This window comes from Paenibacillus massiliensis subsp. panacisoli DSM 21345 (assembly GCF_000426545.1).
Taxonomy (GTDB): Bacteria; Bacillota; Bacilli; order Paenibacillales; family Paenibacillaceae; genus Paenibacillus; species Paenibacillus panacisoli.
The window spans coordinates 160,200-275,542 of record NZ_AUFO01000008.1; the positions used below are offsets into that span (position 1 = coordinate 160,200).

Annotated in this window: 101 protein-coding genes, 1 tRNA gene, 1 pseudogene and 1 riboswitch (3 of these 104 running past the window's edge); of the genes and pseudogenes, 40 read left to right on the forward strand and 63 right to left on the reverse strand. The window is 48.9% G+C overall.

Annotated elements, in window-relative coordinates:
- Positions 1 to 3, reverse strand: the 5' portion of a protein-coding gene (locus K331_RS0105720) for a DUF350 domain-containing protein (RefSeq protein WP_028589525.1). It extends 402 nt beyond the left edge of the window; only the first 3 of its 405 coding nucleotides appear in the window; the start codon lies at positions 1 to 3; its stop codon lies beyond the left edge, outside the window.
- On the reverse strand, positions 1 to 1,331 hold the 5' portion of the coding sequence (locus K331_RS0105725; protein ID WP_028589526.1) for a glutathionylspermidine synthase family protein. Its footprint begins 1 nt before the window's first position; the window shows 1,331 of its 1,332 coding nt (coding positions 1-1,331); it begins with the start codon at positions 1,329 to 1,331; only part of the stop codon is in view: it crosses the left edge, with 2 bases visible at positions 1 to 2. The genes K331_RS0105720 and K331_RS0105725 overlap by 4 nt, the downstream gene beginning before the upstream one ends.
- Positions 1,332 to 1,336: 5 nt before the next feature.
- Positions 1,337 to 1,633, reverse strand: a complete 297-nt coding sequence (locus tag K331_RS0105730; protein WP_028589527.1) for a hypothetical protein — start codon at positions 1,631 to 1,633, stop codon at positions 1,337 to 1,339.
- Entirely contained in the window at positions 1,634 to 2,014 is a 381-nt protein-coding gene (locus K331_RS32435) for a hypothetical protein (RefSeq protein WP_226383534.1), read from the reverse strand.
- A gap of 365 nt (positions 2,015 to 2,379) precedes the next feature.
- Positions 2,380 to 3,087, reverse strand: a complete 708-nt coding sequence (gene trmB / locus K331_RS0105740; RefSeq protein ID WP_028589529.1) for a tRNA (guanosine(46)-N7)-methyltransferase TrmB — start codon at positions 3,085 to 3,087, stop codon at positions 2,380 to 2,382.
- Positions 3,088 to 3,383: 296 nt separating this feature from the next.
- A complete protein-coding gene (locus K331_RS0105745; protein WP_025681163.1) occupies positions 3,384 to 3,581 on the reverse strand; it encodes a hypothetical protein in 198 nt (65 codons plus the stop codon).
- A 311-nt stretch (positions 3,582 to 3,892) separates the two neighbouring features.
- On the opposite strand from K331_RS0105745, the gene K331_RS0105750 reads away from it, so the two are divergent.
- From K331_RS0105750 to K331_RS0105775, 6 genes are all read left to right on the forward strand, one after another.
- A complete protein-coding gene (locus tag K331_RS0105750; protein WP_028589530.1) occupies positions 3,893 to 4,846 on the forward strand; it encodes a TIGR01212 family radical SAM protein in 954 nt (317 codons plus the stop codon).
- Positions 4,846 to 5,424 carry a class I SAM-dependent methyltransferase gene (locus tag K331_RS0105755; RefSeq protein ID WP_028589531.1) on the forward strand — a complete coding sequence of 193 codons (579 nt, stop codon included), beginning with the start codon at positions 4,846 to 4,848 and terminating at the stop codon, positions 5,422 to 5,424. The genes K331_RS0105750 and K331_RS0105755 overlap by 1 nt, the downstream gene beginning before the upstream one ends.
- A gap of 134 nt (positions 5,425 to 5,558) precedes the next feature.
- On the forward strand, positions 5,559 to 5,957 hold the full coding sequence (locus tag K331_RS0105760; RefSeq protein WP_028589532.1) for a VOC family protein: 399 nt from the start codon (positions 5,559 to 5,561) through the stop codon (positions 5,955 to 5,957).
- A gap of 52 nt (positions 5,958 to 6,009) precedes the next feature.
- Positions 6,010 to 6,984 (forward strand): type I phosphomannose isomerase catalytic subunit, encoded by a 975-nt coding sequence (locus tag K331_RS0105765; RefSeq protein WP_028589533.1) that lies wholly within the window; start codon positions 6,010 to 6,012, stop codon positions 6,982 to 6,984.
- A gap of 100 nt (positions 6,985 to 7,084) precedes the next feature.
- Positions 7,085 to 8,065, forward strand: a complete 981-nt coding sequence (locus K331_RS0105770; protein ID WP_028589534.1) for an alpha/beta fold hydrolase — start codon at positions 7,085 to 7,087, stop codon at positions 8,063 to 8,065.
- 146 nt (positions 8,066 to 8,211) lie between these two features.
- Positions 8,212 to 8,520 carry a hypothetical protein gene (locus K331_RS0105775; protein WP_028589535.1) on the forward strand — a complete coding sequence of 103 codons (309 nt, stop codon included), beginning with the start codon at positions 8,212 to 8,214 and terminating at the stop codon, positions 8,518 to 8,520.
- Positions 8,521 to 8,584: 64 nt separating this feature from the next.
- Here the strand turns inward: K331_RS0105775 and K331_RS0105780 are convergent, their stop codons facing one another.
- The 6 genes from K331_RS0105780 to K331_RS0105805 form a co-directional block, all read right to left on the reverse strand.
- Positions 8,585 to 9,115 (reverse strand): YfiT family bacillithiol transferase, encoded by a 531-nt coding sequence (locus K331_RS0105780; protein WP_028589536.1) that lies wholly within the window; start codon positions 9,113 to 9,115, stop codon positions 8,585 to 8,587.
- A gap of 317 nt (positions 9,116 to 9,432) precedes the next feature.
- Positions 9,433 to 10,707, reverse strand: a complete 1,275-nt coding sequence (odhB, locus tag K331_RS0105785) for a 2-oxoglutarate dehydrogenase complex dihydrolipoyllysine-residue succinyltransferase (RefSeq protein ID WP_028589537.1) — start codon at positions 10,705 to 10,707, stop codon at positions 9,433 to 9,435.
- A 6-nt stretch (positions 10,708 to 10,713) separates the two neighbouring features.
- On the reverse strand, positions 10,714 to 13,593 hold the full coding sequence (locus K331_RS0105790) for a 2-oxoglutarate dehydrogenase E1 component (protein WP_028589538.1): 2,880 nt from the start codon (positions 13,591 to 13,593) through the stop codon (positions 10,714 to 10,716).
- Between the two features lie 394 nt (positions 13,594 to 13,987).
- Positions 13,988 to 15,703, reverse strand: coding sequence for an ABC transporter ATP-binding protein (locus K331_RS0105795; RefSeq protein ID WP_028589539.1), 1,716 nt, complete (start codon positions 15,701 to 15,703; stop codon positions 13,988 to 13,990).
- 504 nt (positions 15,704 to 16,207) lie between these two features.
- Positions 16,208 to 16,281, reverse strand: a tRNA-Pro gene (locus tag K331_RS0105800).
- A 23-nt stretch (positions 16,282 to 16,304) separates the two neighbouring features.
- Positions 16,305 to 16,736, reverse strand: a complete 432-nt coding sequence (locus tag K331_RS0105805) for a hypothetical protein (protein WP_028589540.1) — start codon at positions 16,734 to 16,736, stop codon at positions 16,305 to 16,307.
- A 778-nt stretch (positions 16,737 to 17,514) separates the two neighbouring features.
- Here K331_RS0105805 and K331_RS0105810 point away from each other — a divergent pair.
- Together K331_RS0105810 and K331_RS0105815 are read left to right on the forward strand one after the other, a co-directional pair.
- On the forward strand, positions 17,515 to 18,270 hold the full coding sequence (locus tag K331_RS0105810; RefSeq protein WP_028589541.1) for a DUF2087 domain-containing protein: 756 nt from the start codon (positions 17,515 to 17,517) through the stop codon (positions 18,268 to 18,270).
- 17 nt (positions 18,271 to 18,287) lie between these two features.
- Entirely contained in the window at positions 18,288 to 18,629 is a 342-nt protein-coding gene (locus K331_RS0105815) for a GIY-YIG nuclease family protein (RefSeq protein WP_018886473.1), read from the forward strand.
- Positions 18,630 to 18,903: 274 nt separating this feature from the next.
- Here the strand turns inward: K331_RS0105815 and rocF are convergent, their stop codons facing one another.
- The 9 genes from rocF to K331_RS0105860 form a co-directional block, all read right to left on the reverse strand.
- Complete coding sequence (gene rocF / locus K331_RS0105820; protein ID WP_036634315.1) at positions 18,904 to 19,809, reverse strand: arginase; 906 nt, start codon at positions 19,807 to 19,809, stop codon at positions 18,904 to 18,906.
- A 91-nt stretch (positions 19,810 to 19,900) separates the two neighbouring features.
- Positions 19,901 to 20,983, reverse strand: a complete 1,083-nt coding sequence (locus K331_RS33025) for a GNAT family N-acetyltransferase (protein ID WP_084165355.1) — start codon at positions 20,981 to 20,983, stop codon at positions 19,901 to 19,903.
- A gap of 101 nt (positions 20,984 to 21,084) precedes the next feature.
- Positions 21,085 to 21,765: an HD domain-containing protein gene (locus K331_RS0105830; protein ID WP_028589543.1), complete on the reverse strand. Its 681-nt coding sequence runs from the start codon at positions 21,763 to 21,765 to the stop codon at positions 21,085 to 21,087.
- A 239-nt stretch (positions 21,766 to 22,004) separates the two neighbouring features.
- Complete coding sequence (locus tag K331_RS0105835) at positions 22,005 to 22,616, reverse strand: DedA family protein (protein WP_028589544.1); 612 nt, start codon at positions 22,614 to 22,616, stop codon at positions 22,005 to 22,007.
- A gap of 102 nt (positions 22,617 to 22,718) precedes the next feature.
- A complete protein-coding gene (locus tag K331_RS0105840; RefSeq protein ID WP_028589545.1) occupies positions 22,719 to 22,901 on the reverse strand; it encodes a hypothetical protein in 183 nt (60 codons plus the stop codon).
- Between the two features lie 114 nt (positions 22,902 to 23,015).
- The gene (locus K331_RS0105845; RefSeq protein ID WP_028589546.1) at positions 23,016 to 23,444 is read right to left on the reverse strand and encodes a hypothetical protein; all 429 of its coding nucleotides are present in this window, start codon (positions 23,442 to 23,444) and stop codon (positions 23,016 to 23,018) included.
- 139 nt (positions 23,445 to 23,583) lie between these two features.
- On the reverse strand, positions 23,584 to 23,745 hold the full coding sequence (locus tag K331_RS32160) for a hypothetical protein (protein WP_166653243.1): 162 nt from the start codon (positions 23,743 to 23,745) through the stop codon (positions 23,584 to 23,586).
- Between the two features lie 131 nt (positions 23,746 to 23,876).
- Positions 23,877 to 24,908, reverse strand: a complete 1,032-nt coding sequence (locus tag K331_RS0105855; protein ID WP_028589547.1) for an NAD(+)/NADH kinase — start codon at positions 24,906 to 24,908, stop codon at positions 23,877 to 23,879.
- Positions 24,895 to 25,956 (reverse strand): SPFH domain-containing protein, encoded by a 1,062-nt coding sequence (locus K331_RS0105860; RefSeq protein WP_028589548.1) that lies wholly within the window; start codon positions 25,954 to 25,956, stop codon positions 24,895 to 24,897. Before K331_RS0105860 ends, K331_RS0105855 begins: the two co-directional genes overlap by 14 nt.
- A gap of 219 nt (positions 25,957 to 26,175) precedes the next feature.
- Here K331_RS0105860 and K331_RS0105865 point away from each other — a divergent pair, with 219 nt between their 5' ends.
- Together K331_RS0105865 and K331_RS0105870 are read left to right on the forward strand one after the other, a co-directional pair.
- Positions 26,176 to 27,174: a polysaccharide deacetylase family protein gene (locus K331_RS0105865; protein WP_028589549.1), complete on the forward strand. Its 999-nt coding sequence runs from the start codon at positions 26,176 to 26,178 to the stop codon at positions 27,172 to 27,174.
- Positions 27,175 to 27,468: 294 nt separating this feature from the next.
- On the forward strand, positions 27,469 to 28,755 hold the full coding sequence (locus K331_RS0105870) for an alkaline phosphatase (protein ID WP_404821470.1): 1,287 nt from the start codon (positions 27,469 to 27,471) through the stop codon (positions 28,753 to 28,755).
- A gap of 154 nt (positions 28,756 to 28,909) precedes the next feature.
- On the opposite strand, the gene K331_RS0105875 is transcribed toward K331_RS0105870, so the two are convergent.
- From K331_RS0105875 to recQ, 5 genes are all read right to left on the reverse strand, one after another.
- A complete protein-coding gene (locus K331_RS0105875) occupies positions 28,910 to 29,974 on the reverse strand; it encodes a Gfo/Idh/MocA family oxidoreductase (protein ID WP_028589551.1) in 1,065 nt (354 codons plus the stop codon).
- A 228-nt stretch (positions 29,975 to 30,202) separates the two neighbouring features.
- Positions 30,203 to 31,252, reverse strand: a complete 1,050-nt coding sequence (locus tag K331_RS0105880) for a hypothetical protein (protein WP_028589552.1) — start codon at positions 31,250 to 31,252, stop codon at positions 30,203 to 30,205.
- Positions 31,249 to 33,102 carry an HSP90 family protein gene (locus tag K331_RS0105885; protein WP_028589553.1) on the reverse strand — a complete coding sequence of 618 codons (1,854 nt, stop codon included), beginning with the start codon at positions 33,100 to 33,102 and terminating at the stop codon, positions 31,249 to 31,251. The genes K331_RS0105880 and K331_RS0105885 overlap by 4 nt, the downstream gene beginning before the upstream one ends.
- Before the next feature lie 451 nt (positions 33,103 to 33,553).
- Entirely contained in the window at positions 33,554 to 35,416 is a 1,863-nt protein-coding gene (locus K331_RS0105890) for a B12-binding domain-containing radical SAM protein (RefSeq protein WP_028589554.1), read from the reverse strand.
- 163 nt (positions 35,417 to 35,579) lie between these two features.
- On the reverse strand, positions 35,580 to 37,457 hold the full coding sequence (recQ, locus tag K331_RS0105895) for a DNA helicase RecQ (protein WP_028589555.1): 1,878 nt from the start codon (positions 37,455 to 37,457) through the stop codon (positions 35,580 to 35,582).
- 312 nt (positions 37,458 to 37,769) lie between these two features.
- Between recQ and rlmD the strand changes: the two genes are divergently transcribed.
- The 6 genes from rlmD (at position 37,770) to K331_RS0105925 (ending at position 46,326) form a co-directional block, all read left to right on the forward strand.
- Entirely contained in the window at positions 37,770 to 39,440 is a 1,671-nt protein-coding gene (gene rlmD / locus K331_RS0105900) for a 23S rRNA (uracil(1939)-C(5))-methyltransferase RlmD (protein ID WP_028589556.1), read from the forward strand.
- A gap of 613 nt (positions 39,441 to 40,053) precedes the next feature.
- Entirely contained in the window at positions 40,054 to 40,971 is a 918-nt protein-coding gene (locus K331_RS0105905; protein ID WP_028589557.1) for a putative RNA methyltransferase, read from the forward strand.
- 906 nt (positions 40,972 to 41,877) lie between these two features.
- Positions 41,878 to 42,789, forward strand: a complete 912-nt coding sequence (locus tag K331_RS0105910; RefSeq protein ID WP_028589558.1) for a hypothetical protein — start codon at positions 41,878 to 41,880, stop codon at positions 42,787 to 42,789.
- A 54-nt stretch (positions 42,790 to 42,843) separates the two neighbouring features.
- Positions 42,844 to 44,718 (forward strand): FAD-dependent oxidoreductase, encoded by a 1,875-nt coding sequence (locus tag K331_RS0105915; RefSeq protein ID WP_028589559.1) that lies wholly within the window; start codon positions 42,844 to 42,846, stop codon positions 44,716 to 44,718.
- Positions 44,719 to 44,845: 127 nt separating this feature from the next.
- On the forward strand, positions 44,846 to 45,301 hold the full coding sequence (locus tag K331_RS0105920; RefSeq protein WP_028589560.1) for a hypothetical protein: 456 nt from the start codon (positions 44,846 to 44,848) through the stop codon (positions 45,299 to 45,301).
- Positions 45,302 to 45,342: 41 nt separating this feature from the next.
- Positions 45,343 to 46,326, forward strand: coding sequence for a polyprenyl synthetase family protein (locus K331_RS0105925; RefSeq protein WP_028589561.1), 984 nt, complete (start codon positions 45,343 to 45,345; stop codon positions 46,324 to 46,326).
- Between the two features lie 268 nt (positions 46,327 to 46,594).
- Here the strand turns inward: K331_RS0105925 and K331_RS0105930 are convergent, their stop codons facing one another.
- The 8 genes from K331_RS0105930 to K331_RS0105965 all read right to left on the reverse strand — a co-directional run bounded on the left by K331_RS0105930 (position 46,595) and on the right by K331_RS0105965 (position 54,451).
- Complete coding sequence (locus K331_RS0105930) at positions 46,595 to 47,470, reverse strand: UbiA-like polyprenyltransferase (RefSeq protein WP_028589562.1); 876 nt, start codon at positions 47,468 to 47,470, stop codon at positions 46,595 to 46,597.
- Positions 47,454 to 48,797 (reverse strand): aspartate aminotransferase family protein, encoded by a 1,344-nt coding sequence (locus K331_RS0105935; RefSeq protein ID WP_028589563.1) that lies wholly within the window; start codon positions 48,795 to 48,797, stop codon positions 47,454 to 47,456. The genes K331_RS0105930 and K331_RS0105935 overlap by 17 nt, the downstream gene beginning before the upstream one ends.
- Positions 48,798 to 48,883: 86 nt before the next feature.
- On the reverse strand, positions 48,884 to 50,905 hold the full coding sequence (locus K331_RS0105940; protein WP_028589564.1) for a peptidase U32 family protein: 2,022 nt from the start codon (positions 50,903 to 50,905) through the stop codon (positions 48,884 to 48,886).
- Positions 50,906 to 50,961: 56 nt separating this feature from the next.
- Entirely contained in the window at positions 50,962 to 51,771 is an 810-nt protein-coding gene (locus tag K331_RS0105945; protein WP_028589565.1) for an energy-coupling factor transporter transmembrane component T family protein, read from the reverse strand.
- Between the two features lie 3 nt (positions 51,772 to 51,774).
- Positions 51,775 to 52,662, reverse strand: a complete 888-nt coding sequence (locus tag K331_RS0105950; protein ID WP_028589566.1) for an energy-coupling factor transporter ATPase — start codon at positions 52,660 to 52,662, stop codon at positions 51,775 to 51,777.
- Entirely contained in the window at positions 52,638 to 53,480 is an 843-nt protein-coding gene (locus K331_RS0105955; protein WP_028589567.1) for an ATP-binding cassette domain-containing protein, read from the reverse strand. Before K331_RS0105955 ends, K331_RS0105950 begins: the two co-directional genes overlap by 25 nt.
- Before the next feature lie 40 nt (positions 53,481 to 53,520).
- The gene (locus K331_RS0105960) at positions 53,521 to 54,075 is read right to left on the reverse strand and encodes a Gx transporter family protein (RefSeq protein WP_018886507.1); all 555 of its coding nucleotides are present in this window, start codon (positions 54,073 to 54,075) and stop codon (positions 53,521 to 53,523) included.
- Positions 54,059 to 54,451: a NusG domain II-containing protein gene (locus tag K331_RS0105965; protein ID WP_028589568.1), complete on the reverse strand. Its 393-nt coding sequence runs from the start codon at positions 54,449 to 54,451 to the stop codon at positions 54,059 to 54,061. Before K331_RS0105965 ends, K331_RS0105960 begins: the two co-directional genes overlap by 17 nt.
- Before the next feature lie 225 nt (positions 54,452 to 54,676).
- On the opposite strand from K331_RS0105965, the gene K331_RS0105970 reads away from it, so the two are divergent.
- The gene (locus K331_RS0105970) at positions 54,677 to 55,732 is read left to right on the forward strand and encodes an FAD:protein FMN transferase (protein WP_028589569.1); all 1,056 of its coding nucleotides are present in this window, start codon (positions 54,677 to 54,679) and stop codon (positions 55,730 to 55,732) included.
- An 88-nt stretch (positions 55,733 to 55,820) separates the two neighbouring features.
- Here K331_RS0105970 and K331_RS29005 read toward each other — a convergent pair.
- Positions 55,821 to 56,724, reverse strand: a pseudogene (locus K331_RS29005) (GNAT family N-acetyltransferase).
- 425 nt (positions 56,725 to 57,149) lie between these two features.
- On the opposite strand from K331_RS29005, the gene K331_RS0105980 reads away from it, so the two are divergent.
- The 5 genes from K331_RS0105980 to K331_RS0106000 all read left to right on the forward strand — a co-directional run bounded on the left by K331_RS0105980 (position 57,150) and on the right by K331_RS0106000 (position 59,929).
- Complete coding sequence (locus K331_RS0105980; protein ID WP_028589570.1) at positions 57,150 to 57,731, forward strand: DUF4256 domain-containing protein; 582 nt, start codon at positions 57,150 to 57,152, stop codon at positions 57,729 to 57,731.
- 48 nt (positions 57,732 to 57,779) lie between these two features.
- Complete coding sequence (locus K331_RS0105985; RefSeq protein WP_226383535.1) at positions 57,780 to 58,109, forward strand: hypothetical protein; 330 nt, start codon at positions 57,780 to 57,782, stop codon at positions 58,107 to 58,109.
- 182 nt (positions 58,110 to 58,291) lie between these two features.
- Positions 58,292 to 58,648 carry a hypothetical protein gene (locus K331_RS29010; RefSeq protein ID WP_318842584.1) on the forward strand — a complete coding sequence of 119 codons (357 nt, stop codon included), beginning with the start codon at positions 58,292 to 58,294 and terminating at the stop codon, positions 58,646 to 58,648.
- Between the two features lie 338 nt (positions 58,649 to 58,986).
- Complete coding sequence (locus tag K331_RS0105995) at positions 58,987 to 59,436, forward strand: GNAT family N-acetyltransferase (protein ID WP_028589572.1); 450 nt, start codon at positions 58,987 to 58,989, stop codon at positions 59,434 to 59,436.
- A 55-nt stretch (positions 59,437 to 59,491) separates the two neighbouring features.
- Positions 59,492 to 59,929 carry a DUF6097 family protein gene (locus K331_RS0106000; protein ID WP_028589573.1) on the forward strand — a complete coding sequence of 146 codons (438 nt, stop codon included), beginning with the start codon at positions 59,492 to 59,494 and terminating at the stop codon, positions 59,927 to 59,929.
- Positions 59,930 to 60,140: 211 nt separating this feature from the next.
- Here the strand turns inward: K331_RS0106000 and K331_RS29015 are convergent, their stop codons facing one another.
- Both K331_RS29015 and K331_RS0106010 read right to left on the reverse strand, forming a co-directional pair.
- Positions 60,141 to 60,380, reverse strand: a complete 240-nt coding sequence (locus K331_RS29015) for a GNAT family N-acetyltransferase (RefSeq protein ID WP_211237324.1) — start codon at positions 60,378 to 60,380, stop codon at positions 60,141 to 60,143.
- Positions 60,319 to 61,293, reverse strand: coding sequence for an AraC family transcriptional regulator (locus K331_RS0106010; RefSeq protein ID WP_028589574.1), 975 nt, complete (start codon positions 61,291 to 61,293; stop codon positions 60,319 to 60,321). Before K331_RS0106010 ends, K331_RS29015 begins: the two co-directional genes overlap by 62 nt.
- A 467-nt stretch (positions 61,294 to 61,760) precedes the next feature.
- On the opposite strand from K331_RS0106010, the gene K331_RS0106015 reads away from it, so the two are divergent.
- The 3 genes from K331_RS0106015 (at position 61,761) to K331_RS0106025 (ending at position 64,000) form a co-directional block, all read left to right on the forward strand.
- A complete protein-coding gene (locus tag K331_RS0106015) occupies positions 61,761 to 62,462 on the forward strand; it encodes an SAM-dependent methyltransferase (protein ID WP_028589575.1) in 702 nt (233 codons plus the stop codon).
- 204 nt (positions 62,463 to 62,666) lie between these two features.
- Positions 62,667 to 63,164 (forward strand): DinB family protein, encoded by a 498-nt coding sequence (locus K331_RS0106020; protein WP_028589576.1) that lies wholly within the window; start codon positions 62,667 to 62,669, stop codon positions 63,162 to 63,164.
- A gap of 128 nt (positions 63,165 to 63,292) precedes the next feature.
- Positions 63,293 to 64,000: a DUF7832 domain-containing protein gene (locus K331_RS0106025; protein ID WP_028589577.1), complete on the forward strand. Its 708-nt coding sequence runs from the start codon at positions 63,293 to 63,295 to the stop codon at positions 63,998 to 64,000.
- Between the two features lie 129 nt (positions 64,001 to 64,129).
- On the opposite strand, the gene K331_RS0106030 is transcribed toward K331_RS0106025, so the two are convergent.
- A complete protein-coding gene (locus tag K331_RS0106030) occupies positions 64,130 to 64,696 on the reverse strand; it encodes a GNAT family N-acetyltransferase (RefSeq protein WP_028589578.1) in 567 nt (188 codons plus the stop codon).
- A 34-nt stretch (positions 64,697 to 64,730) separates the two neighbouring features.
- Positions 64,731 to 65,249, reverse strand: a complete 519-nt coding sequence (locus K331_RS0106035; protein ID WP_028589579.1) for a GrpB family protein — start codon at positions 65,247 to 65,249, stop codon at positions 64,731 to 64,733.
- Positions 65,250 to 65,433: 184 nt separating this feature from the next.
- Between K331_RS0106035 and K331_RS0106040 the strand changes: the two genes are divergently transcribed.
- Together K331_RS0106040 and K331_RS0106045 are read left to right on the forward strand one after the other, a co-directional pair.
- Complete coding sequence (locus K331_RS0106040) at positions 65,434 to 65,763, forward strand: ArsR/SmtB family transcription factor (RefSeq protein WP_028589580.1); 330 nt, start codon at positions 65,434 to 65,436, stop codon at positions 65,761 to 65,763.
- Between the two features lie 177 nt (positions 65,764 to 65,940).
- The gene (locus K331_RS0106045) at positions 65,941 to 67,734 is read left to right on the forward strand and encodes a SulP family inorganic anion transporter (protein ID WP_028589581.1); all 1,794 of its coding nucleotides are present in this window, start codon (positions 65,941 to 65,943) and stop codon (positions 67,732 to 67,734) included.
- Positions 67,735 to 67,832: 98 nt separating this feature from the next.
- On the opposite strand, the gene K331_RS29020 is transcribed toward K331_RS0106045, so the two are convergent.
- Positions 67,833 to 69,959 (reverse strand): AAA family ATPase, encoded by a 2,127-nt coding sequence (locus tag K331_RS29020; protein WP_156897616.1) that lies wholly within the window; start codon positions 69,957 to 69,959, stop codon positions 67,833 to 67,835.
- A 201-nt stretch (positions 69,960 to 70,160) separates the two neighbouring features.
- Between K331_RS29020 and K331_RS0106055 the strand changes: the two genes are divergently transcribed.
- Positions 70,161 to 73,844: an S-layer homology domain-containing protein gene (locus K331_RS0106055; protein ID WP_028589582.1), complete on the forward strand. Its 3,684-nt coding sequence runs from the start codon at positions 70,161 to 70,163 to the stop codon at positions 73,842 to 73,844.
- A 222-nt stretch (positions 73,845 to 74,066) separates the two neighbouring features.
- Here the strand turns inward: K331_RS0106055 and K331_RS0106060 are convergent, their stop codons facing one another.
- Positions 74,067 to 74,408 carry a cupin domain-containing protein gene (locus tag K331_RS0106060; RefSeq protein WP_028589583.1) on the reverse strand — a complete coding sequence of 114 codons (342 nt, stop codon included), beginning with the start codon at positions 74,406 to 74,408 and terminating at the stop codon, positions 74,067 to 74,069.
- Between the two features lie 293 nt (positions 74,409 to 74,701).
- Between K331_RS0106060 and K331_RS29025 the strand changes: the two genes are divergently transcribed.
- Together K331_RS29025 and K331_RS0106070 are read left to right on the forward strand one after the other, a co-directional pair.
- Positions 74,702 to 75,682: a phosphotransferase gene (locus K331_RS29025; RefSeq protein WP_051289657.1), complete on the forward strand. Its 981-nt coding sequence runs from the start codon at positions 74,702 to 74,704 to the stop codon at positions 75,680 to 75,682.
- A complete protein-coding gene (locus tag K331_RS0106070) occupies positions 75,682 to 76,683 on the forward strand; it encodes a glycosyltransferase (protein ID WP_025680444.1) in 1,002 nt (333 codons plus the stop codon). Before K331_RS29025 ends, K331_RS0106070 begins: the two co-directional genes overlap by 1 nt.
- A 243-nt stretch (positions 76,684 to 76,926) precedes the next feature.
- Here K331_RS0106070 and katA read toward each other — a convergent pair whose 3' ends face one another.
- Entirely contained in the window at positions 76,927 to 78,384 is a 1,458-nt protein-coding gene (gene katA / locus K331_RS0106075; protein ID WP_028589584.1) for a catalase KatA, read from the reverse strand.
- Between the two features lie 631 nt (positions 78,385 to 79,015).
- Between katA and speD the strand changes: the two genes are divergently transcribed.
- Positions 79,016 to 79,822 carry an adenosylmethionine decarboxylase gene (gene speD, locus K331_RS0106080; RefSeq protein ID WP_028589585.1) on the forward strand — a complete coding sequence of 269 codons (807 nt, stop codon included), beginning with the start codon at positions 79,016 to 79,018 and terminating at the stop codon, positions 79,820 to 79,822.
- 70 nt (positions 79,823 to 79,892) lie between these two features.
- Here the strand turns inward: speD and K331_RS0106085 are convergent, their stop codons facing one another.
- Complete coding sequence (locus K331_RS0106085) at positions 79,893 to 80,585, reverse strand: response regulator transcription factor (RefSeq protein ID WP_084165361.1); 693 nt, start codon at positions 80,583 to 80,585, stop codon at positions 79,893 to 79,895.
- A gap of 292 nt (positions 80,586 to 80,877) precedes the next feature.
- Here K331_RS0106085 and K331_RS0106090 point away from each other — a divergent pair, with 292 nt between their 5' ends.
- Positions 80,878 to 82,296, forward strand: a complete 1,419-nt coding sequence (locus K331_RS0106090; RefSeq protein WP_018886533.1) for an NAD-dependent malic enzyme — start codon at positions 80,878 to 80,880, stop codon at positions 82,294 to 82,296.
- 144 nt (positions 82,297 to 82,440) lie between these two features.
- On the opposite strand, the gene K331_RS0106095 is transcribed toward K331_RS0106090, so the two are convergent.
- From K331_RS0106095 to K331_RS0106110, 4 genes are all read right to left on the reverse strand, one after another.
- Positions 82,441 to 83,121 (reverse strand): protein kinase family protein, encoded by a 681-nt coding sequence (locus tag K331_RS0106095; RefSeq protein WP_028589587.1) that lies wholly within the window; start codon positions 83,119 to 83,121, stop codon positions 82,441 to 82,443.
- A 21-nt stretch (positions 83,122 to 83,142) separates the two neighbouring features.
- Complete coding sequence (locus K331_RS0106100; protein ID WP_051289659.1) at positions 83,143 to 83,901, reverse strand: HAD family hydrolase; 759 nt, start codon at positions 83,899 to 83,901, stop codon at positions 83,143 to 83,145.
- A gap of 52 nt (positions 83,902 to 83,953) precedes the next feature.
- Positions 83,954 to 84,880 (reverse strand): aminoglycoside phosphotransferase family protein, encoded by a 927-nt coding sequence (locus tag K331_RS0106105; protein WP_028589589.1) that lies wholly within the window; start codon positions 84,878 to 84,880, stop codon positions 83,954 to 83,956.
- 74 nt (positions 84,881 to 84,954) lie between these two features.
- On the reverse strand, positions 84,955 to 85,770 hold the full coding sequence (locus K331_RS0106110; RefSeq protein WP_028589590.1) for a phosphotransferase family protein: 816 nt from the start codon (positions 85,768 to 85,770) through the stop codon (positions 84,955 to 84,957).
- A 465-nt stretch (positions 85,771 to 86,235) separates the two neighbouring features.
- Here K331_RS0106110 and K331_RS0106115 point away from each other — a divergent pair, with 465 nt between their 5' ends.
- Positions 86,236 to 87,069 (forward strand): hypothetical protein, encoded by an 834-nt coding sequence (locus K331_RS0106115; RefSeq protein WP_028589591.1) that lies wholly within the window; start codon positions 86,236 to 86,238, stop codon positions 87,067 to 87,069.
- Positions 87,070 to 87,105: 36 nt separating this feature from the next.
- Here the strand turns inward: K331_RS0106115 and K331_RS0106120 are convergent, their stop codons facing one another.
- Both K331_RS0106120 and K331_RS0106125 read right to left on the reverse strand, forming a co-directional pair.
- Complete coding sequence (locus K331_RS0106120) at positions 87,106 to 88,521, reverse strand: aldehyde dehydrogenase (protein WP_036634235.1); 1,416 nt, start codon at positions 88,519 to 88,521, stop codon at positions 87,106 to 87,108.
- A gap of 115 nt (positions 88,522 to 88,636) precedes the next feature.
- The gene (locus K331_RS0106125) at positions 88,637 to 88,939 is read right to left on the reverse strand and encodes an ArsR/SmtB family transcription factor (RefSeq protein ID WP_018886540.1); all 303 of its coding nucleotides are present in this window, start codon (positions 88,937 to 88,939) and stop codon (positions 88,637 to 88,639) included.
- A 253-nt stretch (positions 88,940 to 89,192) separates the two neighbouring features.
- Here K331_RS0106125 and K331_RS0106130 point away from each other — a divergent pair, with 253 nt between their 5' ends.
- Positions 89,193 to 89,966 (forward strand): threonine/serine exporter family protein, encoded by a 774-nt coding sequence (locus K331_RS0106130; RefSeq protein ID WP_028589593.1) that lies wholly within the window; start codon positions 89,193 to 89,195, stop codon positions 89,964 to 89,966.
- Positions 89,966 to 90,415: a threonine/serine exporter family protein gene (locus K331_RS0106135; protein ID WP_028589594.1), complete on the forward strand. Its 450-nt coding sequence runs from the start codon at positions 89,966 to 89,968 to the stop codon at positions 90,413 to 90,415. The genes K331_RS0106130 and K331_RS0106135 overlap by 1 nt, the downstream gene beginning before the upstream one ends.
- A gap of 514 nt (positions 90,416 to 90,929) precedes the next feature.
- Here the strand turns inward: K331_RS0106135 and K331_RS0106140 are convergent.
- Entirely contained in the window at positions 90,930 to 91,433 is a 504-nt protein-coding gene (locus tag K331_RS0106140; protein WP_028589595.1) for a GNAT family N-acetyltransferase, read from the reverse strand.
- A gap of 376 nt (positions 91,434 to 91,809) precedes the next feature.
- Between K331_RS0106140 and K331_RS0106150 the strand changes: the two genes are divergently transcribed.
- Entirely contained in the window at positions 91,810 to 92,541 is a 732-nt protein-coding gene (locus K331_RS0106150) for an MBL fold metallo-hydrolase (protein ID WP_028589596.1), read from the forward strand.
- A 290-nt stretch (positions 92,542 to 92,831) separates the two neighbouring features.
- Here the strand turns inward: K331_RS0106150 and K331_RS0106155 are convergent, their stop codons facing one another.
- Positions 92,832 to 94,034 (reverse strand): PQQ-dependent sugar dehydrogenase, encoded by a 1,203-nt coding sequence (locus K331_RS0106155; RefSeq protein WP_226383541.1) that lies wholly within the window; start codon positions 94,032 to 94,034, stop codon positions 92,832 to 92,834.
- 253 nt (positions 94,035 to 94,287) lie between these two features.
- On the opposite strand from K331_RS0106155, the gene K331_RS0106160 reads away from it, so the two are divergent.
- Entirely contained in the window at positions 94,288 to 95,376 is a 1,089-nt protein-coding gene (locus K331_RS0106160) for a M24 family metallopeptidase (RefSeq protein ID WP_028589598.1), read from the forward strand.
- 100 nt (positions 95,377 to 95,476) lie between these two features.
- On the opposite strand, the gene K331_RS0106165 is transcribed toward K331_RS0106160, so the two are convergent.
- Positions 95,477 to 96,874: an L-cystine transporter gene (locus K331_RS0106165; RefSeq protein ID WP_028589599.1), complete on the reverse strand. Its 1,398-nt coding sequence runs from the start codon at positions 96,872 to 96,874 to the stop codon at positions 95,477 to 95,479.
- A 692-nt stretch (positions 96,875 to 97,566) separates the two neighbouring features.
- Here K331_RS0106165 and K331_RS0106170 point away from each other — a divergent pair.
- The gene (locus K331_RS0106170; protein ID WP_028589600.1) at positions 97,567 to 99,258 is read left to right on the forward strand and encodes a methyl-accepting chemotaxis protein; all 1,692 of its coding nucleotides are present in this window, start codon (positions 97,567 to 97,569) and stop codon (positions 99,256 to 99,258) included.
- A 128-nt stretch (positions 99,259 to 99,386) separates the two neighbouring features.
- Here K331_RS0106170 and K331_RS0106175 read toward each other — a convergent pair whose 3' ends face one another.
- The 4 genes from K331_RS0106175 to K331_RS0106190 form a co-directional block, all read right to left on the reverse strand.
- Positions 99,387 to 101,672, reverse strand: a complete 2,286-nt coding sequence (locus tag K331_RS0106175; protein WP_028589601.1) for a helix-turn-helix transcriptional regulator — start codon at positions 101,670 to 101,672, stop codon at positions 99,387 to 99,389.
- 111 nt (positions 101,673 to 101,783) lie between these two features.
- Entirely contained in the window at positions 101,784 to 103,304 is a 1,521-nt protein-coding gene (locus tag K331_RS0106180) for an extracellular solute-binding protein (protein ID WP_051289661.1), read from the reverse strand.
- A gap of 34 nt (positions 103,305 to 103,338) precedes the next feature.
- On the reverse strand, positions 103,339 to 104,214 hold the full coding sequence (locus K331_RS0106185) for a carbohydrate ABC transporter permease (protein ID WP_028589603.1): 876 nt from the start codon (positions 104,212 to 104,214) through the stop codon (positions 103,339 to 103,341).
- Between the two features lie 15 nt (positions 104,215 to 104,229).
- Complete coding sequence (locus K331_RS0106190; RefSeq protein WP_051289663.1) at positions 104,230 to 105,144, reverse strand: ABC transporter permease; 915 nt, start codon at positions 105,142 to 105,144, stop codon at positions 104,230 to 104,232.
- Positions 105,145 to 105,361: 217 nt separating this feature from the next.
- Here K331_RS0106190 and K331_RS0106195 point away from each other — a divergent pair, with 217 nt between their 5' ends.
- Together K331_RS0106195 and K331_RS0106200 are read left to right on the forward strand one after the other, a co-directional pair.
- Complete coding sequence (locus tag K331_RS0106195) at positions 105,362 to 106,462, forward strand: glycoside hydrolase family 88 protein (RefSeq protein WP_036634328.1); 1,101 nt, start codon at positions 105,362 to 105,364, stop codon at positions 106,460 to 106,462.
- Between the two features lie 27 nt (positions 106,463 to 106,489).
- Positions 106,490 to 107,620, forward strand: a complete 1,131-nt coding sequence (locus K331_RS0106200; protein WP_028589606.1) for a DUF2264 domain-containing protein — start codon at positions 106,490 to 106,492, stop codon at positions 107,618 to 107,620.
- A gap of 128 nt (positions 107,621 to 107,748) precedes the next feature.
- Here the strand turns inward: K331_RS0106200 and K331_RS0106205 are convergent, their stop codons facing one another.
- The 7 genes from K331_RS0106205 to K331_RS0106235 form a co-directional block, all read right to left on the reverse strand.
- Entirely contained in the window at positions 107,749 to 109,431 is a 1,683-nt protein-coding gene (locus K331_RS0106205; RefSeq protein WP_028589607.1) for a cobyric acid synthase, read from the reverse strand.
- A 71-nt stretch (positions 109,432 to 109,502) separates the two neighbouring features.
- Entirely contained in the window at positions 109,503 to 110,354 is an 852-nt protein-coding gene (gene cobS / locus K331_RS0106210) for an adenosylcobinamide-GDP ribazoletransferase (protein WP_028589608.1), read from the reverse strand.
- Entirely contained in the window at positions 110,348 to 110,908 is a 561-nt protein-coding gene (gene cobU, locus K331_RS0106215; RefSeq protein ID WP_028589609.1) for a bifunctional adenosylcobinamide kinase/adenosylcobinamide-phosphate guanylyltransferase, read from the reverse strand. Before cobU ends, cobS begins: the two co-directional genes overlap by 7 nt.
- Positions 110,905 to 111,978, reverse strand: coding sequence for a nicotinate-nucleotide--dimethylbenzimidazole phosphoribosyltransferase (gene cobT / locus K331_RS0106220; protein WP_028589610.1), 1,074 nt, complete (start codon positions 111,976 to 111,978; stop codon positions 110,905 to 110,907). The genes cobU and cobT overlap by 4 nt, the downstream gene beginning before the upstream one ends.
- Positions 111,979 to 112,236: 258 nt before the next feature.
- On the reverse strand, positions 112,237 to 113,061 hold the full coding sequence (locus tag K331_RS0106225; protein ID WP_028589611.1) for an ABC transporter ATP-binding protein: 825 nt from the start codon (positions 113,059 to 113,061) through the stop codon (positions 112,237 to 112,239).
- Positions 113,058 to 114,104: a FecCD family ABC transporter permease gene (locus K331_RS0106230; RefSeq protein ID WP_028589612.1), complete on the reverse strand. Its 1,047-nt coding sequence runs from the start codon at positions 114,102 to 114,104 to the stop codon at positions 113,058 to 113,060. Before K331_RS0106230 ends, K331_RS0106225 begins: the two co-directional genes overlap by 4 nt.
- Positions 114,101 to 115,090, reverse strand: a complete 990-nt coding sequence (locus K331_RS0106235) for an ABC transporter substrate-binding protein (RefSeq protein ID WP_156897617.1) — start codon at positions 115,088 to 115,090, stop codon at positions 114,101 to 114,103. The genes K331_RS0106230 and K331_RS0106235 overlap by 4 nt, the downstream gene beginning before the upstream one ends.
- A gap of 153 nt (positions 115,091 to 115,243) precedes the next feature.
- Positions 115,244 to 115,343: riboswitch (cobalamin riboswitch) on the reverse strand; it runs 101 nt beyond the window's last position.

The following is a 115,343-nucleotide window of genomic DNA, read 5'->3' on the forward strand; positions in this document are numbered from 1 at the left end:
CATTTCTTCTCCTCCTGTTCTCTATCCATCACCGATGCTGCACAATAATAAGCCATATCTCCAGTAACCTTCTCCCCAATACGAGGCAAAACGCCCGCAAAGCAGCCTCCGATCACGAATACACCTGTCAGCAAATAACCACGGTATGGGCCTTCCTCTGTCTCGATCCGAACCTCCTGCATGGGGGCCAGCTCCTGATAAATCTTCGGTTGCTGATGATAGTAGGCCATAAGCTCTTCATCTTCATCTTCATCCTTACCCTCTGTAGGCAGCAGCTCCCTGTTCCCCTCAAACAACTCCGTGCCCCGACCTTCTCGTCCCCAATAGCTCTTGGCAACATAGGGTACGGACTGCAGCTCAAACGGTCCAGCTTCGAAATACGTAGGCAGCAAATATCGTGAAATCATCTCAAGCTCTTCATCCTGGAACAAACGGAAGCCGCAATACTCCGGGGTCTGCTCATTACGCTCATAAAGGGACCAGATCGTGGCCATGAAGCCTTTACTCTGCATCAGGACATGCTGTCCGGGATTCATCAGACCAAGCCGACCTTCCTTCACCAGTTCCAGCAACGCAACACCAATATCCACACCTGTCTTCTCATCTCGATCATCCACCAGGTATTCCAATGGATAGAGGCGGTATAAAAGATTGATCTTATGTCCCGCATGATATAGCGCATCGCCCGGAATGATCTCCAGCTCTTCGAGCGGCGCATAGCGAACGTCGAATCCAGCCTCACGACAGCGTTGCATCAGGTACTCCGTATTCGTGCGGTCCTCCAGGTGCTCACCGAACGAAGTGAACGTAATAGGCCCTTGCAAGCCCTGCTGTGCGTAAGCTTCCAGCCACATGCAAAAGCAGGCACGAATGCATTCGTCCATAGCTACAGACGGCGACGATAACCCTGCTCCTGCAGCTAGTTCGATAAGAGTGGATTCCAGCGCTGCTGCCTCGGGAATACCTGTAGGTGTATCCGTGTTGTTCTCGATACATTTAAGTCCGGTCTCTCCGATGATCCAATCCTGACGCGTGATGCCTCCTGTCACCATCTCCTGACGTACAACGGGTAATAGAGCAGGATGAAGACCGAGCTGCTGAATCAAAAAGCTGTCCGGTAGATAACGCTGGACGAAACGCATGACCTTGCAATAGATAGCATCAATAGCCTCTGCGGCAGCACACAGCTCCTGCATTTCGGTCTTTGTATACACGGTCAAGGCCGGAACACAATACTGCTTGCCGTACATTCGGTGATAAGGGACATGTCGCCCAGCCTTCCCCTCGAACACCTCTTCATGGCTAAGGGGCAAAGTATGTACTGCTCTCACGCTCTTCAACCTCCCGAGCCACTGAAGAAGCTTCCAAAGCCGCTTGACTTAGAACTGGACGAGCCTGAGGAGCTGTAGGAGCTTTTATCCTTACTTCCGTTATAAAAGGAGCTCCCTCCGCGGTAGGAGCTGTGACTGGAGCTACGCTCGCAGGAATTGTCATCATAATTTGGGTCACAATCGTCATTCGTGGTCGTACCACAGCCAGACAAGACTGCCGGGACGGCCAGCATTAGAGAGAAGGCAGCCAGCTTCGCCCGTGAGCCGGGACTGGATTTGCTTTTGCGCTCTTCTTCAGACATTTACAAATTCACCTCTTTCATGAACAACAGCACCTTCTTGGCTTCCGTATCTAGGACGGAGTATACGAATTCGTAGGTAGCCCCATTATGAACCATATAATGGTCCAGCAAGCGTTCAGCGAGTTCCATCGTATACGCGGTGATACCTGCCAGCTCCTTATCCTCGAATGATCTGCCATTCCATAGTCTATACTCCGCCATGAACATCAAAGACGCCGAGCGTGGTGACTTTACAGCATCAATAATGGCTGAACCATACTCAGCTGGCAGTTGGCGCTGCATGTCTGTCACATACACTGCATGATCCCGCCCATCGCTCTCATTGGATAGATGGAGCCATAGCTTGCCTGTTATCACAGTGGCGTCTACCAGCTTGCGCATGAATAGTTCATCACGGGGAACAGATATCTCGTCAAGTATCCCCGTTTCGGACTGACGCTCATCTGACCAGCTCCGATAAGTTATGAAGTAATAAATAACGATTACCTTCCTTTCCTTTCTCTGCAGAAGCTGCTTATATTGAATATTGAAACTGCATAACAAACGTATATAACGCACGACAAGGAAAAAAGTTACATACACATTTTTGTATAATGACTCTTCATTCTAGTTGAACCTAAATTTACGAGAAAAAGACGCAAGCTCCAGACTGTTTCAGCCTGAGCTTGCGCCCTCTTGTGGACCTTCTTCTTGTCCACTACCGAACCAAGTTGCCGAACGCACGTACGCCATAACATGGATCGCAATTAGTACTTGTCCAGCCTGGTCTTGTTATATTCTGCGTAAACCTTCTCGCCAATGACGACCTCCACCCGGTGGATGTTCATCCCTTTGCCCATGAATTTCTGCTCGTATTCTGTCATGACATGCTCCTCATTAATCCCGTCCCTATGCAGGTTCAATGAGATATTGGTCATTTGCAGGCCACTGTCAGCGAACGAATTCAGCGAGAATTCGAATAATGTCTCGGAATCCGTCTTAAAATGAATCTGACCGTCGCTATTCAGAATATAGCGGTATTTCGTAAGGAACCGAGGATGAGTCAAGCGACGGCGTGCATGCTTTGACTTGGGCCAAGGATCACTAAAGTTCAGATAGACCCGCTCGACCTCTCCTTCTTCGAAGACATTTTCGATGGTCTCAATGTTAGCCAGTGCCAGCTTCAGGTTGGGCGGTGTATCCACCTCGCGTTCACTCCAAGCATTTCTTGCCTTGTCGCTTGCTCTGCGGACCAGCTCATCATACATGTCGAAGCCTATATAATTGATGTCGGGGTTGCGGAAGCTCATCTGACTGATGAATTGTCCCTTCCCCATACCGAATTCCACATGAATCGGGCGGTCGTTACCGAACAGATTTGCCCATTTCCCCTTATGCTCTCCTGGCTCCAGTACAACCAGCTCAGGCTGCTGCTCCAGATTTTCACGTATTCCTTTTCTGCCGCGTAGACGCATCTTATTCCTCCATTAAATAAGTTCCTGTGTATTGCTTGCTCCCTGCAATATTGTGCCGAACTTCAGCTTAAAAGTAAACGGCTATTTTAGACAAAATGCGGATTTTGCACATTTCTTGAGTAATAAGCCTGTACTATCATCCAAATTCCTTATGCAGTTCAGGTCACTGAATGCTCGTTACGCATAGTGTAGTGCTAATCCTGATCACTGCTGGAAAAGGAAAAAGGAATCCACATGATCTTCCACTATGGACGATCAAGGAATTCCTTCTTCAATATATTTGGATTGGGGTCCAACTAAGTCAGTAGTTCATAGTCTACCTTATCTGTAGGGGGTAAATCAAATGTCTTTTCGCAGGCTGCCCGAATTTTTTGTCTTGCTGTCGTGCCGACCTGCTGATTTTGAGGAAAACGAACTCCCGTCAAAGCAAGCGCCTCATCAAATGTCAGTTCCACAAACACTTTATCTGGACGCGGCTGAGAAGCTTTTTCCATAACAAGATCACCTCAAGTTTTATTAGGAACCGGATATGCGATATTGCATATGACAACTGTGGGGTGGCTTATATTTGATTATCTGGTACCGCTATCAATATAACATATTGTGTTAACTTTTTCAAGCTCATCCCCTTGATTTCCGCAAGAATACACCTTTCGTTCAATTCCCCTTTTGCTATCAATAGTGATACAATAAATACGATTCAGGACTGCTTGTGCGGCATGACGCTATGCGCCAGGCATTCACATGATAAAAATACAGATCAGGGTCCAACTAAGCTGGTTCCAATCCGATAAGGAGCTTCTTCATGAATTCAAATCTGATCACTCCTCCCCGCTTGTGGAGAGAAAAGAGATTCCATACCTGGAATTATGAAATGCATGAGCAATTTCAGGATAAAGTATTCAAGGTCATGCTCGATGCCGGGTTCACATGCCCGAATCGCGACGGGTCCATAGCCAAGGGTGGCTGTACCTTCTGCAGTGCAAGAGGCTCAGGAGATTTCGCTGGACGGAGACGCGATGACCTGGTTACACAATTCAACACCATCCGTGACAGGCAGCACTTGAAATGGCCTAACGCAAAATATATCGGTTATTTCCAAGCCTACACGAACACCTATGCTCCGGTAGAGGAATTGCGCGAATACTATGAAGTCATTTTGCAGCAGCCTGGGGTCGTAGGTCTCTCCATAGCTACCCGTCCAGATTGCCTGCCTGACGATGTTCTCGACTATCTGGAAGAGTTGAATGAGCGAACATATCTGTGGCTTGAGATGGGACTGCAGACGGTTCACGAGTCCACCTCCGAATTGATTAATCGTGCCCATGACACTGAATGCTATCTAGAAGCCGTCGAGAAGCTGCGCAAACGTAATATCAGGGTATGTGCCCATATTATTTACGGACTGCCCCAGGAAAATCATGAGATGATGCTGGAGACTGGCAGAGCTGTCTCCCAGATGGATGTTCAGGGCATCAAGATCCACCTGCTGCACCTCATGCGCAAGACACCTATGGTGAAGCAGTATGAGGCAGGATTGCTACGCTTCCTTGAGCAGGATGAGTATGTAAAGCTGATCGTCGATACGCTGGAGTTCCTGCCACCGGAGATGATCGTTCATCGCCTGACGGGAGATGCTCCGCGGGATCTACTGATTGGTCCAACCTGGTCACTTAACAAATGGGAAGTTCTGAATGCTATCGATGCTGAGCTGAAGAGTCGTGATACGTGGCAGGGCAAATTCTGGAGGAAGCTCTGATGGGCTTCCTGTCGGTACTCAGCTATGCCCATCAGCTCATATCCGCCCGCATACAGCCAGGCGACTGTGCCATTGATGCTACGGCTGGGACTGGAGCTGATACGTTGTTACTAGCACAGGCAGCGGGGAGACGCGGTCACGTCTTCGGCTTCGATATTCAGGAGCAAGCACTTGCCCTGACCAGAGAACGGCTGACACGTGCTGAGGGCGCTCTAGCGCAGGTGACATTACTGCAGCATAGTCATGATGAAATGCTACTGCATATTCCAGCAGAGCTCCATGGCAAAGTAGCAGCAGTAATGTTCAATCTCGGCTACTTGCCAACGGATGGGGCTGATCATGCGATTATCACTCATACCCCTTCCACTCTGCGTGCGCTGGAGGCTGCTTTACAGCTGCTTCGACCACGTGGGATTATCACCACGGTCCTGTATCCAGGCCATGCGGGTGGAGATGAAGAAGCACAAGCCGTGCTGGATTGGGCATCAGCTCTCCCTGTGTCCGAGGGGCAAAGCATCATTTACCGCCAGCTGCAACGACCTGCCTCTCCTTTCGTAGTAGCGATCGAGAGAAAATAACAGGTTCCTGTTGTTACACAGTCGCCGTTGTTACTGAATGACTACGGTCCCACAGTGCGTGTCGTCAATGAAGTCTATGGTATTCCATTTCTAATTATAACTGCTTTGATTTGTGTTCTGGAGGAGGAGCAAGAATGGCTGTTGTCAAAATGGAGCATGTAGGTATTATGGTATCCTCAATCGAGAGGTCGATCGAGTTCTATGTCAAAGTGGTCGGCCTGCGACATTTGGAGACTGTCCAGCACCTGAACCCTGAGATTCGGCTCGCCTTTCTGGCCTTTCCCGGTCAGGAATCCGTGGAGTTGGAGCTAATTCAGGGGTATTCCGATGCATTGCCGAGTGAAGGACGTGTGCACCATGTAGCCTTCTCCGTCGATCATATCGACGTGGAATTCCATCGTATACGCACACTGGGCGTACATGGACTGGATACAGAGATCACCACTCTGCCTAATGGAAGTCAGTACTTCTTCTTCGACGGGCCGGATGGTGAACGTCTGGAGTTCTTCCAATCTACACGTAGTTCCATCTAATATTACATATAAAATCAATTTCACATTACACAAATGGAGGAGAGACACCGCTATGCTAACACCTTATCCGCTGCAATTCCAACCTGAATTCAAAGAAAGAGTGTGGGGAGGCCGTGCCCTTGAATCATTCGGGCTGACCCCTCCGCCAGGACACATTGGTGAAGGCTGGATGATTGCTGATCATCCGAACGGGACCACAACCGTACTGAACGGTCCGCTTGCTGGCCAAGGACTCGATGTGATCCGTGAGCAGCTTGGCAAGGACTGGCTCGGCAGCAAGGGCGTATCCGAACAGGGAGGGCGTTTTCCGCTCCTGATCAAGCTGCTTGATTGCAATGATGACCTGTCCGTCCAGGTGCATCCAACGGATAGCTATGAAGGACTTCCTCCAGGGGAACTCGGCAAGACCGAGATGTGGTATGTGCTGGATGCCAAGCCTGATGCGAAGATCATCTACGGCCTGCGCGAAGGCGTGACCCGGGACAGCATGCGTGAGGCGCTTGAGTCAGGCACCATTATGGAGGATCTCAACCAGGTATCGGTTAAGGCTGGAGATACATTCTTCATTCCGGCAGGAACCGTACATGCCCTATGTGCTGGAGTCGTGGTAGCAGAGATTCAACAGAACTCTGATACGACTTACCGCTTATATGATTACAATCGTCCTGGGCTGGATGGTCAGCCTCGTGAATTGCATATCGAGGATTCGCTGAATGTGACTTCCTATGATAGTGCAGGGGCTACGATGATGGAGACTTCAGGAGCTGTGGCAGGTCAATGGCTCACTCTGGCTTCCTGTGATTATTTTGTAGTGGAGAAGGGTATTGTAAAAGAGAACTGGGCATTGACTACACATGCGGACAGCTTCACAATCCTCGTGGTCTGTGACGGAGAAGGTACCCTGACCTGGGATCATGGAGCAGACTCCTTACCTTACAAAGCCGGAGATTGCTTCCTGCTGCCAGCAAATCTGGGGTCCTACGAGCTGAATGGCTCCAATACCGTGCTCCGATCCTATCTGCCTTAAATCTTACTGCCCAAGAGGGAGAAATACATGCGAGCATGGCTGTATACAGCAATCGCTTCTCTGATGAGACTATAGCTGGGTACAAGGACGTGGATGACTGATGCAAAATGATACATTTGTAATGTACGATCATGAAGGAATTGATATTTTCGTATATCGGTGGATGCCAGATGGAGGTGTTCCACTTCGGGGAATTGTGCAGATTGCCCACGGAATGTGCGAGACTGCGCTTCGCTACAAGGGGTTGGCTGAACAGCTAACCGCACATGGATATGGCGTGTACGCGAATGATCATATTGGTCATGGCCGTACGGCCAAGGATGCGAATGCGCTCGGCAATCCTGGGCCTGATGCTTTTAATCGTATGGCACACAACATGATTGAGCTGGGACAGGTGGCTGCCAAGGAGCATCCCGGACAGGACTTATTTTTGTTGGGTCACAGCATGGGCTCCTTCCTCACGCAAAAGGTCATGTACGCACGGCATGAGAGCTACAAGGGCTTTATATTATCGGGGACCAACGGCAAACGCAGTCTTGTGAGACTAGGTGAACAGCTTGCTCTCATGCAAGGAAAGCTTCAAGGAGCCAACCACCGTAGCATGCTGCTCAATGCCATTGTCTTTGGCGGCTTTAACCGTAGCTTCCGTCCGGTGCGGACTGCCTTCGATTGGCTATCGAGAGATTCTGCTGAGGTGGACTCCTTCATCAATGACCCGCTGTGTGGGGCGATCTGTACTACGGATTTCTTCCAGTCGTTCTTTCATCTTTTGCAGGAAATACATCTACCTGAGAATACAAGACGGATTGATCGCACAAAGCCTGTCTACATCTTTGGCGGGCAACGAGACCCCGTCGGGCTATTCGGCAAAGGGATCATGAATCTGGTCAATATGTACACAGCGCTAGGGATGGAGCAGGTCGATTATAAGCTCTATCCCGAGGGGCGCCATGAGATGCTTCATGAGATCAACCGCAACGAGGTCTACCATGATATTCTGCACTGGCTGGAGCATCACGGCTCCCCGCAGTATGCCCTTTCATCTCGTGTTGATGACAATGAGACAGGAATCTCTATGTAGACTTCGGGGTCGTGTACTCAAATTAAAACATATGATTAGCACAGGTAGACACAGGTATAATTGAAGCTTGGATCCTAACCGATTCAAGCTTTTTTTAGCTCGGACAAGAGTAGGAAAGACTGCTCGAACGAAGGAGAAATGTTGCTATGAGTCTTGAGTTGTTCTCAAAATTAGCTAACAAAGCTGACCATGATCTTATAACAGGGATACTGCAGAGCCTGCAGGTAAAGCACGACTACAAGCAGGTATATCATTCCGAGTATGGGGCATATGGGTTTATTGCACAAACGGAGTCGTATTCAATTCATACCCCACCCCTCTTTGAACTCAGCATCTTGGACACTCAAATTGTATTATCTGTATTTGGCGGTTTACACGAGCAGCTACGGATTGTTGAACAGGTAAGTAGTACATTTACACAATATGGAATTTTTATTGATTTTTCTGAAGAATGAATATGATCAGTACTCGAAGATTCTCAAGGCTTGAACAGGCATAAGTGTAATCACTCGCCATAAATCACCAGCTCATTCGCTCACGCAATGAGGTGATATGAGCCGTATGATGCCTGCTATGCCAGGAGTACAGGTACAAGTTCTCCTCTAGGCTGACGGTCTCACCAGAGGCCGGGTGAATGAACGTCTTAGCGAACTGCTCATCATTTAGAGAACGCAGTAGCGTCACCCAACGATCATGTACTCCCTCCAGAATGTGAAAGGACGGCTCCAGACGAGTAACACTTGCATCCGGCAGCTCCGCCCAGCGTCCCTCATCATATGGCTTAATGACTGGAACCTCCTCTGTTAGCGCCAGCCGAAAGCGAACGTAGCTGTTCAGATGACTATCCGCCACATGATGCACAACCTGGCACACCGTCCAGCCCCCATGACGATACGGCGTGCTTAGCTGCTCGTCAGTCAAGCCCTGAACCGCAGTACGCAGACGGCGAGGCAGCTCTTCTATATCCTGAATCCATGCCTGACGTAGCTCCTCTGTCACTTCATGCGGCATATTGGCCTTTCCAATCGGGTATCTCAAATCCTTCTCCATATTAATACCCCCCCTTTATTTACAGGTACAATTTGATTATAGTTTCATTGTGTGTACTTCGCTCTTAATTCCATGGTAGCCTGCAAACAAATGTCTATAGGTATTCGTTTACATATAAAGGCCCGGTTGGGATTAAAGATGCCATTCTCTTTCGTCTTTCACTTTCATACTCCACCATCCATCACTGTGGGTCTACATTTCCGGCCTGTCACCTGCTCATTATGCATTGGGTTTACTATGAAGGCATTGGGTTCATTATGAAGCAAGGCAGACCGCAATATCGGCCTGCCTTGGTGTCATTCATTCTATATTCAAGATTATCCTTCGAGCAGCAGGGATTCCGGATCTTCCAGAAGCTCCTTGACAGCCACGAGGAAGCGTACAGCTTCGCTTCCATCAATGATACGGTGATCATAGGACAACGCGATATACATCATTGGACGGTTCTCCATCCGTTCTTCATCAATAGCGACTGGGCGAATTTGAATTTTATGCATACCCAGGATACCTACCTGTGGCGCATTCAGAATCGGCGTCGAGAGCAGGGAGCCGAACACGCCTCCGTTCGTAATTGTGAACGTTCCTCCCTGGAGATCGGACAGTGCTAACGAATTGTTGCGTGCCTTGGCAGCGAGCTCAGCAATATTCTTCTCGATCTCTGCGAAGCCCAGACGGTCTGCATCACGCACAACCGGAACCACAAGACCTTCTTTGGCAGATACGGCAATCCCGATATCGTAGAATTTCTTCACGACTACATCATCGCCATCAATCTCGGCATTGACCATCGGATATTGCTTCAAGGCACCTACGACCGCTTTCGTAAAGAAGGACATGAATCCGAGGCCTACATCATGCTTCTCCTTGAATTTGTCCTTGCGACGCTTGCGCACATCAAGAATCGCTGTCATATCCACTTCATTGAACGTAGTCAGCATGGCAGCTGTCTGCTGTGCTTCAACCAGCCTCTTCGCAATCGTTGCTCTGCGGCGGCTCATGCGCTGGCGTTCCACTGGCTTGGAGCCTCCCTCAGTTGTCGGCGCAGATGCAGCTGGCTTGGTAGCAGGCGCAGAGGACGCTGGCGTTGCTGCTCCCTGCTTCGCTGGAGCATGCCCCTTAACGTCATCCTGATAAATGCGGCCCATAGGGTCCTTACCCTGCACCTGATCCAGCTCAATCCCGCGTTCACGAGCAAGCTTGCGTGCAGCAGGCGAAGCCGTATGCTGTCCATTCTCTGGTGCTGGTGGCGTTACAGCTACTGCTGGCTTGCTCTCGCTAGTAGCTGGAGCCGTAGCCTCAGCTGGCGGAGCTTGAGGCGCAGGAGCTTCAGAAGCAGCAGCTCCTGCTGTTGACCCGGAGCCAGCACCAATCGTACCAAGTGCCTCGCCGATCTCAACAGTATCTCCCTCCTGCCGCAGAATTTTCTCAATAACGCCTGCTTCTTCAGCACTAATTTCCAGATTAACCTTGTCTGTCTCCAGCTCAAGCAGCACATCTCCCTGAGATACGCTATCTCCTTCTTTGACATGCCATTTGGATATTGTTCCTTCAGTAATGGATTCCCCCATAGCAGGGACTAAAATCTCGCTCACAGCTGTCTACCTCCCCAACGGAATATTGTTCGTGGTATTTAGTGGCTTCAACGCATTCTGAATAATTTGCTGTTGCTCTATGCTGTGTACATGCTGGTATCCGCTGGCCGGGCTTGAACGCTCCGGTCTGCCTGTATAGCGTACCTCAACTTGCTGAGGAGCGACAGCACGTAGACGAGACTCCATAAACGTCCAGGCTCCCATATTCTTAGGCTCTTCCTGTACCCATACCAATTCCTTCAAATGGGACATTCCCTCAAGCGCCTTGCGAATCTCGGCTTCCGGGAACGGATAGAGCTGCTCAACACGGATAATGTGAACCCAATCCCGATCCTCTCCAGCTTCCTTGTCCAGCGCTTCCTCCAGATCCACTGCGATCTTGCCGCTGCACAGAATGACGCGTTCCACACGCTCTGGGCGGGCACCAAGACCCTCCTGTTGCAGGATCGGACGGAACTCACCTTCACTCAACTCGCTGGCTGGAGAAGCTACACGATTGTTCCGGATGAGACTCTTCGGTGACATCATAATCAGCGGACGAGCCTGATCCGTGTTACCAAGTGCCGCTTGGTTACGCAGCAGGTGGAAGTATTGCGCTGCACTTGTCACATTTGCTACGACCCAGTTATCATTAGCTGCCAATTGCAGGAATCGTTCCAGACGAGCACTGGTATGCTCAGGCCCCTGTCCTTCGGCGCCATGTGGAAGCAGCATAACCAGATTCGATTTCTGCTTCCACTTCGCTCTTCCAGCCGAGATGAATTGGTCGAAGATTACCTGTGCACAGTTGGCAAAATCACCGAACTGAGCTTCCCAAATAACCATGGTCTCAGGCGAATACACATTATATCCATACTCGAATCCAAGAACGCCTGCCTCGGACAATGGACTATTGTAGACGGCGAATGATGCTTTGGCCTGTGGCAGATGATGCAATGGGCAGAAAGTCTTGCCATTCTCTACATCATGCAGCACCAGATTACGATGTGCAAATGTCGCACGCTCAGCATCCTGTCCCGTCAGTCGAATCGGGCGGCCATCCGCCAATATGCTCGCAAATGCCAGTGTCTCCGCAAGGCTCCAATCAATCTTCTCGCCTTCCTTGAAGGCATTCTGACGACGCTGCAGAATTCTGGCCAGCTTCGGATAAGCCTTGAATTCCTCTGGCCACTTGAGCAAGCCTTCATTCAGCTTCTTCAGCTTGTTCAGCGGTACTGCCGTCTTCTGCTTGAGCTTATCCTGTTCAGCCGCTCGCAGCTCTACTACAGGCTTCTCCTGAGGCTGTGTCTTCGCCTCCTCGTAGGCTTGCTTTAGCCGATTCTGAACTTCCTCAATGCGTTGCTCGCTATATTCCTCGCTGATAACTCCCTCAGCAGCCAGCTTCGTGCTGTATAGCTTGCGAGATGTTGGATGGCTACGAACCTTCCGATATACCAGCGGTTGCGTTGTCTCTGGATCATCCGATTCATTGTGACCGTAACGGCGGTAGCCGATCAGATCAATCAGGAAATCCTTCTTAAAGAGATTCCGGTACTCGCTAGCAATTCTTGCCGCAGCCAGACAAGCCTCCGGGTGATCTGCATTGACATGAATAATCGGAATCTCATACCCCTTGGCCAGATCGCTGGCATAATGGGTGGAGCGTGAATCACTACTGTCTGTTGTGAAGCCTAGTCGGTTGTTCACAATGATGTGTAATGTGCCTCCGTTACTGAAGCCAGTCAGATTCTTGAAATTCAGTGTCTCCGCTACAATCCCCTCACCAGGGAAAGCAGCATCACCATGCATAAGAATGGTAGCCGCGCGGTTCACATCCTGCTTCGGATAGCCCGGCTCACTGCGATCCTCCTGTGCTGCGCGTGCAAAGCCCTGTACCACTGGATTAACATATTCCAGATGGCTTGGATTGTTAGCTAATGTAATCTTGGCCTGGACAGATTCCCCAGCCTTGACGAGACGATCAGCACCGAGATGGTACTTCACATCCCCCGTCCAGCCAAAGTTGATCCCCATCGATCCCTCCGAAGGAATCAGGTCCTTGTTCGGGGAATGATGGAATTCGGCAAAAATTTTGCTATATGGTTTGCCGAGTACATGAGCCAGCACATTCAAACGGCCACGGTGTGCCATCCCAATCAGAATATCGCTTGCCCCGCCACGGGTCATTTGACTAACGATCTCATCAAGAATCGGCACAAGCGTATCATTGCCTTCAATGGAGAAACGCTTTTGCCCCACGAAGGTCTTATGCAAGAACTCCTCGAACTGCTCTACTTCAACAAGTCGATTCAGGAGCTCTTTACGCTCTTCGTTCGTCAACGAGGTAGATGACCAGCCCTCTTCAGCCTTGCGGTTCAGCCATTCGCGTTCCTTCTCGTTATGGACGTGTGAAAATTCAAAGGCCAGAGGCCCTGTATAGGCTGTACGCAGCCGTTCAATTGCTTCCCAGCCGTTCAGGGTATCCGAGGATGCCCCGTCCCAGATCAGAGAAGCAGGGAATTCCATCAAATCTTCCTTGGTCAAGCCATAATATTCCGGCTCCAGCAGGCCTTTATCTGCCTCTGGGCTCAGTCCAAGCGGATCAATGTCGGCTGCCAGATGGCCATATGAGCGGATATTGGATACCAGCCGCCCGGCTGTAACCGCTTTCTTCAATAAGTTGGGATTCAGTGCTTGTGAAGTTGCTGGCCCTGGGGCTACAGCCACTGGCCCAATTCCTATTGCTGATTGAGGCGGCTCTCCCCATTGCTCAAAGAGCTGACGGTCTGCCGGATCTACGGATTCCGGGTCCTGCACATACTTGTCATATTGTTCCTGCACATAGCCTAGATTTGGTCCGTAATACGTTTGCCATGGCACCGGTCTGCTACTGTCTGCCATCGTCATCTCGTTCCCTTCGTCATGTTTTGGGATTCATCGCTGGACGGAATCAACTCATATGGCTTGCCAATCAACCTATTCCTATGATAACTCCGACCGTTGTGTCATTTTCGAGTATGTTTTCCGCTCACTCACTATTGCCCTATTCATACTTTATATAGTGCGCGTATCGTATCTTATATACGCCTCTTCAGGAAGTAATCTAATGTTTTTATAAGCGCTTTCCTTCCTCACCTTACATTGTATTAATTTTTCACCGCGATAACATTTCCTATTTTTCAACATATTAATGCGAATTTGAGATGAATTCGGCTGTTTCAAATGTACAGCGCTCGTAACCCTTGCCCCATATGAAAAAAAGCCGACCTGAGATTGTCTCTCAAGTCGGCTTGCTGGTGAATCAGGTACCAAATTGGGCGGTATGCAGACGGTGATATACACCACCAGCCTCAATGAGCTCCTGATGACTTCCTTGCTCAGTAATGCCCTGCTCAGTTACGACTATAATACGGTCAGCATTCTTGATCGTGGCAAGGCGGTGCGCAATGACCAATGTCGTGCGCCCAACAGACAGCTCCGCAAGTGATTCCTGAATCGCTGCTTCCGTCTCGGTATCCAGTGCCGAGGTCGCCTCGTCCAGGATCAGGATCGGTGGATTCTTCAGGAACATGCGGGCAATAGCCAGCCGCTGCTTCTGTCCACCAGACAACTTCACGCCGCGCTCACCAATCATCGTCTCCATGCCATCAGGCTGGGAATGGATGAATTCGGTTAGCTGGGCACGTCTGGCTGCCTCCCAGATCTCCTTTTCGCTGGCATCGAGCTTCCCGTAGGCAATGTTATCACGAATCGTACCCGCGAACAGGAATACCTCCTGCTGCACAATCCCGATCTGTCTCCGCAATGAGGATAGGGTCATATCACGGATGTCAGTACCGTCGATGCTAATACTGCCGTCTGTAACATCGTAGAAGCGGGGCAGCAGGCTACAAATAGTCGTCTTGCCCGCACCGGATGGACCTACGAACGCTACCGTCTCTCCTGCGCGAATGTCCAGATCAATCTGGCGAAGTACATTCTCCTTACCCCCATAGCCAAAGGAGACTCCACGATAGCGAATATCACCGTGCAGATGATCAACTTCTGCAGCTCCAGCACGATCTGCTACCTCCGGGTCAGTATCCATCAGCTCAACATAGCGCTTGAATCCAGCAATTCCCTTGGGATAGCTCTCAATAATCGCGTTAATCTTCTCAATCGGACGGAAGAATACATTGGATAACAGGATAAAACCAATAAATTCACCGTACGTCAGCTCGCCACGAATGACGTAAAATGCACCGCTGAGCAAGACGACCAATTGAACCAGGCGTGTTAACATATAGCTTACAGACAAGCCCTTGGACATAATCTTGTAGGCCATCAGCTTGGCTGCACGGAACCGCCCATTGTCCTTGTTGAAGCGGGATTTCTCATATTCTTCATTTGAGAAGGCTTGAACTACACGAATTCCGCCAATCGTATTTTCAATACGTGAGTTGAAGTCCCCAATGCTGCTGTACAGGCTCTCAAATGCCTTGGTCATCTTCTTGTTGAAATAAATCGACAGCCAGATCAACAGCGGAATCATGATGAAGATAATAATGGCCAGATCCATATGAATGAAGGACATCAGGGTGAACGCCCCGATCAATGTCATCACTGCAATGAACAGATCCTCGGGACCGTGGTGAGCCATCTCTCCGATCTCATTAAGGTCATTCGTGACCCTCGACATCAGACTCCCCGTCTTATTGTTGTCAAAGAATCGAAATGACAGCTTCTGCATATGCTCGAACAGCTTGCGGCGCATATCAGTCTCAATATTGATACCCAGCATATGTCCCCAATAGTTAATGATGAATTGCAGCGCTGTATTCACGATGTACACAGCCAGCAGCCCGGCACAGGCCAGCAAGATCGGACGCCACTCTCCCAATGGTAGCAGCTTATCTACCACGTAATTCACCGCCAGCGGGAAGCCAAGCTCCAATAAGGCGACGAAGACTGCACAGGAGAAGTCCAATATGAACAGCGTCTTGTAAGGACGATAAAAATCAAAAAAACGACCTAGCACACACTCACCTTCTTTTTTCAAATAGATATGGTTCAACGACATTCCTACGTCAAATAACCCGCCAACGCACACCCGTCAGCAGGGTATTCCTGTGATTTCTGTGATCTAGTCGACCCATGCGCTGCTTCTGGGCAGAAGCATACAATACACAAAATAAAGCGAAAATCTTCATTGCTATGTAATGACTTGATCTATTTCGATTATAGTAGGTGATTGCAAATGCTGTAAAGGATTAATTGATAATCTTTCTCATTAAAATTTGAAGGGTATCGTGGTCATGTCTGTCAAAGAGTAGCCTCTCAACATACTCATGAATCTCATTACGCAAAATGATAATACTCATTAAGTTCTCTTGAATACAAAAAAGACCACGCCCTGAAATGTAGTTAATCCATTTAGGGAGCAGCCGTCTCTAGCTACAATGTGTCCCATGATAGTTACCCATGCGTCCCATCATTGAGATGTCTTATATCACGCGAAACTACCACGCTGTTAGTTCAATGATCGGAGTAGCGGGATTCGAACCCACGACCTCACCCACCCCAAGGGTGCGCGCTACCAGGCTGCGCTATACCCCGATGTTCAGTGCATCTTGCAGGACTTATTTCTTACGGTTCATTCTCATCAACGAAAATCCAGCACCGGCAAATATGAGACTGCACAACAAATACATGAGTGTGAGCGCACTACTGTTCTGTGCAGCTTGCCGCATCGGCTCCGCTCTGGAGCTTAGATTCTGACCAATTCGTTTATGTTCTACTTGCGGTTCTTCCTCAACTGTTGAATCGGGACCAGTCAACGAGGATTCCAATCCTGAACTAAGCTCAGGCCGTGAATCAAGTCCAAGCTCACTCGCAGCATGCTGTCGCTTCAACTCTCGGGATGGTCCGAGAAACGATGCCACATTCTTCTGCTCCATACCCATAGAGTACGCTTTCAATTTGTAATCTAGAACCTGCTCATACAGAACTTCACCTGTTCCCGTCCACAATCCACAGCACAGTAACACACCAATAACTATTGTGCAGCTCACTTGTGCTCCTCCTCCTACAAGACTAATTGTTCAATCTACACAATTCGTGGAGACTATTCTCCAAAAAGCAGGTAGCGATCAGCAAGTAAGTCTATCCGAGATCGGGTGGCAAGCTTGAATGCGGGTTGGATACACTTTCCAGTTTAATAAATAAAACGCTTACATGAAGTTACATATATCACATTCCTGCAATATATCTCACTATACCGCACTACATCTAACTTCATCTAACTTCATCTAACCTCGCCTAACTTCTATATCATAACACTAATAACACCTAGCTCCATCTCTCGGATCTCCATAACCTTCGTTACTACATTGTCAGACGAAGTACACACTTAGGACCATCAAACATCCCTATAATCACCTTACACTGCCCACTGTAGGAAAACCGTTCACCAAATCCAACACGAACTTAAGAACACGAAAAAAGACCGTCCGAAGACGGTCTCTCTACCCGTGGCGCTAATTATTCATTGATCCGTATCCCGCGCCTCCAGCAAGTCTGTTGATTAGATATTGCTGGACCGGGTAAGGGATACGCTCAACATGTGATTACTAATGTTGACGCACCTCCTTTCCTGATAAGACAACTCTATCACAGCAGCAGGCAAATTACTAGTAGCTAGGCGATAAATTTTTCGCATTTATGTAATAAATTTATATTTTTCTTCCTTTCTCCTTAGAGGTATCAAGATCATGACTTGTTTGACTATTTATAGACGTTATTATATATTATCTATATATTAATAAACAATATGTTGAGGTGTTATCATTTATGGAGCATGCCGAACGTTTTTGGAATGCAGATATCAGCGAATTGAAGCAAGGCTATACCCAGCAAGGCGAGCAATATATCTGTCTACTGTGCGGAAGAACTCATGAGCAGGGAATTATCTACCCTTATGGGGATACTTTACTGGATGCCGAGCGTTATACGCGCCAGCATATCGTAGATGAACACGGCTCCGTGTTCGAATACTTGATCGGTCTGGATAAGAAGCTCACTGGATTGACAGATCACCAGAATCGACTGCTGGGCTTATTTCATGACGGAAAAAGCGACGCTGAGGTTCAACAGGAGATGGGAATCGGTAGTGCCTCAACGATTCGTAATCATCGCTTTGCCCTGAAGGAGAAGGAACGACAGGCCAAGGTATTTTTGACCATGATGGAGCTTCTTAAGGAGAAGGATCATCATGCCCCGCGTATGGTATCCATCCCGCCTAAGCCTGGCATGATCGATGATCGGTATAACATCACCGAAGAGGAACGCACTAATGTACTTGGCAAATACTTTCCAGACGGAACGTCTGGCCGTTTGAAGAAGTTCACCATGCAAGAGAAGCACAAGCTGATCGTGCTGCGTGAAATCATCGGACGCTTCGCTCAGGGCCGGCGCTATACCGAGAAGGAAGTCAACGCGATACTCAAGGACATCTATGATGATTATGTCACTGTTAGAAGATATTTAATCGAGTATGGCTTCATGCAGCGTGAAGCCGATGGCAGCCAATATTGGCTGACTGAATAGAATTGGGAGTGAGAATAATGAATCGAAGACGAGAATTAATTGAACAATATAAGGAAATCAAGATTGAGGCAGGCGTATACTGCATTCGTAACACTCAGAATGGAAAATGCTTCGTGGGTTCAACACCGAATCTGAAATCCCTCAGTGGCAAGCAATTCTCCCTGAATGCCGGCTCAGATCTAAATCGGAAGCTGCAGCAGGAATGGAAGGAATACGGAGAGGACACCTTCGAGATCGAAGTGCTAGAGCTACTTAAGAAGGAGGATTCACCATACTTCGACGCCAAGGATGCACTCAAAAAACTGGAACAAGTCTGGCTTGAGCGCCTTCAGCCTTTCGGGGATAAGGGCTATAATTAGGCTTCGGACACCGGCTGTTGATGTTAAGACCAAAGGCAGCGAGGCTATTGTCGTTCACTGACAATAGCCTCGCTGCCTTTTTTTGACCGCACATCGTTAATTAAACGCTGCTCTTTATTCACTATGAACCATATCTATGAATATAAACTTCCAAATTGTACTCATAAGATATACCCTATCTACAGTACTGCACAATTTAACTTCATTAGTCCTCACGATAACTTCGTAAATTCACAATATAACTGCTATTAGTTCTCAAGATAATTTCGTATGCTCATATTTGTTCCCCGAAGACCGAGCCTATCATCTCGACGGCAGCAAGTGCTGTCTTATTCGCCAAATCAAGTACGGGATTCACCTCTACGAACTCAGCGGAGATGAGCATACCTGATGCTGACAGCATCTCCATAGCCAAATGACCTTCACGATATGTGATGCCGCCAGGGACAGGCGTCCCGACACCCGGAGATTCGTTGGGGTCGAGGCTATCCATATCATAGCTCAGATGGATACCATCCGTACCAGACAGACGCTCTAATGTCTCCTCCATGATTCGTCCCATCCCTTTGCGGTCCAGATCATGCATCGTAAACACGGTCACCCCCAGCTCACGCAGCAGCAACCGCTCCCCAGGATCAATTGAGCGTGCTCCTATAATTACGACATTGCCTGGCTGTAGCGTGCGTCCACACTGCCTGATCCCCGTCAAACGTGGATCTCCGTATCCAAGGCAGACAGCCAGCGACATCCCATGAATGTTGCCAGAGGGGGTAGTATCTGCTGTGTTGGCATCTACATGTGCATCGAACCAGATGACACCAGGACGGGGGACATGCTCTAGCAGTCCCTTGATCGTACCAATCGCAATACTGTGATCCCCTCCCAGCACCAGAGGCAGCTCTCCTTCACGGATCGTCTGCGATACCAGCGCAGCCAACCGGGTGTTGACTCTACGAATTTCATGCAGATGCTTAAGGCGTTCATCAGTCCTTTCCTCAAGCCGCGGCTCACGAACGACCAGATTGCCACGATCCACCACATGATATCCAAGCGACTCCAGCTTCTCCTGTACTCTCGCACAACGGATGGCACTAGGACCCATATCCACACCACGTCGTCCCGCTCCCAGATCCATGGGTACACCGATGATCGATACAGTTTTTTTGCATACTTCAAGCATGATATCGCCTCGCTCCGAATCACCTGCAGTATACGGTGAAGTATACTCATCCATATGCAGGATATTGTCCAGAAGTTCGGCAACGACGGCCTTATAGAGACAACAACCAGCGCTCCTCCGTCAGCAATCGGCCAGATAACAGCTGGTCCCGTGTTTCTACCGGTTGAAAGCCACTGGCAGTATACAGCGCCCGTGCTCCGATCAGTTCGGCATTGGTCCACAGGATGACCTTCTCCCACCCTGCCTTCCGGCAAAAATGTAGCGCATGCTCCATCAGAATACGTCCATAGCCGTTACCTCTGGCCTCTGGCTCCACAAGCATCCAGCGTAGCTGAGCGCAGTCGCCCTCGGAAGCTGCCTTGATGATGCCGATACACCCTTGCGGGCAGCCCTCCTTCTCCAGCAGCCACATTCCCTCTCGAGCAGGATCATGGTGACGATCAAATTCGGATACCGTGTGCTTGACGAACGCCGTAAAGGTATCATCATAACGGTATTCCTCAGCGTAAATACGTGCATGTGCTTCGATTACATAATGCAAATCCTCCTCGGACGCATACGCTTTAATCTGCACTTCATGATCTGGAAAATGTCCGTTCCGGACAGACCGATTCACTTGAGCAGGATCATACTCCTTTTGTTCCCTGAGATTCTGCTCACTTAAATCAATCCAGTATCTGCGCACCAGATTGCCGTTATCCTCCCGAAAATCCGAATCGCGCTGTCCTCTCTGGCCCTCAATGGTATGGAAGGATGCCGCATTAGTATCATCGCAGGTAAGCAGGACCTTCTTCAATCCTAGCTTTGCTGCCTCGATTAGCGCCAATCTTAGCATCTCGCTAGCATAGCCCTTGCCACGTGCTGAGGGACAAAGACCGTAGCCAATGTGGCCCCCACGATTCAGCATCCCTGGTCCCAATTCATGTCGAATGTTCGCCGCCCCAAGCACATGCTGCTGAGGATTAACAAGCCAGTAGGTGGAGTTATTGACCCGCCCCTCCTGCTCGCCCGCCTGTTCATCTCCGCCCAGCAGCGCCAGCATTTCTTCGAAATCCTCTGGATTCCGTGTGATAACCCAAGGGACCATTCGCTCACCACTAGCTACCCAATTCTCGTAAAATCTCAGATACCCTTCCTGCCATTCCAGAGAAGGCCGAACCAACTGCAGCTGCACCCTCTACACCCACTTTCTATATCTGAATCTTCTATTTTGAACCTCCTATTACTTAACTCTCTATCTAAATCGGATCAGCCAGTCATAACCAAGCTATAGAATCATTCTCCAGCAAAAATATCTTCTGCCTCCCATTCCTGCTCAAATTGCTTCAGAAACCCCTCCATATAAGCATGTCGACGATCTGCAGCCTTGCGAGCGGCCTCAGTGTGCATAAGATTACGCAGCTTGAGCAGCTTCTCGTCAAAATGCTGAATGGTCGTCCCCTGATGACTGCGATACTCATCCTCCGTTGCAAATTCCTGAGCTACTGTGCCCGGCTTATGCATAAGTCGCCCCCGAGACCCTCCATAAGCAAAGGCACGACCAATTCCGATGGCGCCGATGGCATCCAGCCGATCCGCATCCTGTACAATCTTGCCCTCCAACGTTCCCAGTGGCACGCTATGACCACCACTGTAGGACATATTTGCGATGATATCCATAACATGTGCCATGTCCTGTTTGTCCAGGTCTCGCCCTTGCAGCCAGTCCTGCACCTTGTTCAGCCCCTCTTCCTTGGAGGGATTCAGCTTGGCGTCCGCTACATCATGGAGCAGAGCTGCCAGTTCACAGATGGTTACATCGGCCCCTTCCTGCTTGGCAAGAGTCACAGCCATCTTCCTCACTCGATAAATATGCCACCAATCATGCCCACTACTATCGTATTGAAGCTGGTCCTTTACGTATTGCTCAGCCTGCTCCAGCAGTGCTGTCTTGTCTTCCGATTGCTCCAGACTCATCGTTATCACTCTTTCCCGAATATGTAATGTAGTAGCGCTTACCTGCTTTCTGCTAGCCACCATGCCCTGCAGATCTGTTCAACCTGAAATCGGATTCGGGCAAGGTACTCCCCTTCAATCTCATTCTATTGTACAGGCTGGAATAGTTCAGCCAAGTTATTTCTGACACAGCATCCCCGTCCTGAAGCCGCTCATAATAGCCTTATGAGGGAGACGTAATCAGGACGGGGATGCATGGGCTACGCTTTTTTTCTCTTTTTACGGAACCAATAGATGACGAAGATCAGCAGACATACGGCAATGAATGCATATGTAACGTTAGAATATACGTCCATGAAGGCCAGAATATCCTCCCAGCGATCTCCTAGTGCCGCACCGATCGATACGAGAATGACATTCCAGATGAGGGTACCTATCGTGGTGAAGAATAGAAACACCCAGAAATTCATACCGGACATTCCCGCCGGGATCGAGATCAGACTGCGAATCAGCGGTATCATCCGGCAGAACAGCACGGTCCAAGGACCATATTTATCAAACCAGGCATCCGCTTTGCGAATATCCTCTTTTTTGACTCGTAAAATATGCCCCCAGCGCTCTACGATGGTCCCCATCCGCTCCACGCTCAGAATACGACCCACTCCATACAGAATGACAGCTCCCAGCACAGAGCCAATCGTTGCTGCAACAACTACACCGGGCACAGTCAGCTCCGATGTTGTGGTCATAAAGCCGCCGAAGGTCAGGATCACCTCAGACGGAATGGGCGGAAACACATTCTCCAAAGCAATCATAAGCATAATGCCTAAATAACCGTATTCCTCCATAAAGGACGTAATCCAGTTCTCCATAACTCCCCCTCTGTCCAAAGACGAATAAGATAGTACAATTCTACCAAGAATCAGAGGACTGGAGCAAACCCACCAAAGTAGTATTTGAAGGGGGCGTACGGTCTACCTTGCTACGAATTGGAGAACACCAATAATGAAGAAAAATAATGAAAACACAATTGGAATTCCTACCAGCACAATCAGGATAATTAACAGCCTCTTGGTCGTTCGATTCCTCTGCTCCATGATCTGCTCTATATGTGTGAGTCTTGAATTAATCTCTCGCAGTTGATGCTCTTGATCCATTATGTAGCCTCCTTATTTGGATGAACTTTGTTCCTGCTTACACGTTAACGTTATGCTGAATAGGTGAATCACATGAGTAGAAGCTCACTGTGTACGTTTACTTCAGTCCGTTATTCAATCCTTATCGACAATTTTCCAACTGTCACCCTCCTGCTTTCCCCGTTGAAGTACATAATTGTAATCCAGCTCATCTTCACTTCCGTAACGCTTCTCTTTGATAGGGACCACCACCTGGAAGACATTCCGCTGCTCTTGAATCTGAATATCTCTTACCACTCTTGTATGGCTCACCCGGTAGGACGGAATCCCTTGTAAAGGAGTGTTCGAATGCAATAGCTTCAGGTACTCCTCCTCATTACCTGCATTTAAAGATTCCAGACTACGATTAATTATGGAGATCACCTCACGTTCTTCTCCTGTATAGGCATCCTCATTGATATATACCGGAGAAGGCTCCATCGGGGCCTGTACTGGCGAATTCGTATGACAGCCGCTAAGAAGTATAAGCAGGGCTACCAGTAGGAAGGTTTTTACATACGTCATGGAATCGCCTCCATTTTCACAATCTTATCATCATTCTACAGGATTTTCCTGTCGGATGCTGCAAAAAAACAGCAGATCGGCCTCAAGTGGCAATCTGCTGCGCATACTTCTTCACATCTAAGAGATATCCTCAAAGTGCTTAGGAATCAAGCTCATCCGTGGCGGTCGGTGTGGTCTTGGATACCCATTCCTCTGCCTCTGGCTCAATGTCCTGGCCCCGGGCCAGCTTCTTCTTCTCCATCAATGAATCGCCCTTCGGGTCTGGCTTATTCCGAACTTGATCCTCAGATAGATGCTCCATGCTCATCCTCCTTCAACCATAGATAGGGAAGACCTTGATCCTTTCAGAGTCTCCCGTTCATAGGGTATCCAAACATTCACAGATCCAACCAGCAGAGAGAGCATACACGAACAGCAAGCTCATATCAGTTCCTATACAACCAGACTGCCAGCCTTGTCTGCTCTGCGAATGATGGCTTCAACACCTGCATTGAATTCGAGATAATCCTCCTCCATACCGTCACTGAAGATCACGCCCTGCTCAGGCATTTGTGAGGTGATTCGAAGCTGCTGGCCTTGCTCAATACAGCCGCAAGCTAATTCACCACCTGTTGTGCGGCTTACAAATGGTTCCCTTACTGTAAAGAACAGCTCGGGTAAGCTCCAGCGACTATAACGGTTCATATCCATGCCCCTATTCTGCTCTATAGGCTGCTCTGTCTGTCGCTCCTCCGCACGCTGTCGTTCGGACTGTCGAAGCTGCTCGGAGTTCCATGACATCCGCTGGCCTGTTACCTGTTCTGCGACCCTTGAAGCCCCGGTCATTACACTGCTTAGCCATCCTGTAGAGCCGAGACCCGTCGAGACAATAACTCCGCTCGATGACTGGGTCTCCTGCCGACCCTCGAGCTGAAGGAGATAACGTGCAGATACGTGAGTCCTGCGTCCGATGAACAGATCATTCACAGCGTAGATGTTCTGACCATCATTTAAAGTAGCCTGTGCCAGAGTCACTTCCCGACTGGATCTATAACCCTGAAGTACATCGCGCACAACAGCCTTGACATCATGCACCAGAAAGGGGAGTAGTACACCGTCCCAGCGAAGAGGATCTGGATTCACAGCCACCAGCGGCTGGCCAGACAGATACTTCATCGTATTCGCTACAAGCCCATCCTGCCCGAGCACTACGACGATATCCTCAGGGCCGAATATAAAATTCGGGACATATGCACGATTCACCAGCTGTACTCTCCCAAGCTCAGCCAACTGCTGTTGCACGCTGGCAAGTGCTACTTTATAATCCTGATCCTCCTGCATGTAATCTCCAAAATCCGCCCCCAGACGCTCAATATAAAAGCGGGCCTGCTGCACCGTATTATAACGAACCACCAACTCCGCAAGACGCGACTTTCTGGTAATCAGGACAAACTTGGCATCCCGCTTATTTTTATTTCCATCCATCGCCCCGCCGCTCCTTCGTCGTCCGCATATGATCGCCTGACCCCTCCATCAAGCCCTGTAGCAAGTCCGGTGTAATGTTCAGCTGACCAATCTTCTCTGCGTTCTCCGCCATCTCCCGGAAGGCAATGGCAATCAGCTTATCCGGATTCATATCCATCTGGGCCATGGATTTCAGCAGAGCAGGCTCCACTCCCTCCAGTGAACGCATGACCGCTGTCAATTCATAGGCCTTGGCATCTGCTTCGGCCCTCTTGTTGGCAACAGCCAGCTCAATCAGCTCTCGCTTGCGCTCCTCCAGAAGGGTGTCGTGGTTCAATTGCTCCTCCTTCATCTCATTATGCTTTTGTAGGGCGAAGCGCTCGGATTCCAGCTTGGCCTCTTGGATCTGCCGCTTCTTGGCCTCCACAGCAATTTCGGTATTCAGCTCATTCTCCTTCACACGTCGCTCCTGCTCAATCGAGGAATTACGTCGTTCATAGAGGGCATCGTCTGCCTGTCGCAATATTTCCTCCCGTGCCTCAGCCTCTAAGGCTCGCAGTGTCTCCTTATTAGGCAGAATCGCCAGAATCGATAGACCGATTAACTCAATTCCTAGCTGCTCCAGCTCTTCATGCACTCGAAGCTCCTGCCGAATGCTGCCCGCCAGACTTTCACTCGATTGCAGTACCTCCTTTAGGGGCATATGCTCAATATGCTTCTGAATTTGCACCTTCGCCATATGAATGACGCGTTGCGACAGCTTATCCGGATCATCGGAGAGATGACGGTGCTTCCTGGGATCATAGGTATAATTCAGCAGGCGGGAGATGCGGCGAAAATCTGTAATCCGATAAGTCAATTGTCCTTGTACCGTTACTGTCTGATAATCCCGAGTCATCTCATCGAACATGAAGGGTACATCAATAGATGAGACTGGGATGACCACAATCGAAGTCAACGGGGCATAATAATAAAAGGAAAGCCCCACACCTTCTTTGATTACTTTGCCGCTTCGGAACTTCATTACATATTCGCTTGGTTGAAACTTCACAAATTTCCATCCCAGCATCATGTCACCATCCTTGATCAAGTTTGTTTCGCCATTTTGATATTAACCATTTGTTATTAACAAAATAATATCATCAAATTAACATATTATCAATACGTTAATATCACGCTATACATGAAAAATATGATGACAAAATTGTCGTTCATCGTTACGCAAATCATGGTATCTTGGTAAAGTCTTCTGCCGAAGGCTTAATTTTGTGTCAAAGGGATTGAATCCATGAAATTACATAAGTTAAAAATAGTCTCGCTGATCCTGTTACTCACCAGCGTACTCGTACTCTTGTGCTGGAGCATGCAGGACTACTATCATTCACCGCTGCCCAATAAGGCTGCACATACCCGGACAGCCAATGCGGACAGGCTGGCCCGTCATATTTTCCATACCTCAGCTACACCAGATAAGACCTATTATCGCAATCAGGTGATCGTGCTCATGTACCACGATGTCAGCCCGAATCCGGTGGACGATAAATCCATTAGTGTTGCTTCCTTTCGTGCTCAATTGGAGGCGATGAAGGCAAATCATTTTCAATGGATCTCGATGGAGCAGTATGTGAACTTCGTCCTTCATGGTGCTCCTGTACCGGATAATGCTGTCCTGCTGACCTTCGATGATGGCTATGAGTCGTTCTATACCAGTGCTTATCCTGTGCTGCAGGAATATGGCGCCCCAGCTACCAATTTCGTCATTACCGCTACAATAGACAACCCCAAGCATATTGGAGTTGCCAAGCTCTCGTGGGAGCAGATTCGTGAAATGCATGCCAAGGGAATTGATTTCTACAACCACACTAATGATTCGCACGGGTATGGTTACGTCAATGAAGAGCACACCAAACAAAAGCCGCTGCTCATGGCTCCCATTCATTTGAAGGCGCTTGGACGCATGGAGACTCAAGCTGAATTTGAAGCGAGAGTGCTGAAGGATCTTCGGACGGCCAACAGCTTGCTGGACTCACAACTGAACAATCACCTGCACGTACTCGCCTTTCCTTACGGAGGGCATAATGCAGATACGCTGCGTCTCGCCAAGAGCCTCGGAATTGATGTGACCTTCACGGTCAAGCGGGGAATCAATACCCCTGGCCAGACCAACGGCTACCGAGTCAATGCAGGCGGAATGTATACGAAGGCTGAGGTGCTCATCCAGTACATGAAGCAGGGTGCACCGATGCGACCACTGCCATTCTCAAGAGGCTATAACACCACCTCGTAGCTTCATAACCCTCACTAGCACAGCTATGCTGTGCTTTTTTCTATGCCCACAGCCCACACAGCACAACGAGCGTAAGCCGCGACCTTCGATATGTCCTCTACCACTTAACAGCATCTTACAGAAGTGTATTTCCCATATAATTAACAGTCCATTAACACAAATATGAACATATGATAATATTTCGAGTTTATCTTTATATGTAAGTATTTATATCCCACTCATTTCAGGAGGTAGTATATGTTATCCAAATTCAGCAAAAAGCTGATTCCTGCTACAATTTTATCAACCGTGATGATGGCCTCATTGCTTCCTGGAGCACAGCCGGCTGCAGCGGCTACCAACACTGGCGAGATCAAGAACGTTATCTTTCTGGTGGGAGACGGTATGGGCTTCTCTTACATTACAGCTCACCGTTACATGAAGGACAACCCTAACACACCGCAAAAGGAATTGACCGCATTCGATCCGTACCTGGTCGGTGCCCAAATGACCTATCCAGATGATGACAAGCAGAATATTACGGACTCGGCTTCCGCAGCAACAGCAATGTCAGCTGGTGTGAAGACGTACAATGCGGCTATAGCTGTAGATACCAAGCAGCAGGACGTGAAGACCGTGCTGGAGCAAGCGAAGGAAATTGGCAAGTCCACGGGTCTTGTAGCGACCTCCGAGATTACACATGCAACACCTGCCGCTTTTGGTGCTCATGACATTAGCCGTAAGAACATGGACGCTATTGCCAATGACTACTATGATGAATTGATTAATGGGGAGCACAAGGTGGATGTGCTGCTTGGAGGCGGAAAGACGAACTTTGTTCGTGAAGACCGTGATCTGACGAAGGAATTTACCAAAGACGGATACAGCTATGTCACCAACCGCGATGCTTTGCTGAAGGATAGCAACACCAAATTACTTGGCTTGTTCGCAGACGGTGGACTGGACAAGATGATTGATCGTACCAGCGCTACTCCTTCCCTTGAGGAAATGACGAACGTAGCGATTGATCGTCTGAGCAAGAATGATAAAGGCTTCTTCCTCATGGTTGAGGGTAGCCAGATCGACTGGGCAGGTCATGATAACGATGTCGTCGCTGCCATGAGTGAAATGGAAGATTTCGAGCGAGCATTCCAAGCAGCTATTGATTTCGCCAAGAAGGACGGTCATACCCTTGTAGTAGCTACTGCCGACCACTCCACAGGAGGCTTCAGCCTGGGCGCTGCTGGCGAATATAACTTCAATGTTGAACCGATCAAGGCAGCAAAGCGCACTCCAGATTTCATGGCCAATGAAATTGCGGGTGGTGCAGATGTGGAGACGGTGCTGAGTCAATATATTGCACTTGAGCTGACACCAGAGGAGATCCAATCGGTGAAGGCTACGGTAGGTAAAGACGTGGCAGACATTGATAATGCGATTGAAGAGATTTTCAATACTCGCTCCTTCACTGGCTGGACCACAGGTGGACATACGGGTGAGGAAGTGCCTGTATACGCTTATGGACCAGGCAAAGAGAATTTCGCAGGCTTGATTGATAACACCAAGAATGCGGATGTTATTTTCGAAATTTTCAAAAAATAAGAGTGGCTGGATAGAAACAGCAGCTGTGAATACAGCAGACAATATGCAACAGGTGTAGGCTCAGCAACATTGTAGATGCAGCACGTTCAGGAACTGCAACGCAGCAAAGGTCCGGAGATATTCTCCGGACCTTATTTCTTTTTAGGAGCAGTGTCTAGTATAGATCAAAATCTCGTACAGCCTGCCCTGTACGCGCCGAAGTAAAGATCGCTTCAATAATGTTCAGCACCCGTAGCACCTCTTCATTACGAACGATCGGCACAGCCGTCCCTTCTACTACCGCAACATAGTTGTCATAAAAGCTGCTCTCATGCTCAAAGGGCTGTGGCAACGCCTCTGTAATCGTTGCTTCCTCCGAGGGAGGTGCCATTGTCTTGGTGAGCCCCACGCCCGCCTGAATGGGCTTCGGTTCGATACGGCCTACATCCTTGTTGCGTGTCACCACACGACCGTTAAGCGACCAATCCTCGATGATGCCTGTACCTTCCGTTCCTTTCACATACCAGCGGGGGAGTGGAATATAGTTGGTCGTCCCCACCTCTACCAGTGCAGAGACACCATTCTCGAACTCCAGAATAGCCTCGAAGCCATCATCCACCTCATCACCGAGAATGTAGCTGAGCCGACCACTGATACTGGTAATCTTGCTATCCACCATGAAGACCAGCTGATCGAGCAAATGAACACCCCAATCCAGCAGCATGCCTCCTCCATATTGCTCCAGATGACGCCAATCGCCAGGAATGCCATTCGCCCCATGTACACGAGATTCGATACGGAACAGCCCACCAATGGTCTCCTGATCATACATCTGCTTGATTATACGGAAATCCTCATCCCAGCGACGGTTCTGATGCACCATGAGGATCTGTCCTGTCTGCTCGGCAACAGCTACCATTTCACGGAATTCCACTACCGACAAAGCTACAGGCTTCTCGCAAATAACATGCTTGCCAGCCTTGAGAGCCTCAATGACCAGCTCCTTGTGCACATCATTCGGCGTAGCAATCAGCACTGTATCTACCATCGTGTCATTCAACACGGATGCATAGCTGTCATAGTTACGATAGCCATCCTGCACAGCGGCCTCTTGCCGATCTGTCTGAATATCATAAGCTCCTACTACACGGAGACTATTCGCCTGCCCAATGAGCTTGGCGTGATAGCTCCCCATGCCTCCATAACCCACAATCACAACTGCATGCTGTCCTTGATTCATAGGAATCGTCCCTTTCAGCCTTGATAGGAAGAATATGTCACTCTCATTCTAGCCCGAAGCGAAGGAGCATAAAATGCACATTATGATAAAAACATGAACAATCTGGTCAATCTTTGGAGGTCGTCAGCTTGGTTCGGGCGATAGCTACTGTGCCTGATGCTACACTGCCGAGCATAGTCATAGATTCCTCACTTTTTTCCTGCTGTAGTTGGCACTAACCTCAGTCTATTAAAGCTTTGTGAGCAACTCGGTATAAAAGCTGTTGCCATTGCGTTGATCCAACCGTTGGGCTGTAGCTTGAGCCTGCTCCGCAAAATACAGAGCAAGACCCGGTAAATTCCCCGCATCTCCCTGATAAGGCAGCGAAGCCGGTAACACGGGTCGAAGTCCCTGCTCCTCCTCGGCAAGCTGTCGTAGTAACGCTGCTGAGGCCCCATCAAATTGCAGCTTCGCAATCGGATTCTCCAGATCAATGGACATCGCCACATGCTTCTCGAACACCTCTAGCGCCTTCATCGGATGAACTCTGCGCAGATATGTAATATGTCGGGCAATCGGAATCATGAAGTCCCTTTCCCCTTTGACCAGACGATAGCTCTTGCGCTCCAGCTTATCCGCCCGTTCCGTCTCGCCTCGTTCAAGAAGTGGAAGGAACAGATGGGACAGGGTCTTATGCGGAATCTCCCCACACGTCATACGTCCTGATACGATCGGCTCGGCCTTGCGCAACAGTTCATCAATGTTCCCTGCCACCTGCTCGTACTCTACGAATTGATCCTGCTCACAGGCGATACAGTCACTCATACCATCTCGCTCCATGCCCAAGACCTTGTCCATGTAAACTCCAGCTTCGGTAATGTCACCGCACATGAGGGCAACGAGACTTTTATAATAGTAATATGTGCGATCGCTGTAGCCATATTCCTGATAGCGTGTTCTCATATCCTCCAGCAGATTATCAATCTGCTTCAAGCTAATCTCCGGAAATGCAGAGATGCTGTTCAGAATCCATTTATAGGACCATAGCAAGTCGAATTCGTCATAGGCTTCCGGCTCACGATCGAACTGCCCCAGCATCCATGAGAAGGCTACCAGTGCCTTCATCGGATAGCCGCCAAAGGTCCCTGCCTCTACCATCTCTGAACGAGCGGCATATCCCTCCTCTACCAAATTCAGCACATCCGCTGTACGAATGGCCTCCTCCAGAAGAGCAATTTTAGCCCTGCCATTCGGCAATGCGTAAGCCTGACTCATCAACTCATCGAATTCGGTGCTCATTTTGTATCCCCTCCATCAATTGTGCCCTCACGAGCTGTATCTACTGCTAATCCCATATCTATAAAATGTAAAATCCCTTGATTGAGCACAGCCAGCTCTTGCCGATTCATCGGATAATGCCCCATCAGAAGCGAATTCACATAGAGCAGTTCAACTGCTGGCTTGAGCATACCCGTCAGCCCTGCTTCAAATAAGCGTCCTACGAGCGGATTATCCAGATTCAGATAGAGCGTGGAGTATGCGGCCTCCCGATATTTGGAGCCAAGGCTTCCCAGGACCGAGGATATAGCTTGCGGACTAATTTCCTCAGCAGCCTCCAGTGCCCGCATGTCAGAGGATTCCTTGGACAGTGTGAAGAGTGCTGGTAGCTCTGTTGGCTTGAAGCGCTTCAGCTCAACCCGGCAGCGAAAACACTGCAGCACAGCATCCGCATGGAGCACCTGCTCATAAAAGCGCATCCGCTCCGCTGCTGTCACCTCCGTGAATGCAAGCGACACATCCTCCGGGATCAGGCGCTCCGTGGCAACCTCAGGCAGGATGTCTGGCAAGGTTGCCAACAGCTCCGCATCGTACAGATAGCCACCGTTAATGACAAGTAAGGATTGAGCGGCAGCGACATGGGTAATCTGTCGATACTCATCCAGCGTTAATGTATAATACAGGGTTCTGCCTTCCTCCAGCAGCTCGCCTAGTTCCTTGGAGCCGAAGGTACTTTCGAAGGGCAACCAGCGATAAATCATTCGATAGAAGTCTCTATGCTCCATAGCCAGTGACTTCATCGAGAGTGCATGCAGACGTATCGTCTGGCGGAGTCGTTCCGGCTCTGAATCAGCCATCTGAACCAGCTCCTGACGCAAGGCTTCACCCAGCTCGCCTCGAACCTCCTCCAGACGTTCATTTTCATAGAAGTCCTCACGCGATGCAGTTGGCTGCAGCTCATCAGTCCAAATGATGCATTTTACGAAAAATGCCCAATCCGGCAGCACATTCTGTGCTTTGTCCGATACCAGCATGTTCCTCAGGTACACTCGATGGGTCTTCTTCGCGTTCAGATTCACGGTCTGCGGCAATATATAGGCAATGCCTCCTGTACGTCCAGAGGCTGTCTGCAACGGAATGAAGTCATGGAAGCGTTCGCCCAGCAGTCTTGAGCCGAATTGTAGTACCTCTTCCCGATGACTCCGTGCCAATCCAGGCTCCGTAATCCATGTTGGGCGCCATTCGTTGATCGTTCGGGTCTGCTCCTGATCCTGCAACTTGATCGGATAAGGCAGAAGCGCGCCATAGTCATACAACCATCCAGCCAGCAGCTCGGGTTCATAGTACAATTCGAAGCCAGGCTTGCAGCGCAAATATACCTTTGTACCTATCGACAGATCCACATCCAGCTTACGGATCGAATAGGTGCCATCGGGCTTGCCTCTCCATTCGAGGGCGGGTCCCCCCTTCGCGGAACGGGTGATCATGACAATCTCATTGCTCACGGTGAAGCAGGATAGAAGGCCGATGCCAAACCGACCAATAAAGCCTGATTCCTGCAAGGGCTCCAGCCCATCTCCCCGCTTGGAGGATTGACCGATCATCGCCAGGAACTCGTGAATATCCGCTTCGGTAAGACCGATACCATTATCCTCAATCATCAGAGTAGCCTCAGTGCCCGTACCCGTAACCTGCACCAGAATCTGCTCCTCATAGCCGGGGTCCTGGGCTTTGCGTGCCGTAATGGCGTCTATTGCATTTTGCATCAGCTCTCGTATGTACACCTTGGGATTACTATATAGATGATCTGATAGAATCTGAATCATGCCGCTCAGGTTAACCTGAAAACGGTAATTATCCTGTTCACTCATGCTGTCACGCTCCTTTGTTATTTACGCTTTCCCCACTGTTAGACGTTGTGAATCACTGTGATTATAGCTGTGCTCATCGTCATCCATCCGATGATACAGAGATTCTTTCCATGACAAAACAACAATCCAGGAACGCTGCAGGGCAGACTGTGACCGATCACACTCTTCTAGCAGTTACTGTACTGTTGTCAGAAATACGAATATCCGTTTGTAACACTTCTTCAATTTGGTGCAAATTGGATGTTAAATAATAGTATACGTGGAGGATGAATAGCTGGCAATAAGCCCCAAGTAGCATTAGCTCCGTCCAAAGTCCCTACATATAACAGCAAAAGAACCCGACTGCCTCAAGCTATCTCGATAGAGTAGCCCAGACCTTCGGGTTCATCTTATTGCCATCGTTATTGAGTCTCTAACCAGCAAGACTCACGTGTAGCTTCATATTCAACACTTAGATAGCGGCAGCTTCCTGCCCCAGCTTCATCATATAATAAAGAGGCTTCTGATTGTTCTGTTGCTGATATACCACCAGCACCAATGTACGGCCCTGAGCCACTGCTGCGGCATCTCCTGCAAGCACTGCTGATAGATCAAAGGGCAGGATTTCAAGCACCGCATGCTTCTGAAGCTCACGCTCTCCCAGTCGAAGCTCTGCGAATGCCGGTGGGCTCTCGCTCCCTGTCTCAAGCTCGTGCCCATGCCCACTAGGTTCCAACCTAACGTTATTCTCGATATCCGCGATATCTTCCTGCACCACCTGCAATTTCTCAGGCTGCTCTGCGGCCAGCTTCATATAGCTGCCCCACTCGTCCTTCTCCAGCCCAAAATCCCACCAGATCTTCCGCGGCTTGTACTTGTGATTCAGGAAGTAATCCAGCTTCATCAGGCCAAGAATGATCTCCATATTCTTCGTATCCCGTTGCTCCAGGAAGGAGTGCAGACGCATGAAGAGATCCTCCAGCTGGTGCCCGATCTTCTGCCAGCCTTGCCCCTCCCAGTAATCACCGAACTCCTGAAAGAAGTCAAAGGCAGACGGAAATTCCTGCTCCATCAGGAACTTCAAGGTACGATCCATCCGGTGCGCATTCCAGTATTTTTCCAGTACATCCTCCAAGCGCTTGAGTCGTACAATATCCTCGAAGGATAGCACATCATTGCTCAGCATTTCGTATGGAGCTACATCCATATACGTGTAATTGTACTTCTCTGCATCAAGACGCAGTCCGGTACCACGAAGCATCTTCAAGAAGCCTAACTGCAGCTCCTCTGGCTCCAGTGCGAATACATCGTTGAAGGTCTTGCGGAACGTATTGTAGTCCTCCTGAGGCAAGCCTGCAATGAGATCCAGATGCTGATCAATCTTGCGGCTGTTCTTGACCTTCGTCACGGTGCGTGTCAGCTTGGCAAAATTCTGACGGCGCTTGACCAGTTCATTCGTCGGATCATTGGTCGACTGGACACCGATCTCGAAGCGGAAGATCCCCGGCGGAGCATGCTCTGCCAAATAATCCAGAACCTCGGGCCTCATAATATCCGCCGTAATCTCGAACTGGAACACGCAGCCCCGGTGATTCTCGATGAGGAACTGGAACATTTCTAGAGCGTAATCACGCTTGATATTGAACGTCCGATCCACGAACTTGATAAGCTTGGCACCCTGATCAATCAAATAGATGATATCTGCCTTCGTTCGCTCAATATCATAGTACCGGACTCCAACCTCAATACTGGATAGACAGAATTGGCAGCTGAACGGGCAGCCGCGGCTCGTCTCAAAATAGACAATCCGATTCGCCAGCTCGGGAATATCCTCCACAAAACGGTGCGGTGAAGGCAAGTCATTCAGATCGGCCTTCGGGCGGCCTGGCATCAGAATGATCTCTTCTCCCTTGCGGTAGGCAAGTCCATAGACAAAATGGTACTTCCCCTTGCCCTCGATCTCCTGAAGCAGCTGATGGAACGACTCTTCTCCTTCACCCATGACGATGAAATCCACATTCCTGAGCCGCTTCATCCAGTCCTCTGTATCATAGGATACCTCGGGTCCACCCAGTACAATGCGTACCTCGGGCATAACCTTTTTCACAATATCAATGACCTTGATCGTCTCTTCAATATTCCAGATATAGCAGGAGAATCCGATGACGTCCGGCTTGCGCTGGAATAAGTCCGATACAATGTTCATGACCGGGTCCTTGATCGTATACTCTGCCAGCTCAATGTCAAAATCCTTGTCACTGTAGGCCTTCAGACAGCGAATCGCAAGACATGTATGAATGTACTTTGCGTTCAGCGTTGAGAGAACAACTTTCATAATTCACCTTCTTTATTTAAATTCGTAGGGCAGGTTGCTAGTGTCTTGACGGGAACCACTGTGAGTATAGAACCGCTGCAAGCAGGAGTCCTGTCGACCACAGATAAGCTTGCTGTTCTTTGATCTAAGATGAATAGCAGTTGAACAGCAACCTTAAAGTCATCTAGTACCCTGCGTAGTCGTCGAAGCCGTCATCGTAGGGAACCTGCTCCGCCTCGGACTGCTTCTGGAAGAATTCCAGGAACGGACGTCCGTATTTCCGAAACTTCACCTCACCTACACCCTTCACACGCAGCATGTCTGCTTCGGTCACAGGAGTGGCAACACTCATCTCACGCAGCGTCGCATCATTGAAAATAATATAAGAAGGTACATGCTCCTTGGCAGCCAATTCTCGCCGAATCAAGCGAAGCTGCTCGAAGACTGTCTCATTCACCGCAGCAGGATAAGCATCCTTCGCACGTCGGCCGCCTGTTCCAGTGAAGGACGTCGCATGACGTACCACACGCTGCATGACCTGGCGCTGCCCCTTGAGTACCTCAGCCGCCAGCTGCTGCAGCCGTACTACTGGGTATTGTCCTTCCGACAAGGATAAATATCCCTCCGAGATCAAAATGTTGATCATCTCCACGATCTCTTTCTCGGTTCGGCTCCCCAGCACACCATAGGTTGGCAGGCTGTCGAAGCCGTATTGCAGTACCTTCTTGTTGCGTGAGCCCTTGAGCACGGAGGCGACCATGGAGGCGCCGAAGCGTTCACGCATCCGGTGAATGCAAGAGAAGATCTTCTGTGCATCTACGGTAATATCGACGATCTCGCGGTCATCTGTACAGGAGCTGCAATTGCCGCAGTCTTCTCCATCATGCTGCTCCCCAAAATAGTCCAGCTGCGCACTGCGCAGGCAACGAGTCGTATAGGAATAATCCACCATCTGCTGCAGCTTGCGATAATCATTGCGCTTGCGATCCTCATCCTGCGGGTTCTGCTCAATCAGGAACTTCTGGGTCACAATGTCCTGTGGTCCGAAGAGCAGAATGCACTGGCTGGGATCACCATCCCGGCCCGCACGACCTGCCTCCTGGACATAGGCCTCCATATTCTTCGGCATATTATAATGTATGACATACCGTACGTTGGACTTGTCGATACCCATCCCGAAGGCATTCGTCGCCACGATGACCCGGATATCGTCGTACAGGAAGGCCTCCTGACTCTCCGCCCGCTCCTCATCGCTCATACCTGCGTGATATCGCCCGGCCGCGAGCCCTGCTTCCTTTAGGCGCATATACAGATCATCCACATCCTTACGGGTAGCGGCATACACGATCCCGGACTCATCTGCATGCTCCTTCGCATAGTTCAGCAGAAACGACCGTCGATCCTCCCCGCGCAGCACGCTAAAGGCCAGATTGGGACGTCCCAATCCTGTGACAAAGGTCTGTGGCTCACGCAGACGCAGCAGCCTGACAATGTCATCCATGACCTGCGGCGTAGCCGTCGCTGTGAAGGCCGCCAGCACCGGACGCTCCGGCAGACTTTCCACGAATGGAGATACAACCAGATAGCTTGTCCGGAAGTCATGCCCCCATTGTGATACACAGTGCGCCTCATCGACAGCGACACAGGAAATTCCGAGCTGGCTCATCTCTTCGCGGAACCAATCCAGTTCCAGCCGCTCAGGTGCTACATACAGCAATTTCAGATGTCCTTGACGTGCAGCTCGCAGCCGGTCATTTACCTCTCTGACAGTCAAGGTACTGTTAATATAGGCAGCAGGAATCCCCATCGTCGTCAGCGCATCCACCTGATCCTTCATGAGGGAGATCAATGGCGACACTACCAGTGTCACCCCTTCATATAATAAGGCCGGGATCTGGTAGCAGATGGACTTTCCTCCTCCTGTTGGCATAATACCAAGCGTATCACTGCGCTCCAGGAGACTGCCTACAATATTTTTTTGTCCTTCCCGAAAGTCGGGATATCCGTAGTATTTGACCAAAAGCTCACGTGCCTGCTCTAGACTCGGTGCTTGTACACTCATTTTTCATAACCCCTTATAAAAAGCCAATACACTCTATTTTCCCATCAAAGCAGCATCATTTCAATAGCTGAGGAAGCCTGAAAACAACGACAACCTTCCTACTCTAATATCTAAAAATAAGTTTAACGGGGAATATCAGGTTGGACAACCGCTACTTATAGAGTTAGGTGACCCTTTTGAGCCTCATATCCTCCCTACAGCACGTGTAAAAAGCCCCGCCACGATCCTGTCTTTGCCAGTCGCCACATAGCTTTCCATCCTCCCACATGATATAGTGAACACGATACTACAGAGGATGGAGATTTTACCGTTATGAGTGAACATACACGCCCCCGCAAGGGGACTCAACCCCAGGCTCAACCTACCAAGCAAACCAATTCCCAACCATATACAGGCAAAACATCAGGCAAAAGCTACGCAAGCACCAATCAGTCCAGTACAAGCCAATCAGGTAAAAGCCAGCCAGGTACAGGCAAGTCCAGTACAAGTAAAAGTAAACCAGGCGTAAGCCATTCCGGCCCCCAAAAAACGAGTTCTCATGCGAAAGCTGCTGACGGCCCCAAGTCGAAAGTAAATAAGCACTCCTTTCAGCGCCAGCGACCTAGTGCTGCCGATGCAGAGGAGCTCCGCCCGAACGATCGGATCGTCGTCACCATCAAGCGACTGGGAATCAACGGCGAAGGTGTTGGCTATTATCGACGCAAAGCCGTATTCATCACAGGTGCCCTGCCGAATGAGGTCGTCAAGGCCAAGGTAGATACTGTACAGCAAGGCTTTATTCAGGCTACTCTTACGGAGATTGAGAAGCGCTCTGTGCATCGCATCGATGCGCCCTGCCCTGTCTTTGGAGAGTGTGGCGGCTGTCAAATTCAGCATATGTCCTATGAGGGACAACTGGAGGCCAAGACTGAGATTGTCCGCGAAGCGTTCAATCGTTATGCAGGTCTTGATTCCGTGCCCATGAAGCCAATGCTCGGCATGGAGCATCCGTGGGATTACCGCAACAAGGCACAGCTACAGGTTACTCGTCGCCAGGGAGAGATCATCGCGGGATTGTATGAAATGAACAGCCATACGATCGTGGACATTAGCGGCTGCCCGATTCAGCATCCCAAGATCAATCAAGCCGTAGCAGCAGTTAAAAAAGTGCTGGACGAGCTGCGCATTCCGCTGTACAAGGATCAAGGTAACCGCGAGGGCATCCGTACCATTGTTGTACGACATGGGTTCCAGTCCGATCAGCTTCAGGTGACACTCGTCTCCGCAGGAAGCAAGCTACCACAGCAGGAGCAGCTCATTCGCAGGTTGCGGCAAGAGCTGCCGCAGATGTCCGGCTTGTCTCTGAATATTAACTCTGGCAAGACCCATCTCGTCTTCGGGGATCGGACCCATACACTATGGGGAACAGAAGCGATGGAGGAATCACTTGGCGATCTGGAATTCCGTCTCTCTCCACGTGCCTTCTTCCAGCTTAATCCACAGCAGACCGTCAAGCTGTATGAGAGTGTACGGATTGCAGCTGCGCTGACTGGCAAAGAAACGGTTGTAGATGCCTACTGCGGGACAGGTACAATTGGCCTGTGGCTAGCCCCTTACGCCAGCGAGGTGCGCGGTATCGAGGTTATTCCTGAGGCTGTCGAGGATGCGGCACGCAATGCCCGTCAGAACGGACGGGATAATGCGACCTTCTACACGGGGGAAGCCGAGGTGCTGCTGCCTCGTTGGGTGAAGGGCGGCTTCACGCCTGATGTCATTATCGCTGATCCTCCGCGTACAGGGTTAGACCGTCGCTTTCTAGAGACTATACTTCGTACCAAGCCACAACGCTTTGTCTATGTATCCTGCAACCCGTCGACACTGGCCAAGGATACCAAAGTCTTGCTGGATGGTGGCTATGAGCTACAATGGGTGCAGCCCGTAGACATGTTCCCGCAGACGAGTCATGTGGAGTGCTGTGCGTTGATAGTTAGAAGTAAAAAATAAACATTACAATTAACAAGAAATGATCGAGGCAAGTTCATCATAAGAGATGGATTTGTCTTTTTCATTTGTTAGTTATCAACTCCATTCGACTTGTATATTGATATAAGATCTTTCAAAGGAAGTGAAAGGAGATGTCATACCAACTTACAAATTCTAATGACAAAATAGTCCAGGGATAGGGGGAAGCAATAATCGTAGCAACTACGGAGCGTTTGATACCAGACCTTGGCTATGCTGAGCTTGTCACTATTTGCAAGGCTGATGAGACGGATACCTCTGAGATTATACGCAATATCAAAAAAATCAATGTAGCCGCAATACCATAAAGTTTGCAGAGTACAAATATAATGGCGAGAGCTTTGAAGGCCGAGAGTTGAAAGAACTGTGATGTGTACAAACCCTTTTCATCATGGTTATACTAAGAGATAGAGTGGCATCGCTCTTCTTTACTAAATGTTATTAGGAGATGTTTTTCTTGATCATCAAATTCATTCGTTTACGTTAATGAAAGGTACAGGCTAATTAACTCACGTCATTTTTTAGAACTATGACCTGGGTTTATTTAACTGTGCCTTTTTCATTTACTATAATGAATGAATGAGGTGTTTTAATTTTGCCCGAAAACAATCGAAAAATTACAAACGCACGTCTTCTCACTGAGTATGAAGACATTTTTAGATGTCCAATATGTTCAAATCCAATTGAGGTAGTAAATTTAAGGAGTTTAATTTGTTCCAATCATCATTGTTTTGATATATCTAAGCAAGGATATGTTAACTTGTTGTCCCATCCCCTTAAAACAAAATACGATAAAAAACTGTTTGAATCTCGAAAGATTTTTAGCCAAAGCGGCTTTTTTGATCCACTGATTACTCAGATTTGTGAGAATATGTTAGAAGAGTTGAAACCAACGAGTAAATTCATAAAAATATTAGATGCTGGATGCGGTGAAGGCTCACATTTGAACAATATACAGCAAAGGATAATTGAACAATCGCAATGTAACTTATTGGGAATAGGAGTTGATATTTCTAAAGAGGGAATCAATATTGCTTCGAGAAGTCCTTCCAAAACAATCTGGTGCGTAGCGGATCTCGCAAAGTGTCCATTAATTGATAAACTATTTAATTTCATATTGAATATATTATCACCTTCCAACTATTCTGAGTTCCATAGAATGCTTGCGGATGATGGAATGGTTATAAAAGTTATCCCCGAAAGTAAGTACCTTCAAGAATTAAGAGGGATACTTTACAATCAAACAGATAGAACTGTATATTCAAATGAAAATACATTAGAGCTTTTCAAACGTAATTTTGATCTTGTTGACATCCAGCGTGTTCAGTACGGTGTAACAATGGAAAATAAGTACATTGAGCAGTTGGTCCATATGACCCCCTTGTCTTGGGGATCATCGGAAGAACTTATACAACAAGTTTTGGGTAGGGATAAACTGGAGATTACTTTTGACTTCTCAGTCTTGCTTGGGAAGAAAATGAATGCTCATAGATCCAATTTATTTAAAAACTAATTATCAAAGAAGCTTACAAGGAATATTTTAATGTGTAGTGTATATAACATTGAATCAATAAAACAGGCGTATTATTAAGTACAAATTTACAGGATACGAATTGAAACAGGGCTGTTGAGAGTCATAGTAGAACGATCCACCTTGCATAAGTTTGGTGGATCGTTTTACATATTAGTTGATACAGGTGAATATCAGATGCATCATATTTTTTATTTTCTACCGTTAGCACTTATCGCTACTTAAATGGAAAGGGGCTTCAGCGTAAGCTCTCTGCAATAATTCGCCCATTCGCTGAGGACTTGCTCATCATCAAGGCCAAGCTGCGCAAATAACCAAATTCACTTCTGAAAGGCACAGAATTGTTCTTCCGTATCTTTTTGCATTTCGAGAGCAGTTTCCAATTCCGCTTTGCTTGGTAAAGACTTGTTGTTCTGCCTGATTACTTTGATTTTATTGTTTATTTTTCAACTCGCTTAATGCTTTGATTAGAGAGGAATGTTTTAGACCAACAGCCTGTCTTTTACAAAACGTGAAGTACTGTTCAAACGTATAATGAACTTCCTTACCGTTCCTGCCCTTCACTCTTGTCCCCGGTAACCTTTGACATAATAATCATCTACTGTCCTACTCGTTCCGCGTAGTAACCTTCGATTGATTTCATTACCGCTTGCAGCGTATTAGTAGAACCTTCTATTCCGACATATCAGGTGGAACCTCAAGCAAACGGATATACGTGATAAATTTCACATTATCCCCTATCTTTATATGCTAAAATTCCAACGAACAATGGTTTCGGACTCTGGAATAACCTGCTAAAGGCTTACTACACAACGTTTTTTACCAATTTTGTTATTAAAATGTGTTGCATTTTAATATATATATTTTATCTTACTGGAGGTCATTTAGATGAAGAAAGCATCTATTCTACTCTGCACTGCCCTGTTGATCGGCGTTCTTGCTGGCTGTAATTCTAACAGCAGCACCGAGAATACAGCCCCTGCAAACAATGGCGCAACGACTGAAAACACAGGAGCTGCGAGCGGTACGAACAGCGGAGACACTGCCGCTGAACAAGGCCAATACCAAGACGGCGTGTACTATGCTATTGGTGAAGTTGATGCTAAAACCGGCTGGCAATATTATGTTACCTTGACCGTTGCAAGCGGTAAAATTACCGAAGCAAACTGGAACGGCATTAACGCTAATGTAGGCCCTGACAAAAAGACATACTCCGAATCCGGCAAGTACGGCATGAAAGCTGGCGGCGCTTCTGCCGAATGGCATGAGCAAGCTGCACTGGCTGAAGCCTACCTCATTGAAAAGCAAGACCCTAAAGCCATTACTTTGAATGAAGAAGGCAAGACTGACGCGATCTCTGGCGTATCAGTGCATGTCAATGAGTTATTCGATCTGGCCGACAAGGCACTGGCAGCTGGTCCGGTAGAAGCAGGCATATATAAAGACGGAAGCTACCATGCCGAAGGTGAAAAGTTCGACGAGAAGTCCGGTTGGAAAGAAACGGCTGACGTTGTTGTCGCTGCAGGCAAGATCGTCCATGTTAGCTTCAGCGGTGTGAACGAAGCTGGCGAAGACAAGAAACAGAACTCCATCGATGGAAAATATGGCATGAAAGCCGGCGGTGCATCTTCCGAATGGCATGAACAGGCTGCTCTGGGTGAGTCCTACCTCGTCGAGAAGCAATATCCTGCTTCCCTTACATTTAACGACCAAGGCAAGACTGATGCCATCTCTGGCGTATCCATCTCCCTGCAAAGCTACTATGATCTTGTGTCAAAAGCGCTTGAAGGTGCTAAATAATTCGTTATTAGAAGTTAGGTAAGTCCCACCACCCTAGTTAAGCAGGTGAATCTTTTGAAGAAAATTGTTGTCCTCGGCGGAGGCTACGGCGGTGTTGTTACTGGTAAGCACCTCGCCAAATTGTTCAAGAAGGATAAGGACGTGTCGATCCAATTGATTGACCGCAATCCTTATCACACACTCCTGACGGAGCTGCACGAGGTCGCGGCTAACCGCGCTCCTGAAGACTCGGTAAAGATTGAGCTCAAGAAGATTTTTGCCGGTCAAAAGGTTGACGTCGTTCTGGATTCTATCGATAATATCGACTTTGCAGCTAAAGAGCTTCGTTCTGCAAAAACAACCTACAAGTATGATTACCTCGTTATCGGTACTGGCTGTAAGCCAACCTTCTTTGGAATTCCAGGTGCGGAGGAGCACTCACTGACTCTCTGGTCCTATGAAGATGCTGTTATAATCAAAGACCGAATCCGTGATAAATTCGGTAAGGCTGCTAAAGAAAATGATCCGGTAAAACGCCATAAAATGCTCTCTTTCGTGATCGTAGGTGCTGGCTTTACCGGTGTTGAGCTTGTGGGTGAAATGGCGGAGTTCCGCGATGAGCTTTGCAAGGAATTCTATATAGATCCTAGCGAGGTTCGTCTTGTCGTTGCTGATATGGCACCAAAAATTCTGCCGATTCTGCCTGACAAGCTGATTGAAAAATCAACCAAGTACCTGAACAAGATCGGCGTAGAAATTGTAACCAGCGCAAAAATAACAGGCGTTACCCCGTCTGGCGTAGTGCTCGGTGACAAACAGCTTGAAGCTGATACGGTAGTATGGACCGCAGGTGTTGAGGGCTCCGAGCTCGTCGGCAAGCTGGATGTTAAACAAGAAGGTCGCAAGCGCATTGTGACTAACGACAAGCTGCAAAGTGTTGATCATGACAATGTATACATCGTCGGCGACAACATCTTCTTCATTCCTGAAGGTGAGTCTCGTCCGGTTCCACAGATGGTTGAAAATGCGGAGCAAGCAGGCCCATTGATCGCCCATAACATCTATGCGGATGTGCATAACAAGCCGAAGAAGCCTTACAAACCAGGCTTCCACGGTACTATGGTAAGTATCGGCAGCCGCTACGGCGTAGCGAATGTCGGTCTTCCGAACAAAATGTTCATGCTCACCGGCTTTATGGCGATGTTATCCAAGCACATGATCAACATGTACTACCTCTTCACTGTAGCTGGCTTTAATAAAGTATGGACTTATATGATGCATGAGTTCTTCCATGTGAACCATCGCAGAAGCTTTGTCGGTGGACACTTCGCTAAGCGTTCCCCGAACTTCTGGTTGGTGCCGCTTCGTATCTTTGTTGGCTGGAAGTGGCTGGAAGAGGGTCTAGACAAGCTACCGAAGATTTTGAAGGACCCATCGAATATATTCCTGATTCCACCACCACCGCATGCGGATGTTGTGACCGCAGCAAGTGATGCGGCCGGTACGGTCAAGGACGCTGTCGACGCTTCGTCCGCAGCCTCTGCTGTAGAAAGCGCATCGACTGCCGTAACTGCGTTACCAGTTCCTGATTTTGTGAGTAGTAGTGTGAACTGGTTCATGAACCTCTTCTTCTATACTCCAGATGGTGGTTATACCGCTCTTGCTAGCGTGTTCCAATTCGTTATGGTGTTCATGGAAATTGCAGTCGGGCTCATGCTCATCGTCGGTCTGTTCACAGCTGTAGCTTCCGCTATTACTGTTGCTCTCGGCGTTATGATCTGGTCCTCCAGCATGGCCTCGGCTGAAATGCTGTGGTACATGACAGCAGGTGTTGCTCTGATCGGTGGGTCTGGCAGTGCATTCGGACTTGATTACTATGTACTTCCTTGGCTCAAGAAGCAATGGAAGAGGATTCCTCTCGTTCGACGATGGTATCTGTACACAGAGTAATGGATTGAACTTGAGTAAGCTCAACAAATAGCCTCAATTAGAGTAATGCGCGCATGCGTGCATTACTCTAATTTTTACTTTTTCTAGCTTGAGTTGTGCAGCAATACGTCTGGAGGAGTGTGCCATCATGAACAAATACGAGCTGATCCAAGACACATTTCATATGTTGCAGAGAGAAATTTCACCGGATACGGGAATTCGACTGAATATGCCTTGTGAAGAAGCGGAAGAGATGGCGAGTCTGCTGCTTGAATATGGACTTCCAGCGCTACGCACGACCCGTTTATTATCCATTTACATCGCAATCAAGCTCGCCCTCTTGCGTCATTCGGAATGCGACAACGCTCTGAACGGAGAGAAGTTGACCCGCAGTGTGCTCGACGGCGACTACCTATATAGCTTCTATGTGCAGCTCTGTCTGCAATGGAATGAGCATGATCTTCTCGTCCGTCTTGCCCCGGTTATTAAGCAAATACAGATTCGGAGAATCGAAGGCGCTTCCTATGACGATGCCTTGCTTCGTTGTTGGGGGCTGTTTCTGGAGATGGAGGAAGGACATGTTCGCAAGAGTTGTGCCATCTGAGGCTGACAGGCCCTTATCAACATCAATCGGGAGAGAATCATATGACAAGACTGGATGCAGAACTAGGGATCTCGCTTCGCTCCGTTGATCGTGCCATCGAGAGTATGATCAAATTCGATAAGGATATACCCCGCTCTTCCCTGCTTGCCCAGCATGTTCTTCAACTGATCCGTTCCGGCGGCAAAAGAATTCGCCCGCTGCTGGTTATCGTAGGGTCACGCTTCGGCCCATCCGCTGAAGAGAAGGACACGATGAGGCTGGCGGCGGCGGCTGAGCTCATTCATGCGGCCTCCCTGATTCACGATGACATTATTGATGATTCATCGGTCCGACGTGGCGAGCCTGCACTGCACGTCAAGCTTGGCATCCATGATGCCCTGCATGTCGGCAACTATATGTCTGCACGCGTTGTTGAGCTAATCACCGAATATTCTGCAGAACGGGAGCGCTTTGCTTACGATTTGTCTTCCCTCGTTACCACTCAGCTATGCCTGGGTGAATATCAGCAACTATCCCATTTGTATAATTACGAGGTTCATATTGAGGATTATTTGGAGAAGTCCCGGAACAAGACAGCGCAATTGATGGCCTCGTGCCTGAAGATCGGCGCATTATCTGGAGGCGCGAAGAATGATATCTCAGAGCTGCTTTATTCCTTCGGTGAGAAGCTAGGAATGGCCTTTCAGATTCGCGACGATATTCTAGACTTTACCCAATCCGCCGAGAAGCTTGGTAAACCGGCTGGCAGTGATCTCCGGAAGGGTCAGGTAACCCTTCCTGTACTGTTCGCACTGGAGCAGGAGGAGCTGGCTTCAAGGATTCGTTCTATCGGACCGGATACTCCTAAAGCTCAGGTTGATGCGGTTGTGGCCCTCATACAGCAGTCGGATGCACTCCGGGAGAGCGAGCTGATCAGTGAACAATATCTCGATGAAGCTCAGCACGTTATTCGGCAGTTGGAGTCCGATCCTGCCCATCGTGATTTGACCATCCTGCTGAACTATCTTAGCGGACGGGAACATTAATGGCATGTATGCAAGAGAGGGTGCCCCTCAGTCATTTACGATGACCTTTGGGACAGCCTTTTTTTATGGATCGTCCCATTTCAGCTGAGATAGCCCTCTGGTACTGCGCTAACCAGTATATTCACTTCGAATATCCCCAACTAAGTTTCAGATTGTTCTACAAATGCAAACAAGAGCACCGCCCACAATTGCTGGCAGTGCTCTTGGGATTGCATGAATAGCTACCCTCATGGGAAAACATCAGCTATGCTATGGCTAATTCATATGACTAACTCAACAGAAAAAAATCAGCCATCGTGAACAACAGGATCGTCATACTAATCACCTGATTCAGATTGTACGAAGCCACCTTCATGACCTTACGGTTAGAAGGTTTGATGATCCGATGCTCTGCCATCAGCAGCAGAATCGAAATGACCAGACCCAAAATATACAGCCAGCCTAGCTGCTGGATCGGAATCAGAGAGATAAGCAGCAGCACCATAATTGAATGAAGTCCCGCAGCAATGCGCAGACCATTCTTTAAGCCGAATATGCTAGGGACGGACCATAGCTTGTGCTCCCGGTCGAACTCAATGTCCTGAGAGCCATAAATGATGTCAAACCCGGCGATCCACAGCATCACAACGGTTCCCAGGATAAATGGCAGAAAGGCGAATTCACCTGTGACGGCGAACCAGGCGCCGATCGGTGCTGAAGCGATTGTGAAGCCAAGATACAAATGGCTCATGTAAGTAAACCGTTTCGTATACGAATAGGATGAGATCAAGAAGATCGCTACTGGTGACAAAATCAGGCAGAGCGGATTCAGCATTCCCGCTGCGACAATAAAGATAGCGTAATTCACCACGACAAACAAGAGCACTTCTCTCTCCCCTAACAGCATCCTCGGTAGGTGACGATGCGCCGTGCGGGGGTTCTGGGCATCGAAGACCCGGTCAACGACACGGTTGAAGGCATTTGCTCCATTACGCGCAGCGACCAAGGCGATCAGTCCCCATAACATGATCCGCCCTGACGGTAACCCGTCAGCCGCCCAGATCATGGAGATGACCGCGAAGGGTAGGGAGAACAGTGTGTGGGAGAACATAACCAATTCACTGTACAGCTTGATGCGGTGAACAATTTTACGTGTGATCTCCATGATGAACTCCCTCCTGTGCCACGGATGATGCTGTGTGCACCGCTTCCTCAAGCGCTTGCTCAAGTGCTGCAAGCATCTCTGTGATGTCCTTCTCGGTAATGACGAGCGGCGGCTGGAAGGCCAGCACATTGCGGCCAACACCGTTCTTGCCGATAATGAAGCCGCGATCCTTCAGCGTCTCAAGGACGTCATCGACAAGGCGGGCGCCAAGCTCCGTGTCGCCCGCACTCAGCTCAGCGCCGAGCATCAGACCGGCGCCGCGCACCTCGGACAGCACGCGCGGATAGCGTGCTGCCAGCTCTTCCAGACCGGCGTGCAGCAGGCCGCCCAAGCGCTCGGCACGTTCCGGCAGGCGGTTCGCTTCGATGTAATCCAGCACCGCAAGCGCGGTGGCCGATGAGACGGGATTGCCGCCGAACGTGGAGGCTGAAGGCCGCGTGAAGCTGGTGGCAATGGCGTCATTCGAAGCAAAAGCCGCCACCGGAACACCGCTACCGAGCGCCTTCGCCATGGTGATAATATCGGGCGTCACGCCCCAGCGATCCATGGCGAACATGCGGCCTGTGCGGCCGAAGCCGGTCTGAATTTCGTCGGCGATGAGCAGTACACCATACTGCTCAAGCACAGCCTTCACTTCAGGGAAATACCAATCCGGCGGCACAATAATGCCTGCATTGCCCTGAATCGGCTCTACGATCATAGCGGCAATATCGCCGCCCTTCTCCTCCAGCACCGCCTTCAGCGCCTTGAGCGAGCGGCGTGCCGCAGCATCTGCACTCATCCCTTGCTCATAGGGACGCGGAATGAATGTTACGTCTTCCGCAGCATCCAGCCTAGGGAGCTGCGGATCTGAGCGCCACATCTGTAGCCCTGTGACGCTCATCGTCAAATAGGTCCGTCCATGCAGACCCTGCTCTAGCGCGATGAATCCTTTGCGACCTGTATGCAGCCGGGCAAGCAGCAGCGCTCCCTCATTGGCTTCGGAGCCGCTGTTGACAAAGAACGTACGGCACAGGTCTCCTGGCAGCACCTCGGCAAGTCGCTCCGCTAGATCGACATTGGGCTGCGTCAAATAGATGGTGCAGGTATGCTGCAGTGCTCTAAGCTGCTCCATCGTTCTTTCCACAATTTCCGGATTGCAATGGCCGCTGGCCACCACCGATACGCCGGCAAAAAAGTCGATGTATCTTTTCCCGTCATGTCCGTACAGGTATTGCATATCTCCTCGTACGAGCTGAGGTGGATTCCGATAGAAGTGACTCGTAGTAGGGTAAAAATACTTACTCCGCTTCTCCAAAATACCTTCCGGTCCAATATATTGCTGCATGCTTCATTCGCCTCTCTTCTGTTCAATCGCTATTTCGCTTATACTAACGGCCGGACACTGTTATAGCGCCCGGCCCCTGCATTGGCTTACCTCTGTACTGCCGGCTCGCTTTCTTTGGTCACTGCAGCTTCATTTTGCACGGTGCTTAAGGTCGTGTTCGCTACAGCAGCCCCGCCGTCAAACTGAAGTGCGCCCAGCGTGTACCCGGCATAGATTGGGTTCAGGGATGCGAGCAGCTCTTCCGCACGCTCCGGCTCATTCAAAGCGGTCTTGTACGCTGTGATAATCGCTGCCAGCTGCTCCGGGCGATAAGTCGTACCTTCGATCCGGAATACGGCCAGACCTGCTTTCTTTAACTCGGGAACGAGCGGCAGAAGACAGAGCTCCTTGGCCAGGGTCAAGTGATTGCGTCCATGCACATCACGGTACACGGGACTCTCTCCCTTATCCGTTTTGAGCACCAGAACCGAATTGGCGACATAGGTATTATCCTCTTCGCCCATCGGCTCAAGCACCTCCGTATTCTCATACAGATCATGCTCCATATACATTAATGCTGGTGATCCGTGAACAATCGCCTCAAGCGGTACCGGCGTCTCCGCCAGCAGCGCCCGGAAATCAATCGCAGGTAGCTCCATAGAAGCAGTGAGACGTGTCACCCCCATCTTGCTATAGAAGCCAGCAGATAGCTTGTTATATACGTTCAAGTTGAAGTCTCCGATTAATGGATAGCCTTTACTGGAAAATTTACGAACAGCCCCAAGGTTGGTCACCATGACGCCATCAATCGGCAACCGTTCACCCGAGAGCAATCCGTCATAGATGTCGAACTGTAGCTCTGTCATCATCCGCGGCAGGCAGACATATAGCTTCGCCTCGCCCTTTATGGCTGCAAGCTGTCTAATCTCTTCCTTCGTAAACGCATGATCGGGTTCATATACATCTCCTGATAGGTAGATATGGTCCGCACCCGCTGCAAGCGCCACCTCAGCTTGTGTGACATTATTCACATGAACGGAAATCTCTGAGCGCTCAGCAGTCACTTTCTGTGTCCCTGTATATGCAGACCACATGCTGCGAAGCTCGTTCAGCCGTTTCTCTCCAAGCTCCCGCTCCTCGGTCGGTGTGCTGAATACTTTACCCGTACTATAGAACTTGCCTGTTCCTTCATAGCGCTCATTGATGTTGGACAACCCAGGACGTCCAAAAGCATATGCCGTCGAGAAGTCGCGTTTGCGATTGTCATACAGCACATCACGATCCTTGGCACGTTCAAATCCGACCGGATCGGCAATATAGCGGTCAATAGCATCTCCATAGGTGTTAACCAGCATAAGCACGAACGACGTGTCCCGCATTCGGCCCTCGATTTTGAAGGAGGTAATTCCACCATGGATCAGCTCTGGAATGTGCTCATACATATACATATCTTTAACGGCCAGCGGATATTCGGAAGGATAGATGAAGCCGTCCTTTTTAACTCGATAATCCCAACGACATGGCTTGAGGCATTTGCCCCGGTTACTACTCATTCCGAATACCATCGAGCTGAAGTAGCAATTCGCACCGTGAACGGAGCACATATCACCATGAATAAAGTATTCCAGCTCCATTCCCGTCTGTGCCTGCAAATAACGCGTAGATGCCAGATCCATCTCTCGCGAGGTAACTACCCGGGTGACCCCTAGCTCCTTCAAGGCTTCCACCATCTCGATATTATGAACATTCATCATGACCGAGGAATGAACCGGTATCGACAGCCCCAATTCACGAATCAGCTCCAGAATAGCAAAATCCTGAACGATGATCGCATCTGGACCGGCATGCTCCAAAAAGCGCAAGTAATCTGCTGCTTCCTCCAGTTCCCCTTCATTTAGCAGATTATTAACCGTAACATAGACCTTCTTGCCGAGGGAATGTGCAATTTGTACCGCCTCGATAATTTGCTCAAACGTAAAATTGTACCCTTTGCGCATCATGCGCATATTCAGACTCGGACCCCCAAAATACACCGCATCGCAGCCCGCTGCGATAACCTCCTTGAAAATCTCAAACGTTCCCGCCGGTGCAAGCAATTCGACTTCTTTTCCATTAAAAAAGCGCGCCACAGCGTTTCCCCTCCTTCTAGTTGTCTCGAATAATATGTGTTATTTATCTTTATAGCTTAAACCCCTAGCATCCATTGGAGTCCAAGCACGACTCCAATCAAGCCTACGAAAGATAGCACGAACCCTGTAGCCCGTGTGCACCAGACCAGCTTGTGGTACTCCGAACGCGGTTCTCCGATGATGAAGCCCCGGGCCTCCATAGAGAACACAAGCTCTTCCGCACGGCGAAAGGCACTGACGGTCACGGGTACGAGCAGTGAGACCAACAGCTTACCCTTTTCCTTCCAAGCGAGCTCCTTCAGGTCTGCGCCGCGAGCCGCCTGGGCCTTGAGTATTTTGTGGGTCTCATCCAGAATGGTCGGAATGAATCGTAGCGCAATGCTCATCATCAGCGTTAGCCGATCTGCGGAGATGCCGATTTTTTTCAACGGAGAGAGCACCCCGCCAAGACCTTGATTCAGGACCCCGGGTGTTGTTGTAAATGTCAGCATCGCCGTAAAGGATACCAGTAAAGCCATTCTGCATGCGGAGATCACTCCGCGTGTCAGTCCACCAGCATAAAGCGTAATATGGCCTACCTCAAGCAAGAGCCTTCCTTCTTGAGCGGTCAGACTCTGCACGACAAAAATAAAAACCATCAACACCCACAAAGGCTTGGCGGCTTTGGCGTAATATTTGAGTGGAATCAGGGTCATCTTCATATAAATTAGAGAAAATACCGTCGCAAGCAAGAGCGGAATCCATGAGTTCACCAGCATCAGTGCCACCAAGTACAGCACCATCCCGGTCAATTTCGCCCGCGGGTCGATCAGGTGAATCCAGGAGCCGGTATTGATGCTCCGTCCGAACAGGAGCTTGTTTTGCATAATCTAACCGACTCCTTTTCTCTTGATGTCACGCTGCTCCAGCAAGTCATGAATTCTTACAGCTGCCTTTTCCGCTGTCAAGCAAGGCTCTTCGTGCTCCAATCCCAACTGCTTGGCAAGACGGTTCCATACCTTGATGCAAGCAGGCACAGCAAGATTGCACTCTCGCTCGAGCCTGCCCGCTTCGCGCACAAGCTCCGCCGGGCCACCTTGAAATATGTTCGTTCCCTGATGCATCACAATCCAGGTATCGGCGTAGGGAAGCATTTCCTCAATTCGATGAGTAACGACGATAATCGTCTTGCCTTCTTCCCCCTGCATCTTCCCGAGTAGACCCGCTAGCTCAGCCCGGCTCTCGGGATCGAGCGTTGCCGTCGGCTCATCCAGGACGATGACATCTGGGTCCATCGCCAGCACAGAGGCAATCGCTACCTTCCGCATTTGTCCACCACTTAAGTGGAACGGATTGCGGGGTAGGAAGGAGGCATCAAGTCCGACCAGCTCCAAGGCGCGAATCGCCCCCTTTCGTGCAGTTTCACGGTCCATACCGAAATTGAGCGGGCCGAACATGAGATCCTTTTCTACCGTATCCTCGAACAGCTGCTGCTCCGGGAATTGAAATACGAGTCCTACCCTGCGCCGCAGCTCCTGCAGCGGAGGCTGCTTACTTCCTGCCTCCAGCATGAAGTCCAATACACGCACCTTGCCCCCCGTGGGCTTCAATATCCCGTTAAAATGCTGGAGCAATGTCGATTTACCCGAACCAGATGCACCAGCAATCCCTACAAAGGCTCCATTCTCAAGCTGGAGACTTACATCATGCAGGGCAGAATGGCTCCACATGCTGCGGGCATCATATGCATAGCTTACTTCTTCGAAAACAATTGCCATATCTGATCCGCCATCTCCCTGCTCTGCTGCTTGCCGTTCGGCATCGTAATTCCCAGCTTGTAAAGTTCTGCCTCCAGCCGGATAGAGTAAGGGCCAATGAGACGGCAGGCTTGCAACAGTTCGCTGTCATGAAACAGTTCCCATGGTGTCAAATCTGCTGCAATCCCACCGCTGCCCAGTACGATGGCACGGTCTGAAGCCATAATCTCCTCCGCATCATGCGTAATCGAGATCATAGTGTATCTGCCGCCTGCCTTCATCTCTTGCAATATATCCAACAATTCTCCCCGCGCCTTCTCATCCAGCATGGAGGATGCCTCGTCAAAAATGACGATCTCCGGTTCGATCGCCAATATTGCAGCTACTGCGACCCGCTGCTTCTGTCCACCGGACAGCTCGGATGGATGCTTGGTCAGCAAATGGCCAATCTCCAGCTTCTCTGCATAGCCGCGGACCCGCTCCTTCATTTCCTCGCGTGGAAGATGACGGTTCTCTAGCCCAAAGGCAATGTCCTCCTCCACTGTGGAGCCGATGAACTGGTTATCCGGGTTCTGAAATACCATTCCGATTCGGGGACGCAGCTTTCCAATGGTTCCGCTGGACAGCAGGATTCCATCCACCTCAATCGTCCCCTCATTCACCGCCAGCAGACCGCCGAGCAGCTTGGCCAGCGTCGACTTGCCGCAGCCGTTCGGGCCCACCAGTGAGACCCAGCTTCCCGGAAGGATGCTGAATGACAGATCGCTCAGCACCGGCTTCTCTGGTGAATAAGCGAATGATACATGATGTACGTTATAAGCGGGTTGCCGCTCTGTCATTCTTCTCCCTCCTTGCTCTCCTATCAACCTCTTCATTTCTTCAAGCTGGCTTCGTCAAAAACCCTTCAAACAGAGAGAGCTTCGACAAAGATGGGATCAAGTAGCGCACCGCGATCCCTACCGCAATGCCGGTCAATATGCCGGCGATCAGCAGCAGTGGTAAATACGACATGACTTTGGTTGTCTTCAGATAGAGCGACGCAGCCCCGAGCTGTCCGATATTATGAGAGATTCCGCCGACAATACTGACGCTGATCATGCTGAAATGCTCACGTCCCAGGCTGAGTAGCCCCCACATAGCCAGGAAGCTCAATAAGGCTCCGCTAATACTGAACAGAAAGGTGGAAAACGTTCCTAAAATGAATGAGCTAAGCACGGTCTTAAGAATAACAACCATAAATGCGTCCCTGCCTCTTAGAAAATATAGACAGGTCAGGATCATAATGTTGGCCAGACCAAGCTTGGCACCGGGAATGCTCACATTCACCGGAATCAGGCTCTCGATTAAGCTAAGAACTACGGCGACCGCCGAGAATATAGCGATGATCACCGTCCTTTTTAAAGAGAGATGTGCTTGCTCATGTAACGATGGCATCAATATCGCCTCCTTCATCTGGCACACCTTGAACTTCTACGATCAATTTATAAGGCAGACAGACGATCGTCCCGCCGTTGCGCGTGATGAAGCCGAAGGTAAGGCATATCTTGTCAGGACAGTCCGCATCAATCATTTCAATTCCGTAATCATGAACCTTGAGCAGGTTATATCCATGGTCGGTCTTTATCTCAATCTCCTGTTCTTCCTCTGTCAGCTCTACTGTGCGGAACAGTTTGCCGTCAATCGTAATTTTTGCGATACGCTTCTCATTGTGATTAATTTCACTATCACTGCCGCCGAGCCACCTAGGTACTAGAAATGCACCTGCTATAACAACGACAAGAACGATCAGTAGGATGTCTCCGCGCTTCATAGCATACTCCTTATTTTTTTAATTACATAAATTATAGATGAATTTATTATACCTGCTAGCTTCTGAACCATCGTGTGACAAATGTATCTTTCATTTAACTTTTCACAAAATCATCACTTAGAAAGAGTTCATAAATATTAAAAACCCTGTGAGAATTGACACATTTCATGTGGATTCTTTTCTGCTAAACTCAAGGTCCACATGATCGAGAAAAGAGGATGCACATTGAAGTATTTGAATAAATTCACCGTCCTGCTGCTCACGATGTCCTTGCTTACAGCCCTTCTAAGCGGTTGCACAGGCAATACGAATTCCAGCGGACAAACCGTCACTCCTGTTAGCGAGACCTTCTTCATTTTTGATACCGTCGTTACGATCAAGATTTACGATAAGCGGGCAACTACAAAAAACTTTCAAGAGCTGGAAGCTCTGATGAAAGATATCGACTCTAAAATCAATCGTTCGAATGAGAATAGTGAAATTTACGCAGTAAATGCGAATGCAGGCATTGCACCGGTTCAGGTATCGCAGGAAACCTTTGAACTGGTGAAGATTGCTGTCGACTATGCTCAGCAAACAGGTGGCCTGCTTGACCCTTCCATTGGGCCGCTCGTCAGTCTCTGGAATATCGGTCACGAAGGTGCCCACGTCCCCCAGGCAGCCGACATTGAAGCAGCACAGAAGCTGGTCGACTACCATAAGATTGAGCTAAATGAAGATGCTCGTGAAATCTATCTTCAAGACAAAGGGATGGATATTGACCTCGGCTCGTATGGCAAAGGCTTTGCGGCTGACCTGATCTATGATTATTTACAAGCCCAAGGCTTCGAGAGCGCGATTATCGACCTCGGCGGTAACGTCTTTGCTATGGGCAACAAGCCAGGTGGCCGCGAATGGAACGTCGGCATTCAGCACCCGGATCAGAAACGCGGCATTGATATCGGGACGTTAAAGGTGACAGACAAGAGTATGGTTACTGCCGGGATTTACGAGCGCTTTTTCGTAGAGAACGGAAAGACCTACATGCACATTCTCGATCCTCGCACTGGTTATCCGGTGGACAATAATATCAGCAGCGTCACCATTATTGCCGATTCCTCGACAGCAGCCGATACGATGGATACCTCATTGCTCATTATGGGCATCGAAGACGGACTCAAGTTTGCTGAGGAGAACAACACAGAGGCGCTGTTCATTACCAAGGACAAGAAGCTGTATGCGACTCCTGGCTTTAAGGAAATGCTGAACAAAACGAACGACGAGTATACCTTTGCTAATTAAGGAAATGTCAGCCTGCGCATAACGAATATTGAACGAAAATAAAACTAGAAAAGAGGAGCGTAGCGCCCCTCTTTCTCTTTTTCTTAGCTTAATTCAGCTTTGTAAAATACCTAATCTCTTCTGATTCCTTACAGAATCCAACTGATTCGTATAGAGATAAGGCAGATCTATTTGTAGTTAATACCATAAGGCTCGCATATTCTAGCTGATTGGCTTTGAGATAGCTCAGGGCTTGTGTAAGCAAATACTTGGCAAAGCCGCGCTTTCTCCATGGTTCGCGGACAAAAACATCCTCTATTACACCGTGGTCTGCCTCTTGCCATGCCATGAGTCCGCCAACAATAGCGTCTGATTGACGTATGACCATGGATGTCCATAGTTTGTTATTCTTGTATTCAGACAACCTATTCAGTCCCAGTGGAGTATCAGGCCAGATTTCAGCTTCTACATCGAGGTAATCTCTTTCCTCACCAGATGATTCCATCTTCCAGTATGAAAATTGAAATTCCTCTTGGAGCCTTAACTCAGGAATCGGTTCATTCAAGTCTCGATTCATACGAAACAGACTATTCAGTGGAAGATATCCTTTTTGGACAAAAAACTGAATATTAGCTGTTTCGGTGGAATCGTTACCAACACAAAGCAATTGTTCCATATTCTTCAGGTAATGTTTCCTTTAATTGTTCTGCTCTTATGAGAAGATATCGATAGACGTTGTCGAGTAAAGTAATGTCATTTTCTCTTTCGGTAATCGTCTTAAGATTGATGTATATGGAGTGATTGTTCTCTCTTGATCGACCGGGAGGTACAATATTCATAATGCTAACCTGCCCCTTGGCGACCATTTTCCCATGTTCAAATGCGCAATACACGTTGCTCCAATTATCTTCGTCCCCTACCCACCAAAACACTGCATTTTCTTTTGCTGTTACGGATCGGTACAACTCACCAAGTAAAGGCATGTCTTCTTGTTGGAAATTACGTATAATCATTTCTGCTGATCCTTGACTCAAATTAATACCCCTCTCAAGTAGAAGGGGATTTCGCAGTTTAGAGGGCTAGCTATGCGAGTTCCCCTTAATAAATTTGCCCTTTACTAGCATTTGTCTACTCACAATAAACGCCTCCCTTAACTGTTATTACCATCGACACTAACATACCTTGAGCGTTGTATCAAACATAATTTACAACTATAATTATTTTCTTCAATACGTATGTAATACGGTTCAAAAGCAGTTACAATATATAGCGTAAGAAATGACATGAACACATTTTTTAACAGGTACAAAAAGTTGGACAAAACATTCCCACCTTCATTTAAATCCGTGTGTGTTGGTGAAAATAGTAAAGAGTAGTTAACGAATGAACCATCCATAGAACTAGCCTTCCTACATCTCAATTCAAAGGAGAGACCAACATGTCCAAGAACAGTGAAATCAACAATAAGAAGGAATTGTCGCCGGAGCAACGTGATGAACTACTCGGAACATTGAAAGCTCGTTTTGAGAAAAACATGTCCCTCCATCCGGACATCGAATGGACTAATGTGGAGGCAAAGCTCGTAGCTCATCCTCAGAAGCTGTGGTCACTCCATGAGATGGAGCGAACGGGTGGGGAGCCGGACGTTGCGATGCATGATTCTGAGACGGGCGAGTACATTTTTTATGATAGTGTCGTGGAAAGTCCTAAAGGGCGTAGAAGTGTCTGTTATGACCGTGAAGCATTGGAATCCCGAAAGCAGCACAAGCCCGAAAATAGCGTCATGGATATGGTGGCCGAGATGGGGATAGAGCTCCTGACGGAGGAGCAGTACCGTGAGCTGCAGAAGCTAAAACCATTCGATCTAAAAACGTCCAGCTGGGTGAAAACACCTGATCCCATTAGAAAGCTCGGCGGAGCGATCTTCTGTGATCGCCGCTACGATACAGTCTTTATGTATCACAATGGAGCAGATTCCTATTATGGGGCCAGAGGCTTCCGTGGCTTGCTAAGAGTCTAGCGTCGGCGTTAACCATTCCACTACGACAAGGCATCATCAGGATGAACGATGGCAGGAGTGAATATGATGCTTCATGAGCTACACTTTTTAACATGTCCATGGGAACACCTAACTGAAAGCGCAGCTATAGCCCTTCAACAGGAGCTACAAAGTGAATTAAGTCCAGCACATCAACTATTCGGTACAAAGTCTGTCGCTCGCGCGCATCGTATAGACAATGATGATGTACTATTCTGGATTGAGGGTCTCAATACGTACGCTATTGTTCACCTAACATGGGCTCGTGCTAATGCAGAGGGCTACCCCATAACACAAACGCTGCCGATGGACGAATTGGCTGCATATTGCAAGCGTATTTCTGAAGAATACGAGACTTGATCTCATTCAAAGAAACGGTGGAACAGCGTATGAACAATATTTCTCGGCGCGACACATCAGAGCTTCTCAGGGAACGGCTAACACAAGACAGACAAGTAGCCCTATCCGCACTCCAGAATCTGTAGACAATAGCACCAGTTAATAAGAACATTCTACAGAAACCATAAGCGAGGTCATGGAAAATGAAAATTAATGTCCTGCTCAGTACGCCAGACAACAAGTTCATTATTAATAACATCTATCCACTCTATTTGCATGACTTGTCTGAAATCTGGGAGAATAAGCCCAATCGGTTCGGTGTGTATGAGGAGGACGATACCAGGACGCTAAGCGAACAAAATAAAGTGTTTGATATTTGGTGGGACAAGCCTTCCGTGCTCTTTCCATTCCTGATTACAGTGGATGAGCTGCCCGCCGGACTTGCTTTTGTCGCCACTCCTCCATATACGCCTTGTCCGCCCCATATTCAATATTATCTAAATGAATTTTTCCTCCTACGTCCTTTTCGTGGCCACGGCGTGGGGCAAGAAGCTGCCTGACAGGTGTTTGATCAATTCAGAGGACACTGGGAGTTGCAGACAGCCGTCACGGAGAGGAATATCTGAGCTCAGACGTTCTGGCGCAAGACTTTATCTGCGTACACCAAAGGGACCCACTCGGAAGCGCATGGAACTTATGCGGATGGCAAGAAGGTCGTATTCCGATTTACAAATCAGCAGGGATGAGGAATGAAGGTCGTTCATTGTCAACATAAATAACGAATAATTTGAAGAGGGTGAGCTAATGAAGCCTTATATGAAATGGAGCTATACCGTGAAAATCGTGAATCTGCCTAAGAAAGGAGTGTGAGCATACAAGGAAAAAGGAGAGATAATGCATGTACAGTAAAAAAGCAAATTCCAGTGATTATGAGCTGATTCTGCAGCTATGGGAAAGATCCGTTAGGGCCACTCATGATTTTTTACAGCCAGGTGATCTGAAGGAGATTCGCAAGGAAATCCCTTCCTATCTACCTCTGTTAGATGTTCAGCTATGGTACACAGACGATCATTTGGTTGGCTTCTCCTCTGTTCATGAGCAGCACTTGGAAATGTTGTTCCTGGATTCTGATGCGCTTGGCATGGGGTATGGAACTCAGATTATACAGCGGCTGATTCATGGCGGCGTAACATCCGTTGATGTCAATAAGGACAACCCGCGGGCAACAAGTTTCTACTTGAAGCATGGCTTCAGAATCATTAGTGAGTCACCAACAGATAGTGCAGGCCGCGCTTATCCCATATTGCATTTATCACGGTTCGTTTCAGATATTACTGCTATACTGTAACAGTTTGAGCAAATTGGGCTACAGACTATTTTATTTTGCAAGGAGGTACCTTGAATTGAATTATGGAAGGGCACTTCATAATGTGCTGGAATTCAGCCATCAGTTGGATGTGCTACACAAGCATATGACAGAAAGCAATTTACCGGTGCGTAAAAGCGATTCTTTCGATAGGCAATGCTTTTTATTGGAGCAACACCTTGGAGAGGATGTCTATCAAACTACGTACAAAAAAATGAAAAAGGTCAATCTTCTATCAGGGATCACAGCTCTTCCGGTGCTGCTCGTGATTGCGGTGGCCTACATCTACAGCCGTTGGATCGACAAGGAGCTGGACATGTTCGGATTCTTCATAGATCATCCTGTGCTCTATCTCGTACCTGCTGTACTGATTGTCGTAACCCTGGTACTCGCTGTGTACCATTCTATTTTGCGTAAAAAGCTATATTACCAGATCTACCCGGAGTTGAAGAGTAAGCTCCACATTCAGGAGTAGAATACTCCGTTCAGCTTTTCTTCCTTCATCAGCAACAGGCACTTGCACTTATTACATTCTAATCGGTGAATTTGATCAGTAAGAACGTTAGAGAGGAGCAACAGCTCCTCTCTTTCTTCATACAGCTCCATTACTTCATATCAGTGGCTATGCCGTATCATTCATGATTCCCTTATGCTCGGTCGGTGCAATTGAAAATAAACTAATCCATCTAGAGATCATTGCTCTTATCGAATAGCCCCCAGCGACAGCCTGCATCCTCCATATGATAGCTGATGATGTCCTTCGCTTCATCCAGATTTTTGCAGGGCTCAATATCCATGAATCTTGTTACTGCCTCATCTGAGAAATGCCCAAAAACCTCCTTCACATCCTGTAATGTCAAAATTCTAAGCTGTAGTCTCGTTGTCTCCAGCGACGGATACTCCGCTACTCCCTTGCCCAATATCATCGCTACTCTCCTCCATTGTCTTCACGGGCCTCAGCACAGCATAGCCATAGCCCTCAGGGTAATGTCGCTGATAATCATACAGGGTCCCCTCATTCCATTCGAACCCCAGTTCCGTGGGATCAAAATTCCACGCCTTGTGCTCCACCATCTTCATGACCTGCCCATTGGCTCGTAAGTAATCAAAAGGCGGGTGGAAGAACACCAGGTAATCGGACTCTGGAATATCACGGCATTCCATACCGGCGGGAATCTCTCCATCATAGTCAGCAGCTACCATGATCCCATATAGATATCCCCTCTGACCATCCTGGTAGAACCATCCTGCCGTCTGCCCCAGCTGCCCAGGAAGGCTAAGATGAGACATACTATCTAGCGTTCCGCTGATCTCATCGCAATTGTGTCCATTTCTCCAGAAATCCCCGTAATTTTTGGATGTGATATCCCAGGTCCCTATAAATTTATGCGCCGGGATCCGTTCAATTTTTACCTCTACAGCCTTCACTTCAACTTCACTCATTACAATCCTCTCCCTCAGATGATAGTGATAAGGAGAGAACACCTCCGCACGAATGGCTAACGGAATGGGACGCGGGGCTCGACGATAGGCAGCCGGAGTCATGTGAAAGGCTTTGACGAATGCTCTCGTAAAGGCCTCCTGTGATGAAAATTGATACTTCACAGCGATATCGAGAATTCGCGCATTCGAGTCCCGCAGATCTAATGCTGCGCGGCTAATACGCCGCATCCATATATAATTTCTTAGCGTCATGCCTGTCAGAGCATGGAACTTCTTCGTACAATAATAGGGCGAGTAGCCCAAGTCCTCGGACATGTTCAGCAATGTCGGCGTCGAAGTCAGATTATCCTCGATCCAGCTGACCATCAGCTGAACCATCTCGTTCCATTCATACATGGAGTTCCCCTCCTTTCGACACCATCATAGCAATCTGAGAATGAGCTTATTTGACCTGAGTTGCAGAAGCAGAGCATTGGGCGCGTGTTGAGCCAGGATAAGCATCTATTAGATAACGAGATTAGACAAATGAGATTACATAGCACGGTTACAACTCATGCTAATGTAAGCGAATTTACATAATTCAGCCAATAAATAAGCCTCATTTGACACAAGGCTACTGCCAACATACAATGAGCATAACAATGATTTAAGGAGGTGTTTGTTTGTCGGTTCTCCGCTAAGGAACGATGTCTATCACAGGTTGACGGCTGCTCGCCGTTATGATTCGTTGTGCCATTGACATGCCTTACGGACACCGCCGAACGGACACCTGTCCGGACTCTGCCAAGCAGACGCGGTTATTATACCGTGTCTGCTTTTTTTCTGTGAGGCATGATCTCATTTGAAAAGGAAGCTGAAGCCACTTGAGTAACTTATCTAATCCTGATTTTGTTCGATCACTGCTTATGGGCCCAAACTGTCTAACTCTGCTGGAGGAGATGCTCCCTCACCTTGATTTACCCGCTGCTAAGCGTATCCTTGATCTTGGCTGTGGCAACGGCCTGACCTCTATGTATCTGGCAGAACGCTCCGCTGCAAGCATATTTGCCATGGACCTCTGGATCTCCGCCACAGAGAATGACCATCGCTTCCGTCAGGCACAGCTTGACAGGCAGATCATTCCTATACATGCCGACGCTCATCATCCTCCGTTTGCCGATGGATATTTCGATATGATGATCAGTGTAGATGCCTATCATTATTTTGGCCGTGATGAGCGTTATATGGATGACGTTTTGTCCCGACTTGTCACACAGAACGGACTAATCGCCCTAGCTCTGCCCGGCTTGAAACAAGAGCTTGATAGCGAACTGCCTCCAGAGATGGCGGTCACCTGGACTCTCGATGATCTGGACACATGGCATAGCTGTGCATGGTGGAGCAAGTTGTTGTCCTCCTCCAAGACAGTAGATATTATCTCCATTAGGGAGATGAACGGTTTTGATGAGTGCTGGGCCGACTGGCTGGCCTCTGATAATCCGTATGCTCAAGCAGATCGCCGTGCAATGGAAGCCGGGGCCGGTAAATATATGAATTTTATCTTCATTCTTCTGAAGCGCCTGTAAGCGATCAAGATAATACTCTATAACACGATAGCCGAATTATATGATTCCTTTCCTTACGACAGGGTCCTATAACTCGGCTGTTGCTGTTAATTCCCTTACTTCAATTTATGTAAATTAATTTGTATACTACTTATTGTTGTGAATTAGATATTCGTCATTTTATAACTGCATTCAAGTAAGGCAAGAGAGAAAGGATGATTCCGCATGTCGGATGCAAATCAATTATTTGGGCAAGCCCTTATCAATTCACTCATTGGAGAACGTGGGCATCTTCCGATTGCCCGTGCTTTGACTGATATCAGCGCTGAACTGGCTGGACGAGTACACGAAGGTATGCCCTACAGCATCTATCAGTTGGTAAAGCACATGGATTACTGGCAACAATTCATGCTGGCTCATCTGGAGGGTCGCAAGCCGCACATGCCGGCAAGTGTCATGGAGAGCTGGCCAGAGGAGACAGCTCCTCAGGATGAGGAGAGCTGGCAGGCAGATATTCGGGCCTTCCTGTCCGGGGTCGATCAAGCCGTGGCGATTGCTGGACAAGCCCAACTGGACGAGTCTCTTCTCTATTTCCCTGGAGAGACCAAGGCCGGATTGTTGCGTAACATCGCATCACATAACTCCTATCATCTTGGTGAGATTGTGCTATTACGTCGCTTCTATGGCGCTTGGCCACCACCCGGGGGCGGTTACCCCGCTTAAGCCATATCTTCCCGTCAGATCACATAGCTTCTCTACTCTTCCTATGCCTATCCACGATCCCGCTATAATAAGAGTACCTGGTAGTAGTAATGAATCCGTAGAAGCACATCTGGACCTGAGGTGAAGGAATGAGCAAACATGAGATTGTACTGACCAAGCAAGGCAAGAGCTTTAAGGATTATCGGCATTTAGCGATTACTGAGGCCACCGAAGTATGCACTCTGAATATCATCAAAGGCCGACTATACGCGGACCGCAAGACGATGAACCCCGTCTACGAGCCATATCCTACGAAGCAGGAAGCCGTGGCGAGATTCAATGAGGTTGCTGATGAATGGAGAAGCAAGGGCTACTCAGAGGACTCTATTGATGTCATTTTTCAGTATAAGGAAAAAGAAGTCTATGTGTACGATAAAGCAAAATGGCACCTTGAAGGAGAGTTTCCACAGGAGCTGAACGCCAGCCAAGCCTATGTTCCGACAGGGATGTTCATCACCTGGCTGATCCACCATGATCTGCTTGAGAAGCGGGTACAGAGGGCTGATGCGAAGGAGATTGATCTCGTAAAGCGCGGCGATATGACTGGAGCCGAATTTTTCAGAGTTCAATGGGACGGAGTGCTGACCTCCAGGGAGCTGACGGATGAAGCGGATGACTTCGCTCGTGAGTATTTGAACATCCATAACGACGTGTACACCGCTGAGGACTTTATGAATGTTCTGGCGGACAGCTTACCGACGATCTATCATGTCGAGGACTCCATGGAGAATTTTAACCGAATCGAGCCTGTCATTAGCAGGCGCTATCAGGAGTGGAAGCTTGGACGAAGTCAGTGAAGCCCATATGCTACACATAATCAAAATCCGTCTTAATATTGGGGGTACATGACTCCGATGACCTGTACAAAGAGGGCAATTGTGCCCTCTTTTTGCGTTCATTTGCCTACACCCCTTATGCTTGATGACTTAAGCCTTATTAATGTATACATCGCCTCTAGCTTCGTAATCCGCGCGGGTCATGCCGTAATAGACTACATCCTCGAATTGATCCCACTTCAGAATGTGCTGCTTGAACTCACCTTCAAATGTCATGCCCACTTTCCTCATCACATTGGCGGAAGCCGGATTTTTGGTCATCGCCGCTGCCCACACCTTATTTAAATCCTGCTCCCGAAATCCGAAATCAACCAATCTTTTAGCCGCTTCAGTAGCATATCCCTGTCCCCAAAATGGTCTTCCCAGCCAATAACCCAGTTCGCCTCTTCGATGTGACGGGGTTATATTGATGCTCATACAGCCTATGAGCTGCTCGTCTTCTGTACGGATTACAGCAAATGGATACCCATGCCCATCATCTGCTCGATCTATACAGGCCCTAATCCAACGTTCTGCGCCTTCCTCGGGGTAGGGATAGGGTATGGACAAGGTCGTTCTCGCTACCTCTATACTCCCAGCGAATTCCTGTACCCTGCTGGCATCTGCCAATTCAAATGGTCTCAACGTTAATCGTTCCGTATCCAATGTAGGCTGCAATGAAATCCCCCCTTATCCGTCTGATATCAAGGTACTATCCCTCATTCTCCTTATTAGCCTGCCGAAGGATATCTGCAATGAACGAATGCTTACCTTGGGTGTAAGCTACCCGATCCTGAGAAAATCTAGCAGCGAGCTCCTCCTTCAATTGCTGGTATTGCTCTCTTACCTCAGGATGCTCTCTTAAATAATTTCTGAATAAAATTTGATTCGTCCAAGCTTCACTGCCGTAAAGGTAGATATGCAGATGATGCGTTCCCGCTCTCCATGCTCCTTTTCGGAAAAACCTTCGCTCAGGGAACTCCGCATGAATCACATGCTCGTATCCCAGGCTAGCCAATGGCCCTATAAAGGCTTCAACGATCTCCAGTTCCTGCACGCCAGCCATGAAATCGATCACAGGCTTGGCAGTAAGTCCTGGCACAGCTGTGCTACCGATATGCTCGATAGAGATAACCTGATTGCCCAAAAGTTCGAGTAGCTTCCTCCGTTCAATGTCGTATTCGGCAGCCCAGTTGGGATTGTAAGCTTCAAGTATTACCACCTCTTTCATAGGCCCCTCCTTTATTAAGTAGAATTAAGAACGTGACAGGCGATTATCTGGAATTGTTACCCAATATTATAACGGGAATCAGACCCTATGGATATGCTGTATCCTACACTGCAGTGTGCTTCTTCTCACATATCTATGCTATGATATTCATATCTTCAAAAGTCTGAATAAAGGAGCATAGAGCATGAATCAGAGCATCCAACAGTTTAAGGCGGATTTCTTCAAGGCATTGGCCCATCCCATGAGAATCCGTATTCTGGAGCTGCTAAGCGATGGTGACAAGACTGTCAATGAGCTGCAAGGCATTCTTGGCTCGGAAGGCTCCGCCGTATCCCAGCAGCTGGCTGTGCTGCGCAGCAAAAATGTCGTTCAAGGGTCGAAGGACGGCACCTCCGTCATTTACTCTCTGCGTGATCCACGGATCAAGGATCTGCTGGTGGTCGCCAAGCAAATTTTTGACAATCATCTCGTAGACGCCATCTCCCTACTGGAAGATATCCGCAAAGAAACCTAAACACGAAGAACAAGGAGCGCTGTGGAGCAAGATGCAGGAACTTCTTGTTTTTTTGTGATTTCATGATCCATTACACGGTTTGGACCGATTTTTCGTGTTTGACAAGAGTAGAGGTCGGGAGTACATTCTTAATATATTCAAATATTCAAATATATAAAGAAAAGAAGGTCACAACAGATGAAATGGACGGGGAGATTTGCAGGATATCATGCATCCGCTTTTCGAAAGGATCTGTTGTCGGGACTGATTGTCGGTATTATCGCCATTCCACTGGGAATGGCGTTTGCCATTGCTTCAGGCGTTCAGCCAGCATATGGGCTCTATACGACGATTATTGCCGGCATACTCATATCCTTGCTGGGAGGCTCCAAATTCCAGATTGGAGGACCGACAGGTGCATTCATTCCAATCCTCTTCGCTATAGTGATGCAATATGGCTACGAGAACCTGCTGATTGCCGGACTTATGGCAGGTGTCATGCTAGTAATTATGGGTGCGCTCCGGCTGGGGGCTTTGATTAAATTCATTCCGCGCCCTGTCACGCTGGGATTCACAGCCGGGATAGCGGTTACGATCTTTTCGGGTCAGATTGCTAACTTCCTGGGACTTCGCAATATCGAGAAGCATGAAGATTTCATCTCCAATATGAAGGAGATCGGAATTCATATAACGACGCTGAACATATACAGCCTGCTTACGGCTGGAATCTGTCTGGCCGTGATCCTGATCCTGCCTAGATTGGCACCAAAAGTACCTGCATCTCTGCTTGGACTGATTCTCTCTACGCTGGTTGCTGCTTTCTTGTTCAAGGGACAGGTCGCTACGATCGGCTCTGCCTTCGGTGCTATTCCCAGTGCGCTGCCGAAGTTCAGTTTTCCAGACCTAACGTGGGAGCGAATCATAACGTTAATCCAGCCGGCCTTTGTTATTGCGATGCTTGGCGGCATTGAATCCTTGTTATCCGCCGTAGTAGCCGATGGGATGACGGGGACAAGACATCATAGTAATCGTGAGCTCATTGGACAGGGCATTGCCAATATCGTGACACCGTTATTTGGTGGTATTCCTGCAACGGGTGCCATCGCTCGGACAGCGACTAATATTAAATCCGGTGCCGTCTCGCCTATATCCGGTGTTGTGCATGGCATCGTTGTGCTGCTCGTGCTCGTTGTCTTCGCACCATATGCTTCGCACGTTCCGCTTGCCAGTATGGCCCCAATCCTGATGGTGGTGGCCTGGAATATGAGTGAACGCAAAGCCTTCGCACATGTATTGAAGACGCGCACCAGTGATTCAATCGTGCTGGTGATTACCTTTTTGCTTACTGTATTTACAAGCTTGACCACAGCTGTCGAGGTCGGATTGGTGCTCGCTGCCCTGTTATTCGTCAAACGCATGAGTGATATTATGAAGGTGGCCAAGGTACTGCCCGATCCAAGCCACAAACATGAGAAGGTCATGCCACATATGGTGCACGAAGGCCACGATTGCCCGCAGGTTAGCATGTATACCATTGAGGGACCGTTATTTTTTGGAGCTGCTGATCTGTTCGAGAAATCTATTACGGATACCCTTCACCAGCGTCCAGGGATTTTGCTGCTGCGGATGGGAAAGGTTCCGTTCATGGATACGACGGGGGAATCCAACCTGGCCAGTATCGTGAAGCATTTTCAGGGTCAAGGTGGAAAAGTCCTGCTCGCTGGTGTTCAGGCACAGCCATTGGAGGTGCTGCAGCGCACAGGCTTATATAATCGAATCGGGCAAGAGCATTTCTTCGCCCATACAGGAGAAGCGATAGATTACGCCCTGCAGCACCTCAATTCCAAGCAATGCATCGGCTGCAAGCATCTTGCCTTCCGTGAATGTGCGGCGCTCTCTCAGTCTGGCCTACAGCCAGACATGAACCAAAGGTCAGGGGCTGGCCAGAAATCTGCTGGCGTACAGCAGCCCGTGTTCGCTGCACCGAAGTGAATGTAATGCTGCCATCCTCTCTATAACAATCCCCCGTTGGTTCGGCCTTGTGGCCAGCAACGGGGGTTTGTTATAGACATATCAAGTGTGAAGCCTGTTCAGCCAACATGATCTGGATCTGCGTCAGGATTGTGATGATTTCTTTCCCTCACTGTCCTTGCAAGTACATGTCCTAAATGCGTAATGGCTTGCTTCGAATGGCGATAGAACGTCGTTCGGCTCATATGAAAAGCCTCTGCGAGCTGCGATTTCCCATGATATTTATACAAATAGCTCTCTCGTAAAATATGCTGCTCCAGCTCTGTTAACGGATACGGCGGTGGCTCAGTCGTTAATAAATACTGCACCAGCTCTCTCAGTCCCGCCCCGTTCATTCCCATCTCTTGGACAGTTGTCTGTGTCTCCAGCAGTGTATCGTCATACAAATGCTGCAGGAGGAGCTTTACCTCAGTCCAAGGCAATGGCTGGAGTTCGCTTGCATGTCCGATCTTAGTCGCCTGTATGGTCTGCTGAATTATCCGCTCGACCCATACCTCGAAGGTTGCCTGCCGCAGATCCAGCTCCCATACTATCATGCTAGCCCAAGATAGCTGTCCCAAGCTCATCTCTTCATTCTGCTGAAAGCCCATTAGTGGCAACAACATATTTATCTGCTGATCTGCTGTTGCTATAATTGCCCGCAGCCCACTCGTCGCTTCAATGAGCCATGAATGGAACAACATTCCCCCAAGCTCCTCCGGTCGGTGATAAGGCTGCTCGATATCGACCGCGGCCAGCAGCATGCACATAGTATCGGCGGCCTCTGGAGGAAGCCTTCGCAGTAGAGAGGCCTCTTCTCCGAGTACTTGCAAATAGGCTGGCGCATATCGCTCCAGCAACGGCAGTGTTCGTGCGTGCAGCCACAGACCAGCCGAAAATGCTAGCGGGATCCCATTGTTGTCCCGCGTAACTAGGATACTCTCGGGACTATACAGCGCAATATCATCCAACAACTGATGATGCGCTCCCTCCTCAACCAGTTCTGACTGCCAGTCGGAACGAGATATGGACGTCGCCAAAAAGCGGTGCAAATAAGGCATATCTTCGGCGTGAATCCCCCGTCGGCATTCCGGCTGATGAATACCGGAGAAATCTACATACTGATGCGCAGCAGGCAATTGCTCCCGGTACAGCTCCAACACATGCGAAGCAAGCTGCATCTGCCGCAGCTTATCTGCTACAGGATATTGCTCAATCAGTAGTCTCAGTGCACGAAGGCGCATCATTTTATATTCCCTGGGATTCCGAAGCTCATAATCTTCACGCAAAATTCGTCCCAACAGCTGATGTAATGCTAGACCACCCGGGACCATGCGGATACAAGATAACCTGCTCAGCGATGCATATTCTGATGCTGATAACGGACGCTCCAGCAGTTGATTGAGGGTCATCTGATCTGCAGCCGGGAATAGCGCGAGCAATTGAAGGGCCTCATACATGAACGGATCTGACACTTCTTGCAACAGTTCTGCACTGAGGATTCTTGGCAGTTGACTAGAGCGCTCCAATATATCCTCCCCTTGACGTCGCATCATGTCAACTGTCAATGCAAGCAGTAGCGGATGCCCGCCTGTTCTATGTGCTACGTTCTGCTGCACAGGCAATGGTAGCCCGCTATTATGCAAATATTCATAAATTTGCTCTCGGGTGAATAGCTCCAGTGGGAAGGTCTCGATTCGGTCAGCCCATGCAGGATGTATATGCCATTTTAGTGGCAGACCTGGTCGTGATGCCAGCACCAGCAAGCATGGGGCTTGAGACAGTCTGGGAAGCAGACTGGCCAGTAACCAGCTCTCGATTCGCTCCAGCGACTCACAATTATCGATCAGGATCACCGTGCGCTGATGGCTCAATTCGTTTAGGACATGGGCCATCAGTGTCTCCTCTTCTCCTCGAACGCTGCCGTATTCGGTCTCAAGACACATATCCAGATGTGCCAACAGCGCTCCTGGCGTATGCAAGCAGACCTGCCCATCCACCCACAGCGTCCTTATTTCCGACCTGCGGGAAAGAGCAGCCATTTCCGTGAGCAGCGTCGTTTTCCCGATGCCGCCAATCCCTGATACAGCAAAGATCTGTGCAACCGCATCAACCGTCTCTAACCATCTGGATAATGCCTTCATTTCACGGACATAGCCGACAATAGGCTGATGGGGAACGCTTCGATCCATTGACGAATAATTCATGCAGCACGCTACTTTCATTCAAATTTGAAACAAAAACGAAACATCCTATTCATCTAAATATACTATAATAATTTCGGATCAGCATAGTGCTTGAATGGAGTCAAGTGCCAATGGTTGGCACTGTAATATGTCCAGCACCACATCGGAATCTCATAATTTCAGTCTATGCCGTAATACACCATGCTAAAGGGGAAGTGGTTCATGAAGAAATCTCGAGCTGTTACAAGAATTACAAGCATCTTTCTCCTGAGCGTTATGTTCACAGGACCTCTCGGATGGATCGTTGAACCTGCGCAGGCGCAATCGAGCATTGACATTCAGGCCGTTGAACTGCCGCTAATGGACAACTGGTTGGTTGTGTCCACCACAGAACAACTCGTCTACATCAACGAGCATCAGGAGCAGTATCTAGACAAGCACATCCGTCTTGATCACGACATTGATCTGACGGGAGTCCCCTGGATTCCACTCGGCGGCAATGAATATGCTCCGTTCAGCGGGATATTCGATGGGCAGGGCCATACAATTACAGGCCTAGTCATTGATGGAGATACCCGTACCAATGTCGGCTTCTTTGGCGAGGCATCTGGAAGCATCCGCAATGTTAACCTTGAGGTGGATATTACTGGCGGCTCAAGAACAGGCGGGGTTACTGGCTACCAGTCTGGGGGGAGCATCGAAGGAGTCTATACGAAAGGCAGCGTGACGAGCCTGACAGCGCTTGACCCGAACAAGGTTATTAGTACAGGGGGAATTACCGGGGGGCTCATGAATGCAACAGTCAATCGTTCCTCCTCTAGTGCCTCTGTTACCATTGGTTGGGGTTATAACATGTATGGCGCAGGAATTGCCGGTTTCAGCTCGGGTAGTACCATCATCGATTCCTATTTTGATGGTCAGGTACGCAACGTAGCTGATGTTGGTAACTCGTTTGTGTTTTCGTCAGGAATCGGCGCCTATTTTATTGGCAGCGCAGGTAGCCGAAATACGGTCAGGAATACGTACTCCCGTGGCTACATGCATCCCGATAATCCCGGCTCGTTTACGGAAAGATCCGCGATTATCGGTTATGCGAACAGCACTGACATTTACAGCTCCTACTTTGATCAGGAGACTACAGGTGTCAGTGCAGGGGTGGGTAGCTACTATAATACGCATACAGTCGAAGCTGCGCGGAAATCTATAGCGGAAATGAAACAACAGTCCACTTATAGCGGCTGGGATTTCAATCAGACCTGGAATATGCATCCGAGTGTTAACGATGGCTATCCTTATTTGCGTCCGAAGATACTCACAGAGGAGATCCAACCCGCAGTAGCCGGGGAGCCATATTCCCAGAAAATCTCAGGATGGGACGGTGCGCATGCAGGGCTGACCTGGAGCGCAACAGGTCTTCCGCCAGGCATGAGCCTAAGCCCGACAGGAGAGCTGCAAGGCATACCGCTTCAACTCCTTCCCGGCAACATGAAGTACATCGTTGTCGTCACAGCAACTGATGCAGGGGCTGCTGCCGCTGTGCATTCATTTCAGCTTGAAGTCAAGACGAAGGCACCAGAGCTTGTGAATGCGTCAGTTCAACCGGGAATCGCGGCAGGCTCGACATCCATTACGGCTCTCCCTCGACAGGCAGGACATACCTTTGCTTACGTACTCAATCATGCAGAAGCTAGTCCTCCGTTGATAGGAGACACACTCCCGGCAGATGCAATGCCATATATCCCGGGAATGCCTATCCCCGGCGTGAGTCCCGGGCAGACCTTGGATGTGTACGAGGTAGATATTCAGCAGCGCATACAGGGATGGCAGCGCTTCGTGCTGGAGGAACAGCATATACGGCAGTTCATCCCTGTCAGCGGTATTCGTCTTGAGCCGCCTGCCCTTACCCTAATGGCTGGGGAAGCACCTACCCAACTCATCCCAATCCTTGAGCCGGCTGAAGCCACCAATAAAACCGTTACTTGGCTATCCAACCAACCAACAGTAGCTTCAGTTAATTCAAGCGGAGAGGTGATTCCCTTGGCACCAGGCGAAGCTGTCATTACAGCTACTGCTTCAAACGGCTCTACTGCAGAGGCAATTATAACAGTGATACCTGCAACTGGCACGGTGACGGGGTCTGTATACAGCAATGTGAGCAGTTCCGTCTATGACCCAGAGCTGGTGCCGCTGACTGGTGCAGCAGTATCTATAGGCAGCAACAGGTCAATCATCGAAGATGACGGAATATTCCAGCTCGATCAGATTCCCGTGGGTCTACAGACCATAATTGTAGAAGCTTCAGGATATAGAACGTTCGAACAGACCGTGAATGTTCAGAGAGGAAAGAGCACTGACACAGGGATGATCACACTCATGCTCAGTGAGACCTCGGAGCCTGAGCAGCCGCAACCTGAACCACATCCAGGTCCCGAGCCCGAGCCGGAGACGCCTCAGCCTGAACCGGAGCCCGGACCCAAACCGGGAACACCGCCTGTGAACGAGCCTATACCAGAGCCGGGACCATCTCCTGGACCAGATCAGGGCTCCAGAGACCGCGACGACCGTTCTTCTAATATGCAAAGTTTCCCAATAGCTTCATCATTAATAGAAATATCTATGAATGATCAGAACGTATGGGTACCAAGCTCATCGGAGACAACAGCTGACGCTCAGAAGGCCATCCGCCTGAAGCCTGATGCCGCCTCACTGATCAAAGCGTTCACTGCTAACCATGAATTGCTTATTAAGTTGGAGGATAGCAGCAGCCCAGTTGTATATCTCGATCTGCCTGGTGAGGCTCTTCTTGATATGTTGAAGCAATCTGAAGCGAATGCAATGAATCAGGGGATTACGCTCGCAGTAAACAATGTAAGTTATCCATTACCCTTGGATCGCTTACGTAATCTTGGACCTACTTTGGAGGTCAACACCGTGGTTACAATGGTAATTGGCCATGCTAATGCATCTACGGTCAGCCGTCTAGAGGCTGTCCTCGCAGAGCAGGGTGCTAAGCTCATCGGCAGTCCTGTTACTTTCTCGCTTGAAATTAATGGACAGACGTCAGACAGCCTGGACAATATGAAACCGAGTATACACACACCATTGTACTCAGAGCGTTCGATGGCCCTGCCCGTTCCAGTGGACCCGACTCGCTCTACCGCTGTATGGGTGGATACCGATGCCACGATTCACTTTGTACCCACTTTATTTCATGCCAATGAAGCCATTAGCGAAGATACAGGGGTAGGTGAACATGAGAAGGACAATACGAGGAATTCGTCTATGAAGACTTCTGCTGTAGCAACGATCTATTCTCCCCACGATGGATTATTTGCATTGATCTCATCTAATCATGTCTTCGCTGATGTACATGGACATTGGGCGCAGGACGATATCAAGCTGATGGCCAACAAACAAATTGCACAGGGGGAAGGGAACTACTTTAGCCCAGATACTCCCATCACCCGTGGTGAGCTGGCAACGCTGCTGGTTCGCTCACTAGGGGGAATTGAATCTAGTGCAGCCAGTTCTTTCACCGATATATCAGCGCAAGCCGGGTATGCCAAGGCTGTGAGTACAGCCCAAGGGATGGGCTTGATTGAAGGGTATGATGACGGAACCTTTAGACCAGACGCCTTTGTGACCCGTGAGCAGTTGGCCGTTATCCTCTCGCGAACTCTCACACTCACAGGGAAGATGCCCCCGTCGAGATCGGAAGGGAAGGAGGTATTCTCCGATCAGAAACAGATAGCTGCTTGGGCTGTCGAACCCATAGTCCAACTGCTAGATTCCGGTATCATTCGCGGCACAACAGCAGCAGAATTCTTACCTAAGGAGCCTGCAACCCGGGCCCATAGCATAGTCATGCTAAAGCGAATCCTGCAGCATCTTGAGTACATGAACTAATACTCTGACTGATACTGATTTAATGACTGGAGAGCGGGGGCGTTGACGGAGGCAAGTAAGTCCACCCGTACGACACCCTCGCCTCGTGACCCATGCGAACCTTAACCGCATGGGTCTTTTTCCATGTATATACATACTTAAAGGTTGCTTCTGTGGTCGGATTCGGAGCAGACTGTACCGCCATATCAATTGTGTTGGACTGGTAGCGCCGAGCTTTAGAGACTAATCTACAGCCATTCTGTCTCCCCGGGTCGTTGGCTGCGAGATGACAAGGAATTCTACATCTGCCTCCGATACATTAAGCATCTGGTGAGGAATCTGTGGCGGCACCTCTGCTCCTTCCTGTGCGTGCAGATTTACGATCTCTCCGTCAACCTCCAGCGTTGCTGTGCCCTTCAATACGAAGAAAAACTGACGGGACACCTGATGCACATGTCTGATCTCAGCCGTGTGAGGCGGCATTCTTTCGTGAATTACACTGAGGTCCTGACCCTTAACGAGATGCCAGCCATCACAGACTTCGCCCCATACATAATGCTCTGCATTATGCTTGCTGATGCTCAGCTTGCCGCTCTGTTGTACACTTGATTCTCTCTTGTCCTGCTCCACTTGTATTCCCCTTCCATGTTCCTGTAGCATGAAGTAGTTCTTTCTTGCTTAACTCAATATATTACACAAATTTAACAGCTCCATCACATCATGTCACGGACAATCTGGTCTACATGCGTGAAGGGCCTTGAAGACCTATACTCGTCGTATGCTCTCTTCCTTCGCACATGCCCTATTATGATTTGCAGTCGTATTACCTAGGCGTTACAATAGGGACAACTTTTCGCTTACATAAGGATGATGTCATTATGCTCGAACACTTCGTACTACCGGACGGAAGGCTGGATTACAGCAAGCTGTGGTGTGGCAGACATGAGATATTATACAAAGGCCTGGGCGGACGAGATGTGGAGCGATTCTACATTTCCCGGGATCAAAGCTATATCTTCAAGCCCGTCACTCAGCAAGGACAGCAGCATAAGGAACGCTGGGTTCACGATCATGTCCTGGCGCATTTCCCTCCTATTTATCCTCGAATCGTGACGCGCTCAAGGATGGATACAGCGCCTCAGAACAGCTGGCTCATTCTGGAGGATGCCGGACCCCTTACGCATACTTTCACCATGGAGACGGCACAGCAAGTTGCGAAGCATGCGGCCTGGTGGCATGCACTGCCGCGTGCTTCTTTTCCTGAGCTGGGTCATCAAGGGCCGAAGCCAGCCATAGCACAGATGAAAAAGCATATCCTGAAGCGGCAAAATGAAGTAGTAGAGCTGCTCAGTGATCTCCCGCTAGACGAGCAAGCAATTCAGCTCATACTTCAGCTTCTGCATGATTACCAATGTCCCTCAGAGCTGGTCATGTCACACGGTGATCTGCATCTGGGCAACTATGCCCAGACTCCGCACGGACTGGTGATTCTGGACTGGGAGCATGCTCACTGGAATACACGCCACTGGGATCTGATCCACCTGCTGGATATGTCCCATCCGCTATTTCCAAAACGCATTACACCTGATATACGTAAGCAAGTACTGCACGGTTATCTGGCGGAGACAGTATTACATGGGAGTGCACTGGATGCACAATCCTTCATGCAGCAATACATGATGTCCGTCTGTGTGCTGTCACTCTGGATGCTCCTGCTGATTGAGACAGATCTGAGGCAAGAACAGGGGCCTTGGCCGAAGCCTGCACTTCGAAGACAACGAATCGAGACCACAGACAGTCTCATCCAATGCACGACGGAATTACTTAAGGATATTGATAAAGGTAAGGTGGCTGGTTAATGAACAAAGTAGGATTAGTCATGCGAAAGATCCAATTCAGCGAGGCGCAGGGACCACGAGTATTCGCGGAGCGTCTGCGGCAGATCGGTCAGGAGCTGGGCGTAGAGATCATCTTCATATCTCCGGAGCGGCACGTCAGTGGCCATGACTGGATTCCTGGTTACGAGCATGAGAAGGGTGATCTGGTCAACTATGATATTGTGCTGGACCAGATCTATAGCCAAGGGATTGAGCATGTCATCTATACCGTCTCTGGCTTTACTTTTCTAAATATGTTCCTGAAAAATAGTGTCCTGTTCCCTCACAGCTTTCCCGATCCTGCGCTGACTGGGTACGAGATGATGAAGCCCTTTTACTCCATCGTAGACAAGGCCATCGTCCAGACTCCCTTTCTGAAGCGGGAGATGGCTGCACAGTTCGGCGTGAACGATGTGACGGTCATTCCCATCGGCTTCAATGAGCAGCTGGTAACCAAGCATTTCGATCCAACCGGCATCGTAGATAATCGCATTCTCTGGATTGGTCGGGATGAGGCCAACCGTCGCCCTGATCTGGTGCTGGAGTATGCCAGACGCAACCCCGACAAGGAGATATTCATGGTATTCGGCGGTGAACGCTACCGGGAAAGCATGAAGAAATACGATATTCCGCATAACGTGAAGCTTCAGTTCGCCTTGACACAGGACGAGGTCTTCTCGCTTATGAATACAGCCAAGGTCTACTGGAGCTGCTCCGCCTTTGATACCTTCGCCATGCCGCTGACAGAAGCAATGGCCATGGGGAAAATAATCGTCAAGCCAGAGCACCCCTGTTATGGTCACATTCGTGGCCCCCATGCCTTCGCAGGCAATGAGGCGAACTGGTTCGAGCTGGTCAATATGGCTGCCGCAAGTCCGATCAGGACCTCTCGTGAGCACCAAATCTACGCTCATGAGCAATTTTCCAGCCGAGTGATGAAGGAAGGCTATAAGCAATTCTTTGAGCGCTGGCTAAGTCATTAGGCTCACACATCCCCCCTTGAGGAAAATAGATCAGGTGGCTGCCTGCTATCCTCCTTGCGCAACTTTTGAGAAGCAAAAGAAAGTCCACTAACGAAGACCCGGGTACCTGGCGAACCCGTCCTCGTCTAGCGGACTTTCTTTTTCAGCATCAATCTATATTATGTGGGGAAGTCCCACTCGCATTTTATCAGGTCAAGCTATTCGGTGCGGACCTGTTACTTGAACTTGCCTCCAATAACGAGCTTATTCTGCTGCGGATGGAGACGGCAATCCCAATGCCTCTGCCAGACGTGTACCGAATTCAGCATCTGCCTTGAACCAATGCCCCACCTGACGAATCTTGATCTCTTCCCGTTCTACAGGCTGCATAGCTCCTGCAATATTAGCGATCAGACGCGAGCGCTCCTCTTCGGACAATAATCGGTACAAATCTCCCGCCTGGGTGTAGTGATCATCCTGATTGTAATCGGTGCTGTCGGCCATGCCGGATACCGCAAATGGTGTTGTCTTGTGCTGTGGCGCCTCCTGCGGACCACCAAAGCTATTCGGCTCATAGTATACGGCATGACCACCATTGCCATCCGAGCGCATCTGTCCGTCACGTTGATAATTCTGTACTGGGGCAGCAGGACGGTTAATCGGCAACGTATTATGGTTCGCTCCGACACGGTAGCGATGAGCATCGGAATATGCGAACAGACGGCCCTGTAGCATTTTATCCGGTGAAGCCTCGATGCCTGGCACAAAATTCCCTGGCGAGAAGGTCGCCTGCTCTACCTCGGCAAAGTAGTTCTCCGGGTTACGATCCAGCACCATACGTCCAATCTCGATCAGAGGATAGTCCTTCTGCGACCAGACCTTGGTCACATCGAACGGGTCCCAGCGATAAGTTGCTGCCTCATCGACTGGCATAATCTGCACACTCACCTTCCAGGATGGGAAGTCTCCCGCCTGAATCGCGTTGAACAGGTCCTCCGTATGATAATCCGGGTTCTCACCAGCCAGCTTGGCGGCCAGCGCTACATCCAAATTCTTGACTCCTTGTTCTGTCTTGAAGTGATATTTCACCCACACAGTTTGCCCCTCGGCATTCACCCATTTGAACGTGTGGCTGCCGAAGCCATGCATGTGCCGATAAGTAGCGGGAATTCCACGATCCGAGAACAGAATCGTCACTTGATGCAGGGATTCAGGGGATAGTGACCAGAAGTCCCAGACCGCGTTCGGATTTTTGAGATGCGTCTGGGGATGACGTTTTTGCGTATGAATGAAATCTGGAAATTTGATCGCATCACGAATGAAGAATACAGGGGTATTATTGCCCACCAGATCATAGTTGCCTTCCTCAGTGTAGAACTTCACAGCAAAGCCGCGTGGATCACGTACCGTATCGGACGAACCCAGTTCACCAGCTACTGTCGAGAAGCGAATAAATACCGGTGTACGCTTGCCTACCTCTGACAGGAATGCTGCTTTCGTATATGAAGCGACATCAGCCGTCACCTCGAAATATCCGTGTGCTCCAGCACCCTTGGCATGAACCACCCGCTCTGGTACACGCTCGCGGTTAAAATGTGCCAGCTTCTCCAGCAAGTGTACATCTTGAATGAGTGTTGGTCCGCTGCTACCAGCTGTCATGGAGTGCTGATTATCTCCTACCGGAGCTCCCCAGCTTGTCGTCATGTTTGATTGTCTGTTCATGAGATCACCTCGTCTTTAATATTTCGAGCGGAGCATATCTGACTGAACACTGTGACTGAATACAGTGGCTGCGTCCTCTCTGCGTTATTTTCGTTATGGTTCATAATAGCAGAGATCAGTCAAAAATCAATCTTACTTTAAAATAATTATAAACTAACAACGGAATCCCAAACCCCCTTATATATCAAGGGATTCCGACTTTACGACTAGTAAATTCGAGCATCTATTCATCCATTCTTCATCAGAATTTTAACTATTGTTCATGAGAACTTTATCTACTGTTCATTTCATCGTGTGTAGAAGCCCGTTGGATAGTCAAGCACGTGACTTACTTGTTAGGAATGAAGGAAATTGGGTAAAGAGATGGGTATATGAGTCCTCTTCGCAGGGAACAGATAAGAAACACGTCAACTAACACTAATCGTCGTATGTAAGCTTTCACATGTCTGGCTCTCGGAGACTAATTCTCGAGGTTGTATGCTGAATTACGAATACAAATCTATGGTAGAGGGCTTCGGCTTCAAATCATGCGGGTGGTTAACACTCGTGCTATATAGCTTGAACTAATAGTAGCTATTCTGTCGTTCAATTGATGTAGATCGCATAAGAAAGCGTAAGGGGAAGTGAAATGATGAGCATATCACAGGAACAACGTCTGGCTTTGCACGGCTTCAACAATCTGACCAAGTCACTCAGCTTCAATATGTATGACATTTGCTATACCAAGACCAAGGAGGAACGTCAGGCTTACATCGAGTATATTGATGAACAATATAATGCCGATCGGTTGACCAAAATTCTGAAGCATGTGACCGATATTATCGGGGCTCACGTCCTGAACATTGCCAAGCAGGACTACGATCCACAGGGTGCCAGTGTCACCGTGCTCATCTCGGAGGGACCTATCACAGATGTATCCAAGGAGACTTACTCCGAATCTCCAGGTCCGTTACCTGATTCCGTCGTCATGCATCTGGACAAGAGCCATATTACCGTTCATACGTATCCTGAATACCATCCAGATGAGGGGATAAGCACCTTTCGTGCGGATATCGACGTGTCTACCTGCGGAGAAATCTCCCCGCTGAAGGCTCTCACGTACCTTATTCATTCCTTTGATACAGACATTATGGCGATTGACTACCGGGTAAGGGGATTCACACGTGATGTGAATGGACACAAGCTGTTCATTGATCATGATATCAGCTCCATCCAGAACTACATTCCTGCGGATGCCCGCGATATGTACGACATGATTGATGTGAATGTGTATCAGGAGAATATATTCCATACTAAATGCAAGCTGCGTAGATTCGATCTCGACAATTACCTGTTTGGATATACGAAGGATAAGCTATCTGCAGAGGAGCAGTCGGAGATTACCGAGCGCCTGAAGATAGAGATGGATGAGATCTATTACGCGAAAAATATAAAATGACTATAACAAAAACCCCCCAGTCCGGTCTTTACCGCGACTTGAGAGGTCTCTGTGCTTGTGCATCTTGTATTCATGGCTCTGCTACCGTCTGGAAGGATCTGAGGGGGATTCCTGTGGTACCGAAGCTGACACATTCCTTTACCGTGCCTTTGCGAACCATGTACTTCAAGTAGCTACGAACAGTCGTGAGACTGATCCCCGTTTGCTCTGCAATCTGGCGGGAGGTGAGCATGGCCTGATCGTCTCCCAATATCTCTTGAATGCGTCCAAGAATGGCTGGCTCCATCTCTTTTTTGAGCATCGTTGTGTTGGAAATGCTTCTGGACTGCAACTTATTCTCGGTTAACCTCGTCTTTAGTACTGATAATGAGTCACGACGCATTCGATACTGTCGATAGCTCTGAAGAGTATCCTGCAGTCGTCTAGTATCGAAGGGCTTCATCAGATACCCGAAAATATCCAATTGGAGTCCCTTCATCATATAGTTCCAGATCGGCCCATTCAGAACTAATACAACATCACAGGAGAGATTCATCCGATCCATATGATGCAGCAATTGCATTCCTGATCCATCAGGCTGGCTTACCTCCAACAGGACGATATCAGGCTGCTCTGCCGAGATACGTTCCAGTGCACTTGCACTATCATCGGACAGGCCGATAAGTTCATAGCCTTCGAGCATGGTGACCGTAACGCCACATAGAGAGGCGATACCGTAATCATCTTCAACAACGAAAGTACGCAGAGGTGCGACAGACATCATGTTCCCCCTTCCAAAATGACTGTACAACCGTGATTTTTGTCACTATAATCTATGGCATAGTCACTCACCGAGCTGCAAAATACACATGCTCCTCACACGTCTAGGTGAATGTACCCAAATTCTTAATACCAAGCATAATACAATCCACTAACACTGAACATCATGAATTTTGATTTTTCGCAAAGATCATTTGAAAGCGGTATCAAAATTACTACTTTAGTGTTATATACGGATGCTTTTCGTTATGCTTCGGAATCAAGCTATTAAAAAATAGTACAAGGGGGGCCTTCAGATGCAGAGCGGAATCGGCGGAAAGAACATCATTTTGCGTCTTGAAATTTCCATTGAACAGGTTAAATTTGGACAATTAATCACCCTTATCAATGACAATGGTGGGGACGTCATAGCCATTGACGTCATACGTACATCAGAGAGTGTTACCGTGCGAGATATTACTGTTACCTTCACTGATCCAACCATCATTGACCGGATGCTCGAACGGATTCGGCAGACCCCTGGTGTACGAGTGCTGTCGGTTTCAGACCGCACCTTCCTCCTCCACCTCGGGGGCAAAATCGAAATGCAGCCCAAAGTCCCGATCCAGAACCGTGACGATCTCTCCAGAGTCTACACACCTGATGTAGCCCGTGTATGTATGGCTATTCACGAGGATCAGACGAATGCCTTCAAGCTGACGATCAAGCGAAATACGGTAGCTGTGGTCTCGGATGGTAGTGCAGTTCTGGGACTGGGGAACATTGGACCCTATGCGGCTATGCCGGTCATGGAGGGTAAAGCCATGCTCTTCAAGCAGCTCGCTGGCGTTGATGCCTTTCCCATCTGCCTGGATACTCAAGACACCGAAGAGATCATCCGTGCAGTCAAGCAGCTTGCTCCAGGCTTCGGAGGGATCAATCTGGAGGACATTGCGTCTCCCCGTTGCTTCGAGATTGAAGAGCGGCTGCGTGAGGAGCTCGACATCCCGGTATTCCATGATGATCAACACGGCACAGCTGTCGTGCTATACGCCGGATTAATCAATGCACTCAAGGTCGTGAAAAAATCCCTGGCAGAGGTCAAAATTGTCGTCTGCGGCATCGGGGCAGCAGGCGTAGCCTGCACCAAAATCCTCCTCTCTGCCGGGGCAACGAATATCGTGGGTGTAGATAAGAATGGTGCGCTCTCCGCCGACCAGCCTGACCCACACCCGATGTGGGAATGGTATGCCCAGCATACGAATCCTCACCGGCAAAAGGGCTCGCTTAGTGAGGTGCTGCGCGGAGCTGATGTCTTCATTGGCCTGTCTGCTGGCGGTATCCTCCAGCGCGAGGACGTCATGGGAATGAACGAAGATCCAATCGTCTTCACTATGGCGAATCCGACTCCAGAGATTCAGCCCGAGCTCATCGAAGACGTGGCTGCTGTCATAGCGACCGGGCGCTCGGATTATCCTAATCAGATCAACAATGTGCTGTGCTTCCCCGGCATCTTCCGTGCAGCGCTGGACTGCCGTTCTGGCGAGATCAACGAAGCGATGAAGCTTGCCGCATCCGAAGCCATTGCTGGCACCATCCGGCCTGAGGAGCTGAATCGTCTCTATATTATTCCAGGAGTATTCAACGAGGAGGCTGTACAGCGGGTCCGGCAAAAGGTCATTCAAGCTGCGATGGAGACCGGTGTAGCTCGCCGGATTCCACGCGATTTCCGGTAGCCGTTACTGCGGCACCTTCGTAGTAACATATCAAATTAGCATGTTACGTTAACATATGAAAGAACCTTCGTGTCCACAGCTAACGTGGATATCGAAGGTTCTTTTCCTGACTCGTATTTTCCTGAACTCCTATTTTCTGAACTCCTACAGCTTCCAGCGCTTAAAGAAGCCATTCGCGCGATTGGCGAATTCCTCAAGATTCATATTGGCTTTATCCAGCCGATTATACCACTTCTTGATCGTATCCAGAATTCTCGCAGGGATCGGCTTGCCCGAGATCCTTGGATAAATGGTGCGATATGCCCATACAAGATGCTCCCAGCGGTTATCATTTCCGTTCTTGATGTACTCCGATACATCCAGCACCTTGGCACGCTCTCCCTGTAACAGTACATTCTTGAGATGAATATCACGTGGGTTCAAGCCCTGTGCCCTCACATAGGTCCTGGCATCCTCTACATCCTGAATGACCTGCTCCGGGACTGGAATGCCTTGAATAAGACAATCCAGCAAAGTAGGACCTTCCTCATGACTGATGACAATATAGTGAGCTCCCCTGCCGTAATATACCGGGAAATAGGGGCAGCCACGTAAGCGCTCATACACAGCAACCTCTGCTTCAATTTTGTCCTGAGACAGCTCGGAATAGATTTTAAAGGCATATCCCGGAAGCTCCTTCAGTAGAAAGACTGCCGCATCCGTACCAATGCCTATACACACCGCGCCCTGGGGATGACCATTAATATCGACAAGCTCATTGCCTTCGGTTCCTATAATCTCAATCTGGCTTATTATACGATCTGCTTGTCTCCAGTGCTCATCCATGTCATCGCCTCTTTTCGCTCATCAGATCTCCATCTTATGAGACATCAGCAGTCCCCGCAGCTCTTCATAGCTCCCGGCTGTACCCAATGGCATGTGCTCCGTCTCCGGCAAGGTGCGCCTGTGATTGAACCATATGACTCTCCAGCCAGCCTCGGATGCTCCGACCACATCATTGCGCCAGGAATCTCCAATGTACCAGCAATCCTCCGCAGCTGTGCCTGTCAGTTCATTCACTCGGTGAAAAATTCGCGGGTCTGGCTTCGCAAAGCCAACAGCACCGGAAATGAAAATATGCTCAGGCGCAACATCCGTCTCCAGTGCCAAGGCACGGATTTTACTTCCTTGGTGATGCTCCGCTCCATTGGTAATGAGGCCCACCAGTGTCCCTTCCTCCCGCAAGGCTCTAATGAGCTCCCTCGCCCCCGGGAAAGGATCAATTCGGTATTGTAGCTCCAGATACTTCTCCTGAACATCTGCTGCCTCACTCTCGCTGAGCTTAATGTCGAATTCCTCTAACGCTAACATGAACCTTCTGACACGCATCGTCGCCAATTCCTCGGGACTGGGATCACGATCAAGAAGACCGTCTGCGTCAGCAAGGATATCACTGTAGTAGCGTATTCGATGGTACGCCTGCTCAAAAGGAAAGCTATCCTCCAGCTTCAGTACATGCTGCAAAGCTTCACGCGTAGGCTGCAAATGGTCATACATCGTATCATCTACGTCAAAAAAAACGGCACGCGGCTTTTTGGAATTACTCAGCTTCAACACTTCCTTCATTCACATTTCAACGTGATTTATCGACTATTATATAGTTAGCATCAGCCTGTCTTCAACTGGGATCATACCACGAGGGCCTGACCTGCCGAAAATAATCATGATCCTCCAGGATCTTGTCCATGTAGCCCCGCATTGTATCCATTGTCTCGGGCGCTGTCTTCAACGTCCACACGACTGAAGAGAACAACGCCATCGCTGTATAGAGAGAGTACAAAGTCCAAAATTCATCATCCGGTGACCCTCCGTCCAGATATCCTTGTATCTGGCCGATGCAATAAGGAATGCTTACATGACGACCGAAGAAGCCCAGCTTGAGGAACTCATGAATTGGATCTCCCCAATCATAGCGCTCAAAATCAATGATTCCCGCCAGATGGCGGTCCTTCACGACAAGATTAGCGGGGTGAACATCATCATGCTGGAATAGATTCGGTCTGTCCTGCATATAGCGAATATGCTCATCAATGAATGCAATAATTCGATCCTCATTGTTGATTCTTAACGGACAAGCTTCATATTGCTCCATATATCTGTAGTGCTTGCGCACCTTGCGCTCATACCAGGAAGATACGTCCACCGGCGCCTGTAGCTGATGCATTTTACGAAGCTCTACTCCCGTCTCGATCCCGATGTGTAGCTGCTCCGTATCCGAGAACTCCGGTAAATTCCGCTCCGCATCCTCTCCATCTATATAGCTCACAAGCATATAACCAGCCCAGGATGTATGACCGAGCTCTAGCGCTCGAGGGGATTTCACTCCATGACGCTCCATCTCCTGCAAGATAGAAAACTCCTTCTGTTTATTGTCCATTCTAGCAGGGTCAAACACACGCAATAATCGCTTCTGCTCTCCCTCGAGGCCTACAACGTATTTACTGTCACTAGAGAAGCCACCGTAGATCGGCAAGATCCGCGCCCCATGTAGTGACGGAATCTCCTGACCAAGGCGGTGGATTTCCTCAGCTACTAACCTGTCCATGCTCGATCCCCCCATATGATGGTCAATACAATTCATTCGTGACCCTTCATTTATGACTATCTCACTATAGTGAACTACAGTTTACTTATACGCTCTCGAATCATGCCGAGGAGAGCTGCCCTCTCCTCTTCAGGAATCCATTCACATAGTCGTGCTGCTGCGACAGGCAGCAGCCATGCGTCAATGGATGCAGCATCGAGGCCAGATTGAAGGAGATAATGCTGCTGATATATCTCTAACAGCTGCTCCCTTACCTCATTGAACTGCTTGACCCGTTCGGCTGGCGTCTCATCAGGCATTGTGCCATACATGAAGAGCAGCAGAGTTCTGGCCGCATCGCCCGCAGGATTCCCCTCCATACCTGTCATCCAGTCAATGATCCAATATTTCTCATCAGGGGCCTCAGACTCAGACAAGATAATATTATCTGGATGAAAATCCCCGTGACAGAGTCGGGTACCTGTCGGTAAGCTCTCCAGATATTCTTGGATGATACGCTTCTCGTCAGCCATGAGATAGACAGAATCGTGTACCTGCCGAGATAGTAGTTTCTTCTGGGAACGCTTAACACCTGTTCCATCATAGGTATGCAGCTCAGCATGAATCACTGCCATTTGACGGGAATATTCCTGCACCTGTCCCGGATATATTAGCATTCGCCCGAGCATGGTATGGCCTGCTAGATACTGATATCTTATTCCAAGCCTGCCGTCGTATTCCTCCAGGTCATAGGGTCTTGGGGTGCTCACTCCTAGCTCATACACATACTTGCTGATCTCATACTCCACTCGCGCATCCCCTTCTGGGAATCCTTCACGTAGCAGCTTGAGAATCGTTCTGGAATCGAGTGTATAGATATCCGCAGTTCTTCCTTGACCGACGATCTTCATGACCTTATCCCCCATTAGCCTAATGTAGAAGCATTAAGTATGTAGAGCACTAAATATGTAATGCATCAAAGTATGGAAAACGGACGTCTGCAATTCATTATAACCTAATATAAGTACTTAGCTGTTAACAATCAGACAGGCTACTCTCCATAGAAGACACCGATCCAACACAAGCGATGACTAGATTACATACATTGTTAACAGAATTCTCGATCAAGAAGCATTCGGCTTGACAAATCCGATTTTTTACAAAACCATGCTTTATCCTGTACAATCCCTTAAGGGCGGATTCTCCCCCAGCAAGAACAGCATTTTCAGGGATCTCGATATTCATCGTAACAGGTGCCATAGAGCCTTAACATATTATATTATGTAAAAATATAAAGCTATCATACTGCGAATCATGATCGTATATATAGAAATTACCCATCTAAGAGAACATGCACGGATAAGGAGGAATTAGCTATGAAGTCTGGATCTGGCGGTCTTTATGGCTCCGCTACATTACTGATCCAACAGCTGATTGAATTCGAAGAGGAGCTGGAGGAACAACGACATTCACTGGAGTTCGATCTGGGCTTGATTATGGAGCGTGAGCGTGGCATGCGTGACATGTCTACGCCACCTGACGTGATTCCTTTCGCACGTGCGGGGGTGGATGGCATTCATTATGGCTTCTGCACAGATTTCGGAGCAATCAAGGACATAGGGACGGCCCCGATCGTAAGCGTATCCCCTATTCATCGCAATGGGGTATGGCTGGTCGCGCGCAATATGCAGGATTTCCTTAGTGTCGTATATACAGATAGTCGGCCTTTAACGAATTATTATCCGCATGCAGAGGACTATGTACGTCATACCCGTGAGCATGCGGCAGGAGTATGGGATGATCGAAAGCTGCTCGTACGTGAGCTATTTCGGGAACGCTTTGCGATCACCCCTATTCAGGATATGGAAGCCTATATTTCAGAGCTGCACAAAAGTCGCCTTGAACAGATTGTCGTTGCTACGGTGAACAACCTTGGTATTGCTGCTCTGTCACCTGGCAACACCATGCATCGTGTACTGGAAATCAACGAGCAATTCAGCTGGGAGCACGAGCAGGCCCAGGTATTGGAGCTATTTACAGAGGGAAGTCTTGAGGCGAGATTGGCGTTCATTCGGGATGCGCAATTCTATCATTTGTTCAGAGACGCCCGTGTGCGTTGCTTCGTCGCTGAACAGCTCCGGCTTATGGGACTTGCAGAGGCAGCAGAGCACCTCCATGAATCATATTATTCTGTCCTACTCGAACCCTGAACAGCAGAAGGTTGTTTCCCTGACCTTGAGCATAACTCACTTGAGGAGCCGCTTGATCAGCTTCAGCTTTCCCGCGTAGGGTGGATATAGAAATGGCAGATTAAGCCGGGTGCTACGGGTCAGCACACTTTTGTGATGCGAGAATGTATCGAAGCTATACCGCCCGTGATAGGAGCCGATACCTGAATGACCAACGCCTCCAAAGGGCAGCCGTGGATTAGCGACATGAGTTATCGTATCATTGATGCAGCCTCCACCGAAGGAAACCTCGCTCATAACTTTGTCCTGCAGCTGCTTGTTCGCTGTGAACAGGTATAATGCAAGTGGCTTGGGACGCTCACGAATGAAGCTTAGTGCCTCATCAATGGAACGATAAGTCATAATCGGCAGCAAAGGGCCGAAGAGCTCATCCTCCATACTGGCAGCCTGACCGTCGTCCGCATTAATTAGCGTAGGTGCAATGAAGCGGTCTGCCTCATCGCTCATACCTCCGTGAATAATTCGGCTGCGATCCTTCTCCAGAATCGCATGGAGTCGTTGGAAGTGGCCCTGATTCACGATTCGCCCATAATCAAGATTATGACGAATATCCTGTCCGAAGAAGCTTTCTATAGTCATGATCATCTCACCTATTAAAGCATGACGAACCTGCTCATGGACGAGCAAATAATCCGGTGCAATGCACGTCTGTCCCGTATTGAGGAGCTTGCCCCATATAATTCGCTGTGCTGCCACCTCCAGATCTGCTTCGCGATCGACAATGACAGGGCTCTTACCACCCAGCTCCAGTGTTACTGGAATGAGATGATCAGCGGCAGCCTTCATGACAATTTTGCCGACAGGGACACTGCCTGTGAAGAATATATAATCAAAACGTGCATGAATCAGGGCGGTCGTGGTCTCCTTCGCACCCTCTACCACCTGTACATATTCAGGCTCGAATACAGAACCGATGATCTCGCGGATGACAGCCGATACGTGAGGGGTGTGCTCGGAGGCCTTCAATACGGCGGTATTGCCCGCAGCGATCGCCCCCGTCAACGGCTCAATCAGTAGCTGTACTGGATAGTTGAATGGCCCGATTATGAGCACGACACCATAAGGCTCGGAAATGACCTGGCTGGATGCTCCGATCAGCTGATACGGTGTTCTGGCCTTTTTGGGTTTTGCCCAGCTTTTCAAGTGTCTTACGGTATGCGAGATGCTATCCAGCACGAAGCCAATCTCCGTCGTATAAGATTCGAATTCACTCTTGCCCAGATCCTCGTACAACGCCTCAACTAGTCGGGGTTCATATTCCTTGATAGCCCTCTTCAGCCGCTGCAGGCGCTCAATTCTCGCAGTGACTGACCGCGTCGCTCCTGTTTCAAAGAATGACTTTTGCTGCTGTAGCAGCTCCTCTACCTGCGCACTGCTCCACTCCTGCTGTACATGTATGCTATCCTCGCTCATCTGTTTTCCCTCCTTGTGTAGCGCTATTTCTTCTTGCCACGTGTGCCTTTAATGCCTGCTCTCACTCTTATCTTCATTCACTGCTCTTCTCACGCTCTTGCTATCAGAGCAGTGATTATAGACAATCTTCCTCCAGCGCAGCTACAAGCTCCTTCAACCGCTGTACCGATGCTCCCAAGGAAGCTGCGTAGTAACGCTGGGTTCCTTTTTGCTCAACCGTAATTAGCCCCTTCTCCAGCAGCAGCTTGAGGTGATGTGATACGGCTGGCCTGGATAACTCCACATGCTCCGTGATTTCATTGACGCTTAATGCACCTCGTTCATTCAGAACGAGCAGTATTCCTTGTCGATGCGGATCACTCAATACCTGAAAGAGTGGAATGCACGATTGAAAAATCGCCAGTGCTCGTTGTCCCATAGCTATCCTCACTTTTCTATATAAAAATTTTCTGGACATAGGATCAATCGCCAGATAATTGGTTCGAATGTTTAAACCTTTAAACGTTATACACATAATACTCCAACCCAATCGTCAAAATCAACCCTCCGTTACGTTACATTCACATCCTCTTTCACTTCATGTTACAATGATTGTCATATGGCTGTGCAGCTCGTTAGAGGCCTAATCCTGCTGCCTGTCCCAAGCTCAACAGATCGAAAGAGAGATGGTTATGAACAGCGAAGCCTATTCCAGATATCACATTATAGAAGTCTGCCTGCTCGCAGCCAAGGTCATGCTACAAAGCGGAGCCGAGACCTATCGGGTAGAGGACACCATGAGCCGTATTGCAGCTGCATACGGTATTTATCATTCACATAGCTATGTAACGCCTACCGGTATTATTTTCTCGACGGACGGCACTGAGCCAGCCAAGCTGATTCGTATCATGGAACGAACTACGGATTTGCACAAGGTTGCCGAGGTGAATGATATTTCGCGTCGTATTAGCGCGGGAGAGCTGGCACCAGAAGAAGCCATGAAGCTGCTCAAGGATGTCGAGGATGAACCGCTAGCCTACACTATGAAGGTCCAATTAGCTGCTGCTGCTCTGGCAAGTGGGTGCTTCATGATCATGTTCAAGGGGACCTGGATCGACTTTCCAGCCGCTTTTATTTGTGGAGGGGTGGGATTTGCTGCGGTACAGTATTTCCAGCGGCTGGTGCAGGTCAAATTTTTCGCCGAATTCACCGCGTCGTTCCTGATTGCATTATGCGCTTATTTGTTCGTGCTTGGCGGGATGGGACAGCATATTGATAAGATCATCATTGGCTCGGTCATGCCACTCGTTCCCGGTCTGTTGATTACGAATGCGATTCGAGATCTGATGGCAGGTCATCTGGTCTCGGGACTGTCGAAGGGAGCCGATGCTTTCCTGACCTCATTCGCGATTGGAGCCGGCGTGGCGCTTGTCTTCTCAATTTGGAAGAACGGGGTGATCTTCTGATGGTAGCTCAGCTCATTACAAGCTTCATCGCCTCTGCTGCCTTTGGGATTCTCTTTCATGCCCCTCGCCGTTCCCTACTGCTATGTGGACTCGTTGGTATGGTGGGCTGGATCGTCTACGATCTAAGTGTGGGTAGCTGGGATTCCGTGCCGGCGACCTTCACAGCTACCTTTGTCATTGGTGTCGTGAGTCAGTTCTTCGCCAGGCTGTACCGTATGCCCGTTATTGTGTTCAGCGTCGCAGGAATGATTCCGCTCGTGCCTGGGGGAATTGCTTATGATGCCATGCGGCATTTTGTGCAAAATGACTACAGTGCCGCTACGGAGCTTGCTGCGCAGGCTCTCATGATCTCTGGCTCTATTGCGGTCGGGCTGGTGCTGTCGGAGGTATTTAACCAGATGCTGCGGCGGCGCTCTTTCAAGCTTCCACGAGAACAAGGGAAGGATTGAGACATCACGGTAACCAAGGCTGAGAAGATATGGCGCTGAAGTTGTAGGTGACAATTAGTGCCTTGGCCCGATCAAATAGGAGTGTAGAGCCGCTGCAAGTGGGGAGCCCTGTCGACCATTGTTAAGCTTGCTGTTCTTTTGACAAAATGAACAAGTGGATGAACAGCAAGCTTAAAGATGGACACTCCGTTTCTCTAGGGCTTCCCCACTTTCCGCTAACCACGATCTCTAGAGATCATTCAGACCCACAATCAGATGCAGTCAAGAGACTAATACCTCAGGCCAACACTCGTAAGTGTAGAGCCGGTACAGCAGGGAACCCTGTTGATCGCGGCGCTCTCCATATGGTTCAATTTAACCTTTATTAGCCCACAGTCTGGATATCCATAATCCAGACTGTGGGCTAAGCCGGCTGCTGCTATGCTGACCAGAACGGGTAATTTACATTCCTTGAGTACTCTTCCTTGAGTACGTTCTTAGTCGCCCCTCAGTACGTCTCCAGACTACTTCATGTCTAATCTACTCGCCTGCCTACAATCACCAAATCGCGTTCAATGCCGTCCAGTACCGCTATACGCGGATAATGTCCCCATTGCTCGAAGCCAAATTTCTTCAGAAGTGCCAGACTCGGCTCATTATGGCCGAATACGAAGCCTAGCAGCGTGTTCACACCCAGCTGTGGACAAGCCTGCAGAGCATGCTTGACCAGGCGGCTACCCGCTCCAATCCCTCTTGCTTCCTCATGGACGTAAATGCTTAGCTCCGCTGTTCCTTTATAGGCAGGCCTGCCATAGAAGGACTGAAGGCTGGCCCAGCCCATAATGCGTCCATGCTGGCGCAGTACCCATAGCGGTCGTTCATCACGCTTATGCTCCTCGAACCAAGGAATCCGACTCTCTACCGATATAGGCTCCAGATCAGCCGTTGCCATTCTGCCCGGAATCGTAGCATTGTAGATATCTACAATAGCCGGAAGGTCCTCACGCTCGGCATATTCAATCACAAAATCCTGTTCCATCTCTGCGCCTCCACTCTGCACATTCTCATACGTATGAGTTATATCAGTTACCTATAAATCTGGATTGCTATATTGTACAGGAATAACGGTACAAGCGTCACCTGTCTATCTTGTCTATCTTGTCTATCTTGTCTATCTTGTCTATCTTGTCTATCTTGTCTATCTTGTCTATCTTGTCTAGACTATCCAGCCTATCCGACTTGTTCATACTGTTAATGTGTTGTTTGCCTATACCGAGCATTCCATAAGCCTGCTACGCTTCGTTCCCATATTAGTTCACTCATCCTTTTTGCATCCTGCATTCGCGCTAATTTATAATACAATTAACTAGGATTTGTATAGCTTGTCGCTTATAACAAATAAGGAGGTATGATTCATGCCTAACAGCTCACATGTAACTGTACTTAATGTTCCTATGGAATCAACCTTTGGACCTTCGGTTATTCATCCTGTCCTGCTGAAGGATCAAGATGGTCTGACCCTGGTCGATACCGGCATGATCACCCAATGGGACCGCATAAAGGATGCCATTGCCGAGCAAGGCGAGGACTACAGGCAGATCAAGCGAGTGATCCTGACCCATCAGGATATTGATCATATCGGCAATGTACACAGCCTGCTGGACGAGCTTCCGGATACAGCATTATTGGCTCATGAAGACGAGATCCCTTATTTGACAGGCGATAAGCCTTTTATAAAAATGACGCCAGAACGTATCTCGCAGCTCCAAGGGATGATGCGTCAGGATGCGGACGCCCTTCTGGCTCGCCTACCGGATCTGCGATTCGTCAAGCTGCTCCAAGACGGCGATGTCCTTCCTTATGGGGGAGGCATCCAGATCATTCATACCCCAGGACATACGCCTGGTCATATCAGCATCTATGTTCCTCGTGAAGGGCTGCTACTGGCTGCCGACGAGCTACAGGTGGTGGATGGAGAGCTTGTCGGCCCGATGGAGGTAGCCACACCGGATATGAAGCAGGCTATTCTAAGCCTTGATAAGCTTCTGGAGCTGGAGATTCGGCAGATTTTGTGCTACCACGGCGGACTCTACTCCGATGAGGATACCGCTGCCACACTTCGCTCATTACGAGAGTCACTACGATAACCTTCCTAAGAGCAGCCAAAGCTGCATGTCCAAGGCTATTGCAATATGAGGACAAAAAGGACGTGCAAGCATCAGACCTGCCAACTACCAAAAAGCTGTGCATCAGACATAAGGGATAATCCCATATGTCTGATACACAGCTTCTTTTGTCGACTGATAACCGATAGCAAGCAAAACACGTTCGAAATGGATCAGTAAGCAGTGAGAGCGGCCCTTTCCCTGTAGAACCTGATGAATGAATATCCATTATATGAGCGAGTGCCTTGCTCCCTAGTTGGACTGACTATCTTCTAATTCCGTGGGACCAGGGCCAGCAGACGATCATCTTGGTCTGTAGGACTTCCACGGCCATCACGGTTATTTGTCCATATATAAATGGTCCCGTCCTTCCCCTCCATGACTCCGCGAATCCGGCCCCATTCCCCCTCAAAGCGCAGCTCTGCCGAAGGACTTGTACCAGCATCCGCTAACGTACTCCCTTCTTCCTGAGGTTCAATCAGGAGCAACCCTTCTCCTCGCAGACCTGCTACAGCTAACTTGCCCTGCCAAGGTCCAGCCTGTATTAGCTCCATGCCAGAAGGCGCCCAGGTATCTTGGCCACTGTGAAGCAGTGGTGTACGAAGCTCCTCGCTACTCTCGTCACTGGCAGCCTCGTCTCCCTGAATGAGCGGCCATCCATAGTTGGCACCTGCTTCAATGACATTAATCTCATCATGGGCGGAGGCTCCATGCTCCGAGCTGTACAGCTGTTCAGACGTCAGGTCCCACGCCAGACCTTGGGGGTTGCGGTGGCCCCAGCTATAGACTGGAGAATTCTGAACAGGGTTGTCTTCAGGGATGGTGCCATCGAGCTTGATGCGAAGAATTTTACCTGCCAGACTCTCACGATCCTGAGCAAGCATAGCATCAGACTTGTCACCTGTCGTGACGTACAGCATACCGTCTGGGCCGATCCGTAGTCGTCCACCATTGTGATTCGAGCTGCCAGGAATTTGATCCAGCAGCACTTTATCAATGGTGGCCTGATCCTCCTTGATATGAAGCCGCAACACCCGATTGAGTGTGTCCCCATTCTCCTCATAGGTATGATACACATATGCATAGCCATTAGTCATGAACTCCGGGTCCAGTGCAAGGCCTAACAAACCACCTTCTCCGCGACTAAGAAATGGCGCCGGCACCTCCAGAAGCGGTTCATTCCTCACCGAACCATTCTCCAGCACTCTCAAGACACCCGGACGCTCCGTGAAGTACATTTTGCCATCCTCAGCCTGCACGAATTCCCAGGGTACATTCAGTCCCTCGGCAATAAGCCTGATTTCAAAATCATGTCCAGGAACACTGGCTTCGATATTAGCTTCTTGTCCTTGTGCCTGCTCCTGCTGCGCTGCTTCTGACTGGAGCGGCGGAGCTGCTGGAGTATCGGCTGCCCCTGAAGTACAGCCCATCGCGAATAGCAACACAGAGCCACTGATCATGGCAGATAATCTCATATTAGACACGTTGGTTATAGCCCCCTTTTGAACCTCATCAGCTTGTACAGGTTAAACACAGAATAAGCACAGATCACACAGCTTACATCGAGCATTACCCTGACTGCTCTGGCTCTAAACGTTCATTCATAGCATTATGTTCAGGCGCAGGATGCAGATGATCTCTGCTTGAATTATAATATAGAGCATGTAAGTTCAGCAGCCTACAACAATTATGCGTCAACTCTAGGCTGCAGGAAAGGGATGAATAGAAGTGAATAATAACAAGCTGGACAACCTTCACGCCCAGATGGTAGAACATGGATGGCAAGGCATCCTGATTACGGATCCGAAGCACGTATACTATCTGACAGGCTTCGCCAGTGAACCCCATGAGAGATTTCTTGGATTGCTCCTGCTGCAAGGAGAAGAGCCCGCACTTATCGTTCCTGCACTGGATGAAGAGGCCGCAAGACAAGCTTCAAGCGTGTCCCGAATTCTCAGTCACACGGATACTAGTGATCCATACGTACTGCTGCAGCAATTGACCGGCACAGCGATGGAGACGTTCGCGATCGAGAAGGAACATGTCTCCGTCTCCCGCTTTGAGCTCATGAGACAAGCCATTGGAGCGAAGCAATATGCTGACGTGGGTCCAATTCTCCGTGATATGCGGGTACGTAAATCACCTGAGGAAATCCAGCGGCTGAAGCATGCTATCCAGCTTGTAGAGGATGTCCTTCGTCATGGACTGACCCATGTGAAAGAAGGTGTTACAGAGGTTGAACTCGTAGCTGAGCTGGAATATCACATGAAGAAGATCGGAGCTGACGGCCCCTCCTTCGATACCATGGTCTTGTTCGGCACCAACACAGGACTGCCCCATGGTGTACCAGGAACTTGCAAGCTGCAGCACGGTGATCTGCTCATGTTCGATCTTGGTGTCTACGCGAACGGCTATGCATCAGACATTACACGGACCTTCGCCTTCGGACATATTGCGCCAGAGGCAGAAGCCGTCTATAATGCAGTGCTACAGGCCAATCTCGCAGGTATTCAGGCCGCTCGGCCAGGTGTAACCTGTGCATCGGTTGACCAAGCAGCTCGCTCCGTCATTGAGAACGCAGGGTATGGCTCTGCTTTTAACCACCGCCTCGGTCATGGTCTCGGTATGGGCATTCATGAATACCCGTCCGTCCATGGGGCGAATACAGATCTATTGCTGGAAGGCATGGTGTTCACCGTAGAGCCCGGCATTTACATACCTCAGCTTGGCGGCGTAAGAATAGAGGATGACGTATACGTCACGGCATCTGGCGTTGAGGTTCTAACCTCCTTCCCTAAGGAACTGACTATACTGTAACACCAACAAGCCCGCGCAGGCTGACATCGGCTCACAATGCCTGTGTCACCCGCGCGGGCTCGTGTTTATTTTCAGTTATACCAGCCAATTCAGGCTAGATTTAGGATTGAACTGCCGCATCCAGATCACTACCACGGTCATTGAACACATCCTGATCGTTCTCCTTCATGATCTTGCTGGAGATCAAGCCAGAGGTCATGGAATCATTCACATTCAGAGCTGTACGCCCCATATCAATGAGTGGCTCTACAGAGATCAGAAGTCCAGCGAGAGCTACAGGCAAGTTCATGGTAGATAGTACAATCAGCGATGCAAAGGTCGCGCCCCCTCCGACTCCAGCCACTCCGAAGGAGCTAATGACAACCACCAGAATCAGTGTGAGAATGAAATCCCAGCTCGTAGGATCGATGCCCACAGTTGGCGCAATCATGACGGCCAGCATGGCAGGGTAGATTCCTGCACATCCGTTCTGCCCAATCGTGGCTCCGAATGATGCAGACAGATTCGCAATACCGTCAGACACGCCGAGCTTCTTCGTCTGCGTCTCGACATTCAGAGGAATCGTAGCCGCACTGGATCTGGACGTGAAGGCGAAGACAAGCGTCGGCATCACTTTTCTCAAGTAGGTCAGTGGGTTAAAGCCGAACAGCCCGATCAGAACCAAATGAATAATGAACATCACGATCAGTGCCACATAAGACGCAATGACGAATTTCCCCAGTTTGAGAATCTCTTCTGCGTTGGTCGTAGAAGCAACCTTCGTCATCAGGGCAAGCACCCCATAAGGCGTTAGTCGCAGTACTAATGTCACAATCCGCATCACGACAGCGTACACGGCCGTAATCATGTCACGGAAGGTCTTGGCTTGCTCCGGCTTCTTCCGGTCCAATCCAAGCACCGCAATTCCAATGAAGGCCGAGAAAATGACGACCGCCAGCGTGGAAGTACTCCGTGCTCCAGTCATATCAGCGAATGGATTCGAAGGAATGAAGCTCAATACCTGCTGCGGGATCGTCAGGTCCTGCACCTCTCCTACACGCTCCTCCAGAGCTGCTCCTCTAGCTTGCTCTGCCTCGCCACTGCTAATCTCAATCGCTGTCAGATTGAAGGACAGGCTCGTTACAATACTTACTGAAGCTGCAATGGCTGTTGTAATCAGCAGGATGGCAATGATCGAAAAGCTCATTTTGCCGACGTTTTGCTTACCCTTCAGATTCATAATGGCCGATATAATCGAGACCATAATGAGTGGAATAACAATCATCTGCAGCAGCTTCACATATCCGTTACCTACAAGATTGAACCAGTCTACAGATTTCGTGATGACCTCTGAGCCCGCCCCGTACACCACCTGAAGAATTGCACCATACACAATCCCGAGACCGAGACCAATAAAGACTCGCTTCGTGAATGATAGATGCTTCTTCTGTGTCCAGAACAAGAGGCCCAGTAAGCCCAGCATAATTACGATATTAAGAATAAGCCATAATGTATCCATTCAAGATCCTCCCGATTCTATTGAAATTGAAGCAAACTACTTACATCCTGCTTTTTAAACGAGTGTGCCAGCTTTTAAACGCCAACCTAATCTGGAAGTATGTATACGCTTCTGCTTCGATATTCCATCCTCTACATGCTGAACTACTATACCATAAAACCAATTAAACAGGTAGGCTTATTTATTAAAAAAATCATTTTCGTCGTCGCAGAAATAAATGATCCCCTACAACTCAAGCGGGATTTCGTCCATAATCACATGTATTCTCATGAATAAAAAATATTCTTATCAGCGTAATTACATAATATATAACATATCCGCGTTAGCTTATATGAATGATGGATAATTTTTATTCGAAAGTGGGTATTTTTTACTATTCAACCACGGGTTAATTTTGTAGAATAGTTCTTAAGCTGCTTTTTAGGGACTGTCATGATACAAACATCGCTTTTCTCCCCTTTCATCTTGGAATAATTTCAGGTCCTCGACATGAAGATCTTGCCTTATTTTTTGAGCCCATTACATAAGGGAAACGATAATGTATTATGGCAATTCCCTGTTCGGAACTGCCAAGGACAAGCCATACAGAGAATACGCGGGCACCTCATAAGATGCAGCGGCCTTTGGAGTAACAGCCTGTACGGGGCTTCAGAGAGAAGAGAGCTTATATTTATTGAAAGGGGAATTTTTGCATGCATCGAATTTCGCGCTCGATATCAGCCAAATTGAGGCTCCTACTCCTGGTAATCCTCTTGGCTACTTCGGTACTATTCAGTCTCAGCTTTTATTTTGTGTCGATGAACATCATCAATACCCATGTGATTCCACAATACGATCAGGCATTGATGCTCGGAGCACAGGATGTCTACAAGAATATGAACACTACACAAGCGATGCAGACCAAGCAGGGCGGAGATAGCGGTCGGATGGCAGCAGAGACTTACCTACAGCAGGAAGTCAACAAGCTGAATCTGCAAACTGCATTTCTCTTGGATGCCACTGAAGAGCAGGTGGTCATTCTGGCTCGCAACCCTGAATCTACCTATCAAGTGGGAGATAGCTTCGTAGCGCCGGAAGGGATTGACCTGCTGGCCCAAAGCAGTGAGCCTCAGATGAGTGACATATACTCTGATCAGCATGGGATTCACAAGTCAATATTCCTTGGCCTGCCTGGCAGCTCTCTCGTACTGGGTGTAAGTGTTGATTATACAGCTATCACCAGTCAGATTAGTCAGATTCTATGGATCTGTGTTGGAATAACATTCTCCACACTCATCGTTGGCTGGCTGGTATCTACCTGGGTCATTGGCAGACTGACACGGCCACTGGCAGATTTGGCCAAGCTTAGTGAACAGATTGCTCTCGGCGACCTTACACATGATATTCGCGTGAAGGGTGAGGACGAGATCGCTCAGCTGGCCAAGAGCTTCCACTCCATGACCCAGAATCTGAAGCAAATGATTCGACAGGTGCTTACGGCATCCAGCTCTGTAGTAACAGGCTCCAACACCCTCTTCGAGCGAGTGGACTCCATGAATGGTCTCGTCAAAGAATCCACAGTGGCAGCGGACGAAGTATTCAATGGCAGCAGCAGTATTGCTACAGCAGCCTCAGAGAATGCTCGCGCCATGGAAGAGATCACTCAAGGTATTCAGCATATTGCCGAGTCCGCTGGTCATGTCTCCGAACAGATCAGCAAGGCAACTGAAGAGGCAGTCAACGGAAATGAACTGGCTCAGAACGCCATGAACCAGATGATCCATGTGAGCCAAGCCACGGAGGAATCGACTCAATTCGTCCGTACGCTGAAGGAGCGCTCCGAAGCCGTTGGACAGGTCGTATCGTCGATCTTCGAGATTACTCAGCAGATTCAGATGCTCTCTCTTAATGCCTCCATTGAGGCAGCACGTGCCGGGGAGCACGGACGCGGATTCGCGGTCGTAGCTGGTGAAGTACGCAAGCTCGCCGAGCAATCCAAGACGGCCATGGAAGAAATCAATGACTATCTGAACTCCGTCAAGGAGGATTCCGAGCGTTCCGTCGATTCCATGATCAAGGTCCGCGAAGAAGTGCAATCAGGTAGCCAGGTCGTGCAGCAGGCTGGAACGGCATTTGGAGAACTGCTAGAACTCATCAAGAATATCAACTCGACGATTCAGTCCGTCTCTGCAGCAGCACAGCAGGTGTCCGCTGGATCAGAAGAGGTCAGTGCTTCGGTCGAAGAGACAGCGCAGATTACAGGGAAGTCTCAGCAAATGGTCGTGAACATCCGTGAGACCGCCGAAAATCAGCTTGAGCACATGGAGAGTCATTCTACTACAGTCGGAGAGCTTCATGAGCAAGCTAAAGCGCTGCAAGAGGCTGTACGCAAATTCAAAATATAGATACTCGTTCTAAAATAAACAGACTCCAGTCACCTTTTACGTAGCTGCTTCTCACGGGCACGTACGATGGTGATGCTGGAGTCTTTATTTATTGTGCGGGGTTACTGATATATAATCATTAGAATATATCATTCACTTTGAACGTCTTCCCTGTATTGACCTGGTGTAATTCCGGTACTCTTTTTGAACACACGAATAAAGTACGATGATTGATATCCAACTTTATCCGCAATTACATTTACTTTTAAATCTGTACTTCTCAGCAGTTCCTTAGCTTTCTCCAGGCGTAAGCTTGTCAAATAATCAATAAAATTCTCGCCTGTGATTTGTTTGAAGCCTCTACTTAATACATATGGAGTCGTACCTGCAAAATCAGCACAAGATTCAAGAGAGATATTATCCCTGTAGGATTGATTAATATGTGCTATAACAGTTTCAACCATTTGTTTGATCTGATAGTCCCTGTCTTGATGCAAGCGTTCGCAGTAAGGACGGATTAACAAGTCCTTGATCACTAAAGGAAACTTTGTTGAATCCTGCTGGTCGGATAATAGTTCGTAGGCAGATTTTCCCTGAAGTAAGGTATAAGGATTGTAACCCGAAGCTAAAATAGTGTGCTGGATGGCTCCCAAAAACTGAAGCATCCCCTCACGAACCTCAAGCTCATGATTGGCCTGATGGACTATTGTGCCATAGAACTTCTCCACCAACTCCATAGACTCTTCCAGCATGCCTATTCGTATAGCTTGAAGTGCTTGTTTCTCCAGATTAAAATCATATACGATCTCTGCTTCCTTCCTCGGTATTAGTCTATCAATATCCACAATCTGACTGTTCTGATGTAAATTCCGGAGATGAAGAGATTGCTTAGCCGTCTCGAAGATATCGGGAAGCTGCTTTAATGACGGTGTTGGACCTGCAACTGTTGCAGTTACTCTAAGCTTTACGAACGTTTCTACCATCTGTACCAGGTCCTTAACGACCGTGAGGAACTGTGATTTAATTTGCTCGTTGGACATTGAAGTACCATATGAGAAAAGTACGCCTACCGTTAAATCATGAAAGTTAACCGACCCGATTTGTTCAGGATACCTACTCGTGAAATCCCAGACGATATTCGCTGCAGCAAAAGAAGCAAGCTGTTCATCCCCATCAGCGAAGCTTCTGTCTGGATGCAAGCCATTGACTTGCAGCACTGCCAGAATAAATTGTCCATCCTTAATAATCCAGCCATACTGCTCCATTCGATCTTGGATCTCCGGTTCCTTTAACAGGTCCAAGTGGCCCTGAAGTAGCTGAGAGAGAAATGCTTCCTTTAGAGCAGGCAGATTGCGTTCAAGACGCTCTTGAAGGAGTTGACTTTCCCTATTTAAATGCTGCCATTGGTGCTCAATATACATAATCTCGTCCTCAGCATCTGGATGTTGCATTTCATTGGGACGCATTTTAGCAAAATTCAAGATTCTTCGTATGGGTTGATACAAGCGATATGATGCAATCCATGACAGGACGATTGCAGCCATTAGGCCCAATATACCCGTACCCACCATAAACTGAGACATAATGGTTACTGGCCTGGTCATTTTCTCCAATGAAGTTGCTGTGACATAATTCCAATTTAGATTGGGATGTATGAATTTGCCTGAAGACACGGAATAGCTGTTACCCTTCCATCTAAATATGAATGATTCTGAATCCGTATGGCTTTGGGACACTATGTTGAACAGTTCACGTTCCAGCTCCCCTGCTCGATTATCTTTTATAATCCGTGTTCCGTCATGACGAAATAAAAACGCTGCTCCATACTCCTCGTCGATATTAATCTCCTGAACGAATTCATCTAATAGGGTTGGATTAATATAGATAATCAACGCACCATAAGGATTCCCAGAGCTCCCAGGTAAATCATGCAATAGAGCGATCGATGATTCAGAAGCCTGGAAAGAAAACTCATCATACCAAAATAGAGCTTCATGCTCATCTAAAAGCGCTTTCAATCGATCGTTTTCACTAGAGCTTAAATAACGTATGCCTTCTATATCGTTAATCGTGGCAGCCTGATTTCGTATATATATCTCTATTTTATCAATGAGTGGATTTGTATTTTTCATAACAAATAAAGACTGGTATAGATCATTAATCGCTGCATAGTCCGTTTTTAGATTCAGCCCTTTCACTTGATTAGGCTCAAATATAGGATTGAATGCCCAGTGTGTGGCCATTAATTCAATTCGATCAAGCTGTTCGTCGATGCGTTCGATGGATTTAGCCAACAAAATGGTTCGAGTTCTTTCGACCTCCTGTGCAATATACATTTTTCCAATATAATAAAAGCTTCCCCCTACAATTAACATAGGCAAACAGGTTATGATCAGTACAAAAGTTAAACTTTTTCGAAAGTATACCTTCTTCAAGTTGAAGATCACCTCTCTATGTAATTCTTCAACGGCTGTGTCCCTTCCTTTAGAGAATAATAATTAGTGAAAACCTGCCTATCCCAAGAATAGACAGGTTCAATTATACATCTATTTCGAGCCTTCATTACGTTTGCGATAAGATTCATTCAGTTCATTGGTTATTTTAATTAGATCTGGATTCATTTTCAGTTCAGCTACAAAATGATCCCAATCAGAAATGGACTTCGCCCCTAAGATCACTTGGGTTTTTAGGTCCTGAATTTTCTTCTGGAGCTCAACTCCCACTTTTGTACTGGTCTCTGAATACAATCCAAACGCCGCATCAGGAACGCTTACTTTTGCCCGTTCGTCAATTATTTTTTTATTACGTTCATAGATGTCCACTGGCATTCCAGGTCTGTAGGCGCGGAAATATTTATCGTATTTAGACCAAATTTGCATGATGGCCGCTCCGGCATCCTTTTGGTACTGTTCATTAGTAACCTTGAAGCCATCTTTTTCTGTGTGATGAATATCCTTGAAGCCATAAGCAACGAGATCATAACCCTCATCAGTAGCACCGTATTCCAGAAACTCCATGATTTTATTCATCTTCGCTTCGGAGACGGATCTTGGAATGACATACATACCGAAGTAACCTACTTCTCTCGTTGCATAGTCATTTAGAGAGACTAAAGGAAGATAATCCGCCTCCGGAACTGTTTTTCTTAGCTCTGCTGTAGGCTCCCAAGCCGCTTCCACTGTATCGGTGAATCCACCAGCTTTGCCGGCCAGTACCAGATCCTTCGCTTGCGAAAGCTTCATCACGGCGAAATCCTCTGGAATCAACTTGTCCTGATAAGCTCGATTTAACCAGATTAACGCCTCTCGTACCTCTGGGAGAAGGTTTACGTTTGTCAACTTCCCATCAACAAGCTTCCAGTCTCCAGTATTCTGTGTAAATGTAGATTGAACCCAACCCAGACTCCCCAGACCATTATTATCGACAAAGCCTGCAATACCAATAGAACCTTTTTGTCGATCCCCTTCAGAATCACGCTCTACAAAAGCCTTCAACACGTTATACAGCTCATCCATGTTCGCTGGCGTATCAAGTCCCAGTGCATCAAGCCAGTCTTTGCGAAGGTAAGGGAACGCTCCACCGTCTACAGGTCGTACCCGAGGAACACCATAAGTCTTACCGTCAGATTGCTTGATGTTGTTCCAGCTGTCTTCAGGAAATGTGCTTAATTTAGGGTAGTTTTTATAAAGCTCGGTCATTTCCCAAAAGGCACCCTGCTCAGACATCTGGCGAACTTGGGGTGAGAATACATCTAAAATAAGCATCATATCCGGCAGGTCCCCAGAAGCAAGAGTCACACTAGCTTTGTCATTATAATTGTTGGGAGATACCCAAGTAATATTTAACTTCGTATTCGTGCGTTTTTCGATTTCTTTAAGAATCGGATTATCTTTATCTGGAGGCTGCGGCGTATAATAGGTCGTCATGATACTAATTTCTGTAATATCCGCGCTCTCTGCTTGTGAATTCTCTTTTGAATTACTTCCCGAATTAGTACAAGCCGATAAGACCAGAATAAATACCAGCAGGCCAATGATCCAGCTTGTAGACCTCTTGTTTCTCACCATACAATGATGCCTCCCTCTAATTGTGTATACGTTTTCACTCTTTCACAGAACCGAGCATGACACCTTTAGCAAAATGCTTCTGCAAGAAAGGATACACCAGCACAATAGGTAATGTCGCAATGACCACAGCAGCCATTTTGATGGTCTCAGGCGGAATTCGCTGCTCTGCCATCATCTCAGCTGCTGCCGCGCCTCCAGTTGCTGTTGATGCATCAATAAGCATGTTTTGCAAAAGTACTTGTAGCGGTTGTTTATCAAAATCATTGATGTATAACAGCGCGTAAAAAAACGTATTCCAGTAGCCTACCGCATAAAATAGACCAAATGCCGCTAGCGAGGGCAATGACAAAGGGAGAATAATACGAATCCATACGGTCATATCATTTGCACCATCAATTCGTGCAGATTCTTCCAGACTGGTTGGAATACTATCAAAAAAGCTTTTCATAAGCAGTACATACCAACCATTCGTCAAGACTGGCAAAATCAAAGACCAAGTACTATTTATTAAATTCAGATCACGTACTAATAAATAGGGCGGAATCATCCCAGGATTAAATAACGTAGTGATGAGGATAGCGAGCATAAAAAATCTTCTTCCGCGCAGTCGGCGACGAGAAATCGCATAAGATAGACCAGAAGTAACCAGCAAGCTCAAGACCGTCCCTACAATGGTTATATAGGCACTATTCCCCATCGACCGCATAAAGGCATCCGTTGATAGCAGATATTCATAGGATGCGAGCGACCATTTTTCTGGAAATAGGACAAGCCCTTTGCCAATAAATTCTGATGGGTCCGTAAAAGAAACTACAAATACATAATAAATCGGAAATAAAGTGGCGATTCCTATAAGCGCTAGCAGAATCCGATTACTCACATCAAACAAAAGATCATTCGCTGATTTCATAAATGAATCCTCCTATTAATAGACGCCCTCTTCCCCGAATTTCTTGGCTAAGCGGTTCGAGACAATAACTAGCGTAAGCCCTACGATCGATTTGAACAATCCTACAGCCGTACTGTAGCTAAATTGTCCCTGTTGAACACCCACTCGGTACACGTAGGTATCAAATACGTCGGCCACCTTTGCTACAGCCCCGTTCATCATCAGGAATACTTGTTCAAAGCCAATATCCATGATGTGTCCGATGCGCAAGATAAGCAGCACAATGATAACCGACCGAATCCCGGGAAGCGTAACATGCCACATTTGTCTGAATCGTCCTGCACCATCCATTCTGGCCGCTTCATATAGCTGTGGATCAACACCGGCGACAGCCGCCAAGAAAATAATAGTTCCCCAGCCTGCGTCTTTCCAGATCGACTGAATCGTCAGAATGCCCCAGAAGTAATCAGGGTTAGTTAGAAAATCAATCTTCTCGAAGCCTGCAGCCACTAACAGATTGTTAAATAACCCTTCTCCCTGAGATAAAAGTAAAAATGAGATACCAACGATAATCACCCATGACAGAAAATGAGGCAAATAAATGATCGTTTGAATTGATTTCTTATACAATCCTACCCTAAGCTCATTCAGCATAAGCGAAAGCAAAATAGGCAACGGGAAGAAAAAAACCAAATTCAGAATATTGATCGCCATCGTATTTCTTAATAAAGTAAGAAATTCAGGATTAGAGAAAAAACGCTGAAAGTGTTCAAAGCCAACCCATTCACTTTTCCAGAAGCCTATATAGGGTGAGTAATCTTGGAATGAAATCAGTACTCCCCACATCGGAATATATCGAAACACTAAAAAATATAGTAGCCCTGGTAAGGCCACGAGATACAGAAATCGATCTCGTTTGAGTTGCGACAACAGCAGTTCCCTTTTTGACATTGAGCCTCCTCCAATCAAAATGTTCTATGCAGCTCACGTGATAAAAACAGTCTAGTTATTACCTGCATTTCCGACAACCAGAACATCTTGCAGAACCCGTTCAATGCCCTTGCATAAGAGTCCGATTGACGGAAATTCACGGTTTAACTATGCTGTTGGGTGTCTTGAATGGAATTTCTTATGAAGAAGGAGTGAATTGAACTTGGTGGCCTATGACATGAGTGATCTTTGGCATCGTTTAGAAAAAAAAGTCGAGCAAATGATTCGGCAATTAGATGGAAAGTCTCCACATGCAGCAGGTAAGGACGGAAAATACGATAGCCTTGCCATCGATTGGTGGACCTCTGGTTTTTGGCCTGGCATCCTGTGGATCATGTACAAGCAAAGCAAAAATCCTCTATTTAAAGAGGCTGCCTGGACATGGGATGAGAACATTGAAAGCATGCTGATACAAGAAAATGACTTTTATCATGATCTCGGGTTTCAGTTCTTACCAACCGCAGTAGCAAAATATAAATATAGTGGTGATATTCAGAGTAAACGTAGAGGCTTGACAGCTGCGACTTTACTGGCAGGAAGATACAATCCTGAAGGCCGATTCATCAGAGCCTGGAATGGAAGCCAAGACACAGGCTGGGCCATTATAGATTGCACCATGAATTTATCCTTGCTTTACTGGGCCTCAATCGAGACTAACGACCCCAGATTCCGTCATGTAGCTACGGCTCATGCAGATACGACCATAAAGCATTTTATACGTCCCGACGGCTCCGTTCATCATATCGTCAGCTTTGATCCAGAGACGGGTGAACGTATAGAAGCCCTGGGTGGCCAGGGCTTCAGTCCGACCTCCGCCTGGAGCAGAGGGCAAGCCTGGGCTATATACGGCTTGGCCAACACTGCGCGAAATACTGGGGATGCGCGCTTCCTTGACGCCTCCAAAAGAGCGGCTCACTATTGGATGGCTGCTTTGCCAGAGGATCGTATCCCTTATTGGGATTTTCGAATAAGTCCCTTCGATGAACATGAACCACGTGACACATCAGCAGCAGCAATAGCTGCATCGGGCTTGTTGGAGTTGTCTGAACTGGTACCAGAAGATCAAGCAGCGATGTATCGGAACACGGCAATTCAGATGCTAGTTAGTCTGGATCAGAATTATGGAACATGGAATAATTCTGAGCATGAAGGCATTCTAACGGGAGGAACTGCCCATAAGCCGGACAACTGGAATGTGGATGTTTCACTGATCTATGGAGATTATTTCTTTGTGGAAGCTGTTGCCAAGCTCCTACATTGGCAAGATCGAATCTTTTAGTCAAATTTGAAAGAGGTGATGACCCACATGCTATGTGATCGCGAATATTGGATTCACACACTATATAACATTGCTTATCCCGTCCTAGAGAATCTGAAGAATCAGACTCTGAAAGTAAACATGCCTGTCCAATCCGTCGGCGTTGATCGTACAAGCTTCAGTCATCTTGAGGCACTCAGTAGAACATTAACTGGTATAGCGACTTGGCTTGAATCAGGTCCTAGAGACGGTAAAGAAGGTGAGCTGCGAGCGAACATGGCTGAACTCGCTCGTGCTGCCATCGAGTCATCTGTTAACCCGGCTTCACCAGATTACATGAATTTCTGCAGTGGAATACAGCCTCTAGTCGATACGGCATTTTTAGCCCATGCCATAGTTCGTGCACCACATGAACTGCTGGCTAAGCTTAGTCCAGATACACGTCAACATCTTGTCAATGCATTCCTGGCCTCACGCTCCATACGCCCGTTGTATAATAACTGGCTGCTTTTCTCGGCCATGATAGAGACTGCTCTCTATCTAATGGAAGAGACCTGGGATTCAATGCGAGTGGATTATGCGATCCGTCAACATGAACAATGGTATGTCGGGGATGGTATGTATAAGGATGGCCCTGAGTTTCACTGGGATTATTATAATAGCTTCGTCATTTATCCCATGCTCCTTGATGTCCTCGACACCTTGGGGAATCAGTACGATGACTGGTTGCAAATGAGAGAAAAATTATCGGTTCGTGCCCTCCGTTATGCTGCTGTGCAGGAACGTATGATTTCACCTGAAGGAACCTTTCCTGTTATCGGCCGCTCTCTTTCTTATCGCTTTGGTGTATTTCACCATCTGGCCCAGATGGCACTTCGAGACCAATTACCTCAAGGTGTGGAGCCAGCACAAGTCAGGTGTGCTCTAACGTCTGTAATACGACGGATCATAGAAGTCCCTGGAACATTCGATTCGGACGGCTGGCTTACAATTGGACTATGTGCGGAACAGCCGGAACTCGGTGAGCCGTACATTTCTACGGGGAGCTTGTATCTGTGTACAACCGTCTTCCTGCCTCTTGGTTTGTCAGAGCAGCATCCGTTCTGGCAGGGTCAGGCGGATTGGACATCAAAGAAAGCCTGGTCAGGGGAACAGGTGCTTATTGATCACGCTATCTGAGAAATGAGACTGACTGAAACAAAAATAGCAAATGGGTATATTACCCATTTGCTATTCGCCTTTTGCGATACGATCAAACACCTCACCGTCTTGAAACTAAGTTTTTTCCATTGTCTCATGTACAAGCCTTAATTCATACTCTCGATATTCATACTTCGTTGAGCCTGTAGCAGCTGATAGATATGATCCATATCCAAATGCTCCCGCACAACAGCCGCGACACGGTCGAACTCTTGATTCTTGACCTCTCTGGCCGAGAAGGTCGTCATACGTGGCTGCAAGCCCTTCTGCTCCCGGATCTGGTCCAGCCAAGCCCGGCGTAGCCGATCATTATCAAATATACCGTGCAGGTAAGTCCCCCATACACGGCCATCTGTTGTGCCGAAGCCTTCCTCTATCTCTGTTCCGTCTTCTCGCAGCAGGCGAAACAGCGCTCGTACAGATTCAGAAGCCGAGTATTCCGTCTTCCCCATATGAATTTCATAGCCATCAATCTCCATCCTGTGTGGAGTAGCCTCTTCCAACTCTTGATTCTCCCTACTACCAGCTGGCTTGTGCTTGGCTCCTTCAACGAAATCCGCTGCACCTGGTGCAGAATACGCCGCCATGCGAATAGGACAATCCTGTAGCGGGACACCCTGTACTCTCACCGTCCGCTTCTCCTTCATAAAGGTGGTCGTCAACGGAAGCAGTCCTAGTCCCTGCTCTACCCTTGCCTCCTGATGCTCTACTGCATCCGGGTCAACAAGGAAATCTCCCAGCATCTGATATCCGCCGCAGACGCCGACAAGCTGGCAGCTGCCCTCACTCCATACCTGACGGATCGCCTGAGCAAGTCCACTGGCCTTAAGCATTTGTAGATCTCCGATCGTATCCTTGGTCCCTGGCAAGATCATGATGTCTGGCGAACCCAGCTGATTCAGCTCGGTCACATATCGCACACTGACATCCTCTTCAGCCGCTAGCGCATCCAGATCTGTAAAATTCGAAATACGCGGATAACGAATTACTGCAATGTCGATATCCTTCCCCTTCAAGAATTGACGCGGCAAAGAATCCAGTACGACAGAATCCTCCGCTTCAATCCGCAGATCCTTTACGTAAGGCAACACACCGAGCACAGGCAGCCCTGTACGTTCCTCTAGCCAATCTAGCCCTGGCTGCAACAAGGAAATATCTCCCCTGAATTTATTGATGATGAATCCCTTCACCCGTTCTCGTTCGTGCGGCTCCAGCAGCTCCATCGTGCCTACAATCGAAGCGAATACCCCACCACGGTCAATATCCGAAATGAGCAGCACCGGGGCATCCGCCCAGCCAGCCAGATTCATATTTACTATATCCCGCTGCTTCAGATTGATCTCCGCTGGACTCCCCGCTCCCTCAATCACCACAACATCATGCTGTCCACGAAGACGATCCAGCGCCTCCATTACCATCCCCTTGGCCTCAGGCAGGAAATGATTCCGATAATCGGCAGCACTCATATTAGCAAATGGAGCACCATGGACTACAATCTGGGAATGCATATCTCTCATGGGCTTGATCAGGACCGGATTCATATCCGTTGTAGCCATGATTCCACATGCTTCGGCCTGAACGCCCTGAGCGCGTCCAATCTCCTTACCATCTGGCGTTACATAGGAGTTCAAGGCCATATTCTGAGATTTGAATGGAGCTGTTAGATAACCATCCTGAGTGAAAATCCGGCATAATGCCGTCGTAATAATACTCTTCCCCACATCCGAGGCTGTCCCCTGAAGCATCAGGACCGCAGCCTTCTTTCCAGTACCCATTTGATCAGATGCCATCCTGACTCCTCCTTTCATGCCTGCATTCCGGGTGAACCCTTCAACGTCACAGCCATACGCCAATCCATACGTTAATAGATACCGTACAGCGCGATCAGGAATAACAGCAAAGCCGTTTCTAGCAGTTCATTCAGTGCCCCGTATATATCCCCGGTCAACCCTCCAAGACGACGATGGATATGCGCGGCAACTCCATGACCGATCCCCCATGCCACTAATGGAAGCAGTACAGAACACAGCACATAATAGCCTGTATGAGGATAACCGATCAGCTCGAACGCCGCTAAATAATAATTGGAATTGTAAAGACTCAGTTCTCCTGCAACCAGCAAAAGGGTGATTCCACCAGCCCACAGCGTGCAGCGAATGAGCTCAGCGGTCCCCAAATCCTTGAAGAGCATAGCCAGACCTTCATCCCCACGTGCCGTCGGCCAGTGATGAATGGCCCTCACCATGAACCAACGGCTCCAGACCATGGGCAGCAGCACTAGAGCTATTATGGGACCTTCGGTAAGTACGGTATAGATCAAGGACAGCTTCAGCAGCAGTAGCAGTACACAAGCCAGCACGCCCATGGCACCGACCCGGCTATCCTTCATAATCTCAAGCATCCGTTCCCGTGTACGATAGCTTAGCAGTGCATCGGCCGCATCCATCCAGCCATCCAGATGCAAGCCTCCGGTTAACCATACCCATACGATCAAGGTTAGTACCGCAGCAGGAAATGCCGGAAGCACCAAGGAGAAGACGATAGCGCTGAACCATACGACAACGGCGATCGCGAGGCCCACAAGAGGATAGTAGATTGTGCTCTGTCTCAGCACCTTGGGAGTGAAGTCCACTTCCTTCTTCACCGGCAAGCGGGATAGGAACTGGAATGCGGCAGCAACAGCCTCCAAATGCCCTCTGCCTCTGCTTACCATTTGTACTCCAGCCGCTTCAGCTCAACAGGGATGCCAGCCGTCACGAGGAATACTTCATCACAGACAGCAGCCATCCGCTGATTCATGACACCACTCAGGTCCCGGTACAGCCTGCCCAGCTTATATTCGGGAACGATGCCGTTACCTACCTCATTTGTTACCAGAATCAGCGGCCCCGAATATGATCTGACGGCTTCTTCCAGCGCTGTAATTCCTGCTCGTGCCGTCTGCTCGGCCATCTCTTCATTAGCTAGTACCAAATTGGACAGCCATAGCGTAAGACAATCCACCAGTAGTGCTGGTGGTGGTGATTCATCTGAGCTGTGCCCATTACGATGCAGTAGCTCAGGTAGCTGCAATGGCTCCTCTATTGTCTTCCAAGCAAAGCTTGTCTGCTCCCGCTGACGGCGATGCTCAGCGATTCGAAGCTCCATCTCGACATCGAAGGCCTGTGCAGTAGCCACATAAGTGGCTTCCTTCGCACGGCTCATGCACAAACGCTCAGCAAAGCTGCTCTTCCCGCTTCTGGCTCCACCAGTCACCAGCGACTTCATGAAGAAGCCACCTCTTTTCCCGAGACGCCCGCACTGGAGAACGTCGCCATCTCCCGCATGATGCAGGCGGCAGAATCGATCAGGTGCAGAGCCAGAACTCCTCCTGTCCCTTCCCCTAGTCGCATATCCAGCTGGAGCAAGGGCTCCAGAGCAAGCTCCTTCATCACTGCAGCGTGCCCCTGTTCATGGGAACAGTGTGAAGCCAGCAGATAGTACGCGCTCTGGGGTTCAAGACTACGGGCAGCTAGCGCAGCAGCACTGGAAATGAATCCATCCAGCACGACTGGACAGCGACGGGAGGCTGCGCCGAGGATCACGCCCGTCAGCCCCGCAATCTCCAGACCCCCAACCTTGGACAGTACATCGAGTCCGTCTGCCTGATCCGGCTGATTGACCTTCAGTGCTCTTCTGACTACATCCATCTTCCGTTCCAAGCCTGCATCATCAATACCTGTACCTCTACCGACCAGTTGTGACAGATCTTGCCCTGTAAGCGCGCTCGCTACCGCAGCACTCGCCGTCGTATTCCCGATTCCCAGCTCCCCGGTAACCAGTAGACGATGACCACGCTCCACTGCATCAATCGCTACAGACGCTCCGGCCAGAATAGCCTGTATTGCTTCATTTCGGGTCATCGCAGGGCCTTGGGCCATATTCGCTGTCCCCTTACGGATCTTGCGGCTAATTAATGCTGGATGCTCCACGTCCGCATTAACCCCTACATCGACACAGATGACTTCTGCGGTAGCCTGTCTAGCCAACACATTCACAGCAGCCCCACCCTCTAGCATGTTGTACAGCATTTGTGGGGTTACTTCAGCTGGAAATGCACTCACGCCCTCGGCACATACACCATGATCTCCAGCCATGACAATAACTGCACGCTGCGTGAACTCTGGCTGTATCTTCCCTGTAATTCCAGCAAGTCGAATGGCAAGGGTCTCCAGCTTCCCAAGACTACCAGGCGGCTTCGTGAGTTGATCCAGGTGAGCCGAAGCTGCGCTCTCGGCCTCCTGATCAGCAATATTGTGTCTAATGGTATGTAAGAGCTGCTGTAATTCTTCATTCATAGCCTGCTATCCCCTTTGCAAATGTTGTTACTGAGCAGATCAAATAGGAGTGTAGAGCCGCTGCAAGCGGGGAGCCCTGTCGACCCTTGTTAAGCTTGCTGTTCTAATGAACGAAATGGAAAAGCTGATGAACAGCAAGCTTAAAGATGGACACTTCGTTTCTCTAGGGCTTCCCCGCTCTCCGCTTACCACGCCCTCTTCAGATCATTCAAACCCACAATCGTATTCGGTCAAGGTGCTAGTACTCTCCTTGAGTCTCTATCTGCGTGAGCTTCTGCGCAGCAGCAGCTGCGGCGCACCATGATCGGGATGCTCAATGACCAGCGAATCAATATCATACACCTTACGAAGCGTGTCCTCCGTCAGCAGCTCCGACGGTGTACCACATATACCAGCTTGACCCTCCTGCAGGATCAGCATGCGGTCACAGAACTGTGCTGCCAGATTCAGATCATGCAGCACTGCAACGATGGTAATCCCCGTTTCTTGCCGCCACTCAGACAGCAGCTCCATGAACTGAAGCTGGTATCTGATATCTAGATACGTGGTCGGCTCGTCCAGCAGCAGGATTTGCGGCTCCTGGGTCATTACCTTCGCCAGTGCTACACGTTGTCGCTGACCGCCGCTGAGCTGATCCAGTCTACGCTCCGCCAGTGGGAGCAGCTCCAGCTTCCCCAGCACCTGCTCCGTGATCTGACGCGTATCACCATCATGGTCCCTACCTAGCCAATCCTGATGAGGAAAACGCCCCATGTCCACGACATCCCGCACGGTATAGCCCATCGGAGGAAGCCCCTCCTGCTGGAGTACAGCAATGATTCTGGATAGCTCCTTGCGACGATATTCAGATACAGGGCGTCCCATAATTCTTACTTCACCCTCCCCGGGCTGCTCCACCCCGGACAAGACCTGGATTAATGTAGACTTGCCGCTGCCATTCGGACCGATGACACCCCACCATTCTCCCATCGCTACGGACCAGCTCAGTCCGGTGATGGCAGACACCTCTCCATATTTCTTGTGCAGTTGCAGCACATCCACCGCGGGACTCTTTACACCAGAGCTTACAGTAGTCTTGCTCATATCCAGCCTCCTTCTCCCCGTCGCTTGCTGCGATACAGCAAAAAGGCGAAGAACGGTGCACCGACAAAGGCAGTCACCACGCCCAAAGGAATCTCCATAGGAGCCAGTAACGAGCGAGCAGCGGTATCTGCCCAGACCATAAAGATCGCACCACCCAAAGCGGAAAGGGGAATAATGAGACGATAATCAGGACCTGTAATGAGTCGGATCATATGTGGAACGACGAGACCCACGAACCCGATCACGCCACAAATGGACACGGCAGCAGCCGTTAATAACGTAGCTACGATCAGGACCCACAGCTTCGTGCGGTCTACCTTCACACCTACATGAGCGGCCTGACGCTCCCCAAGCGCCAGAATGTTCAGCACTCGAGCGCGATTCCACAGAAACAGGATGCCGACTAGCACATAGGGGAGTAGCAGGAATACATAAGGCCAGCCCTTCAGACTGAGACTTCCCATGGTCCAGAATAGAATCTCATTGACCGTCTCCTTGGACATAGCTGTTAGAAATGATACAACCGCACCCAGAAAGGACTGCATGACCACCCCGGACAAGATCAGGCTATTCGTGGGAATCCGCCTACCTTCCCGAGCCAGCGTAATGACGGCCCATAGGGTCGTAACTCCTGTAACAAAAGCGATCATCGGCAATGTCCATAGACCGAAGAAGGCATACTGCAATCCCCAATAAATCAGTACCGCTGCCCCAACAGCCGCCCCCGAGGACACCCCTAGGGTAAAAGGGTCCGCCAGCGGATTGCGTAGCACGCCCTGAAAAGCGGCTCCTGCCAGCGACAAGGCTGCACCAGCTAGCATACCCAGCAATACGCGGGGCAAGCGCACCTGCACAATAATCTGCTCAGCGGAAGCCTCCCAATAAGGCGTAATACTTTCCTTCAGCCAGGGAAGCTGATGCCCCAGAATGCCTGCAATATGAGAGATGGGTAGATGCACTGAGCCAATACCCAGGCAGACGAGCAACGTCAAAAGGAGCAGCGCGCCACCAAGCGCTCCATAGCCTGCTAGTGAACGGATCATTTGAAGATTTCAGGATAGATTGCTTTGGCAACCTCCTTGAGTCCTTCCGTGACACGCGGGCCTGGACGGCTGATCAGATTATCCTCCAGTCCGAACACGCGGTTGTTGCGGATCGCATTAATCTTCGACCATCCCTGTCTCCCCTTGATGATCTGCTCCAGCGTCTCTCCAGTCTTCGAATCCACTACATTGCTGCCGTATAGAATAACGTCTGGATTCGCAGCAATCACCTTCTCTTCACTGATCGGATTCCAGCCCGTCATGTCTGATGCTATATTCATACCGCCAGCCAGTGTAATCATTTCATCCATGAATTCGCCCTTGCCGACCGTCCAGCCTGGCGAGAACTCGACATACACCTTCAGCCGCTGGTCTTCTCCGATATTTTTGACGCCTTCCTTCACAGCAGCAATATCCGCCTTCATCTGGTCCGTCACGGCTTGAGCTGCTACCTGACGATCTGCAATCTGTCCATAGAGCGTAATATTAGCCATCACATCGTCGAAGGTCTTGGGATCTGTCTTGAAAATCTGAATGCCAAGCGATCTTAGCTTGTTGGTAGCTTCTTCGCTTAATGAGATACCCGCAAATACTATATCCGGTTGAGCGGCAATGATAGATTCTTCATTCGGCTTTGTAATGCCACCCATTTTGGGCTTGTCCAGCGCTGCCTGCGGGTAATCATCGTAATCTGACACCCCGACGATCTCTTCATCCAGTCCAATAGCGAAGAGCGCCTCCGTCTCCGCCGGGGAGACAGATACGATTCGCTCCGGTGCTTTCTCGAAGGTAAATTCATGCCCTGTCGCATCCTTGACAGTAAGTGGATATTTCGTAGGACCGGCCTTCACGGCCTGTTGCTGCTCCTGCTCTGCACCTTGCTGCGTCGTCCCCTGATTCGCTCCGTTGCCACATGCTGCAAGCCCCAGTACGAGTAGTAAGGACAGCAGCCCCGTCATCCATATCTTCATTGTTCTCGTCATTATGATCTCTCTCCTGTCTTCTTTAATAAAATGGTAAACAAAAAACCGGACCTCTCATGAGGACCGGGTCGTTATAGTGTTCATTCCAGTGTATACGGCATGATCCTGCTGTATGGAACATCACTAAATACACGCCGTCCTTTCCTCGAAGGATCGTGGTACCAAGCAGAGAAGGCAGGTCTCCTGACTTGCTGGGTGCAGCATCCCGGCAGCCTTCCCGTCATCTTCCGCTGACAGTGGCATATTGCCGACATCC

Excerpts from the sequence above, each read along its gene's own strand:
- K331_RS0105730 (WP_028589527.1), bottom strand. The coding sequence starts at position 1,633 with ATGTCTGAAGAAGAGCGCAAAAGCAAATCCAGTCCCGGCTCACGGGCG.
- K331_RS32435 (WP_226383534.1), bottom strand. The coding sequence starts at position 2,014 with ATGCGCAAGCTGGTAGACGCCACTGTGATAACAGGCAAGCTATGGCTC.
- trmB (WP_028589529.1), bottom strand. The coding sequence starts at position 3,087 with ATGCGTCTACGCGGCAGAAAAGGAATACGTGAAAATCTGGAGCAGCAG.
- K331_RS0105745 (WP_025681163.1), bottom strand. The coding sequence starts at position 3,581 with ATGGAAAAAGCTTCTCAGCCGCGTCCAGATAAAGTGTTTGTGGAACTG.
- K331_RS0105750 (WP_028589530.1), top strand. The coding sequence starts at position 3,893 with ATGAATTCAAATCTGATCACTCCTCCCCGCTTGTGGAGAGAAAAGAGA.
- K331_RS0105755 (WP_028589531.1), top strand. The coding sequence starts at position 4,846 with ATGGGCTTCCTGTCGGTACTCAGCTATGCCCATCAGCTCATATCCGCC.
- K331_RS0105760 (WP_028589532.1), top strand. The coding sequence starts at position 5,559 with ATGGCTGTTGTCAAAATGGAGCATGTAGGTATTATGGTATCCTCAATC.
- K331_RS0105765 (WP_028589533.1), top strand. The coding sequence starts at position 6,010 with ATGCTAACACCTTATCCGCTGCAATTCCAACCTGAATTCAAAGAAAGA.
- K331_RS0105770 (WP_028589534.1), top strand. The coding sequence starts at position 7,085 with ATGCAAAATGATACATTTGTAATGTACGATCATGAAGGAATTGATATT.
- K331_RS0105775 (WP_028589535.1), top strand. The coding sequence starts at position 8,212 with ATGAGTCTTGAGTTGTTCTCAAAATTAGCTAACAAAGCTGACCATGAT.
- K331_RS0105780 (WP_028589536.1), bottom strand. The coding sequence starts at position 9,115 with ATGGAGAAGGATTTGAGATACCCGATTGGAAAGGCCAATATGCCGCAT.
- K331_RS0105790 (WP_028589538.1), bottom strand. The coding sequence starts at position 13,593 with ATGACGATGGCAGACAGTAGCAGACCGGTGCCATGGCAAACGTATTAC.
- K331_RS0105810 (WP_028589541.1), top strand. The coding sequence starts at position 17,515 with ATGGAGCATGCCGAACGTTTTTGGAATGCAGATATCAGCGAATTGAAG.
- K331_RS0105815 (WP_018886473.1), top strand. The coding sequence starts at position 18,288 with ATGAATCGAAGACGAGAATTAATTGAACAATATAAGGAAATCAAGATT.
- rocF (WP_036634315.1), bottom strand. The coding sequence starts at position 19,809 with ATGCTTGAAGTATGCAAAAAAACTGTATCGATCATCGGTGTACCCATG.
- K331_RS0105830 (WP_028589543.1), bottom strand. The coding sequence starts at position 21,765 with ATGAGTCTGGAGCAATCGGAAGACAAGACAGCACTGCTGGAGCAGGCT.
- K331_RS0105835 (WP_028589544.1), bottom strand. The coding sequence starts at position 22,616 with ATGGAGAACTGGATTACGTCCTTTATGGAGGAATACGGTTATTTAGGC.
- K331_RS0105840 (WP_028589545.1), bottom strand. The coding sequence starts at position 22,901 with ATGGATCAAGAGCATCAACTGCGAGAGATTAATTCAAGACTCACACAT.
- K331_RS0105845 (WP_028589546.1), bottom strand. The coding sequence starts at position 23,444 with ATGACGTATGTAAAAACCTTCCTACTGGTAGCCCTGCTTATACTTCTT.
- K331_RS32160 (WP_166653243.1), bottom strand. The coding sequence starts at position 23,745 with ATGGAGCATCTATCTGAGGATCAAGTTCGGAATAAGCCAGACCCGAAG.
- K331_RS0105855 (WP_028589547.1), bottom strand. The coding sequence starts at position 24,908 with ATGGATGGAAATAAAAATAAGCGGGATGCCAAGTTTGTCCTGATTACC.
- K331_RS0105860 (WP_028589548.1), bottom strand. The coding sequence starts at position 25,956 with ATGCTGGGATGGAAATTTGTGAAGTTTCAACCAAGCGAATATGTAATG.
- K331_RS0105865 (WP_028589549.1), top strand. The coding sequence starts at position 26,176 with ATGAAATTACATAAGTTAAAAATAGTCTCGCTGATCCTGTTACTCACC.
- K331_RS0105870 (WP_404821470.1), top strand. The coding sequence starts at position 27,469 with ATGGCCTCATTGCTTCCTGGAGCACAGCCGGCTGCAGCGGCTACCAAC.
- K331_RS0105875 (WP_028589551.1), bottom strand. The coding sequence starts at position 29,974 with ATGAATCAAGGACAGCATGCAGTTGTGATTGTGGGTTATGGAGGCATG.
- K331_RS0105880 (WP_028589552.1), bottom strand. The coding sequence starts at position 31,252 with ATGAGCACCGAATTCGATGAGTTGATGAGTCAGGCTTACGCATTGCCG.
- K331_RS0105885 (WP_028589553.1), bottom strand. The coding sequence starts at position 33,102 with ATGAGTGAACAGGATAATTACCGTTTTCAGGTTAACCTGAGCGGCATG.
- K331_RS0105890 (WP_028589554.1), bottom strand. The coding sequence starts at position 35,416 with ATGAAAGTTGTTCTCTCAACGCTGAACGCAAAGTACATTCATACATGT.
- recQ (WP_028589555.1), bottom strand. The coding sequence starts at position 37,457 with ATGAGTGTACAAGCACCGAGTCTAGAGCAGGCACGTGAGCTTTTGGTC.
- rlmD (WP_028589556.1), top strand. The coding sequence starts at position 37,770 with ATGAGTGAACATACACGCCCCCGCAAGGGGACTCAACCCCAGGCTCAA.
- K331_RS0105910 (WP_028589558.1), top strand. The coding sequence starts at position 41,878 with ATGAAGAAAGCATCTATTCTACTCTGCACTGCCCTGTTGATCGGCGTT.
- K331_RS0105920 (WP_028589560.1), top strand. The coding sequence starts at position 44,846 with ATGAACAAATACGAGCTGATCCAAGACACATTTCATATGTTGCAGAGA.
- K331_RS0105925 (WP_028589561.1), top strand. The coding sequence starts at position 45,343 with ATGACAAGACTGGATGCAGAACTAGGGATCTCGCTTCGCTCCGTTGAT.
- K331_RS0105930 (WP_028589562.1), bottom strand. The coding sequence starts at position 47,470 with ATGGAGATCACACGTAAAATTGTTCACCGCATCAAGCTGTACAGTGAA.
- K331_RS0105935 (WP_028589563.1), bottom strand. The coding sequence starts at position 48,797 with ATGCAGCAATATATTGGACCGGAAGGTATTTTGGAGAAGCGGAGTAAG.
- K331_RS0105945 (WP_028589565.1), bottom strand. The coding sequence starts at position 51,771 with ATGCAAAACAAGCTCCTGTTCGGACGGAGCATCAATACCGGCTCCTGG.
- K331_RS0105950 (WP_028589566.1), bottom strand. The coding sequence starts at position 52,662 with ATGGCAATTGTTTTCGAAGAAGTAAGCTATGCATATGATGCCCGCAGC.
- K331_RS0105955 (WP_028589567.1), bottom strand. The coding sequence starts at position 53,480 with ATGACAGAGCGGCAACCCGCTTATAACGTACATCATGTATCATTCGCT.
- K331_RS0105960 (WP_018886507.1), bottom strand. The coding sequence starts at position 54,075 with ATGCCATCGTTACATGAGCAAGCACATCTCTCTTTAAAAAGGACGGTG.
- K331_RS0105965 (WP_028589568.1), bottom strand. The coding sequence starts at position 54,451 with ATGAAGCGCGGAGACATCCTACTGATCGTTCTTGTCGTTGTTATAGCA.
- K331_RS0105980 (WP_028589570.1), top strand. The coding sequence starts at position 57,150 with ATGTCCAAGAACAGTGAAATCAACAATAAGAAGGAATTGTCGCCGGAG.
- K331_RS0105985 (WP_226383535.1), top strand. The coding sequence starts at position 57,780 with ATGGCAGGAGTGAATATGATGCTTCATGAGCTACACTTTTTAACATGT.
- K331_RS29010 (WP_318842584.1), top strand. The coding sequence starts at position 58,292 with ATGAAAATTAATGTCCTGCTCAGTACGCCAGACAACAAGTTCATTATT.
- K331_RS0105995 (WP_028589572.1), top strand. The coding sequence starts at position 58,987 with ATGTACAGTAAAAAAGCAAATTCCAGTGATTATGAGCTGATTCTGCAG.
- K331_RS29015 (WP_211237324.1), bottom strand. The coding sequence starts at position 60,380 with ATGATATTGGGCAAGGGAGTAGCGGAGTATCCGTCGCTGGAGACAACG.
- K331_RS0106010 (WP_028589574.1), bottom strand. The coding sequence starts at position 61,293 with ATGTATGAATGGAACGAGATGGTTCAGCTGATGGTCAGCTGGATCGAG.
- K331_RS0106020 (WP_028589576.1), top strand. The coding sequence starts at position 62,667 with ATGTCGGATGCAAATCAATTATTTGGGCAAGCCCTTATCAATTCACTC.
- K331_RS0106025 (WP_028589577.1), top strand. The coding sequence starts at position 63,293 with ATGAGCAAACATGAGATTGTACTGACCAAGCAAGGCAAGAGCTTTAAG.
- K331_RS0106035 (WP_028589579.1), bottom strand. The coding sequence starts at position 65,249 with ATGAAAGAGGTGGTAATACTTGAAGCTTACAATCCCAACTGGGCTGCC.
- K331_RS0106040 (WP_028589580.1), top strand. The coding sequence starts at position 65,434 with ATGAATCAGAGCATCCAACAGTTTAAGGCGGATTTCTTCAAGGCATTG.
- K331_RS0106045 (WP_028589581.1), top strand. The coding sequence starts at position 65,941 with ATGAAATGGACGGGGAGATTTGCAGGATATCATGCATCCGCTTTTCGA.
- K331_RS29020 (WP_156897616.1), bottom strand. The coding sequence starts at position 69,959 with ATGAATTATTCGTCAATGGATCGAAGCGTTCCCCATCAGCCTATTGTC.
- K331_RS0106055 (WP_028589582.1), top strand. The coding sequence starts at position 70,161 with ATGAAGAAATCTCGAGCTGTTACAAGAATTACAAGCATCTTTCTCCTG.
- K331_RS29025 (WP_051289657.1), top strand. The coding sequence starts at position 74,702 with ATGCTCGAACACTTCGTACTACCGGACGGAAGGCTGGATTACAGCAAG.
- K331_RS0106070 (WP_025680444.1), top strand. The coding sequence starts at position 75,682 with ATGAACAAAGTAGGATTAGTCATGCGAAAGATCCAATTCAGCGAGGCG.
- katA (WP_028589584.1), bottom strand. The coding sequence starts at position 78,384 with ATGAACAGACAATCAAACATGACGACAAGCTGGGGAGCTCCGGTAGGA.
- speD (WP_028589585.1), top strand. The coding sequence starts at position 79,016 with ATGAGCATATCACAGGAACAACGTCTGGCTTTGCACGGCTTCAACAAT.
- K331_RS0106085 (WP_084165361.1), bottom strand. The coding sequence starts at position 80,585 with ATGATGTCTGTCGCACCTCTGCGTACTTTCGTTGTTGAAGATGATTAC.
- K331_RS0106090 (WP_018886533.1), top strand. The coding sequence starts at position 80,878 with ATGCAGAGCGGAATCGGCGGAAAGAACATCATTTTGCGTCTTGAAATT.
- K331_RS0106095 (WP_028589587.1), bottom strand. The coding sequence starts at position 83,121 with ATGGATGAGCACTGGAGACAAGCAGATCGTATAATAAGCCAGATTGAG.
- K331_RS0106100 (WP_051289659.1), bottom strand. The coding sequence starts at position 83,901 with ATGAAGGAAGTGTTGAAGCTGAGTAATTCCAAAAAGCCGCGTGCCGTT.
- K331_RS0106105 (WP_028589589.1), bottom strand. The coding sequence starts at position 84,880 with ATGGACAGGTTAGTAGCTGAGGAAATCCACCGCCTTGGTCAGGAGATT.
- K331_RS0106110 (WP_028589590.1), bottom strand. The coding sequence starts at position 85,770 with ATGAAGATCGTCGGTCAAGGAAGAACTGCGGATATCTATACACTCGAT.
- K331_RS0106115 (WP_028589591.1), top strand. The coding sequence starts at position 86,236 with ATGAAGTCTGGATCTGGCGGTCTTTATGGCTCCGCTACATTACTGATC.
- K331_RS0106120 (WP_036634235.1), bottom strand. The coding sequence starts at position 88,521 with ATGAGCGAGGATAGCATACATGTACAGCAGGAGTGGAGCAGTGCGCAG.
- K331_RS0106125 (WP_018886540.1), bottom strand. The coding sequence starts at position 88,939 with ATGGGACAACGAGCACTGGCGATTTTTCAATCGTGCATTCCACTCTTT.
- K331_RS0106130 (WP_028589593.1), top strand. The coding sequence starts at position 89,193 with ATGAACAGCGAAGCCTATTCCAGATATCACATTATAGAAGTCTGCCTG.
- K331_RS0106135 (WP_028589594.1), top strand. The coding sequence starts at position 89,966 with ATGGTAGCTCAGCTCATTACAAGCTTCATCGCCTCTGCTGCCTTTGGG.
- K331_RS0106140 (WP_028589595.1), bottom strand. The coding sequence starts at position 91,433 with ATGGAACAGGATTTTGTGATTGAATATGCCGAGCGTGAGGACCTTCCG.
- K331_RS0106150 (WP_028589596.1), top strand. The coding sequence starts at position 91,810 with ATGCCTAACAGCTCACATGTAACTGTACTTAATGTTCCTATGGAATCA.
- K331_RS0106155 (WP_226383541.1), bottom strand. The coding sequence starts at position 94,034 with ATGAGATTATCTGCCATGATCAGTGGCTCTGTGTTGCTATTCGCGATG.
- K331_RS0106165 (WP_028589599.1), bottom strand. The coding sequence starts at position 96,874 with ATGGATACATTATGGCTTATTCTTAATATCGTAATTATGCTGGGCTTA.
- K331_RS0106170 (WP_028589600.1), top strand. The coding sequence starts at position 97,567 with ATGCATCGAATTTCGCGCTCGATATCAGCCAAATTGAGGCTCCTACTC.
- K331_RS0106180 (WP_051289661.1), bottom strand. The coding sequence starts at position 103,304 with ATGGTGAGAAACAAGAGGTCTACAAGCTGGATCATTGGCCTGCTGGTA.
- K331_RS0106185 (WP_028589603.1), bottom strand. The coding sequence starts at position 104,214 with ATGAAATCAGCGAATGATCTTTTGTTTGATGTGAGTAATCGGATTCTG.
- K331_RS0106190 (WP_051289663.1), bottom strand. The coding sequence starts at position 105,144 with ATGTCAAAAAGGGAACTGCTGTTGTCGCAACTCAAACGAGATCGATTT.
- K331_RS0106195 (WP_036634328.1), top strand. The coding sequence starts at position 105,362 with ATGAGTGATCTTTGGCATCGTTTAGAAAAAAAAGTCGAGCAAATGATT.
- K331_RS0106200 (WP_028589606.1), top strand. The coding sequence starts at position 106,490 with ATGCTATGTGATCGCGAATATTGGATTCACACACTATATAACATTGCT.
- K331_RS0106205 (WP_028589607.1), bottom strand. The coding sequence starts at position 109,431 with ATGGCATCTGATCAAATGGGTACTGGAAAGAAGGCTGCGGTCCTGATG.
- cobS (WP_028589608.1), bottom strand. The coding sequence starts at position 110,354 with ATGGTAAGCAGAGGCAGAGGGCATTTGGAGGCTGTTGCTGCCGCATTC.
- cobU (WP_028589609.1), bottom strand. The coding sequence starts at position 110,908 with ATGAAGTCGCTGGTGACTGGTGGAGCCAGAAGCGGGAAGAGCAGCTTT.
- cobT (WP_028589610.1), bottom strand. The coding sequence starts at position 111,978 with ATGAATGAAGAATTACAGCAGCTCTTACATACCATTAGACACAATATT.
- K331_RS0106225 (WP_028589611.1), bottom strand. The coding sequence starts at position 113,061 with ATGAGCAAGACTACTGTAAGCTCTGGTGTAAAGAGTCCCGCGGTGGAT.
- K331_RS0106230 (WP_028589612.1), bottom strand. The coding sequence starts at position 114,104 with ATGATCCGTTCACTAGCAGGCTATGGAGCGCTTGGTGGCGCGCTGCTC.